We start from the raw sequence: 92,018 nt of genomic DNA on the forward strand, positions 1-92,018 counted from the left end.
GCCTGGTACGACGCCTTCAAGAACCCGGAGGTCATGGAGTTCCACGGCGGAAGGCCGCACGGCGTCTCGGTGTACGAGGAGCTGACGGCCCGGCAGCGCAAGCACGACGCCGAACTGGGCTTCTGCCTGTGGACACTGCTCGACGAGAACGACACGGTGATCGGCTTCACCGGTGCGCAGCCGTGGCCCCACCAGCACTTCGGACCGGTCGGCGAGATCGAGATCGGGTGGCGGCTGGGGCGCGACCACTGGGGGCGCGGGTACGCGACCGCCGCCGCGCAGGCGACGCTGCTACGGCTGCGGGCGGCGGGCGTACGGGAGGTGTCGGCCATGGTCGACGCGCGCAACGCACGGTCGCTGGCGGTCTGCGAGCGGCTGGGGATGCGCCGGGAGGAGGCGTTCGTCGTGCCGCGGTCGGAGCCGGAGCGCAGGGGGTACTGCTTCAAGTTGTCGCTCTGAACGTCCGGCGGGCGGGGCGGGGGCTCGTGCGGGAGGCCCCGCCCCACCCGCTCACCGGACACCCGCCGGGCTGCCACCGGCCACCGGACGGGCCACCACACCCGGCCGGGCGCTGGACACCGGGCGGGCCACCGGCACCCGACGGGCCAGCCCCCGGACACCGAGCCAGCCCCCGGACACCGGGCGGGCCACCGGCCACCGGACGGGCCACCACACCCGGCCGGGCGCCGGAAACGGAGCGGGGCGCCGGGCACCGGGCGGGCCGCCCCGTCCGTCACTCGGTGAGCCGCCACGAAGCGGTCGCGTGCCCGAAGATCTCCTGGGCGCGCGGCCAGTCCCGTTCTCGGGCCGTGGTGTAGAGCGAGTAGTCCGTTCCGTTTGCGGCGATGTAGCCCTGGTCGATGGCGCGGATCCGCTCGCCGCTCCCCTTCCTGAGGTACGTGTACTCCCAGACCGCGCCGGGGCGGCCCCGGAAGGTGTTGCGCTCCAGCCGGATGCGTTGGTAGCCGCGCTGCCTCTTGATGGTCACCTGTTCCAGGTTGCGGAAGTTCTCGTACGAGGAGGCGTAGTCGGGGTTGCGGACGACGCCCACGAGCAGGTGCTCCATGCCCGTACTGCCGCCGTAGGTGACCTGCCCCTGGCGGTTTCCGATGCGGTTCCAGACCTCGGGGACGAGCAGGGCGAATCCCTCGGGGTCGTCGGCCTGTTTGAACCCGGCGGGGATCGCCTCCGTGGCCGGGGGCGGCGCCACGTCGTCGGGTTCGTCGGGGGCGACGGGGGCGGCGGGAACCTCCGGCGCGGGCCGGGCCGGGGAGGGGTCGCTGCGGGGGCCGTCGCCCTCGGCGGTGGGACGGTCGCCCTGCGCGGGAGCGGGGGCGGGAGCGGCGGGGCTGGCGGCGGGGGCGCTCGCGGCACTCTGCGCGCCCCCGCCGCCCCCGGGGGTTCTGTCCTCCAGGAAGAGGACTCCCGCCGTGATGCCGCCCCCGACCACGACGGCACCGAGGACGGTGCCGGCCCAGACGGCGAGGGGCCGCCGGGGCCGGGACGCGGGAGCGGCAGCGGGCCCGACCGGGAACACGAAGCCGGGGCCCACGGTGGCGGGGTGACCGGCGACGGGATCCGCGGGCCGTCCGACCGCGGTGGGCGCGTGACCGGCCGGAGGCTGGTACGGGGGCTGGTACGGGGACTCGGGCCGGTACGGGGGCTCGGGCCGGTACGGGGGCTCGGGCCGGGGCGGGACGGGGGCGGCCGGCGGGTCGATACGGCTCTGCGTGACGGCGGCTGCCAGGTCCGCGGCCGACGTGCCGCTCCGCCCTCCGTCCGCCGTGGTCCCCTCCCGCCCGACCGGTCCCTCGGGCAGATCGTCCGCTCGCTGCTGCAGGGGGGTCGACCGGTCGTCGGCCGGAGGGCCGACCGGGGGCCACGGTGCGGACGCGGAGCCGCGCAGCGGCGGGTCCACCCGGGTCGCCGTACGAGGGGGGACGGGCGTCGACCCGGACTCCGGGTCCGCCGCCCCCTTCCGTCCCTCTCCGCAGCTCGTGCAGAGGCGGGCCTCGTCGGGGGTGGCGGTCGCACAGTGGGGACAGTTCAGCGCCATGAGGTGCTCCGGGGAAGGGCAGGGATGAGCGGTGGGTCACGCCCAGTCGGCCGTGGGTGACTGAACTGACTCATCCTGCCCGTCCGCCGGTTCCCGCAGAACCCCCGCGGCGGACCCGACTGCTAGAACACCGACAGCCCCGTCAACGTGGTGAACCGGTCCAGTGCCGCTATGCCCGCCACCGAGTTCCCCTGCGGGTCGAGTCCCGGGCTCCACACGCACACCGTGCACACCCCGGGCACCACCGCGACGATTCCGCCGCCGACGCCGCTCTTGCCCGGCAGCCCGACCCGGTAGGCGAACTCGCCCGCCGCGTCGTACGTCCCGCAGGTCATCATCACCGCGTTGATCTGCTTGGCGAGGCGGCGCGGCAGCAGCCGGGTGCCGTCGGCGCGCAGGCCGTGGCGGGCCAGGAAGCGGGTGGCCAGCGCCAGATCGGCGCAGTTCATCTCGATCGAGCACTGCCAGAAGTAGTGGTCGAGGAGGGCGGGGACGGAGTTGGCGATGTTGCCGTACGCAGCCATGAAGTAGGCCAGGGCGGCGTTGCGGTCGCCGTTGTCGGACTCGGAGGTGGCGACCTCGGGGTCGAAGGCGACGTCCGGGTTGCCGCTCTCCTGGCGTACGAATTCGAGGAGTTCGCTGCTCGCGTCACCGGTGAGGGTCTGGAGGCGGTCGGTGACGACGAGGGCACCCGCGTTGATGAACGGGTTACGGGGGATGCCGTTCTCGTACTCCAGCTGCACCAGCGAGTTGAACGGGTTGCCGGACGGCTCCCGTCCGACCCGCTTCCACAGGTCGTCACCGCCCTGGGCCAGCGCGAGCGCGAGGGCGAAGACCTTGGTGATGGACTGGGTAGAGAAGGGCCGCTGCCAGTCCCCCACCCCGTACACCTTGCCGTCGAGATCGGCGACGGCCATGCCGAAGCCCGGCTCGACGCAGGCGAGGGCCGGGATGTACGCCGCGATCTGGCCCCTGCCGATCTGCGGGCGGATGTCCTCCTCGATCTGCCCGAGGATGCTCTGGAAGTCGAAGTCGACGGGTGGGTCGAGTTCGGCCTGGGGCCCGTGCGCCGTCTGCCCGGCCGCCGTTCCCCCGGCTCCTGCCGTGCCCATCAGATCCGTACGCCCCGGTGGAGCGCCACGATGCCGCCCGACAGGTTGCGCCAGGCGACCTGGGACCAGCCGACGCCCTGGAGCCTGGTGGCGAGGCCGCGCTGGTCGGGCCAGGCGCGGATGGACTCGGCGAGGTAGACGTACGCCTCGGGGTTGCTGGAGACGGCCGTGGCGACCGGCGGCAGCGCCCGCATCAGGTACTCGGTGTAGACGGTGCGGAAGGGCGCCCAGGTCGGCTGCGAGAACTCGCAGATCACGATCCGTCCGCCCTTCTTCGTCACCCGGAACATCTCGCGCAGCGCGGCGTCCGTGTCGACGACGTTGCGCAGCCCGAAGGAGATGGTGACGACGTCGAAGGACTTGTCGTGGAAGGGCAGCTTGGTCGCGTCGCCCGCGGTGAGCGGCAGGTGCGGGTGCTTGCGCTTGCCCTCCCGCAGCATGCCGACGGAGAAGTCGCAGGGCACGACGTACGCGCCGGTCGCGGCGAAGGGCAGCGAGGAGGTGGCGGTACCGGCGGCCAGGTCGAGGATCCGCTTGCCGGGCCCGGCGTCCACCGCCTTCGCCACTTCCTTGCGCCAGAAGCGGTCCTGGCCGAGGGAGAGCACGGTGTTGGTGAGGTCGTAGTTCGCCGCCACGTCGTCGAACATCGAGGCGACTTCGTGCGGCTGCTTGTCCAGGGATGCTCGGGTCACCCGGCCATTGTGCCGGTTGGCGGACGGGCGGGCATGGGCGGCTCTCTGAGCCGGGCCCCTCCGGGTCGCGGGAATCCGCGCGACCGTCCGTGCCGCCCCCCGCGTCCGCTCCGCCGCCCGTCCCGCGGGCGCCGGGGTCAGGCCCGCCGGAACACCAGCCGTCCCCCGACCACCGTCGCCAGGCACTCTCCGCCCGGCTCGGCGAAGACCGCGAAGTCGGCGACGGCGGAGGACGTGAGCGGGTCCGGGCGCGGCGCGGGCAGCACCCGAACCGGCGAACGGTCGACGGCGGCCCGTACGGCAGGATGGGTGAACGGGCCCGCGACAGCGGTCACGCCCCGCCCGAGCAGGCGCTGGACGCCCCGCCGGGCGCTCGCCCCCCATCGCTCGCCGGTCATCCCGAGGTCGTGCAGCCGCTCCCCGGAGAGGGGCTCGGCGCCGAGTTCGGCGGCCTCGCGGGGGTCGGGCCAGTAGTGCGCCTGGAGGAGGGCGACGGCGTCCGGCTCGAAGCGGCCGGGGGCGAGGTACCCGACCCACTCCCTGGTACGCGCACCCGCGCCGACGCGCGCGGCCAGCTCGTCGTATCCGCCGACGGCGGTGATGCGGTCGCCGTCCACGACGACCGCGTCACCCGCCTGGTCCTGCGCTCCGTCCGCGGTACGGATCCCGCGCGCCCGGTGAATGGTCAGCACGGCGGCCTCAGTTGGAGGCGAGGAGCTTCAGCTCGGGGTGCGCGGTGCCGCCCTCGATCGCCGTGGAGGAGAGGTGCGAGACGACGTGGTCGTCGACCGGGTCGTGCGCCGGGTCGGTGTGCACGACGAGGTGCTCGTACGTCGTGGCGCGCTGCGCCGGGACCCGCCCCGCCTTGCGGATGAGGTCGATGATCTCCATCCGGTTGGAGCGGTGCTTGGCTCCGGCGGACGAGACGACGTTCTCCTCCAGCATGATCGAGCCAAGGTCGTCCGCGCCGTAGTGCAGGGAGAGCTGGCCGACCTCCTTGCCGGTGGTCAGCCAGGAGCCCTGGATGTGCGCGACGTTGTCGAGGAAGATCCGCGCGATGGCGATCATGCGGAGGTACTCGAAGAGGGTGGCCTGCGTCCGCCCCTTCAGGGCGTTGTTCTGCGGCTGGTAGGTGTACGGGATGAACGCGCGGAAGCCGCCGGTCCGGTCCTGTACGTCGCGGATCATGCGCAGGTGCTCGATGCGCTCGGCGTTGGTCTCGCCCGTGCCCATGAGCATGGTGGACGTCGACTCGACGCCCAGGCGGTGCGCCTCCTCCATGATCTCCAGCCAGCGCTCGCCGGATTCCTTGAGCGGGGCGATGGCCTTGCGGGGGCGGGCCGGGAGCAGCTCGGCCCCGGCGCCCGCGAAGGAGTCGAGACCGGCGGCGTGGATGCGCCGGATCGCTTCCCCGGTGCTGACCTTGGAGATGCGGGCCATGTGCTCGACCTCGGAGGCGCCGAGGGAGTGGATGACCAGCTGCGGGTACGCCTTCTTGATCGCGGAGAAGTGCTCCTCGTAGTACTCCACGCCGTAGTCCGGGTGGTGGCCGCCCTGGAACATGATCTGCGTGCCGCCCAGCTCGACGGTCTCCGCGCAGCGGCGCAGGATGTCGTCCAGGTCGCGGGTCCACACGTCGGGGCTCTTCGGCGCGGCGTAGAAGGCGCAGAACTTGCACGCCGTGACGCACGAGTTCGTGTAGTTGATGTTGCGCTCGATGATGTACGTCGCGATGTGCTCGGTACCCGCGTAACGGCGGCGGCGCACGGCGTCGGCGGCCTGGCCCAGCGCGTGCAGCGGGGCGTCCCGGTACAGGTCGAGCGCCTCCTCGGGGGTGATGCGGCCACCCTCGGCGGCACGGTCAAGGACTGACTGGAGGTCGGCCTTCTCGGTCACCGGGGCGGTTCCTTCCCAAGGGGGTGCACGGCAGGGTGCGGGGGCGTACGGCAAGACCGATCCAGCGTACGCCAGGGCGGTGCTCCCGCCGTGGGCGGCCGGACCGCGCCCCCGGCGGGCCGTACCGGCGGGACTGTGCTCGGCCCGTACGGGCGGGACCCGCACAGGGCCGGGCCGGCGGAACTCCGCTCACGCCGGGCCGACAGGACCCGCACAGGCCGTACCGGCGGGACCCCGCCCGGTCCGTACGGGTGGTGGGACCCGCACAGGGCCGGTCGGCCGAACTCCGCTCACGCCGGGCCGACAGGACCCGCACAGGCCGGGCCGACCGCACTTGGCTCCCTCCGGGCCGGCCGACCCCCCTCACGCCGTACCGCCAGGATCCGCGGGGTGGGCAGGGCCGGCGGGGTCGTGGGTGATCAGGTCCCCGGGCTGGCACTCCAGGACCTCACAGAGCCGCGACAGGGTCGAGAAGCGGACGGCCTTGGCGCGCCCGTTCTTCAGTACGGACAGGTTCACGACGGTGATGCCGACCTGTGCGGACAGCTCGGTGAGCGTCATGCCGCGTGCGGCGAGGAGGCGGTCGAGGTGGATCCGGATCGAGTGGGGTTCCTCTTCGGGCATCAGACCGTCCCTTCGAGGTCCTCTCGCATGCGTACGCCCTCGCGCATGATCTTCCCCAGGATGACGGCGGCCAGCCCCGCGAGGACGAGCGCCTGCGGCCCGGCGACCGTCGGCCCGGACCCCACCATGGGCGCCATGCTGCCGACCAGCCAGGAATCCGCCCAGCCCGCCAGCAGCCCCGCGAGCGGTGAGCCCACGGCGACGAACCAGCCGAGGAAGGACAGCCGTTGGGCCACCATGTCGGTGAACGGCCCTTCCCGCAACACCCCCTTGAGCAGCCGACTGAACAGCAGCAGCCCCAGGCAGGCGAACAGCAGCCACGGCAGCCGGCTCCCCAGGTCGGCGAGACGCTGCCCCGCGGACGGCCCGTCCTGACAGAGCCGCGCGGCACTGCTGGACGCCTGCACGCCGTCACCGACGGGCAGCCCGCCCTCCACGGTGGCGTTGGCCCAGAACCCCGTCTCCGCGCAGACCGCTCCGTCGTCGAGCAGGTGCGTGACGGCCGTACCGGCGAAGGCGAGCCCGAAGAGCACCGCCATCGCGAAGGTCACCGAGGCCAGAGCCCTTGTAAGTCGCGTGTTCACCGCGCCCCTCCCTATCGTTTTTCGATATGCCTCACCCTAGACGGGCATATCGATAATCGACAAGTCGGGGACCTCGCGACGTCGCACGCCGGAGGGCGGAGGCGGCCAGGATCCACAGGGCGAGCCCACCAGGCAGAGGGTGCTGCCACGACCCGGGGCGAGGATGCGACCGGGGGCCGCGGGCACGACGGGACGGAGTACCGGGCCGGGCGAGCACGGCGCACGACGGGACGGAGCACCGGGCGGGACGAGCACGGCGCACGACGGGACTCGGCGGACCTCCGGGGGCGGGCTCGCCGATCCCCCACGAAGACCCGCCCCGGAGTCCAGACATCCTCTTTGCGACGATTCGTGCTAATCAGTACCCATGTCGCACCCCGGGACCCTCATCCTGATCATGGCCGTCGCCGTCCTCGCGCCCCTCCTGGCGTATCTGACCGCCCGTCGGCTGGCCGTACCCGTGGCGATCTTCGAGATCGCCCTCGGCATCGTGGTCGGTCCCGACGTGCTCGGCTGGGCGCACCACGACGAAATCATCGACACGCTCTCCCACCTGGGCCTGTCGATGCTGATCTTCCTGGCCGGGTACGAGATCGAGTTCCGGACGGTGCGCGGCGACACCCTGCGCCGATCCGTAACGGCCTGGGTGGTGACCCTGGCGGTCGCCCTGGGAGCCGCTTTCGCCCTCACCGGCGGCGAGGTCGCCAAGAGCTTCGTCATCGGGACCGCGCTGACCAGCACCGCGCTCGGCGCCGTCCTGCCGATGCTGCGTGACTCGGGGAGGCTGGAGGGCCGCTTCGGCACGGTGGTCATGGCCTTCGGCACGGTCGGCGAGTTCGGCCCGATCATCGCCATCTCGCTGCTGCTCAGCGGCCGTTCGCCGGGCATCTCGACAGTGCTGCTGTGCGTCTTCGCCGCCATCACGGCGGGCGCGGTGTTCTGGGCGCTGCGTCCCCGTCCGCCGTGGTTCTCGCACATCATCGCCAAGACCCTGCACAGCAGCGGCCAGTTCGCGGTCCGGCTGGTGATGCTGCTGCTCGCCGCGATGCTCGGCCTGTCGTACGCCTTCGGCCTGGACACCCTGCTCGGCGCCTTCGCCGCCGGGCTCCTCACCCGTCTCGTCCTGGCCGGAGCCGACCCCGAGCACAGCGGCGAGGTACTCGGCAGGATCGAAGCGATGGGCTTCGGGTTCCTGGTGCCCTTCTTCTTCATCGTCACCGGCATCGACTTCGACCTCGACGCCCTGTTCTCCGGCGGCCGTCCCCTGCTGCTGCTGCCGGTGTTCCTCCTGCTGTTCCTGCTGCTGCGCGGTGGCCCGGCCTACCTGCTCGCCCCGCGCGACCTGTCCCGTCCGCAGCGCACCTCCCTGGCCCTGTACTCGGCCACCTGCCTGCCCCTGGTCGTCGCCATCTCCACCATCGGCCTGGACGAGAACGTCCTCACGGCGGGCGAGGCCGCCGCGCTGGTCGGCGCGGCCATGGTCTCCGTACTGCTCTTCCCGCTGCTCGCTGCCCGACTGCTGAAGGACGGCGCACGCCGCACGGAGCGGGCGGACGCGACCCGGGAGACCTGGTGAGCGGCAGCCCTACCGCCGTGTGAGCGTGCCGTGCGGCTTGCCCTGCTGCGCGGAGGGGGACCTGTACCGGAGCGTGCCGTCCGGGTTGCGGGTGAGGACGAGGTCACTGGTCTCGCCGGAGCAGACCAGCGGTGCGGAGGGGCGGTCCGGGTCGGGGCGGTCCGAGACGCGGATCTCGTCGGGGGTGGCGGAGCGCAGCTCGCCGATGCCGTGGCAGCGGAAGCCCGCCAGCTCGTACGAGGTCGTGAGCACGTCCTCGCCCCTGCCTCCCCCGGTGATGCTCACCGTGACGGTGCCGTGCGGCGCGCCGGTGGTGCCCTGGGTGAGGGTGCCCGACCACGTGCCGACGAAGGAGGCCGGAACCCGCGCCGGGCCGCGCGCGGGTGCGGAGGCGCCCGGCGCGGTGGCGGTGGCGGTGGCGGCGGGCGGGGGCGCACCGGAGTCGGAGTGCTTCGAGCCGTCCCCGGCCCCGTCCTGTCCCGGCCACATGTCCAGCAGCACGCTTCCGCCGAGCATCACCCCGGCCAGCACGCCGGCGACGGCCAGCACCACGGTGCAACTCCGGCGCCGCGCGGTCCCGTCCGGGGTGACGGCCCCCGCCTCCGTGGCCAACGAGACCGAGAGGCCGGGCTTCCGCGCCTCGGAGGCCGGAGCGGGCGGGGGCGGCCCCGGAGCCGAGCCGGAGTGCGGGGCGGGCCCGAGGTGCGGAGCGGCACCGGAGTGCGGGGCGGGGCCGAAGTGCGGGGCGGGGCCGGGATCCGGAGCCGGGCCGGAGGTCGATCCCGCCGGTTGCGGAGCGGGGCCGAACCCCGGAGGCGTACGGGGGTCAGAGGCCGGCCGCGGCGGAACGACAGGGGCCGCGCCACCCGTCGCCCCGTGCGTGTAGCCGACCGCCCCGTGCGTGAACGGGACCGGCCCGGAGGGGGCGTCCCCGCCACCCGTCCCCGGAGCCGCTCCCGAAGCCGCTCCGGGCTCCGCTCCCGCCTCCAGGTCCAGCAGCCGTACCGCGCCCCGGCCCGCCTCCGTCACCAGCGCCCCCGGCAGCCACCCCGCGACGACCGCCGCGGCGGCGCCCTGCGGGGCGAGCCGGGCGGCGACCTCTGCCGGGGCGGGCCGGTCGTCGGCCGTCTTGGCCAGGCAGGCGGCGACGAGCTCCCGCAAGTCGCTCTCCAGCCCGGAGAGTTCGGGCTCCCCGTGCACCACGTGGTAGAGCAGGGAGGCGGCCGAGTCGCCGGGGAAGGGCGCCGTGCCGGTCGCCGCGTACGCCAGTACCGCCCCCAGCGAGAACACGTCCGCCGCCGGGGTGACCCCCTTGCCGAGGATCTGTTCGGGCGCCATGTAGCCGGGCGAGCCCACGGAGACTCCCGTGGAGGTGAGCGAGGCCGTGGAGTCGGTGGCGCGGGCGATACCGAAGTCGATGAGCCGGGGCCCGTCCAGGGTGAGCAGTACGTTCGACGGCTTCACGTCCCGGTGGACCAGCCCCAGTGCGTGCACCGCGGTCAGGGCCTCCGCGAGACCCGCGCCCAGCACCCGTACGGAACGGCCCGGCAGCGGTCCGTGCGCGGCGAGCGCCTGCGTCAACGACGGACCCGCCACGTACCCCGTCGCGACCCACGGCACCCGCGCGTCCGGGTCGGCGTCCAGCACCGGCGCCGTCCACGTCCCGCCCACCTTGCGGGCGGCCGCCACCTCACGGCGGAAGCGGGCCCGGAACTCCTCGTCCATGGCGAAGTGCGGGTGCACGACCTTGACGGCCACGGTCCGGCCCCCCGCGCTGCGCCCGAGGTACACCCGGCCCATGCCGCCCGACCCCAGCCGACCGAGCAGCCGGTAGTCACCGATATTCTGCGGTTCGCCCGCTTCCAGCGGTTGCATGGCGTGCGCTCCCCCGAAGCCCGTCCGACCCTGCACTCGTTCCGCAGACCACAGTAGGCCCGGCGTGTGCGCAATCACTCCGGACGAGGCGGGCACCGGGCGAACCGAAGTCCCGGCAACCGCATCTCCCTCTACGCGTCCCCACCGCCCCCCGCCGCCTTGCGTCCCTCACCCCGCCGTCCGCCCGGAGTCCGAGAATGAATCGCCTGACCAGTCGCCTGATAGCCGTCACCCTGATCGGCTCCGCAACGCTCCTGTCGCTGACGGCCTGTTCCGACGAGGGCGATCCGTACAGCTTCACCTCGGCGGACGGCAACGGCGGCGCGGTCCGCAAGAGCGGCCTCGACCGGTCCTCCGCCACCGGCCACGACGCCAAGAGCCTCCTGCCCACGGGACCCCGCGCCGACTTCTCCGTCTTCCGCACCCTGGACGACGGCACCAAGGTCGCGCAGACGACGCTGACCGGAACGAAGTCCGGGTTCACCGGCAAGGTGTGGGTGTGGGCGCCCAAGCAGTACTTCGAGCCCCGTTATGCGGACAGCGGCTTCCCCGTGCTGATCGCGCTGCCGGGGTCGTACGGATTCGAGAGCAATTACTGGACGAAACCCACCAACCGGTTCCTCGACACCGTCGCGAGGATGGCGGACGAGGGCACCAGCCTGCCCTTCCTCGTCGTGATGCCGGTACTGAATCCGGAAAAGCGCTATTACGACGGAAGCGATATCCCGGGCCGGCCGAAGATGGGCACCTGGATGACACAGGACGTTCCTGATTTCGTCCGGGCGAATTTCCGTACGTTCGATTCGCGGGACGGCTGGGCGTTCATGGGAGCGTCGTCCGGCGGTTTCGTCGCGTTGAAATCCGTACTCAAGCACCCGAACCGTTTCAAGGCGGCCATCTCGTCGGGTCCGGACATCGTTCCCGACTCCCCGCTGTGGAAGGGGCACCCGCGGGAGAAGCTCGCGAACAACCCGCGCAAGCTGGCCGGAGACCTGCTCACGCGCAAGGACGCCCCGGACGTCTACCTGGCGTTCCAGGTGGGGTCCACGGAAACGCTGATCCCTCGGGTCAACCGTTTCATCAAGGAGTACGGCAAGGGCCCGATCAAGACCCGTCTCGAAGTCGTCCCGGACGGCGTCCACAATCCGGCGACGTACGTGCGGGGCATGGAGGCGGGCAGCCTGAGCTGGCTCAGCTCGCACCTGAAGGCGCCGGTGCCCGCCGGGTAGCGACGTGCGCGCCGCCCGTCGGCGCCTGCCCTCCGGCCGCCGGGCCGCTTGCCGCCACCCGCGGCCGGCGGCCCGCCGCTCGCTACTCGCTACTCGCCGAGCAGGGTGACGTGGACGTCCTCCGGATAGCCGGTGGTCGCGCCGGTCCTGCGCGCGAACTCCCGCACGCCCTCGATCTGGTCCGGCCCGAAGCGGAAGTCCAGCGTCGTGAAGTACTTCTCCAGGAGGGCCGCGTCGAAGTCCTCCCAGCGGGCGGCCTGATCGGCGACCCGGTCGACCTCCGCGAGGGACAGGTCCCGGGACGCCAGGAACGCCTCGTGGGCCGTGTGCACGTGCTGCGGTTCGCGCGCCAGGTAGTCCTTGCGGGCCGCCCAGACCGCGAAGACGAACGGCAGCCCCGTCCACTCCTTCCACATCTGCCCCAGGTCGTGGACCTGGAGACCGAGCCGGGGCGCGTCGTGCAGCGAGGCGCGCAGGGCCGCGTCCCCGATGAGCACGGCGGCGTCCGCCTCGCGCATCATCAGGCCGAGGTCCGGCGGGCACGTGTAGTAGTCGGGCTCCACGCCGTACCGCTCGGCCAGGAGCAGCTGCGCCAGCCGTACGGAGGTGCGCGACGTCGACCCGAGTGCCACCCGCGCCTTGTCCAGCTCCGCGAGCGGCACCTTCGAGACGATCACGCACGACATCACCGGGCCGTCGCAGCCGACCGCGAGGTCGGGGAAGGCGACCAGGTCGTCGGCGTTGCGGAGGAATTCGACCAGGGTCACGGGCGAGATGTCGAGCTCGCCGCGGACGAGCTGCTCGCTGAGCCGCTCGGGGGTGTCCTTCGTCAGCTCGAAGTCCAGCAGGGTCCCGGTCCGTGCGAGGCCCCAGTACAGGGGCATGCAGTTCAGGAACTGGATGTGGCCGACGCGGGGCCGGGTGCGGTTCGGCGTCAGCTCGCCAGCGGTTGAATTGTCCACATCGTGAGGCTAGACCCGGCCGACCCGGAGGGCCCCTCCGGGGGTGGGCGCGGACGTCCCGGAGGGGCCCGTCCCGAGGGGGCGCGGGCAGCACCGGAAGCGAACGCTCGGCGGCGCCGGAAGCACGGCCGGAGTGCCTCCCGAGCAGCGCATAAACAGACCTCTGTACCCCTCCTGACGCCAGTCGACACGCCCGTGTCAAACATCCGGGTGACGTGATCTTTCCCTCTACCGCTTGGCTCGGGGTGCGTGCTAGGCTCGCCCGCAAGTTGCAGTTTGGTTTCCCTTGCAGTACAGAGCCTGCGGAGCATGTAACCCCGCAGGCTTTTGTTTTCAGACTTCCTTGTAGGTTCTGGAGCAGGGCAACCCTTTGGCCCATGGGAGGGCTTATGGCTACCGGAACCGTCAAGTGGTTCAACGCTGAAAAGGGCTTCGGCTTCATCGCCCAGGACGGCGGCGGCCCGGATGTCTTCGTCCACTACTCCGCGATCAACGCGGCTGGCTTCCGCTCCCTTGAGGAGAACCAGCTCGTGAACTTCGACGTCACGCAGGGCCCGAAGGGCCCGCAGGCGGAGAACGTCACCCCCGCCTAAGTCCTCGGACTTGATCGGAACCGACCGATCGCGGTCGATTACCCGCATTACCCAAGGAGCCCTGTTCCCGGTCCGCCGGAACAGGGCTCCTGCCTTGTGCCGCCCGTTTCCCCGCACGCCCGCCGACACCGCTCGTCGGCCGCCGCCACCGGCTACGGCTACGGCTACCGGTACAGCTCCTCGATCTCGTCGGCGTAGCGTTCCAGAACCGCACGCCGGCGGACCTTCAACGTCGGCGTCAGTGCCCCGCCCATGACGCTGAAGTCCTCGTCGAGGACCGCGAAGGCACGGATCCGGGCGGGCCGGGAAACCTGCGCGTTCGCCGCCTCCACGGCCTGCCGGACCAGCTCCCGCACTGCCGGGTGCCGCCCCGGGTGCTCCCCCGGCTCGTGCTCCTCCCGGGCCGCCCAGGCCGCGATCTCCTCCGCGTCCAGGGTGATCAGCGCGACGGGGTGGGGCCGCCGGTCGCCCACCATCACCGCGTGCGAGACGTACCGGGACTGCTGTATCGCGTGCTCGACGGGGGCCGGGGCGAGGTTCTTGCCCGCGGACGTGATGATCAGGTCCTTCTTGCGGCCCGTGATGACGAGGTAGCCGTCGGCGTCCAGCCGCCCCAGGTCACCGGTGTGCAGCCAGCCGTCCGCGTCGAGGGCCTGACGGGTGGCGGCGGGGTCGCCGTGGTACCCGGCGAAGACCATGGGGCCGCGCGCCAGCACCTCCCCGTCCTCCTCCGCGATACGGATCTCGCAGCCGGGATACGCCCGCCCCACCGACCCGTACCGGACGGCCCCGGGCCGGTTGAGCGAGATCACCCCGCCGGACTCGGTCATTCCGTACCCCTCGTACACCGGGACCGAGCAGGCCCGCAGGAAGTCGAGGGTCTGCGGGGCGATCGGTGCGCCCCCGGTGAGGGCCCAGCGCAGCCGCCCGCCGAAGGCGCCGCGCACGAGACCGTAGAGCGACTTCTCCGCGGCCTCGTACGTCGCCAGGTCGGCGTCCGGCAGCCGCCCTTCCGCCGCGAGGAGCCCGACCCGTACCGCCTCCCGGAACCGTTCCCTGCCGCCCTCCTGCGACTCCGCGAGCCCCAGCACCACCGAGTGCACCTTCTCGAAGAGGCGCGGCACGGACGGCAGGTGCGTGGGCGCGACATCCGCCAGTTCCCCCACCACGTCCTCGATCCGGCCACCGAAGTAGCACAGCTCGCCGCCGAACATGAGGGTGTTGAACTCGATGAGCTGCGCGAGGAGGTGCGCGAGCGGCAGGTAGAGGTACGTACGGTCGCCGGGCCCTCCCTCGATCGTCTCGGCTCCGCCGTCGAGCACGGCCCCGAAGTTGGCGTGGGTGAGCCCGCACCCCTTGGGAGGACCCGTGGTGCCGGAGGTGTAGACGAGGGAGCAGAGGTCTGTGGGACGCACCGAGGCGGCGCGCGCCAGGAAGTCGTCGAGGGTGACGGAGTCCCGGGGCAGCCCGCCCAGTTCGTCGAAGAGGACCGTCCGTACCCCCGGAGCCGCTCCCGCCACGCGCGTGGCCTGCGCCGCGCTCTCGCACAGCACCAGCTGCGCGCCCGAGTCGCCCAGCACCCACGCCACTTCGCTCTCCCCCGCCGTCGGGTAGACGGGCACGACGACCCCGCCCACCGCCAGCACCGCGAAGTGCGCGTACGTCCACTCGACGCGGGTCTCGCCGAGGATGCCGATCCGGTCTCCCGGGCCCACCCCGGCCGCCATCAGCCCGCGCCCGATCTCCCGCACCCGGTCGCGGAGCCTGCCGTAGGTGACGGGTTCGGCCCCCTTCGCTCGGAGGGCGGGCAGCTCCTCGTACCGCTCCCCGGCCCATTCGGTGAACTCCGCCAGCGCCCCCGGGCGCTCCCTCGTCGTCGCCGTCATGACTCGAAGGTAAGTACGCCCCGGGGCCGGGGAGATGACGGGAAACGTCACCCCCGCTGACCCACGCGCTCAAAGCCGCTACCGTCGCGCCATGGGCAAGCGGACGATCACCGTGCACCATGTACGCGCCGTGCTGCGCGGGGCGGAACGCGCCGGAGCGGACACCGTCCCGCTGCTCCAGGCGGCGCAGATCCCGCCGCTCCTCCTCGGGGACGACCGGGCCAGGGTGACGAGCACCCAGTTCGCGCACCTCTTCCGGGCGCTGTACCGCACGACCCAGGACGAGTTCCTGGGCCTCTCCGCCACCCGCAGCCGTCCCGGCACCTTCGCGATGATGTGCTACGCCGCCCTGTCCTGCCCCGACCTCGGCCGCGCGACGGAACGCGGCACCGCCTTCTACGCCCTCTTCGACGGCGGGCCGGACCTCACCCTGCGCCGCACCGGGAGCGAAGCCGTCTTCACCGTGCACAACGAGCTGCGCACCGACGAGGACCGCTTCCTCACCGAGTGCATGATGATCATCTGGCACCGGCTGTGCAGCTGGCTGACGGGCCGTCGCCTCCCGCTGCTCTGGGCGGATTTCGGCTATTCGCCGCCGCCCCACCAGGACGAGTACGCGTCCCTCTTCGGCTGCCCGGTCCGCTTCGGGACCCCCCGGACGGCCGCCGGCTTCGACGCCCACTGGCTGACCGCACCGCTCGTCCGGGACGAGGCGGCCCTCGACGCGCTCCTGCGCCGCGCCCCGTTCGACCTCCTCACCCGGCGCGAGTACGGCACGACCGTCGCCGAGCAGGTGCGCCGCACCCTCGCCCGCTCGCTGCGCACCTCCCCCCGCCTGCCGACGCTGACCGAGACCGCCGCCCGCCTCGCCGTCAGCCCGGCGACCCTGCGCCGCCGTCTGGATCGCGAGAACACGTCGTTCCAGCAGCTCAAGGACGCCGTGCGCCGGGACGCCGCCATCGCCGGCCTCACCGAGGGCCGCGAGCCGATCGCCGAACTCGCGGCCCGACTCGGCTTCTCGGAGGACACCAGCTTCCACCGGGCGTTCCGCAGGTGGACGGGGACGACACCCGGCGCGTACCGAGTGGCGGTGCACCCGTACGGGACTCCGCGTCAGCGAAGCTGAGCATTCCGGTCAGCGCCTTTCCTCGTCCCCTGTCACTACGTTCTCCTCACACATCCGATAAGCCGCGCCAGACCGCCGTACGAGAGAGCCGCACCCCCACCCCCCACCCGCTGCTCGTAGGGAGAGCCGTATGTCCGTGTCCGTACGTCACAGAGTGCTCGCGGCGTCCGCAGCCCTCGCCCTGTCCGCCGCCCTGCCGTCCGCCGCGACGGCGTCGGCCGCCGAGAACGCGCCCGCCGCCCCGCAGGCTCCGGTCGCGCGGTCCGCCGCCGCACCCGGCGACCTGGTCTCCACCTCCCCCACCGCCTTCCGCCCCCTTCCCCTCCAGCCCACGAACACCGACGCCTGGCACATCGAGTACCGCTCGACGACCGCGAAGGGCGCACCGAACACCGTCTCGGGCACGGTCATCGTCCCCAAGGACGGCAGGAAGGGCCCGCGCCCCCTCGTCACGTACGCCGTCGGCACGGTCGGCATGGGCGACCAGTGCGCCCCGAGCGCGGGCTTCCCGTACGGCACGACCGTCGAAGCGACCCTCATCAACCAGGCCGTCCAGCGGGGCTGGGCGGTCGCCGTCACCGACTACGAGGGGCTCGGTACCCCCGGCGACCACACGTACACCGTCGGCCGCGCCGAGGGCCACGCGGTTCTGGACGCCGCCCGCGCCGCCCTCCGTCTCCCGTCCGCCGCGACCGGCCTCACCCCCGCCTCCCCCGTCGGCATCATGGGCTACTCCCAGGGCGGCCAGGCCAGCAGCTGGGCGGCCGAACTCCACGACTCGTACGCCCCCGAACTCAACGTCAGGGGCACAGCGACCGGCGGCGTTCCCGCCGACCTGATGGAGGTCGCCGCGTTCAACGACGGCAACGTGGGCGCCGGCCTCATCCTCATGGCGGCGGCCGGCCACGACACGGCCTACCCCGAGCTGAATCTCGACTCGTACCTCAACAAGCAGGGCAAGGCGTACGTCGACTTCATGCGGAAGAACTGCGTGGCGATCAACTCGATCTCTGCCCCGTTCAAGCGCATCAGCGAGGTCACCACCAGGAACCCGCTGGAAGCCCCCGACTGGCAGGCCAGGCTCGCCGACTCACAGCTCGGCGGCCACGCCCCCGACCACCCGGTGTACCTCTACCACGGCGGCGTCGACGAGCTGATCCCGTACAAGGTCGGCGCCCGGCTCCGGGCCGACTGGTGCAGGACGGGCGCGAACGTCCAGTGGCGGGCGCACCCCCTCCTCGGCCACATCGGCGGGGTCACGGTCGGCGCTTTCCCCGCCATGGACTGGCTGACCGACCGCTTCGCGGGCAAGCCCTCCACCGGCAACTGCTAGGCACCACGGCCCGAGCTGCGAAAAGGGGGCCGCAATGGGTTTGGGCCCCCTTTTCGCGCACGCACGCCAGGGAACGGGCCAACGCGCGTACACCTGGTGAACGAGGGGAGAGCCGAAACGTTATTGCGCGATCTCCCCCACCCGAGGATCCGGTGCCGGCTGTCAGGTCAGCGAGTCGAGCGGGATCCCCACCGGGCCACCGCCGGCGGCGAGTCCGCCGAGCAGGGCTCCGGGGGCGGGCACGGCGTTGGGGCCGCCCGGGTGCACCGCGCGGGCAGCAGCTTCCTGCCGGAGGTACTGACCGTCGACGTTGGACTTGAGGTCGGCCAGGAGCTTCTGGGGGGTGAGGAGGTCCGCGACCTGCTGCAACTGACGCCCGGTCATCTCGTCGAGCTGGGCCCGTCCCTCGGCCACCTGGGCCGACTCGGGCATGCCCTGGCCGGTGTCGTGGTGCGCGAACGCCGGAGTGGCGGACCCGAGGGCGACGAGAGTGCCGGCGAGGGCTGCGGTGGCCTGGGTGTACTTCATGGGGGTCCTGTCCGTGAGGCGGTGTCGGGACGGCAGGTACCGGAGCGGTCCCTGCCGTTTCACATCTGGAGAACGCCGACCGGGCCCGTTGGAGACGCGCAACCCCCGCAGATCACCCTATTGACTCCACTCATACCGCCCGTAATTGCACGGAAGGACGCGGTTGTTCCGTTTCGCGTCCGTGGTCTCCGTTGGTCGGGGTGCCGCAACTGTTCGGCACGGGACCGGGGATCCGACCGGGGCGCAGGGGACGGGGAGACCGCGTTACTTCCGAGCGGCGCGGCTCGTTGCGACTGCGACCAGCCGAACCACACACAGGAGAAATCGATGCGCCACCAGAAGGCCTCCGCCGCCGCTCTCGCCGTTCTCGTCTCCGGCTCCGCGCTGGCAGCCGCGGGCTCCGCCCAGGCCGCGACCCCCGAGGCGGCCCCGGTGCCCCTTCCCGCCGCCTCGCCGGCCGGCGACCTGGTCGCCGGGCTCCCCGTCCTGGGCGAGCTGGCCAAGGGCGGGTCTCCCACCGCGGCTGCCCCCGCGGGGCTGCTCGGCGGTCTCCCGATCGGCGGCTGAGCCGGACCCGCGGTGGGCGCGGTCGGCGGGTACGCCCAACGCTGGACCGAGGTCGTAGCGGAAGCAGGCACCGACCCGCACCGCCCCGCGGCCCCTCGAACTGCCGGAGCCGCGGTGAGGACGGAACCCGTCGGCCACGGATCCGCACCACGCCCGGCTCCCGGACTTCCCGGCGACACCTTTTGCCGACTTTTATGCATAGACCTTTCGAGTGACAAGGAAAATTCACGGATTTAAGTGAGTTTCCTCCCCGCCACCAGGTCGTTACGTATAGCGACGGCGGCACTACGGGATTCCGAAGTGGACTCGTGCAGCACGAAATACGTGGCTGTTCACGGTGTCACCGAAAGAAAGGTCACAAAATGAAGTACACGAAGGTTGCCGCGGTTTTCGCCGGTTCGCTGATGGCCCTGGGTGCGGCTTCCCCGGCCATGGCGGACTCTGAGGCTGAGGCCGTGGCGACGAACTCCCCCGGTGTCATCTCCGGGAACGTGGTCCAGGTTCCGATCGAGGTGCCCGTGAACTTCTGCGGCAACACCGTGAACGTCATCGGCCTGCTGAACCCGGCCTTCGGCAACACCTGCGTCAACAAGTAATTCTGCGTCCGAACCCTTGTGTGTTCGGAATCTGGTCGGCCCCTGAGTACACGCCATGTGTTCAGGGGCCGGCCAATCAGTGCCTCCTCATGTGTGGGTGGGCAATCGGCTCGCCCCGCAAGCATGAAAGACAGGGAACGGCGAAGTGCGACAAGTATTGCGAAAGAGCGTGCTGGTGACCGCAGCCGTCTCGGGCGTTCTCTCGATGACCGGGAGTCACGCCCACGCCGACGCGGTGAGCGACGGCACGGCCGCGGACTCGCCGGGTGTCCTCTCCGGCAACAGCGCCCAGGTCCCCGTGCACGTCCCCGTGAACGCCTGCGGCAACACGGTCAACGTCATCGGTCTGCTGAACCCGACGTTCGGCAACAAGTGCGCCAACCACTCGGCGCGGGTGTCGGGCAAGCCCGGCGGCGCTTCGGCCGGCTCGAAGGTCACCGGGTCCCCCGGTGTCGTGTCGGGCAACAACGTGCAGGTCCCCGTGCACGTACCGGTCAACGCCTGCGGCAACTCGGCCGATGTGGTCGGCGCGTTCAACCCGACGTTCGGCAACAAGTGCGGCAACGGACCGACCCCTCCGCCCGTACAGCCTCCGGCCGACGAGCCCCGGTCCCACGAGCCCCCGGCGAACGAGCCGCCCGCCTACGAACCTCCGGCGGACGAGCCGCCCGCCTACGAGCCCCCGGTGGACCAGCCGCCCACCGACCAACCGCCGGTGGACCAGCCGCCCACCGACCAACCGCCGGTGGACCAGCCGCCCACCGACCAGCCCCCGACGGACCAGCCCCCCACCGACCAACCGCCAGTGGACCAGCCCCCGGCCGACCAGCCGCCCACGGACGAGCCCCCGACGCATCAGCCCCCCACCGACCAGCCGCCGGTGGACCAGCCCCCGGCCGATGAGGAGCCCTCCGACGAGCCCCCGGCGAACGAGCCCCCCGCCGAGGAACCGCCGACGGACCAGCCCCCGACGGATCAGCCCCCCGCTGACCAGCCGCCCGCCGACGAACCGCCGAGCGACGTCCCCCCGAGCGACGTTCCCCCGGTCGACGACCCCCCGGTCAGCCAGCCGCCGGTCGACCAGCCGCCCGTGAGCCAGCCGCCGTCCAAGCCGACGCCCGACAAGCCCTCCGGGCCCGGTAAGCCGCGCGCTGTCACGACGCCCGTCCCGCACGCCGAGAGCGGCAAGCCGCTCCTGGCCGACACCGGGGCCGGTGAACTCGGTGGCGCTGCTGCCCTGAGCGCGGCGCTCCTCGGCGGTGGCGTACTGCTGACCCGTCGCGCACGCGCCGCCCAGCGCTGAAACCCGCACGGAGGACGGCACGCACCGTTCTGGTGGGGCAGGCCTCAGGAGAGGCCTGCCCCACCTTCTGTTTGTACCGCCGCTCCCGGCAAGCGAGTGAAGTACGAGAAACCTGGCACGAATTCAGTTTCTCCCCGGCCCCGGGCGCCGTTAGACAACCCGTAGGCGCTCCGGGAGGGGAGTACCGAAGCGCCCCATTCCCTCTGACGAATCCCACCCCGCACAGAATGAGGAAATTTTCATGAAGTACACGAAGGCGGCTTCGGTCCTGGCCGCGTCGATGGTTGCCGTCGGTGCGGGTTCCTCGGCGGCGGTCGCGGAGTCCCGCGTGCCGACCAGCCCGTCGATGAGCCTCAACTCGGGTGTGGCGCAGGTGGTGGAGGCGTACAACACGCACACCAAGGCGCTCAATGCTCCGATTCCGCTCGTCGACTCCGCGAAGGACGTGGCCAAGAAGGTGCGTGACGCGAAGGAAGCGGACCCGGCGAAGCTGCTGGGGAACGCGGTCGGCGGCAAGGGTGCGGGCTCGATGCTCGGCGGGCTTCCCCTCGGCTGACCGAGGAACGGTCCGACCGGTAGTGCGTCGGACGCGACGAGTGGGGCCCCGCAGTGCTTCTGTGGGGCCCCACTCGTGAGATCACCGGGGTCAGTCGTTGCTGGATCCGTTGCCGAACGCAGGGTTGAGCAGACCGATCACGTCGACCGTGTTGCCGGTGATGTTGACCGGGACGTGGACCGGGACCTCGGCCAGGTTGCCGGAGATGACACCGGGAGAGTTGGCCGCCACGCCCTCCGCCTCGCTGTCGGCAGCGGCCGTACCGGCGGCGGCGCCGGCGGCGAGACCTGCAGTGGCGAGGACGAATGCAGCCTTCTTGGCAGCGTTCATTACGGTGCACCTCCTGGGGAATCGGGGACTTTTCAGGATCCTTGCACAAGCGCCGGACGGCCCTGAAACCAGAACCCGTCACGGAATCGATGTTCCCCCCGACGGCCCATTTCGACTTCATTATTCTTGTACTACTTACCTCTCACCGCCCCTGCACGAGGCCCACCGGGCCGTATCTCTCACAGAAAACACAGAAGGCGTTCGGATGATTCCCGACGAGCCGAACGGTGGTATGCGGTAACCTTTTCTTGCACCTGTTCGGGCGGGATTCAAACAGCCGTCGACTTTCGGGTCGTCGAAAACCGCCGCGTCTTTTCGTACAGGTTGTTCATTCCTCCTGAGGTACCGCACAGCATTGCGCCCCCCGGCTCAGGCCGGGGGGCGCAATGCTGTGCGTGCAAGCGATTCCGTGTGTGCAGCCCGCTCTCAGCGGACCGCGCACAGGGGATCAGCCGTTGTGGTGGCCGTTGCCGGAGAGGATCGGGAAGTCGCTCAGGAGGTGCGAGAGCGGCTCGTCGCCCTTGGCCTGGGTCGAGTTCTCGACACACTGCTGGTTCTGCGGCGCGGACAGGATCGGGATGTCCTGGACGCCGATCGGCACGAGGCCCACGAGGGAGGTGATGTTGGCCTTGGCCGGCAGACCGACGCAGGGCTTGTTGAGCGAGCCCTGGACCAGGGTCAGCTGCGGGCTCATGTCACCGGCGGTCGAGGTGTTGCCGTAGTGCTGCTCCGCACCGTTGCCGCTCTGGGAGGTGGTGCCGCGGTCGTCGTCCGCGATCGCCATGGCCTGCGGGGCGCCCAAGCTCATCGTGGCCGCTGCGAACATGGCGGTTGCCATGACCTTCTTCATCTCTGAATCCTTCTTTCCCGTGGAGTACCCCGTAGTGGAGCTCCCTGGAGAACTGCCACCCGGCGTTTTGGTTATCTCCATTCACTCGGATGGGAGCGAAGGCAGCCCGAGTGCGACCAATTAAATGAAGAACAGACCGGCCGGGATGCGTGCGGCGGGTCACCTGTCGGGCAGGTTTTATGCCATTCGGGTGAACGGAAAGAACCAAACCCGGGGGCAGACGGTTGGGCAGCTCGTAAAAGGCCCGCCCCCGGAACGAAGAGGTTTTCCCCCATGCGTAACAAGATGATGGTCCCGTCCGCAGTTGCCGCAGCTGCCGTGGGCCTCGGCGTCATCGCCGCCCCGCAGGCCATGGCGATCTCGAACGACCAGGGCACGACGTCGCAGAGCGGCAACGGCGCCGAGCAGCACTACGGCAACGCCTCGACCGCCGGTGACATGAGCCCCCAGATGTCGCTGGTCCAGGGCTCCCTGAACAAGCCCTGCATCGGTCTGCCGGCCAAGGCCAACATCACCTCCCTCGTGGGCCTCGTGCCGATCGGCGTTCAGGACATCCCGATCCTGTCCGCGCCGCAGAACCAGCAGTGTGTCGAGAACTCGACCCAGGCCAAGGGCGACGAGCCGCTCTCGCACATCCTGGAGGACTTCCCGATCCTCTCCGGCAACGGTGCCCACAACAACTGATCCCGGGGCCGAGCGCCCGGGCCGGCAGTTGAAGACGTGCGCGTGAACAGCCGCTCCCGCGCACGGGGATGAGATGGCACGTGTGCCCCGCGAAGACTCGTCTTCGCGGGGCACACGTATGTCCGGTGTCCGACGGGGACTACTTGCGCAGGCGGGCGGCCGGGAGACGGCAGTGGGCGGCGGCACGGATGGTGTCCTCGTCGCCCACGAACGCCTGGAGCTGCTCCTGGGTGACCGGCTGTCCGGGCCGGTGGTCCGGCCAGGGGCGAGTGGTGAACATCAGATGCACCTGCCCGCGCTTCTCGGCGGCGGCGGTCCACTCCGGGGGGACGCTGCAGGTGACGTTGAGGGGCGGCAGGGTCAGCACCGCGTTGCTGCCGTCCACCACGAGCGTCACCGGGACGCTGGACAGCGCACCGTTGACGATCGCTCCGCCGACCGGCAGCTTCGCCCCGGCGAGCACCGCCCGGACGGCGGCTTCGCCCTCTTCGCTGGTGCCGGTCCCGTCCCCGAGGGTGTATCCGAGGAGGAAGGCCGCGTCGTGTCCGTCGTCGGCGTGTTCCCCCGCCCAGGCGAGCACGGCGACGGTGCCCAGGTGTGCGCGGTTGAGGGGGACGTCGGTTTGGGTTGAAGTCATGCGACAGGACAGTAATTGCGCTGATTGGCCGTTCGGCCACGCATGTCACCCACTCAGGCTAAGGAATGCCCTGCCGTAGCCCGTACGGGTAACCGGCCGGGCACGGGGGTGCCGACCCGGACCCCCTCGCCCCCTGCCTCTCTCGGCCTACCCCCCGGCCTCCCCGCGCCGCCCCCCGTCGCCGCCGGTCCCGTCACATGGGTTCGACCAGCGGCGTCCGCCATTGAGGGCGCGGATCCGGTCCCACAGTGCTTCGATCACGCGTGAAGGTTCCATGGGCGCACCGTCGCACGGGCCACTGACAACGGGCCGACGCGCCGGACGTCGAGCCGGCTCCGAGCGAGGGTCCTCCGGCCGGGGGCCGCTCCGGCCCCGAACCGCTGTGCGATCATGCCGGCGTGAGTACGTCGTCCCCCGAGGCAACCCGGGCCGACCGTCGAGAAGCCTCTTGGAGAGCAATGAGCAACGTTCGCCTGCGGTTGAACGGCGGCGCGCGATGACGACCTGGGGGCTGGTGCTGGAGATGACCACCGGCGTCGGCGACCGGAAGCGGTCGGAGGCCTACGTCCTCTCCCATGTGGAGGGCTCGCGCGAAGAGGCGATGGCGGAGCTGGAGCGGCGGGCGCGGGAGTACCGGCCCGAGCATCCGCGTATTTCCCGGCGCCGGCGGCTGTTCCGGTACCAGGACGGGTTCCTGCTGGTCGTGGACGGGGGCTGGCAAACGTACGGCTCCCGGTTCACGCTGGCGGAGCTTCTGGAGGACAGCGACGCGCCCCCGCGGCCACAACCCGGGCCCGGACCGGAGACCGTGCCGGAGCCCCGGCCCGTGCAGGATGCCGCGCCGGAGCCCCGGCCCGTACGGGAGGCCGCGCCGGAGCCCGAGCCCCTTCCGGAGCAGGTGGATCCGATCGCGCGGTACGACGACGGGGTGCCGGTGAAACCGGCGTGGCTGGGACGTACGGATCTGTCGTGACGGTGCGCGTCACCGCACCGGGCCACCCGCCGTCGCCCCTTTGGCCGAACATCGCGTAGACCGGCTGGGAGCCCCGGGCATCTAGTGGGGAGTGATCGGTAGAGGTCCCTCCGCTTCCCTGTGAGGTTGTCCGTGACTGAGTCGCCCGTGACCGAAACGTTCGAGACCGAGACACCCGTCAGCGGGTCGGTCGTATCCGAGACACCCGTCACCGGGTCGGTCGTATCCGGGTCGCCCGTACCCGGCTCGCCCGTCGTCTTTCCGCAGGACCGCGCCTGTCCGTACGCGCCGCCGCCCGGGTACGACCCGCTGCGTGCGTCGGGCCGGCCCGTCAGCCGGGTGGAGATCTACGACGGGAGCGAGGTGTGGATGGTGAGCGGGCTCGCGGAGGCGCGGGCGCTCCTCGCCGACCAGCGGCTTTCGTCGGACCGCACGCGGCCGGAGTTCCCGGTGTTCCAGCGGCGGCTGGAGAAGGTGGAACGGCGACGGGTGGAGCTGTTGGGCGTCGACGATCCCGAACACAACGTACAGCGGCGGAAGTTGATCCCCGGCTTCACGCTGAAGCGGACGGCGGCGCTGCGGCCCGCGATCCAGGAGACCGTGGACCGGCTGCTGGACGACATGGTGGAGCGCGGCGCGCCGGCCGACCTGGTGAGCGCGTTCGCGCTGCCGGTGCCCTCGATGGTCATCTGCGCGCTGCTCGGGGTGCCGTACGCGGACCACGACTTCTTCGAGGAGCAGTCGCGGAAGCTGCTGCGGGGACCCGAGCAGGAGGACGTGGAGACGGCACGGGACGCCCTGGACGCGTACATCGGTGATTTGGTGGAGCGGAAACAAGCCGGAGTGGAAGGGCTGCCGGTCGGACTGCTGGACGACATGATCGGCGTCTTCGAGGACCGGGAGGAATTGGTCAACCTCGCGGAGATCCTCCTCATCGCCGGGCACGAGACGACCGCCAACATGATTGCGCTGGGAACGTTCACCCTGCTGGAGCACCCGGAGCAGTTGGCCCGGTTCCGGGCCGCGGACGCCGCCGGTGTGGTGACGGCCTGCGAGGAGTTGCTGCGATACCTGTCGATCGCGGACGGGATGGCGCGGCTGGCCACGGAGGACATCGAGATCGGCGGGGTGACGATCCGGGCCGGGGAGACGGTGGTGCTCGCGACGTCGCTGATCAACCGCGATCCGGCGGCGTTCGAGTCGCCGGACGCGCTCGATGTGGAGCGCCGGGAACGGCATTTGGCGTTCGGGTTCGGGATTCATCAGTGCCTGGGGCAGAACCTGGCGCGCGCGGAGATGGAGATCGCGCTCGGGACGTTGTTCCGGCGGCTGCCGGGGCTGCGGCTCGCTGTACCGGCGGCGGAGGTTCCGCACAAGCCGGGCGACACGATCCAGGGGCTGTTCGAGCTGCCGGTGACGTGGTGAGGGGTGGGAGACGTGCAGGAGGGCGTACGGGAAGACGTGCGTGACGCCGTGCGGGCGGCGGAACAGGTGAGCGGGAACCGGAGCGGGAGCGGGATGGACATCGGGATCGACAAGGACGTCTGCATCGGGGCAGGCCAGTGCGCGTTGCTCGCGCCCCGGGTCTTCACCCAGGACGACGAGGGGCTGTCCGAGCTGTTGGAGGGCTGGGAGCAAGGGGCAGTGGGTCCTGGCGCGCCGGTACGGGAGGCGGTGCGGGCCTGCCCGGTGGGCGCGATCAGCGTGACGGACGTACGGTCCGCGTCCTAGCGGGCACGTGGCGTCGCACGGGCGCTGCCTGCGGCGGGCGCGAACCACTGCGCGGGCGGCGCTGTGGGCGGCGGGTGTGCGGCGGCGCGGGGACGGCGGGCGCGGCGCAGTGTGCGGAGGCACTGCGTGGTGCAGAGTGCGGCGGACTCGTGGGGGCACTGCGCGGGCGACGCTCTGTGTGCGGCGGGCGTGCGGCGGCGGCGCGTGGAGACATCGCGGCCGACGCTGTGGGCGGCGGGCGCGGGGGCAGCGGGCGCGGCACAGTGTGCGGTCGACGTGCAGAAGCACTACGCGAGCGACGCTGCGTGGGCGGTAGGTGCGGGGGCGTTGCGCGACGCAGCGCGCGGAGGCGCTGCGTGGGCGACGCTGCGTGGGCGGTAGGCACGCGGGCGTTGCAGTGTGCAGCGAGTGTGCGGAGGCACCGCGCGGCACACGTGGCGGTGGATGTGCAGAGGCCCTGCGCGGGCGACGCTGTGTGTGCGGCGGGCGCGGCACGGGGTGGGGCGGGTGTGGCACGGGGTGGGGCGGGTGTGGCACGGGGTGGGGCGGGTGTGCGGCGGCGGGTGGTGCGTGTACGCCGTCGGTCGGCGTCCGGGGCGTGTACGCCGTCCGTCGGCGTCCGGGACGCGCCGCCTCTCCTCGTACGGTTTACCGCCAAAACGGTCCGGCGTCGGCCGGTCGGTCCAGCTCGGTCGGGGTACACGGCTCACAGGAACGCCGGTTCGGGCGTGTGGGCGGGTCGTACGAATGGGGAGTCTGGGCAATGGCTGCTGATCGCTATCTGCGTCTCGCGGGTACGGCCCCCGGCCGGTTCCTGACCCGGCGGCTCGGGCTGCCGCAGCCGGAGGAGCTGGTGCGGTGGACGCCGGAACGTCCGCTGCTGGACGGGACGTTGCTGGTGTTGTCGGCAGGCGGTTCAGATCGCGCGTCGGCACTCCACGCGCTGCTCTCCCGTACCGGAATGGACGTCGAGCGGTCGGAGGCGCGCGACCCGGCGGTCGTGGTGCTGGACGCCTCCGGCGTGGCGACGGTGGAGGACCTCGCGGCGGTGCACGCCGCGCTGCGTCCGGTCGTGGGATCGGTGCGGGCGAGCGGACGGGTGGTGGTGATCGGTGCGACCCCGTCCGGCGGGGACCCCGAACAGGCCGCGGTGCAGGTCGCGCTGGAGGGGTTCGTACGGTCGCTGGCGAAGGAGCTGGGCCGGGGGCGGACGGCACAGTTGGTGCGACTGGCCGCGGACGGTCCCGGAGCGCGGGGACACGCGGGCGACCCTGCCGTCGCCGGGGCCGAGTCGACGCTGCGCTTCCTGATCTCACCGAAGTCGGCCTGTGTGAACGGACAGGTCGTGCAACTCAGCCCGGTCGAGGGCGGGGTGGCGGTCGACGACTGGGAGAGGCCGCTGGCCGGGCGTACCGCCCTGGTGACGGGAGCCGCCCGAGGCATCGGCGCCGCCGTCGCCACCGCGCTGGCGCGGGACGGTGCGCAGGTCGTGTGCGTGGACGTGCCACAGGCGGCGGAGGAGCTGGAACGGACGGCCGTACGGGTCGGAGGGACGGCCCTCGTTCTGGACGTCACCACTCCGGAAGCCGCCGACCGCATGGCGGAGGTCGGCCCGCTCGACGTCCTCGTCCACCACGCGGGTCTCACCCGGGACCGCCGACTGGCCGACATGTCGGAGACGGCGTGGAGGGCGGTGCTCGACGTCAATCTCGGAGCGGTCGTACGGACCACCCGTGCGCTGGTGAAGTCGGGTGCCTTGGGGACCGGTTCGCGCATCATCGCCACCTCCGCCGTCGCCGGGCTCGCGGGCAGCGCCGGACAGACGAACTACGCGACGGGCAAGGCGGGGGTGGCCGGTCTCGTGCGCGCACTGGCGCCGGGACTCGGCTCGTACGGCATCACCGTCAACGCGATCGCCCCCGGCTCCATCACGACACGGACCACGACGGCATCCCCGCGCCTCGTGCGCGAGGCCGGCCGTCGGATGAACTCCCTCGCGCAGTACGGCTGCCCGGAGGACGTCGCCGAGACGGCGGCCTGGCTCGCCCATCCTGGTTCGGCGGCGGTCAACGGGCAGGTGGTGCGGGTGTGCGGGCAGAGCGTGCCGGGGGCGTGAGGCGAGCGGCGGGACACCGCGCCCTGCCGTCGGCCCCTTACGGAGCTTAGGGAGGAGGGGCCACTGTGCCTCGCCGCAGCGGCGACGCCGGGTCTGCGATCCGACGGCCCCCCGCGCTAGCCGTCACGGCAGGATCCGCCGCACCCGGCTCCGTGACCTGTTCGCCGCCCCGGTCCGCCCCGGGACAACAAGGGGTGTCGGCCCCCGTGACGCGCCTTGTATCGAGGCGTACATTAACGATGTCGTTAATGTCTGAGGAAGGTGGAGCATGACGCGAGTACCGGTCCATCGCTATCAGGAAGTCGACGGGAACCCGCATACGGAGACGGACGGTTGGTTCGACCGTGAGCAGGTCGAGGCGTCCTTCTCCGAGGCGTCGTCGGAGGAGGGACCCGCGGGGCGCCGGAAGTCCGGGCGGTCTCGGGTCGAGAAGGCCGTGGTCGAGTCGCTGCACCGTACGGGCGAGGGCCGGTGGGTGCTGGAGACGCGTCTGGCGGACCGGGCGATGGCCGGCCGGGTGTCGCGCGGGGACCGCTGCCGGTTCCTGACCGACATGGAGGCGGTGGACTGGCTCACCCGCAACCGGCACGAGGAGGCTGTCCGGCGGTGGCTGCCCGGCCTGCCGGACGAAGTGGAACGGGGGCCGGGCCGTCCGCCGATCGGCGGGCGGGTCCAGGTGCGGCTCGGTGAACTCCTTCCGGGGGTCGACCGGTTCGCCGAGGAGAACGCCTACTCGCGTGCGGAGGCGGTACGGGCCCTGGTGAGGATCGGGCTGCGCCGGGGTGGAGCTGCGGGTCCGCACACCGTTTGAACGGGGCGGGCGGACGGCGAGGGGTTGCGTCGGTGGGGCGACAGGTGGGGCCGGGCGGGGCGAGGGTGCCGGCGTTGCGCGGGGTGGGTGCGGGGTGCGGGGCGGGGTGCGGGCGCGGCAGAGCTTTGGTGGGGGACGTAGAGCGAGTGGGGAACGCTCCGCGTGGGGGCCGCCCCCTTGCCCGCCCGTTCCGCCCCCCGGGGGGCGGCCCCGCCGCCCGAGAGGGCTACCGGGGGGCGAGCGGGCCCGTCGCCCGAAGGGGCGCAGGGTGGGTGGGTGGGATGGTCCGGGGCCCAAGGGGGTTATGGGGGTGGGGGTGGCGTCCAAGGGGTGTCGTGGAGGAGGTTTTGCAGCCCTGCCCAGGCGAAGTTCATCAGCGTCGACGCGGCCACCCGCGCGGTGACTCCGGGCGTCGCGTTCGCCCAGTCGGCGAGGGATTCGGCCGCGCCCACCAACGCCTGCGCCAGGCCCGTCACCTCCGCGTCGGCCAGGCGGGGATCGCGGCGTGCCTCGCGGGCCGCGTCGCCTATCAGGTGCGTCACGAACGCCGCCATGTCCTCACGCATCGCGGTGACCTCGGCGGCGAAGGGCTCCCCGTGGGTGCGGGCCTGGCGGTGCAGCACGGCCCAGCCGTCCGGGTTCTCGGCGGTGTGGGTGAAGAAGGCGGTGAGCCCGTCCCACAACTGCCGGTCCGCGGGCAGCCCCGGTTCAACCCCCGCCCGCACAGCCGCCACCAGTGCGCCCGCCTCACGCCGTATGCACGCCGTGAACAACTCGTCCTTCGAGTTCAGGTACAGGTACACCAACGGCTTGGACACGCCCGCCAGTTGCGCGATCTGATCCATCGAAGCGGCCCGGTAGCCGAGCCTGGCGAAACTCCGCACGGCCGCGTCCAGCATCTGCTGCTCCCGCACCGCCCGCGGCATCCGCCTGACCTTGCCGCCGCCTCCCGGTCCCCGCCTCAACCGGTCCGTCTGCCCCACTTGCCCCCCTGCCCCAACCGCCCGCGTAGTCACTGGCAAGGGTACGGGCCCCGCGGGGGCGGCAAGGGGGGCCGGACAGCACCCGTGCCCGAAAACCCCGAGGCGGGGCGCGGGTCCCGCCGTATCCTCCCTGTGGCCAGAACACGCTGGTCAGGGGAGGGAGACATGGTGAACTCAGCTGCTACGGAGCGCCGAAGACGGTCCGGCACCCGCTTCGCGACACTGCTGCTCGGAACACTGCTGGCCGGGAGCGCGCTGGCGGGATGCGGCAGACTCGTCGACGCCTCGAACAACAAGCCCCCGAAGCCGTCGGCCGCCCCGTACGCGGGCCTGCACCTCGTGCCCGAGAAGCTTGCCCAGGACGGGACCACCATCGTCGTCGGTGACCCGTACGCACCCGTCACCGTGCGCCTCTACGAGGATCCGCGCTGCCCCGCCTGCAAGGAGTTCGAGGTCGAGGGCAGCGCCCCCGCACTGCGCACGGCCACCGAGCAGCGCAGGATCAGGACCGAGTACGTCTTCGCTTCCTTCCTCGACGACAAGAGAGGCGGCGACGGTTCGAAGCGGGCCGTCAACGCACTGCGGGCGGCACTGGAAGCGGGCAAGTTCACCAAGTACCACGAGTTGCTCTTCACTCGCGAGCCGGCGAACCCCGAGGAGGACTTCACCACCGGGTTCTTGCTGGAGGTGGCCGACGAGGTCCGGGGGTTGCGCGGCCCGGCCTTCGACTCGGCGGTCAAGAAGATGGAGTACCGGGACTTCGTGGTGCGTTCGCAGGCCGCGTACGACCGCTCCAGCGAGGACGGCCGGGGCCCCGGTACGCCCAGCGCCGACATCAACGGCCGAAGGTTGAGCGACCGCGCGGGGGAATGGGTGTACCCGAACGACTACAAGGACCCGGACACGGCCCGTTCGTTCCTGTTCGACCCCGAGTCCCTGCCCCAGCTGCTCGACTGGGTAGCGGCGAACCCGCAGCGGTGGAAGAGGGCCTGAGACCGGATCCCGGTCCGAGCCGCAACCGCAACCGCGACCGCACGTCAGTAGGGGAAGCGGGCCTGCGCGACGTCCACCGCATGGCGCCCGGGTGCCGACCGTGCAGGTGGTCCCGGCCTCACACCGGCGCACCAGCCGGTGTGCGTCGGTGCGACGCGCCGGCCGCATCCGGGCCGAGGACAGACGGAAGCCCCCCACCGGCGTGCGGTGGGGGGCTTCGCTCAGTGCTGCCGACCGGCCTTCGTGCCGCTCACGCGGTGACCGGCACGCGGTCCTCGGACTTCTTGGACTCCTGCGGCTCCGGCTCGTCGATCGGGGACGCCGACGCCGAGTTGAACATGTCGTGGTCGAGGATCTTCTCGCGGGCCGCGACGATCACCGGGACGGCCGCCTGACCGGCGACGTTCGTGGCCGTGCGCATCATGTCGAGGATCGGGTCGATCGCCATGAGGAGGCCGACGCCCTCCAGGGGCAGTCCCAGCGTGGAGAGGGTCAGGGTCAGCATGACCGTCGCGCCGGTGAGGCCCGCGGTGGCCGCCGAGCCGATGACCGAGACGAAGACGATGAGCAGGTACTCCTTGATGCCCAGCTGCACGTCGAAGATCTGCGCGATGAAGATCGCGGCGAGCGCCGGGTAGATCGCGGCGCAACCGTCCATCTTCGTGGTCGCGCCGAACGGGACGGCGAAGGAGGCGTACTCCTTCGGAACGCCCAGGCGCTCGGTGACCCGCTGGGTGACCGGCATGGTGCCGACCGAGGAGCGCGAGACGAAGGCCAGCTGGATGGCCGGCCACGCGCCCTTGAAGAACTGGAGCGGGCTGACCTTGGCCACCGTGGCCAGAAGCAGCGGGTAGACGCCGAAGAGGACCAGGGCGCAACCGATGTAGATGTCCGCGGTGAAGGTCGCGTACGGGCCGAGCAGGTCCCAGCCGTACTGCGAGACCGCCTTGCCGATGAGGCCGATGGTGCCGAGCGGGGCCAGCAGGATGACCCACCACAGGGCCTTCTGGAGAAGCTCCAGGACCGAGGTGGAGAGGGTGAGGATCGGCTTGGCCTTTTCGCCGAGGGCGAGGGCCGCGACGCCTGCCACCACTGCCATGAAGACGATCTGGAGGACCTTCAGTTCCTGGAACGGCGTGATGATGTCCGTCGGGATGATCCCGGTGAGGAAGTCGATCCAGGAGCCCGCGTCCTCGGGCTTCTTGCCGTCGGCGGCGGTGAGGCCGGTGCCCGCGCCGGGGTTGGTGACCAGACCGATCACCAGGCCGATGGCCACGGCGATCAGCGACGTGATCATGAACCAGAGGAGCGTGCGGCTCGCCAGTCGGGCGGCGTTGTTGACCTGGCGGAGGTTGGTGATCGACACCAGGATCGCGAAGAAGACCAGCGGGGCGACGGCCAGCTTCAGCAGGCCGACGAAGGTCTTGCCGATGGTCTCCAGGGTCGTGCTGAGCGAGGCGATGTCGTACTGCCGGGCCAGCCAGCCGAGCAGGACGCCGAGGGCCAGGCCCAGCAGGACCTGGACTCCGAACGGAATCCTGGATATGGGGTTCTTCTTCTTGGGCTTCACAGGCTGGTCGGCCTGGTCGGCCGGCTGCGCGGGGGACGCGGACACGGGCACACTCCGGTGAAGGAAAGAGCTGCTGGAGGCAGAGGGGTGAAGAGAAAGGTCGCGCTGAACTTCGAGGATTCGAGAGTTCGAGTCTTCAGACGGAGCGGCGACAGGCGGCCGAGACCCGGCGGCAGAGATCGACATGCAGGCGCGCCACGAGCGGAACGCTCATGGGGTTGCGGGGCGCGGCGGATGTCGTCATGCCGAATACGTTAACACTGCAACTTTGAGAACATCAAAGGTCTTCTTTGGGGGAAATGTGGTCGGATGTGGGGCAGGTGCGGTGAAAAACGGGCAGCGCCCCGGGAGTTGAGCGAGTGGCTCGTTCCCGGGGCGCCGAGGGGTGTGACGGAGCTTACGGACCGCTTACGCGAGGTCCTCCTGCCGGCGGTTGGACTCCATGCGGGCCTTGGTCTCGTCGACCTTCTCCACGATGCGCACGGACATCGCGTCGCGCTGCTTGCGGAGCAGGACGAAGCTGAGCGGCGCGGAGACGACGATCGCGAGCAGCATCACCCACATCACGTTCGAGAGGCCCCCGAGGCCGGAGGGCAGGACGCGCAGGCTGACCAGGATCCAGATCGCGCCGAAGCAGGCGGCGAAGACGGCCAGGCGCATCGCGGTGTAGCGGATCGTCGCGTGCTTGGTGCTCACGTCATGGGTGCTCACGGCGGGACCTTCTTCTCAGCAGCGGCCAAACGGGCTCCACCCAGTACAGCACAGGGACCCGGCGCGTCCGCCGGGCCCCCGCGGTTCCGGGCCGCTGCCCGCGGGGGCCCGGGGCGGCGCTCGTGTCAGGTGAGCGACAGGAGCATGATCACGTCGTCCCGGTCGTCGCCCGGGGCCACCCGGATCGCGCCCGGTACGCGACCCACCTCCTTGTAGCCGCAGGTCGCGTAGAAGGTGTCCGCGCCGATGCCGCCGCGGCAGGTCAGCCGGATCGCCTCGATGCCGGGCATCGTGCGGGCGGCGTCGGCGGCGGCCGACATGAGGGCGCGACCGTGGCCCTTGCCCTGGTGCCGGGGGTGCACCATCACCGTGTAGAGCCAGAGCCAGTGGGTCATCAGGCGGTGAGTGTTGCGGGTGAGGTACGCGGTGGCGGCGACGGCACCGTCCTCGTCGTATCCGACGAGCAGCCGGGTGCGGCCCTCGGCCATGGCGACGAAGTGGTGGACCAGCTCGGGCCGTATCTGTTCGGGATCGGCCGGGGGGACGAAACCGACGGCGCCGCCCGCGTCGGTGACGTCCGCCCAGAGGGCGATCAGACCGTCCCGGAGTGCGGCGTCGACGGGCGGGTCGAGAACGAAGCGGAGTGGTGCGTTGTCCATGGGCGGCACGCTAGCCGGAACGCGAGGAGCCCCGGCCGAGGGGGTGCTCCTCCGGGGCCGGGGCTCTCGTGCGTACGGACGACGGCCGGGGCTCTCGTGCGTACGGACGGCGCGGGTCAGACGCGCATCGCCTGCGGGGTCTCGCGGCGGGAGGCGTCCGGGCCTTCGTACTCCTTGATGATCTCGTAGCGCGTGTTGCGCTCGACGGGGCGGAAGCCGGCGTCGCGGATCAGTTCCAGGAGGTCGTCGCGGCCCAGCTTGTTCGGGGTGCCGTAGTCGTCCGCGTCGTGCGTGATCTTGTACTCGACGACCGAGCCGTCCATGTCGTCCGCGCCGTGCTGGAGGGCGAGCTGGGCGGTCTGCACGCCGTGCATGACCCAGAAGACCTTGACGTGCGGGACGTTGTCGAACAGCAGGCGCGAGACGGCGAAGGTCTTCAGCGCCTCGGCCCCGGTGGCCATGGTGGTGCGGGCCTGGAGCTTGTTGCGGACCTTGCCGTCCTTCATGTCCACGAAGTCGTGCTGGTAGCGCAGCGGGATGAAGACCTGGAAGCCGCCGGTCTCGTCCTGCATCTCGCGCAGCCGCAGCACGTGGTCGACGCGGTGGCGGGGCTCCTCGATGTGGCCGTACAGCATCGTGGCCGGGGTCTTGAGGCCCTTCTCGTGGGCGAGGCGGTGGATGCGCGACCAGTCCTCCCAGTGGGTGTTGTGGTCGACGATGTGCTGCCTCACCTCCCAGTCGAAGATCTCGGCGCCGCCGCCGGTGAGGGACTCCAGGCCGGCCTCGATCAGCTCGTCGAGGATCTCGGAGGCCGTGAGGCCCGAGATCGTCTCGAAGTGGTGGATCTCGGTGGCCGTGAACGCCTTGAGGGAGACCTGCGGGAGGGCTTCCTTCAGGGCGGAGAGGGAGCGCGGGTAGTAGCGCCACGGGAGCGTCGGGTGCAGGCCGTTGACGATGTGGAGTTCGGTGAGGTTCTCGTTCTCCATCGCCTTGGCCAGGCGGACGGCCTCCTCGATGCGCATCGTGTACGCGTCCTTCTCGCCCGGCTTGCGCTGGAACGAGCAGTACGCGCAGGACGCGGTGCACACGTTGGTCATGTTGAGGTGGCGGTTGACGTTGAAGTGGACGACGTCACCGTTCTTGCGGGTGCGCACCTCGTGGGCGAGGCCGCCCAGCCAGGCGAGGTCGTCCGACTCGTAGAGGGCGATCCCGTCCTCGCGGGTCAGCCGCTCCCCGGCCCGGACCTTCTCCTCCAGCTCGCGCTTGAGTCCCGCGTCCATACCCGGCCGCCTCCTATGTGTGTCCGTAAATCAAGCTCACCCAACCGTACGCCTACGCCTCTTCGGGCAGTTCTCCGACCCGGTTCTCCCACTTGGTGGAGAGCACGATGGTGGTGCGGGTGCGCGAGACGCCCCGGGTGCCGGACAGGCGGCGGATGGTGCGCTCCAGCCCGTCGACGTCGCCGGCGCGGATCTTGAGCATGTACGAGTCGTCGCCGGCGATGAACCAGCAGTCCTCGATCTCCTCCAGGTCCTTCAGCCGGCGGGCCACGTCCTCGTGGTCGGCGGCGTCCGAGAGCGAGATGCCGATGAGCGCGGTGACGCCGAGGCCGAGCGACTTCGCGTCCACGGTGGCGCGGTAGCCGGTGATGACGCCGGCGCCTTCGAGGCGGTTGATGCGGTCGGTGACACTGGGGCCGGAGAGGCCGACGAGGCGTCCGAGTTCGGCGTACGAGGCCCTGCCGTTCTCCCGAAGAGCCTGGATGAGCTGCCTGTCCACGGCGTCCATATACCTGAAGCCTTCCATTGTTCAGCGATACCGCGAGCTTGTGTAGAGAAACTAAGGCACAGGGGTGCTTCCCCTGTAAATATCCAAGGCCACACCGGAGGGGTGACGGCGGCCATCAGCTACCGGGCACGGGAGCCTCCCCTGAGCTCCCCCTTCCACCGGCGGTACAGGTCGTGCCGTACGCCCGCCGCGTCCAGCACCCGCCCCGCGACGAAGTCCACCAGGTCCTGGATGTGCGTCGCTCCGGCGTAGAAGGCGGGCGAGGCGGGCAGCACGACGGCTCCCGCCTCGTCGAGCGTCACGAGATGCTTGAGCGTCTGCCCGTTGAGCGGGGTCTCCCGTACCGCCACCACCAGCTTCCGGCGCTCCTTGAGCGTGACGCTCGCGGTGCGTTGCAGCAGGTCCTTCGAGAGCCCCAGGGCGACGCCGGCGACGCTCGCCGTCGAGGCCGGGACGATGAGCATGCCCTTCACGGCGTACGAACCGGACGAGGGCCCGGCGGCGAGATCGCCCGCACTCCAGTGCCGCACGTCGGACAGGTCCAGGTCGCGGAAGGTGTCCGGCTTGCCGTCCGCGCCGCGCGCCAGCCAGGCCGCGAGGTCCTCGCGCCAGTGGCTGTCGCGGTACGCGATGCCCGTCTCGTCGAGGAGCGTCAGCCGTGACGCCCTGCTGACGACCAGGTCGACGGCCTCCCCCGCGTCGAGCAGCCCACGCAGCACGGCGGCGGCGTACGGGGTGCCGGACGCCCCGGAGACCCCCACCACCCAGGGGGTGCGCGTGCGCTCGGTGACTCGGTCGACGGCGGGCTCAGTCATGACCGGAGCTTATCGGGGGCCGGTCGGCGGGAACCCGGCAAGGTGCCGGGACGTTCTCAGGTGACAACAGCGCGTGACGGACCGGAGTACCGGACGGCAACCACCGGAAGGCGCCCCACGCGTGACGCTCGCCGGAAAGGGCCCCACGCACGGCGCCCGGCGGAGGGCGCCGCACGGGACGGCACCGGACAGCCGATGTCGGACGGCCGACTCGCGCCACGCGAAACGACAGCACGCGAACGACAGGGGGTGCCGGACGACATGACGTACCCATCGCACACGGCAGAGCAGCCGCGACCGGGCCGGGGCGCCCGGGTGAAGGCCGCGGCCGGGGTGATGCTGGCGTGGGTGGCGCTGCTCTGGGTGCTGGAGGCGGTGGACTCCGCGACGGGGGCGCTGCACACCTTCGGGCTGTCGCCGCGCGCCCTGCCCGAACTGCGCGACGTGCTCCCCATGGCCTTCCTCCACCACGGCTTCGACCACGTGGCGTCCAACACCGCCCCGCTGCTGGTGCTCGGCTTCATAGCCGCCCTGGGCGGGCTGCGCCGGTTCGCCGCGGTCGTCCTCACGATCATGGTGGTCGGCGGTCTCGGCGTCTGGCTGACCGCCCCCGACAACTCCCTCACCGCCGGTGCGTCCGGGGTCGTCTTCGGTCTGTTCGGCTACCTGGTGGTGCGCGGCTTCGTCGACCGGCGGCCGTGGGACGTCGTGATCGGGGTGGTCGTCGCCGCCGTCTACGGCTCGATCCTGTGGGGCGTCCTGCCGACCCACACCGCGGTGAGCTGGCAGGGCCATCTGTTCGGGCTGGTGGGCGGGGTGCTGGCGGCGTTCTGGTTCAGGCGGGGGCGGGGGCCCGCCTGAACCGCGGGCCGGTCAGGACCCGGCGGGCGTGCCGGGGTCCGCGGGCGGCGTCGCCGCATCGAGGGCGAAGCGGCCGATGCCGGTCTCGACGGTGACCGGCTTGCCGTGGGGGAGGCGTCGCCGGCCCGCACCACCGTCCGGGCCGGAATTCACATCGTCACGCAGTGGGCCTGGTACGACGTGCCTACACGGTCAGGCCGCGCACCAGGAGATCTATCAGGGCACACCCGAACAGGGCTATTCCGATGAAGCCGTTGACCTGGAAGAACGCCCGGTTCAGGCGGGACAGATCGTGCGGGCGGACGATCGTGTGCTCGTACACGAAGGCCGCGGCGACGATCAGCATGCCCACCCAGAAGAAGATCCCGGCGTCCGTGCGCACCCCGTACCAGACCAGCAGGGCCGTCGTGACGACATGGCAGGCGCGGGCGCCGTGCAGCGCGGCCGGGATGCCGAAGCGGGCCGGGACGGACTTCACGCCGTGCGCGCGGTCCGCCTGGACGTCCTGCGAACCGAAGATCAGGTCGAAGCCGCCGATCCAGACGCCGACGGCGAGACCGAGGACCACCGCGTCCCAGGACCACTCCCCCGTGATCGCGATCCACGCGCCGACCGGACCCATCGCTTGGGCCAGCCCGAGGATGGCGTGCGGGAAGTTCGTGAACCGCTTGCCGTACGGGTAGACCACCATCGGCACGATCGCGAGCGGCGCCAGCATCAGGCAGAGCGGGTTGAGCAGGGCCGCCGCGCCGAGGAAGAAGACCAGCGCGATCCCCGCCCCCGTCCACGCCGCCTTGACGCTGACCGCGCCCGTCACGATCTCCCGGTTCGCGGTACGCGGGTTACGGGCGTCGATCTCCCGGTCGATGATCCGGTTCGCCGCCATCGCGAACGTACGCAGACCGACCATGGCGACGGTGACCAGGAGCAGCTTGCCCCAGTGGATGTTCCGGTCGAGCTGGTACATGGCCGTGAGCGCGGCGATGTAGGCGAAGGGCAGCGCGAAGACGGAGTGCTCGATGAGGACGAGGTTGAGGAACGCCCGCACCTTGCCCGGATGCCGGGGCAGGGCGGCGGCGTCGGCCGCGTCGGCGCTCACAGCCCGTACTCCTTCCAGCGGCGGTCGACCTTGGACGCCGTCGCCGGGTCCGACTCGACCATGTTCGGCCAGCCGCCGTCCCGGGTGTAGCCCTCCTCGGGCAGCTTCTTCGTGGCGTCGACACCCGCCTTGCCGCCCCAGTACTGCTGGTACGAGGCGTGGTCGAGGTGGTCGACGGGGCCCTCGACGACGGTGAGGTCGCGGGAGTAGTCGACGTTGCCGAAGGCCCGCCAGGCGACCTCGTGGTAGTTCCGCACGTCGCAGTCGCTGTCGACGACCACGATCAGCTTCTCCAGGGACAGCATGTGAGCGCCCCAGATCGCCGACATCACCTTCTGGGCGTGCTTCGGGTACTTCTTGTCGATCGACACGATGATGCAGTTGTGGAAGCCGCCCGCCTCGGGGAGGTGGTAGTCCACGATGTCCGGCACGATGATCTTGAGGAGGGGCAGGAAGAAGCTCTCCGTGGCGCGGCCCAGCGGCCCGTCCTCGGTCGGCGGACGGCCGACGACGATGGACTGGAGCAGGGGACGCCTGCGCATCGTGACCGTGTCGATGGTCAGCGCGGGGAAGTCCTCCTGCGGCGTGTAGAAACCGGTGTGGTCGCCGAAGGGGCCTTCGGGAAGCATCTTCCCGGGCTCCAGCCAGCCCTCCAGGACGACCTCCGCGTGCGCGGGCACCTGGAGCGGGACCGTCTTGCAGTCGACCATCTCCACCCGCTTGCCCTGGAGGAAACCGGCGAAGAGGTACTCGTCGATGTCGCCGGGCAGCGGGGCGGTCGAGGCGTACGTGACGGCCGGCGGCGCGCCGAAGGCGATGGCGACGGGCAGACGCTCGCCGCGCCGGGCCGCCACCTGGTAGTGGTTGCGGCTGTCCTTGTGGATCTGCCAGTGCATGCCGATGGTGCGCTTGTCGTGGCGCTGGAGGCGGTAGAGGCCGAGGTTGCGGATGCCGGACTCGGGGTCCTTGGTGTGCGTCAGCCCCAGGTTGAAGAAGGAGCCGCCGTCCTCGGGCCAGGTGAACAGCGCCGGGAGCTTGTCCAGGTCGACGTCCTCACCCGTCAGGACGACCTCCTGGACGGGGGCGTCCTTGACCTTCTTCGGCGGCACGTGGGCGACCGAGCCGAGCTTCGCGAATGCCTCCCGTACGCCCACGAAGCCCTGCGGCAGCTCCGGCTTCAGCAGGCCGCCGATCTGCGCGCTGATCTCGTCGTACGACTTGAGGCCGAGCGCCTTGAGCAGACGGCGGTCGGTGCCGAAGACGTTCATGGCGAGGGGCATCGAGGACCCCTTCACCTTCTCGAAGAGGAGAGCCGGGCCGCCGGCCTTGTTCACCCGGTCGACGATCTCCCCTACCTCCAGGTGCGGGTCGACTTCGGCCTTGATGCGCTTGAGGTCGCCCTCACGCTCCAGAGCACGGAGGAACGAGCGAAGATCGTCGTAAGCCATGCCGTCCAGTATCGGACACCGACTACCCTGGGGCCCTCACCGGGGCCGGTCGAACGGCCTCGACGACGTTCCCAGGGGGAAGCACTCCATGCTCAGGGCACTGATGTTCATCCTGCCGCTGGCGCTGACGATCTACGCGTTCATCGACTGCCTCAACACCCCCGAGGACGAGGTCAAGCACCTGCCGAAGGTCGCGTGGGTCTTCATCATCCTGCTGTTCTGGGTCGTCGGCCCGATCGTGTGGATCGTCGCCGGCAAGAACCGCCGGGCGGTCACGGGCGGCCGTACGCCGTCGGAGTGGCAGCGCGGCCGGCGCACCCAGTGGGTCGCGCCCGACGACAACCCGGACTTCCTGAAGTCCCTCAAGGACGAGGACAAGGGCAAGAGGGACAAGAAGGGCGACTCCCTGTTCGAGGACTGGGAGAAGGACCTCCGTCGCCGCGAGGAGGAGCTGAAGCGACGCGACGGGGACGGCCCGGACGCCGGACCCGGCACGGGCACCGGCCCCGACAGCGGGCCGGACACCGGTCCCGGCACCGGCTCGGAGGGCCCGAAGGACACGCCGAAGTAACCCGGGGGCTGCCCCTGCCAGGCACGGGCGGCCGGGAAACCGCCCGGCTCCGGGTAACCCCAGCTCGCATGCCGCCCGGCACGCGATCCGCCCGGCTCGGCCACCGCCCCACCCACGCGCCGCCCGGCCCCGCGCGCCGCCCGGCCCCGCGCGCCGCCCGGCCCCGCGCGCCGCCCTGGCCCGCGTGCCGCCCGCGCCGCCCTGCCACCCGATGCGCCCGGCCCCGTGTGCCGCCCTGCCCCCCGTGCCGCCCGGCGCGCCTGGCACCCCGTACCACCGCGCGCCACCCTGCGCCGCGTGCCGTCCGCCCCTGTCCGGTCGGCTGCCCCACCCGGCGCCCCCGCCCGGCGCCCCCGCCGCCCCGCCGCCGGTCAGGCCGTCGGCGCCTTGACGGTGAAGTCGCACCAGGCGGTCCAGGGCGAGAGCAGCGTGCGGTGCTCGGCCCGCACCCGCCAGCGGTAGCTGCCTGCGGGGACGGTCTCCTGGAGGATGAGCTGCCTGCCGTTCGCGGCGGGCCTGGTCACCCGGAGGAACGGCGTCGCCTCACTCCCCGGCGTCGCGATCTCGAACTGCCCCGTCATGTCCGGATACTGGGGGAACGGGTAGGACGGATCCCCCTCGTTCGGCACCACGGTCGCCGCGAAGGTGGGGCTGGGCGACGTGTCCACCACCGGTGCCTGGGCCCCGCCGCAGAACTGGAATCCCGCGTAGGGCCCCGCCGAGATGCGCGGCACCTCGGGCGTGCGCGGCGTGCCCGCGGTGGCCGTGCCCGCGGCGGAGGGGCCCGCCGCCAGGAGGCCCGCGGCGGCGGCCACTGCCCCGGCCGTGGCGGTGCGCCGCAGCCAACCCGTCCCCGCCGAACGCCGGGTGCGCTCCCGCCCGTCCGACCGTCCCGTGTGCGTAAGGTCCGTGCGGTCCGTGTGACTCATGTGCCAACCCCCACTGAATGTGCCGTGCTGTGAATGCGACGACCACCAGTAGAGCCCGCGCGCAGGGGCGGGGCAGCGTAGTCCTCCCGTACGTCACCGATACGTAAGATCCGCCCGGCGGTCCCGTTCCCGGGTCCCGCACCGAGCGGATATTGCCTGGTCCTCGGGCGAGCCCCGCGGCCACACTGTGGCCCATGCCGACCCACCACGTACCGCAGCGGCGGATACGCGCGCTGCACACCGCGGAGACCGTCACCGTCTACCAGGCGTACCCGCCGTCCATCGGGCTGCCCGCCGCCGCGACCGGACGGTTCCCGGCGGCGTGGAAGCGGGAGCGGATGACGTGGGTCAAGCCGTCGTTCCTGTGGATGATGTACCGCTGCGGCTGGGCCACGAAGCGGGACCAAGAGGTCGTGCTGGCCGTGGAGATCCGGCGGGAGGGCTTCGACTGGGCGCTGGCGCACGCGTGCCTGTCCCACCGCGAGCACGGGGTGCACGCCGATCGCGCAGCCTGGCAGCAGGCGCTGCGGGCCGCGCCGGCGCGCGTCCAGTGGGACCCGGAACGGGACGTACGACTGCAGCCGTTGCCGCACCGGTCCCTCCAGCTCGGCCTGAGCGGGGAGGCCGTACGGCGGTACGCGGACGAGTGGATCGTCGGGATCAGGGACGTCACGCCGCTCGCCAGGACCGTGGCCGCCACCCTGGCCCAGCACGGCGCGGCGAGCGCGGAACAGTTGCTTCCGGTGGAGTCGCCGTACCCGGTGCCCGACGGCGGGCTCCGGCACCTGGGCGTCGGCTAGGCCGGGCCGCGGGACGCGTACTCGGCCAGGAGCTCCCGGTAGCGGGTGCGGGACCGGGCCGGCCGGTCGGCGGGGTGTCCGGTGAGGGCGGAGGCCAGCTGTTCGAGGTGGTGGTGCCAGCTCGCGAGGCGGCTGTCGCGGGCGGACGCGTCGAGGTCCCGGACCTCGTTGGTGAGGCGCAGGAAGGTCGCTGACGGCCCGTCGGGCTCCAGGCGGAACCGGGCGCGGCCGTGGAGGGCGAGGGTGTACTCCGCCACCCGGCCGGGGTCCCAGGCGGTGATACGGCCCTCGTCGACGGTCGGGCCCTCGTCGGCGTCCTCGCCCTCTTCGTCGGCGTTGTGCCAGGTGAACGCGAGCGGGGCGTCGAGGTGGGGGTCCCAGGGGCCGGGGACGGCCAGCCACTGGCTCAGGCCCGCCGGGGTGGCGACGGCCGCCCACACGTGGTCCAGCGGGTGCGGGAGCGGGAGTGCGTAGCGCAGGAGCCAGCTGCCGGGGGCGTCGCGCGGTTCGGCCGTGCCGTACGGGAGAGGGGGGATCGCCGTCGTCATGGCCAACAGACTGGCCCGGTCGCGTACGGAACGCTACCGGGCCGCGCTGTCGGGGCGCACGCCTGGGCTCACACGCCCGCGTACGAGTGCTTGCCGGTGATGAAGATGTTCACGCCGTAGTAGTTCCACAGCCAGGTCGCGAAGGCGAACAGGGCGAGGTAGGCGGCCTTCCGGCCCTTCCAGCCCGCCGTCGCACGGGCGTGCAGGTAGCACGCGTACACGATCCAGGTGACGAACGACCAGACCTCCTTGGGGTCCCAGCCCCAGAAGCGGCCCCACGCGTCGCCCGCCCAGATCGCGCCCGCGACGATCGTGAAGGTCCACAGCGGGAAGACACCGGCGTTGATGCGGTACGAGAACTTGTCCAGCGACGCGGCGGAGGGCAGCCGGGAGACCGTGCTGTCCATGAACCGGCGGAACGGGACGCGCACCTTGCGGACGGCCGTCACGAAGCCGTTGGCGGGCGGCAGCGACGCGAGGTGCGCCTTGAGGACGTCCGCGGTCTCGCCGAGTTCGGCGCGGACCTCGTACCGGTCGCGGAGCAGGTAGCCGAGGGTGCCGACGCCGCCGACGTAGAAGACCGCGCCGCAGAAGATGGCAGTCGAGACGTGGATCCACAGCCAGTACGAGTCCAGCGCCGGGACGAGCTGGTCGCTGTCGGTGTAGAGCCACTTGGTGGCGACGCCCAGGTCCAGCAGGACGGTGGTGACCAGGGGCAGCCCGATCCAGCGGACGTTCATCCGGGTGAGGAGGAACACCAGGTACGCGCCGACCGCCACCGTCGAGAAGGTGATGGAGAACTCGTACATGTTGCCCCAGGGGGCACGCTGCACGGACAGGGCGCGGGTCGCGACGCCGGCCGCCGCGATCAGGAAGCCGAGGAGGGTCAGGGAGATGGCGATGCGGCCGTACAGATCGCCCTTCTCGGTGCCGCCCGCCGCACCCTCCCCGTCCGCCGCGTCGCGCGTGCCCGCGGCGGAGCGGGTGACGACCTGCGGCTTGTCGAGGACCGCGGTGGAGCCCTGGGAGCGCACCGTGACCGCGGGTGCGGCCGGGCGGGTCAGCGCGGCGGCGGTGCGGCCGACCCGGCTGCGGCTGCCGAAGGTCCACTCGGCGATGTGCGCGAGGAAGGCCAGGGTGTAGACGGCCATCGCGGAGTAGATCAGCACGTTGCTGGTCTCCGCGAGGGACTGGTTGGTTTCTGCGGCGGCTGCGAGGATCACGCGCGCGCTCCTTCGGCAGGGGGTTCGGCTGGAGGCGGCGTCGCAGAGGTCGGCGCCTGGGTGTGGAGGGTTGCGGCGAGGGAGCCGAGCTCCTCGGGGAGCCGGTACGACTCGCTGCGGCCGAGGCCGGCCATCTCGACGAGGGTGCTGCCGTCGTCCTGGCGTACGGCACGGATCCAGACGCGACGGCGCTGGATGAACAGGGACGCGGCGAGGCCGGCGATGGCGCCGACGGCACCGGCGAGGGCCCACATGTTGCCGGGCTGCTGGGAGACCTGGAAGGTCGCCCATTCCTTGATGTCCTTCTCGAAGGTGATCGAGCCCATGCCTCCGGGCAGGTCCATCTTCTCGCCGGGCAGCAGCATCTTGGCGTACGGGCTGCCGTCGGGGTTCTTGAACTGCTTCATCTTGCGGGTGTCGAGCTGGTACACGTTCTGCGGCAGGCCCGCGTCGACGCCGAGGCTGCCGTGGAAGGCGGTCAGGGCGAGCGCGGGGAAGTCCAGGCCGGGGTACTTGGAGAACATGCTGCCCTTGCCCGCCCCGCCGAAGGTCGGCACGAACACGGCGGTGAAGCCGAGCTGGGTCTTCTGGCCCGCCTTGTCGCGGTAGCCGTCCATCACCTTGATCGCACCGGTGGAGGTGACGTTCGCGTCGGTGGGCAGCAGGGGGGCCGGGCCCTGGAAGACGACCTTGCCCCGGGGGTCGCGGACGGTCACGACGGGGGCGTAGCCGTGGCCGATGAGGTGGACCTTGGAACCGCCGACGGTCAGCGGCGTGTTGACCTCGATGACGCCCTTCTTGGGGGTGCCGTCCGCGCCTTCGGAGTACGTGATGTGGGCCTCGAACACGCGGGGGGTGCCGCGCTGGGGGCCGCTGCGCTCGTACGTGCCGACGAAGTCGTCGAGGTGGAAGCTGAACGGCTCCAGGTCGTGGTCGCGGTCGAAGAGCGAACCGGACCTGAAGTCGTCGTACTGGGTGAGCGTGTTGGAGAAGCCGCTGCCCTCGGTGATCAGCTTGCCGCCCTCGGACTTGAAGAGCTGGCCGGTCGCGAAGGCGAGCAGGAGGACGATCAGGGCGATGTGGAAGATCAGGTTCCCGGCCTCGCGGAGGTAGCCCTTCTCGGCGGTGACCGCGTCCCCGGCCACGTCCGCGCGGAAGCGGCGCTTCTTCATCAGGGACAGGGCGAGGGTGCGGACCTCCTCCGGGGAGGTGTCCGTGCGCCAGGTCGTGTACGCGGGCATCCGGGTCAGCCGGCCGGGCGCGCCCGGCGGGCGGCTGCGGAGCTGGCCGACGAACTGCCAGGTGCGGGGCACGATGCAGCCGATGAGCGAGATGAACAGCAGGATGTAGATCGCGGAGAACCACACCGAGCTGTAGACGTCGAAGAGCTGCACCTTGTCGTAGAGCGGTGCGAGCGTCTCGTGCGCCTTGAAGAAGTCGGCGACCTTCGTCTCGTCGACGCTGCGCTGCGGGACGAGGGACCCGGGAATCGCGGCGAGCGACAGCGTGAAGAGCAGGATCAGCGCGATCCGCATCGAGGTGAGCTGCCGCCAGAACCAGCGGGTCCAACCGATGATTCCGAAGGCCGCGGGGGCGGGAGTGGTGTCCTCGCGGTCGTCCTTGGGGGCGGTGGAGAGATGGTCTCCGGCGGTCTGCTCGTCCGTCGTCGCGGCCGGTTCTTCGGTCTTGCTCATGGAACTTAGATCCCCACCTGGAAGCTGTCGGTCCAGCCTTGCATGCTTGCCAGCGCGGTGTCCCAGAGGCCCGTGAGGAGCAGGAGACCGGTCGCGATCATCATGACGCCGCCGATGCGCATGACCCAGACGTAGTGCTTCTTGACCCAGCCGAAGGCGCCGAGCGCCTTGCGGAAGGCCACTGCGGCGACGATGAACGGGATCCCCAGGCCGAGGCAGAAGACGACCATCAGGATCGTGCCGCGCATCGGAGCGGCCTGGTTGAACGACAGCGATCCGATGACGCCGAGTGTCGGGCCCATGCAGGGTGTCCAGCCGATGCCGAAGAGCAGGCCGAGGACGGGGGCCCCGGCCAGGCCGGCGACCGGTTTCCGGTGGAAGCGGAACTCACGCTGGGTCAGGAAGGGGAAGGCCCCCATGAAGAACAGACCCATCAGCACCATCAAAACGCCGAGGACGATGTTCGTGGTGCCTTTGTAGCTCTGGAGGGTGCCGCCGATGTACCCGAAAAGCGCCCCCGTCGAAACGAACACCGCGCTGAAGCCCAGGACGAAGAGCGCCGCTCCGGCCGCCATCCGGCCCCGGCGCTGGTCGGCCAGATCGGTGCCGCTGGTGCCCGTGACGTACGACAGGTAGCCGGGGACCAGCGGCAGCACGCACGGCGAGAAGAACGAGACGAGGCCCGCGAGCAGTGCGATCGGCAGGGCCAGCAGCAGCGCGCCGGACTGCACCGTCTCGGTGGTGTCGGCGGCGAGGAGGACGGCGTTCACGCGGTCACTTCTCGGCCATCAGGGGGTCGATCATCTTGCGGAGCTTCTTCTCGCTGAGTGCGGCCAGGGAGCGGGCCGCGATCTTCCCGTCCTTGTCGATGACGATGGTGGACGGGATGGCCTGCGGGTTCAGGCTGCCCTTGGGGAAGCGCAGCATCAGCTTGCCGTCCGGGTCGTACAGGCTGGGGTACTCGATGCCCGCGTCCTTCTCGAACTCGATGGCCTGACCCTTCTGCGGGTCGCGCGCGTCGATGCCGAGGAACTCCACGTCCTTGTCCTTGAGCTCCTTGGAGACCTTCGCGAAGGTCGGCGCCTCCGCCCGGCAGGGCGGGCACCAGGAGCCCCAGACGTTCACGACGACGACCTTGCCCTTGAGGGTGGTGGAGTCGAAGTCCTCGTCCTGAAGGGTCTTCCCGTCGAGCTTCGGCGCGGGCTTCCGGTCGGCCTTGGGGACGGTGTCGATGCTGTCCTTGCCCGCGACGAAGTTGCTTCCCCCGCCCGACGACTTGTCCCCCTCGTCACCGCACGCCGACAGTGCGAGAGCGCCGACGAGCGCTCCGGTGACCACGAGTGCGGTACGGGAGGGGCGGGTCCGGCGGCTGCGGGGGGCGCGGGCAGGGCTCATGTGAAAAGTTTCGCATGGCAGTTCCATCGATCTTCCGCACCCCCCTACGTGCCCGCAAAGCCCCTTGTCAAGGGCACATAAGGGGCTATGCGGTGGACTTCAGGAACGCGTTCCAGCCGCCGGTCGGCTTCTGCCCGACCTGAAGGGTGCGCAGCTTCGCGAGGACCTTCGGGTCCTGTACGTCGAGCCAGTCGACGTACTGCCGGAAGGAGACGAGGCGGGTGTCCTTCGTGCCGGCGATGTGCTTGATGGCCTCCTCGACGGCGTCCATGTAGATGCCGCCGTTCCACTGCTCGAAGTGGTTGCCTATGTAGAGGGGGGCGCGGTTGGTGGTGTGGGCGCGCTTGAAGCCGTTGATGTACGCGCCCGCCGCCTCCTTCTTCCAGCCCGGGTAGCGCGCGGGCGGGCCCTTGGTGGAGTTCTTCGACTGGTTAGCGAGCATGTTGTAGTCCATCGACAGGACCTCGAAGGAGTGCCCCGGGAACGGCACCTGCTGCAACGGCAGGTCCCAGATCCCCTTGCGCTTGACGGGCCACATCTGGTGGCCGCCGGGCGAGCTCGCGTCGTACCGCCAGCCCAGCTTCTTCGCGACCGGCAGCAGGTTGTCCTGGCCGAGGAGGCACGGCGTGCGGGAGCCGACGAGTTCCTTCGAGTAGTCGAAGGGCAGCGGGTCGAGGTCGGTCCAGCCGGTGTTCGTCTTCCACTCGGTGACGAACTTCACGGCCTGGTCGATCTCGCTCTCCCACTGCGCGGGCGTCCACTTCGCGACCGAGCCGGAGCCCACGCAGAAGTGCCCGTTGAAGTGGGTGCCTATCTCGTGGCCTTCGAGCCACGCCTGACGCACGTACTTCAGGGTGTCCCTGATGTGCTCGTCGGTGAGGTAGCCGATGTCGGAGGCGCCGACGCGGTTGTTCGGCGGCTTGTACAGCTTCTGCTGGGACTCCGGGAGGAGGTAGAGGCCGGAGAGGAAGAACGTCATCGCCGCGTCGTGTTCCCTGGCGAGCTTCAGGAAGCGCGGGAAGAGGCCGTTGCCGACCTCGCCCGCACCGTCCCAGGAGAAGATCACGAACTGCGGCGGGGCCTGGCCCGGCTCCAGCGGAACCGGCTTCTCGGGCTGGTTCGGCTGCTTGCCGGTGTCGGCGGTCGAGCCGTCGCCGATGAGCTTGGCCTCGGCGGTCGGCTTCGGGGTGGCGCCGTCCTTGCCGGGCTGCTGCGCGCCCTTGTCGGCGGACGCGGCGCCGTCGCCGCCCTTGCAGGCGGCGAGACCGACCGCGGCGGCGACTCCCGCACCGGCTCCGAGCAGACCCCTTCGACTGATGTTGCGCATGATTCCCCATCCCGCGTTGCGTCGCGCCTTCGGCCCATCAACCGTCAATGCCTCGGATGGACACAGAATGAGATGACGCGACGAACACGCGGGTTCCGGCAAACCACACATAATTCGCTGGGTGTTCGCGGGATCACCCGCAGCTCACCCGGGGTGCTTCACGCGCCGAATGCCTTGTCCTTGCCCTTCACCGGCTTCGCCCCGGCGAGCAGGTGCGCCGGTACGAGGTCCCGGGCGGGCTCGGTGTAGCCGACCGAGACGATCTTGTCGCCCTGGAAGGTGAACGTCGTCAGGGACGCCAGCGTGCACTGCCGCTTGCGCGGGTCGTGCCACAGCCGGCGCCGCTCGACGAAGCTCCGCACCGTCCAGATCGGCAGCTGGTGGCTGACGCACACCGCCTCGTGCCCGCGCGCGGCGTCGCGGGCCGCGTGGAGCGCGCCCATCATCCGTACGACCTGCTCGACGTACGGCTCGCCCCAGGACGGCTGGAACGGGTTCGTCAGGTGCTTCCAGTTGGCGGGCTTGCGCAGCGCGCCGTCCCCCACGCCGAAGGTCTTGCCCTCGAAGACGTTGGCGGCCTCGATCAGCTTCTCGTCCGTCACGATGTCCAGGCCGTGCGACTTGGCGACGGGCGTGGCGGTCTCCTGGGCGCGTTCCAGGGGGGAGGACACGACGTGCGTGATGTCACGGCCCTGGAGGTGCTCGGCGACCCGGTCGGCCATCTGCCGGCCGAGGTCGGAGAGGTGGTATCCGGCCCGGCGGCCGTAGAGGACGCCGTCCGGGTTGTGCACCTCCCCGTGGCGCATCAGGTGGACGACCGTCATGTCGCCTCTGGACGTGCTGCTGGTGCTGCTGCTCATGCGGTGGCCTCTGCTGCGGCGCGGGCGGCGGCGGGCAGGGCGGCGGCGATGCGCTCGACGGCCTGCGCGTCGTGGGCGGTGGAGACGAAGTACGACTCGAACGCGGACGGCGGGAGGTAGACCCCCTGCGACAGCATCGAGTGGAAGAACGCGGTGAAGCGGAAGGACTCCTGCTTCCGCGCGTCGTCGTAGTCACGCACCTCGTCGGGCGTGAAGAAGACGGAGAACATGTTGCTGGCCGTCTGGAGGCGGTGCGCCACGCCCTCCTTGGCCAGGGCGCCGGTGATCAGCGACCGGATCTCGGCGGAGACCGCGTCCACCTTCTCGTACGCCGCGTCGTCCAGCAGCCGCAGCTGCGCGAGACCGGCGGCGGTGGCGACCGGGTTCCCCGAGAGGGTGCCCGCCTGGTAGACGGGGCCGACCGGGGCGAGGTGCTCCATGACGTCCCTGCGGCCGCCGAAGGCCGCCGCGGGGAAGCCGCCGCCCATGACCTTGCCGAAGGTCATCAGGTCCGGCTCCACCCCGTCGACGCCGTACCAACCCGCCTTGCTGGTGCGGAAGCCGGTCATCACCTCGTCGGAGATGTAGAGGGCGCCGTTCTGCTCACAGGCCGCCTTCAGGCCCGCGTTGAAGCCCTCACCCGGCGGGACGACGCCCATGTTGCCGGGGGACGCCTCGGTGATCACGCAGGCGATCTCGCCGGGGTGCGCCCGGAAGGCCGCGTGAACCGCGTCCAGATCGTTGTACGGCAGGACGATCGTGTCGCCCGCCTGGGCGCCGGTGACGCCCGGAGTGTCCGGAAGTGCGAAGGTCGCCAGGCCCGAACCGGCGGCGGCGAGCAGCGCGTCCACGTGCCCGTGGTAGCAGCCGGCGAACTTGACGACCTTCGCGCGCCCCGTGAAACCGCGGGCGAGCCGGATGGCCGACATGGTCGCTTCCGTGCCGCTGGAGACCAGTCGTACCTGCTCGACGGGCTCGATGCGGGCGACGATCTCCTCGGCGAGCGCGACCTCGCCCTCACCGGGCGTACCGAAGGACGTACCGCGTGCGACGGCTTCCTGCACGGCGGCGACGACCTCCGGGTGCGCGTGGCCGAGGATCATCGGCCCCCACGAACACACGAGGTCGACGTACTCGCGCCCGTCGGCGTCGGTGAGGTACGGACCGGTACCGGACACCATGAACCGGGGCGTACCGCCCACGGCCTTGAAGGCCCGTACCGGGGAGTTCACGCCGCCGGGCGTCACGAGGGACGCGCGGTCGAAAAGCGTCTGCGAAACTGGGGCGTCATAGGGGAGGCTCACACAGCAATGGTGTCAGAGGCCCGCCCGGTCTCGCGGACAGGTGTTTCACCGCCCGGGGGCGGGGGAGGTCACTGGGACGATGATCGGGTTGCGCGGCCCAGGTCGCGAGTGGTCGGGTGGAGATATGCATCGCGGTGGCGGACTGGGCGAGGGGACCGACGACCTGGGTCCCGAGCGGGCTCGACGCGGGCGGCACCGCAGGCGGGAACGGGCGGCACGCGCGGAAGCCGCCGCCGACCCCGGGGAAGCGGCGGCCGCCGCGGCTCCGGGCGTGCATCTGGGATCGGGTACGGGTACGGCGGGTACGGGAAGCAGGGTTGGCCGCGTGGGGGTGACCTACAAGTACTTCGGCGCCCCGAACGGCGCGACGGCCGCCCGCGTCCCCATTTCGATGCGCCCGGAGGAACTGGGCGGCGACGAACTGGGCATGGGCGGCATGTTCACGAAGATCAAGCCGGAGACGATGGCCGCGATGGTCCTCACCGGCATCCAGGGGATACCCCTGCACAAGGTCCCGCCCCTGGAACTGGTCGTCCTGCACCCCGACTACGCCGTGGTGAAACTCCCCATGACGGTCGTCGACCCGCTGCGCGGCATCGGCGAGGAGTCGGTCGGGGCGGCGGCCTTCATCTGGTCGACGGTTCCCGACCGGGGCGGCCCGAGCGACGCGTTCAACGTCTACCGACTCCTGCACGAGTGGCAGGACTTCAGCCACCGGCTGCACGAGGCGGGCCACCAGGCGTACTGCCTGGTGTGGCCCTGAGACCGGCAGCCCGACGACTCCGACGACTCCCCGCCGCCACCGCACACACGGCCCGCAGGGCCCCGCCGCTCCCCCGCCCCCACCGCTCCCGGCAGCCGGGACCCGGGCCCTTCGGCCGCGGATTTCAGGACAATCTCAGGTTCGCGGAATGCCGATTGTCAGTGCCGACCCCTAGGGTTGTCCGCATGTCCTTCACCTCTCCTACCCCCGCCGCCCCCGGTTCCGCCCGCCCCGCCTCCGTCGTCAACGCCGAGATCCGCGCGCTCTGGTCGTGCACGGACGGGGCGCTGTCGACGGCCGACGAGGCGCGGTACCAGGAGCTGCTGGTGGAGTGGGCGGAGGCGGTACGGGCGGCCCTGGTCAAAGCCGCGTAGCGGACCCGACCGGCCGGATCCGGCCACATACGCACCGCCCCCGCACCCGGCGCGCACGCCGGACGGACCTCACTCCCGGCACAGACAGAACGGGTGACCCGCCGGGTCCGCGTACACCCGGAAGCTGCGCTGCCGGTCGTCGGCGTCGAGCACCTTCGCCCCGAGCGCCAGCACCTGCTCCTCGGCCCTGTCCAGGTCCGGCACCTCGAAGTCCAGGTGCAGCTGCTGGGAGTTGTGCCCGGCGTTCGGCCACTCCGGCGGACGGTGGCCCTCCACCCGCTGGAACGCGATGCGGTGTCCGCCGGGGGCGCTCAGCACCCACCAGTCGTCGTCGCTCCGCTCCACCTCGCCGCCGAGGACGTCGGCGTAGAACGTCGAGAGCGTCGCCGGGTCGGGGCAGTCGAGCGCGACCAGGTCGTACGTGGCGATGGGCATGGGGCTCTTCCTCTCCTCGGGATCATGAGCGTCGTACGGAGGACGGGTTCCCTTTCGCGGCCCGGATCACGCCCCCGCACGAGTGGAACACCCCGCGAACCCCGCAGCGCCTCCGGGACCCCGCGGCCCCCTCCGGCCCCGCCCCGCGGCCCCCTCCGGACCCCCGCAGCCGCCCTTCCGGAACCTAGAGGTCCTTGTGGAAGTGGAAGGCGGCGATTTTCATCCGCTCCCGCAGATAGAACTGGTGCGCCCGGGTGCGCTGGGTCCCCGAGTCCAGCACCAGCCTGTGCGCGCCCGCCTCCCGCCCCCTGTCCTGGAGGTAGCCGAGCAGGTGCGCCCCCACCCCCGTCGAGCGGGCCCGCCCGGCGGTCACCAGGTCGTCGACGAACAGCATCCGCAGCGTGCTGGTGTTGACGACGACCCGCCAGCCCGCCGCTCCCACGCACACGCCCTCGTCGTCGTAGACCGCGGAGAAGCGGAGCCCGACCGGGTGACCCTCCTCGTACACCTCGGTGAAGGTTTCCGGGGTCAGATGGGGCCGCAGTTCGAGGAGGACCGGCAGCAGGTCGGACAGGAGGCGCGGGTCGCCGGGCGCGAGGTCGATGGTCTTCATCGCGGCAGCGTAGAACAGCAGTTGCGAAACCCCGGTGCCCGGGTGGGCCCCCCGGTGGCATCCTGACGGCGTGAACGGACCGCAGATCCAGATCAGTTTCGCCCCCGAGCTGCACCTCTTCCTCGCCCCCGACCGCCGGGCCGGCCGCACCGACGCCGTCACCGACGGGGCCTCCACGCTGGGCCACGTCGTGGAGTCCCTCGGCGTGCCGCTCACCGAGGCGGGCGAACTGTACGTGGACGGGCGCACGGTGACCGCCGCACACGTACCGGCAGCCGGGGAGCGGGTGGAGGTACGGGCGGTGACACGCCCGCAGTCCGTCCCGGGAGCCCCGCTGCGCTTCCTGCTCGACGTGCACCTGGGGACACTCGCCCGCCGCCTGCGACTGCTCGGCGTGGACGCGGCGTACTTCAGCGAGGACGTCGGCGACCCCACCCTCGCCACCTACTCCGCCCGCGACCGCCGGGTCCTGCTCTCCCGGGACCGGGGGCTGCTGCGCCGGCGCGAACCGTGGGCGGGCGCGTACGTCTACAGCGACCAGCCCGACGAGCAACTCCGCGACGTCCTCGGCCGCTTCGCCCCGGCCCTCTCCCCCTGGACCCGGTGCACCGCCTGCAACGGCGACCTGAAGCCCGCCACCAAGGACTCCGTCGCCGGCCTCCTCCAGGGCGGCACGGAACGCACCTACGACGTCTTCGCCCAGTGCACCGCCTGCGAACGCCCGTACTGGCGCGGCGCCCACCACGCCCGCCTCGCCGCCCTCGTGGAAACCACCCTCAGCGAATTCCCCCCACTTCCCTAGCCCCCACGGGCGACGGAGCCCGCCCTATGTCAGCCCCACGGGCGACGGAGCCTCCCCCGGACGGATACGCGGTCCGGGCGACGGACGCCCCCGCAGGCAGGCCGGTCCGGAACGGGAGGCGGAACCGGCTCAGAAGTAGTAGACGTCACCCGTGGCGGGTGCCAGAACCCGCTGACGGTCGTTGCCGGGGTTCGCGTCCCGGACCCGCATGCCGGGTTCGGCGGAGCCGGTCCGTACCGTACGCACCTCCACCACCACCTCCGCGGGCGCGCCCTTCACCCGCAGGCCGAAGTCCAGGACCCGGCCGCCGGCCGCCCCGGCGCGCAGCTCGCCGGTCTCGCAGACCACCGCCGCGGGCCCGGTACGCACGCGGCCCCGCGGGAAGCGTCCCTCGACCGGCGCGGAGAACGACACCCGCACCGCACCGGAAGCCAGACTGTCCGGCCCGTGGTTCCAGGACCGCAACTGCATGGTCAGCCGACCGCCCTCGTACACGACGTACCCGTGGTGCCCGAGATCGGCCTCGCCGTCGTCCGCGAACGCGACCCCCACCGGACACAGCAGCACCGCGACCAGCACCAACAGCCCCTTGCGCAACAGAGATGTCATGGTCACCGGCCTACCCGTTTCCCCCGTACCGCTCGCGGCCACACGCACATGCCACCCTTATGCGCATGTCCGTACCCCGCTCAGCAGCCCTTTTCCTCCTCGCCGCGCTCTTCGAGATCGGCGGCGCCTGGCTCGTCTGGCAGGGCGTCAGGGAGCACAAGGGCTGGATCTGGATCGGCGCGGGCGTCCTCGCCCTCGGCCTCTACGGCTTCGTCGCCACCCTCCAGCCGGACGGCGACTTCGGCCGCATCCTCGCCGCGTACGGCGGTGTCTTCGTGGCCGGCTCGATCGGGTGGGGAATGGTCGCCGACGGCTACCGCCCGGACCGGTGGGACATCGCCGGCGCACTGGTCTGCCTGCTCGGCATGGCCCTGATCATGTACGCCCCGAGAGGCCGCTGACCCCGCCCCCCTATCCTCGTAGCTGACGCGAACCCCTTCCGCACGAGGAGCAGCCGCATGCCCAGCGCCCCCATCGCCGTCGTCACCGGAGCGAGCAGCGGAATCGGCGCGGCCACGGCCCGGCAGCTCGCCGCCTCCGGCTACCGCGTCGTCCTCACCGCCCGCCGCAAGGACCGCATCGAGGCGCTCGCCGAGGAGATCACGGCCGCCGGGCACCAGGCCATGCCGTACGCCCTGGACGTCACCGACCGGGCCGCCGTCGACGAGTTCGCGACCGCGTTCCGCTCCGTCGCCGTACTCGTCAACAACGCGGGCGGCGCGCTCGGCGCCGACCCGGTCGCCACGGCGGACCCCGCCGACTGGCGCCGGATGTACGAGACGAACGTCCTCGGCACCCTCAACCTCACCCAGGCCCTGCTGCCCGCCCTGACCGCCTCCGGGGACGGCACGATCGTCGTCGTCTCCTCCACGGCGGGCCACGGCACGTACGAGGGCGGCGGCGGCTACGTGGCCGCCAAGCACGGCTCGCACGTCCTCGCCGAAACCCTCCGTCTGGAGATCGTCGGCACCCCGGTCCGCGTCATCGAGATCGCCCCCGGCATGGTCAGGACGGAGGAGTTCGCCCTGACCCGCTTCGACGGCGACGCCGAGAAGGCCGCCAAGGTGTACGCGGGCGTGGACGCCCCCCTGACGGCCTCCGACGTCGCCGAAACGATCACGTGGGCGGTCACCCGCCCCAGCCACGTCAACATCGACCTCCTGGTGGTCCGCCCCCGCGCCCAGGCATCCAACACCAAGATCCACCGCCAGCCCTGACCCCAGCCCCCTTGGGTGGCGGAACCCCCTTACGCCCGCCGCCTTGGGCGGCGGGGCCGCCCCCCGGGGGGCGGAACGGGCGGGCAAGGGGGGCGGCCCCCACCGGGGGCGGGCAAGGGGCGGCGCCCACCGGACGGTGCCCCTTGCCCGCCCCTACGCCCCGCTCCCCGACGTACGCCCACCCCACACCCACCCGGGCCAGGCTCCACACACGCCTTGAACCCCCGCCCTACCCCCAGTGCCCCGGCCTCTCCACCCCCACCGGAATCCGCGTCCCCGCATCCCCCCGCGCCGCGTTCACCTGCGTCTGGGTGAGGAACAGCGCCGCACTCAGATCCGCCCCCCGCACATCCGCGTCGCGGAAGTCCGCCCCGATCACGTCGGCCCCCCGCAGGTCGGCCCCGCTCAGATCGGCGGCGATCACGTACGCGCCCCGCAGGTTCACCCCGCGCAGGTCGGCGCCGCTGCGCCGGGCCCCCATCAGGTCCGCGCCCCGCAGGTCGGTCTTCCGCTTCTTCCCGTTCTTCTTCGGCGGCACGGCGGCAGCCCACTCGCCCCTGACCAGCTCGCTCACCCGCACCAGCACACCGTTCACCTTCTGCCGGTGCTCCTCCACGTCGAGCGCCACCAGTTCCTCGGCGCTCCCCCGGGTCAGCTCCTCGGTCTCGTCCCGCAACGCCCGCAGCTTCCCGTGCACGGGCCGGGCCGCGTCCTCCCGCAGCCCCGCCTCGACGTACCAGAGCAGCTCGTGCAACTGCTTCATCACCGGCAGCAGAGCGAACATCAGCTCCGAACTCCCGGGCTCCGCACGCCAGCTCACCCCGTCGAACGTCACCTGCGACACCTTCTGCCCCGCTCCGAAGCAGTCGTACACGGTGCACCCGGGGAAACCCTCGCCCCGCAGCCGCGCGTGAATCCCGCACCCGAAGTCCCCCGCGAGGTTCGGGCACGGCTTCCCGATCGGCTTGTCGATGGCGAAGTCCGAGGACTTCGTCAACGTCAACGCCACACAGCACAGCCCGAAGCAGTTCCCGCAGTCGGAGCGCAGGTCGGAGTTCATCTCGGGCATGGTCGGGGCTCCACTGGTACGGCGGTACGGGACGAGGAAGCGGCGGTCGGCACGGGTTCCGGGGACCCGGACACACTACGCGGGCACGGCGAAACGGACGTGCCCCCGGCACGGTGTCCGGGGCTGTCCGCCTCGTCCGCCGGGCCTGCCCTCAGCCCTTGACGCAGATGACCTGCTTCAGCTTCGCGACGACCTCCACCAGGTCGCGCTGCTGGTCGATGACCTGCTCGATCGGCTTGTACGCGGCCGGGATCTCGTCGACGACACCGGAGTCCTTGCGGCACTCGACGCCTCGCGTCTGCTCCTCCAGGTCCCGCGTCGAGAACCGGCGCTTCGCCGCGCTGCGGCTCATCCGTCGACCCGCACCGTGCGACGCCGAGTTGAAGGACGCCTCATTGCCGAGGCCCTTCACGATGTACGAGCCGGTACCCATGGATCCCGGGATGATCCCGAGGTCGCCGGAACCGGCACGGATCGCGCCCTTTCGGGTGACCAGTAGGTCCATCCCGTCGTAACGCTCTTCCGACACATAGTTGTGGTGACAGGAGATGACCGGGTCGAAGGCCACTTTGGCCTTCTTGAACTCCTTCCGGACCACGTCCTTGAAGAGCGCCATCATGATGGCGCGGTTGTACGACGCGTACTCCTGGGCCCAGAAGAGGTCGTTGCGGTAGGCGGCCATCTGCGGGGTGTCCGCGATGAAGACGGCCAGGTCACGGTCGACCAGACCCTGGTTGTGCGGCAGATTCCGGGCCTGCCCGATGTGATGTTCGGCCAGCTCCTTGCCGATGTTCCGGGAGCCGGAATGCAGCATCAGCCAGACCGAACCCTTCTCGTCAAGACAGAACTCATTAAAGTGGTTGCCGCTTCCGAGCGTTCCCATCTGCTTTATTGCCCGTCCATGACGGAATTTGACCGATTCCGCCACCCCCTCAAACCGTCCCCAGAAGTCCTCCCACCCGGCCGTCGCGAAGCCGTGCAGGCGACTCGGGTCCACCGGGTCGTCGTGCATCCCGCGTCCCACCGGGATCGCCTGCTCGATCTTCGAGCGGAGGCGGGAGAGGTCACCCGGGAGGTCGTTGGCGGTGAGCGAGGTCTTGACGGCGGACATCCCGCAGCCGATGTCGACGCCGACGGCCGCCGGGCAGACCGCGCCCTGCATCGCGATGACCGAGCCGACGGTCGCGCCCTTGCCGTAGTGGACGTCCGGCATGACGGCCAGGCCCTTGACCCATGGCAGGGTGGCGACGTTGCGGAGCTGCTGCATCGCCCCGTCCTCGACCGACGCCGGGTCGGCCCACATGCGGATCGGCACCTTCGCGCCCGGTACCTCTGTGTACGGCATTTCCCCTCGATTCCCCCGAGACGTCGAATCCCCCGAGATGCATAGAAAGTTCGCGGAACGCAAAAAGTGTGGGAAATGGCCGCGAAGAGGACAGCGGACCGGCATCCACACCGGCGTGTGCGATACACATTGTGGTCATCGGCCGCCTCCGGGCGGCAACTACTTTTCCTCCGAAGGGGGCCTGGGAACGTGCCGCGAATGTCGTCCGCGTACGTCAAGGGGCGCGTACCTGGCCTCGTACTGCTCGCCGCCCTCGCCGTGGGCGCCGCCGGGTGTTCCGGCGGGGGGTCGGGCGAGGACGGCGCCGACGACGCCAAGGCGGGCGGGTCCGCCGTACCGGCCGCCCAGCCCGGCAAGTACCGCACACTCCCCGAGCCCTGCCGGATCGTGGAGCGCTCGCTGCTGAAGACGATGCTGCCGGGGGGCGCGGAGCTGCCGGAGGACCAGCAGCGGAAGCTGTTCGCGGGTGAGCCGGCGGTGACCTTCGACACGGACCGGCGGGTCGGCTGCCGCTGGAAGGCGGAGTCCCCGGAGGCCACCCACCAGCTGTCCGTGGCCTTTGACCGCGTCGTCTCGTACGACGACGCGGTGAGTGACGACGACCGGGCGCAGGCGGTGTACGCGAAGCTGCTGGACGCGGCCGACCTGCCGGTTCCGCCGGATCCGGTGGCGTCGTCGGGGTCGCCGACGGGCTCGCCGGAGACGTCCGGTCGGCCCGACGGGCACGGCGCGCAGAGCGGGCCCCCGTCCGGCTCGCCGTCCGCCCCGCCTTCCTCGACCGGTGCCTCCGGTTCCCCTTCCGGTACGGCGACGCCGCCCGCCGACCCCGACCTCGCCGAGCTGCAACCCCGTACCCTCGGCGGTCTCGGGGACGCCGCGTTCCTGAACGACGAGCTGAAGAAGGCCGGGGCCTCGCCCGCGCGTGACCGCACGGTGTCGGTCGTCTTCCGCACGTCGAACGTGGTCGTGAGCATCGAGTACGGCGAGCAGCCGGGCGGCGGCGGTCAGGTCCCGGACAGCAGAACGCTCCAGGACCGGGCGCAGACGCTGGCCCGTAAACTCGCCGAGCAGTTCTCCGACAGCGAGTGACACGACAGCGAGCCCGTATCGCAGACGATGAGCGAAGGAACCACAGGAACCATGCACCGTAAAGCCCCCCGTATCGCCCGCATTCTGACCTGCGCGGTGGCCGTTCCGGCACTGTTCGCGGCGGCCGGCTGTTCGTCGGACTCCGGTTCCGGTTCTGGTTCTGACGGCGGTACGAAGAAGGACCAGGGCGCCGACACCGCGAAGCAGACGCCCTCGGCGCCGTCGGCGACCGTGCCTCCGGCGAAGTTCGCGAAGCTCCCGGACGCGTGCAAGGCGCTGGCCAAGGCGACGATCGAGGAACTGGTGCCGAAGGCCGAGAAGGCGGCGGGCGAGCAGGACGCCTCGTCGGACCCGGAGAAGCGGCGCGGCTGTTCCTGGAAGGGCCTGGACGACAAGGGCCAGCAGGGTTCGCAGTACCACTACCTGACGTTCTCGATGCACCGCTTCGAGTCGAACCCGGCGCTGGGCACCGGCGAGAAGCGCGCCGAGGAGCAGGTGGGGAAGAACGTCAACAAGTTCCAGGGCAAGGAAGGCGCGAAGGACATCAGGTCCAACGCGGTCAGCGGCATCGGCGAGCAGGCGTCGACGGTGTCGTACGGGGCCAGGGAGGGCGGCACGGACTTCGAGCACGCCGTCGTGGTGACCCGTACGGCCAACGTCGTCGTCACGCTGGACTACAACGGCGCGGGGTACTCGGGCGCGAAGGTGCCGGCCTCGGCGGAGCTGATGAAGGGCGCGCAGAAGGCGGCGAAGGAGGTCGTGGCGTCGATCGCCACGGCGAACAAGTAGTCGGCGTCGGGCACCGCGGCGGGCGAGCGGCCGGCGGACGGCGGTGACGTAGTCAACGAGTTGACTACAAATGAGCCCGTTTCGACCGCTTTTACGGGGGTTCGGTCCTCACCCGGAGGGCAGGGCCCCCGTCGGCGTGTGCCACGCTGTGGCCGCCGGTCCGGGATCGGGTCGGCGTCGGACGCACGGGAGGGGATCGCGGGTGGCCGCGATGCAGTTGACACGCACGCACCGAATACTGATCGGCGTGGTGGTCGCCGGTGCGGTGATCATCGCGGGCATCGGTTTCGCGGGTTCGTACGCGGCGGTGCGTGAGCTGGCGCTCGAAAAGGGCTTCGGCGACTTCAGTTACGTCTTCCCGGTCGGCATCGACGCGGGCATCTGCGTCCTGCTGGCCCTGGACCTCCTGCTGACCTGGATGCGGATCCCCTTCCCCCTGCTGCGGCAGACGGCGTGGCTGCTGACGGCGGCCACGATCGCGTTCAACGGCGCGGCGTCCTGGCCGGATCCGCTGGGCGTCGGCATGCACGCCGTCATCCCGATCCTGTTCGTCGTCTCCGTCGAGGCTGCCCGGCACGCGGTCGGCCGGATCGCGGACATTACCGCCGACAAGCACATGGAGGGCGTCCGCCTCACCCGCTGGCTGCTCTCCCCGCTGCCCACGTTCAAGCTGTGGCGGCGCATGAAGCTGTGGGAGCTGCGCTCCTACGAACAGGTCATCAAGCTGGAGCAGGACCGGCTGATCTACCGGGCCCGCCTCCAGGCCCGGTACGGCCGCGCCTGGAAGCGCAAGGCGCCGGTGGAGGCGCTGATGCCGCTGCGGCTGGCGAAGATCGGCGTACCGCTGTCGGAGACGGCGGCACTGGGTCTGGCGGCGGCGGGCATCGAACCCGCCCTGCTGCCCGCCGGACCGGCCGGTGCCGTCGAACCGGTGTCCGCACCCGCTCTCCCGGCCGCGCCGCAGGTACGGGAGGAAGGGCCCGCGCAGCAGCCGAGCCCCACCGCCCAGGCCGGCGCCTCCGAAGCCCCGCAGACACCGCAGGCCCCGGGAGCCCAGCAGGTGCCCGACGCGCCGCACGCTTCCGGCGCCCCGCAGGCCCCTGGAGCCGCTCACCCCACCGCAACCCCACGCGCCACCGGGGCCCCGCAAGCAACCGAAGCCCCGCAGGCATCCCACGCCCCGCAGCCCCAGCCGCCCCGGGCGAACCTGGCCAAGGAACCGCATGGCCAGGCCCCGGAGGGACCCGAGTCCGCCGCCGAGCAGGTGCCCGCGCATCCCAGCCCGTGGTTCGCGGCCGGCCCCGTCGGGCACGCGCAGCCGGAGCACGGTGGGCAACAGGCGTACGACGCGCAGCCGGAACACGGGGAGCAGAGGGCGTACGACGCGCAGGCGGTACACGGCGAGCAGGCTGCGGACGAGCAGGGCGGTGCCCAGGGCCGACCCCCGCACCCCGCCCAGGACCGGTCCCCGGTGATGGTCCCCGACGGACCCCATCGCAGCCGCCCGCTGGGGGGCTACAACCCGGACTACGACGCCGAGTTCGGCCCGGACTTCACGTCGGCCGAGGCGGACTTCGTGCTGGACGACGACACGTACTACGAAGCGTTCCGCCGGTGTGCGGGCATGAACGGGGCGTTTCCCACGCCCTTGCAGTTCGGCGCGTACCTGGAAGAGGGCTACGGCAAGCAACTGCCGCTCGACGAGCTGGAGTTGTACACGAAGCGCTACGAGGAGCGGCACCGCATGGAGTCCGACGAGTACACCCCCTGACCTTCCGTCAACCCCGGTTCGCGGCGCGCTTCTTGGCTGTCTCGCCCCAGTAGGCGAGGGCGGCGCCGACGAGCGCCATGGCGAGGTAGACGGCGGTGGGCGGGCTGAACCAGAGGTGGAGCAGCCCCCAGTCCCGGTCGCCCCAAGTACGGCCGGAGAAGCCCAGCACGCCCTGGATGCCGATGATCCAGCCCATGACGGCGACGATTTCACTCTTCATGGGTCCACGATCGCGCGGCGTGGTGCGGGGCGCGTCCTGCGGAGGGTGGAACCGACGCTCCCCCGAACGGTGCAGTCGGCCGTCCGCCGGGGGCGCGGGGAACCGCCCGACCGGCCCCCGCGCACCAGCGGAAGCCCCGGGCCCAGGCCCGAGCCCTCCGCCCACGGAAGCCCTGGGCCCGAGCCCGAGACTCCCCACCCACGGAAGCCCGGACCCGAACCCGAGCCGAGCCGCCCCACCCACGGAAGCCCGGACCCGAACCCGAGCCGAGCCGCCCCACCCACGGAAGCCCGGACCCGAACCCGAGCCCCCCGCCCACGGGAACCCCCGGCCCACGACGGAGGGCGCCCACCCCACCACCGGGGTGACCGCCCTCCGTCCCGCGCAGGGGCCCTCCGCAGGACCCTCCGTCCCGCGCGGGGGCCCTGCGCAGGACCCTCCGTCCCGCGCGGGGGCCCTGTGCAGAACCCTCCGTCCCGCGCAGGCTCCTGCGCGGAACCCGTCCCCCGCAGGGGCGGGCTTGCTACGCCCCGAGCAGCTTGCGCACCCGCTCCGCGCCCACCGCGAGCAGCAGCGTGGGCAGGCGGGGGCCGGTGTCGCGGCCAACGAGGAGCTGGTAGAGCAGCGCGAAGAAGGTGCGCTGGGCGACCTTCAGCTCCGGCGTCGGCTTGGCGTCCGCCGCGAGTCCCGCCTGGATCTTGGGCACGCCGTAGACGAGCGTCGTCAGCCCCTCCAGCGACCAGTGCGAGTCGAGCCCCTCGACCAGCAGCCGCAGCGACTCCCGGTCGGCGTCGCCCAGCGCGCCGAGCGTCTGCGTGTCCGGTTCGCTCCGTACCAGCGTCCGCTGGTCGGCGGGCACGTACGCGGTGATCCACGACTCCGCGCGGTCCAGCCGGGGCCGCACCTCGTCCAGGGAGGCGATCGGGTCGCTGGGGTCCAGTTCGCTGAGGATGCGCAGCGTCTGGTCCTCCGCGCCCGCGGTGATGTCCGCGACCGAGGCGAGCGTCCGGTAGGAGAGCGGGCGCGGCGTGCGCGGCAGCTCGCCCGCGGCCGTGCCGATCGCCCGCGCGTAGGCCGCCGCGTCCGCCGGGAGCACCGTCCCGTCGGCGACCTTCGAGGAGAGCTTGTCCCACTCGTCGTACAGCCGCTGGATCTCCTGGTCGAAGGCGATCTTGAAGGACTGGTTCGGCTTGCGGCGCGCGTACAGCCAGCGCAGCAGGGGTGCTTCCATGATCTTCAGCGCGTCGCCCGCGGTCGGCACGCCGCCCTTCGAGGAGGACATCTTGGCCATGCCGCTGATGCCCACGAAGGCGTACATCGGGCCGATGGGCTGGACCCCGTCGAAGACCTCGCGGACGATCTGTCCGCCGACGACGAAGGACGAGCCGGGCGAGGAGTGGTCAACGCCGCTGGGCTCGAAGATCACGCCCTCGTACGCCCAGCGCATCGGCCAGTCGACCTTCCAGACGAGCTTGCCGCGGTTGAATTCGTTGAGGTGGACGGTCTCGGAGAAGCCGCAGACGCAGGTGTACGTCAGCTCGGTCGTCTCGTCGTCGTAGCCGGTCACGGTCGTGAGGTCGCGCTCGCACTGCCCGCAGTAGGGCTTGTACGGGTAGTACGCGCCGCCGCTCGTGCCGTCGTCCTCGGACGCGGCGCCGGAGCCCTCGGCGGCCTCCAGCTCGGCCTCGTCGACCGGCTTCTGCTGCTTGGGCTTCTTCGCCGCCGGGTCCTTCTTGGTGCGGTAGCGGTCCAGTACGGCGTCGATGTCCGCGCGGTGCTTCATCGCGTGCAGGACCTGCTCGCGGTAGGCGCCCGCGGTGTACTGCTCGGTCTGGCTGATGCCGTCGAACTCCACGCCCAGTTCGGCGAGCGCCTCGACCATCGGGGCCTTGAAGTGCTCGGCCCAGTTCGGGTACGCGGAACCGGCCGGTGCGGGCACGGACGTCAGCGGCTTGCCGATGTGCTCGGCCCAGGACTCGTCGATGCCGGGGACGCCGTTCGGGACCTTGCGGTACCGGTCGTAGTCGTCCCAGGAGATGAGGTGGCGGACCTCGTGCCCGCGGCGGCGGATCTCGTCGGCGACCAGGTGCGGGGTCATGACCTCGCGGAGGTTGCCGAGGTGGATCGGGCCGGAGGGGGAGAGGCCGGACGCGACGACGACGGGTTTGCCAGGCGCACGTCGCTCCGACTCGGCGATGACATCGTCCGCGAAACGGGAGACCCAGTCGGTCTCGGGGGTGCTGCTCTGAGCCACGGTCGGCACGTCCTTGGTTCTCCGGATGTAGTGAAGCTGGCAGGGGCCATTGTCCCAGACGGAGCGAGCGAGTCCGGGGTTGCTTTTTAACGGGAGGGCCGCGCGGAGGCCGCGTGAAATACTGGATCGCACCACCCATCCGATCTTCCACAGGAACGGCACCCCATGGCCTCGGTCCCCTCGCTCGCCTCGACCGTCAACCAGCGCCTCGCGGACGCGCTCTCGGCTGCCCTGCCGGACGCCGCCCCCGCCGACCCGCTGCTGCGCCGAAGCGACCGGGCCGACTTCCAGGCCAACGGGATCCTGGCCCTCGCCAAGAAGGCGAAGGCGAACCCGCGGGAGCTGGCCGGCACGGTCGTCGGCAAGCTGCCCGCCGACGACGCGGTGCTGAAGGACATCGAGGTCTCGGGCCCCGGCTTCCTCAACATCACGGTCTCCGACCGGGCGATCGTCGAGACGCTGGCCGCGCGGGCCGCCGACGCGCGCCTGGGGGTCCCGTACGCCGAGAACGCCGGGACGACGGTCGTCGACTACGCCCAGCCGAACGTCGCCAAGGAGATGCACGTCGGGCACCTGCGGTCCGCCGTGATCGGTGCGGCGATGGTGGAGATCCTGGAGTTCACCGGCGAGAAGGTGGTCCGCAGGCACCACATCGGCGACTGGGGCACCCAGTTCGGCATGCTCATCCAGTACCTGGTGGAGCACCCGGCCGAGCTGGACCACGGCGGCGCCGACCAGGTCGACGGCGAGGAGGCGATGTCCGCCCTGAACCGGGTCTACAAGGCGTCCCGGGTCCTCTTCGACTCCGACGAGGAGTTCAAGGCGCGCGCCCGGGACCGGGTCGTGCAGCTCCAGGCCGGTGACCCGGAGTCGCGGGCCCTGTGGCAGCGGTTCGTGGACGAGTCGAAGATCTACTTCTACTCGGTCTTCGACAAGCTCGACATGGAGATCACGGATGCGGACGTGGTCGGCGAGTCCGGCTACAACGACATGCTCGAAGAGACCTGCCGGATCCTGGAGGAGTCGGGCGTCGCGGTCCGTTCCGAGGGCGCGCTGTGCGTCTTCTTCGACGACGTCAAGGGCCCGGACGGCAACCCGACCCCGCTGATCGTGAAGAAGTCCAACGGCGGCTACGGCTACGCGGCCACCGACCTCTCCGCGATCCGCAACCGGGTGGGCGACCTCAAGGCGAACAGTCTCCTGTACGTGGTGGACGTCCGGCAGTCCCTGCACTTCAAGATGGTCTTCGAGACCGCCCGGCGGGCCGGCTGGCTGACCGACGACGTCACCGCACACCAGCTGGGCTTCGGCACGGTCCTCGGCAAGGACGGCAAGCCGTTCAAGACCCGTGAGGGCGAGACGGTCCGGCTGGTGGACCTGCTCGACGAGGCGATCGAGCGGGCCACGGCGGTCGTACGGGAGAAGAACAACGAGAAGGTCGGCCTCACCGAGGACGAGATCGTCGAGAACGGCGCGCAGATCGGCATCGGCGCGGTGAAGTACGCCGACCTGTCGACGTCCGCCTCCCGTGACTACAAGTTCGACCTGGACCAGATGGTCTCGCTGAACGGCGACACGTCGGTGTACTCGCAGTACGCGTACGCCCGGATCCGGTCGATCCTGCGGCTGCGCGGCGATGCGAACCCGGCCGCCCACCCGGAGCTCGAACTCGCTTCACAGGAGCGGGCGTTGGGTCTGCACCTGGACCAGTTCGGGGAGACCGTCGCCGAGGCGGCCCACGCGTACGAGCCGCACAAGCTCGCCGCGTACGTCTACCAGCTGTCCTCGCTCTTCACGTCCTTCTACGCGGAGTGCCCGGTCCTCAAGGCCGACACGCCCGCACAGGTCGAGAACCGTCTCTTCCTGTGCGAGCTGACGGCCCGCACCCTGCACCAGGGACTGGCACTGCTGGGCATCAGGACGCCCGAGCGGCTCTGACGGTCGTTGCACGGAAGGCCCCGGCGAGTACCTCATCGCTCCTCGCCGGGGCCTTCCCCGTACGCACTACTGCCGCCGCCCTCACGCTCAGGAGTCGTCGTCGAGCGGCTTCTCCCAGGCGGAGGAGCCGAGCGGGTGGTGGTACGTCGGCCGCCCGACCGATCCGCTCGTCCGGAACGGCTTGCCGCCCCCGGCGTCGATGCGCTCGACGCCGCGCCGCCCGCCGCTGGACCACTCCAGCTCCAGGTACCAGCTCACCGCGTGCGCCCGGGTGCCCGCCTTCACGTAGAACACCTCGGGGTCCGCCTCGCTGACCTTGTACGGGAAGTCCCGCTGCCCGGCGTGCGGGACGGGGGCCGGGCGGCCGGCGTCCAGGTCGACGGTGAACGACTTGGTGTCGACGTTGCCGCCGCAGCCGACCCCGGTGGCGTACCGGGTCCACGGCAGCGGCGCTTCGCTGCGCACGACGCGTACGTGCAGGGCCTCCAGGACGACGGTCTCCTTCGACCGGCCCTGGAGGGTCAGCGCGATGAGCTGCTCGTCGGCGGGGACCGCACGGTAGGACGCGACCCAGCCGGGCGCGTCCTGCTCGCTCGGCGGCGGGGCGACCTTCTGGGGTTTGCTGTCGACGAGGAAGTACTGGCTGCACGGCGTCTCGTACACGTAGGGGCGCACGGCAGCGGCGAAGGGCGTGCCGGTGCTGCCGTGCGTACTGTCGCCGCCCCGGCCGCCCGGAGCCGTGTCGCGTTCCGCTTCCTGCCGCTTCTCCGTGCCGGAAGGGCCGGCGGACGGCGGAGCCGTGGGCGAGGCGCTGCCGGTGGCCGTACGGGAGGGGGAGACGGACGGGTGCGTCGTCGGCTCCGCACCCGCGGGGCTGCCGCCCCCGGCCGCGTCCGGTACGGGTGACGAGGCAGCGCCCACCGGCTGGCCGCCCGCACCCGTGTCCCGTGCACCGCCCACGAGTTGGGTGACGAGCACGGTGGAGGCGACCACCGCGAGGACGGTGCCGACGCCGATGAGGAGGTTGCGCCGTCCCCTGCGCCCGGGGGCAGCGGAACGTCCGCCGGTGCCGAAGCCACGGCCGTCGGCGTCGCCGCCCGCGCCGCGCAGGGACACCAGCGGGCCGGACCCGGCACGGGGAGGGGCCTCGGCGTGGGGCCCGGAAGGGGACTCGGCCTGGGGCCCGACGTCGGCTTCGGCTTCGGCTTCGGCTCCGGCTGTGGCTTCGGCTTCGGTTCCGGCTCCGGCTCCGGCTCCGGGGGGAACGCGGGATGTACTGTCCGGCGCGGACGGGGACGTGGACGCAGGTGGGGACGTAGACGCGGGTGGGGGCACGGACGCGGAGCCGGGCCGGGGCGCGGGATCGGGCCGGGGCGCGGGCGTCGCCCCCGACCCGGACTCCGCTCCGGCCTCCGGTCGTACGACTCGCGCCCCCGAGTCCGGCTGCGCGGCTTGCACCTCCGGGTCCGCCCGTACGGTCTGCGCCGCCGGGTCCGCCCGTACGGGCTGCGCCTCCTTCTTCCCCCGTGCCGCATCCGCCAGAATCCACAGCCTGTGGACACGCACCATCTCGTCCGGAGTGGCTTTGCACAGCCGGGCCAGTCGCTCCACGGGGGCGAAGTCCGTGGGTACGGCGTCCCCGTTGCAATACCGGTGCAGGGTCGACGTGCTCATGTGCAGGCGCTTGGCGAGGGCCCCGTAGCTCAGCCCCGAGCGCCCCTTCAGCTCCCGCAGGAACTCTGCGAGTCCGGCCGTTCCCCCAGTGTCCGGCACTGCTGCCCATCCCATCCCGGCGTTCCAGGAACACCGCATCACCGCAGGTCACAGCCGGTGGATTCGTTCCAGCGTCCCCGACTGCCCGTCAACTCTGGCAACTGGGACGACCTTTCGTACAAGCTCTGGGCATCAAAGCACGCCGCTCCCGCCGACCGGTCGAGCGGCCCCTCCCGGCTCCGTGTCACGTACGGAAGTCCCCGTACGGACATCCCGGCTTCAGAAGTCCCACGACAGAAACGGAATCCGTCATGTCCGCACGCCTCGTCCGCACCGCCCGCCGCACCCGCCTGTTCGCCGCCTCCGCAGTCGCTCTCACGGCGGTGCTCTCCCTGACCGCCTGCGACAGCGGTGAAGGCGCGAAGGACGCCGGAGCCGCCCGTACGTCCTCACCCTCGTCCGCTCCCTCCGAATCCGCCGACGGCAGCGACGGCAGTGACGGCAAGCCGACGGGTGCAGCCGAGCCCGGCCAGACGGGAGGCGAGGCCCAGCAGACCTCCACCACCTCGGGCAGCGCCGGAAACGTCGCAGGCAAGGGCAACGGCCAGGGCGGCGGCACCGGCACCGCCGGAACCGCCAAAACCCCCGGGGCCAAGACCGACCCCGACGCCCCCGCCCACCGCGACCGCTGCGACGCCTCGAACATCACGGTGACCGCACAGGTCGTCAGCCGCCCCCTGAACACCATGATCCTCACGGCCACCAACAAGGGCGCGAAGCTCTGCGACCTCTACTATGCCCCGGTGGTCCGCTTCGAGGGCGCCCAGTCCGTGCCGCCGTCGATGAAGGACACGCAGCCGCAGGCCGTGGTGAGCCTGCGCCCCGGTGCGAGCGGATACGCGGCCGTGAAGCTCTCGTCCCCGACGGGCACCCCGGACCCCGGTTACACCGCGAAGTCCCTTTCCGTCGGCTTCTACGACGCCCAGCACAAGAACGTGGGCGGCTTCGCGCGGGCGGCCCTCCCCGAAAAGGGCGTCTACGTCGACAGCTCACTCAAGGTCTCGTTCTGGAACTCCGACCTCGACGACATCAGCAGCCTCTGAGCCCGAACGCCCGTGGCATCGCGGGCGAAGCCGCCCCCGTCCCCTGCGCAGTCCCGGGGACGGGGGCGCGCCTCTCCTCCGCGCCGAACTCGCACCACACGACCTTTCCGGGGTTGCGCTCCCCCACCCCCCAGTTGTCGGCGAGGGCGGCGACGATCAGCAGCCCCCGCCCGCCCTCCTTCAGGGCCGGCCCGCCGACCTCGGCCTTCCGGGGCTTCCCCGGCCCGCTGTCGTGCACCTCCAGCCGTACGAGGTCCCTCGCGGCCCACACCCGGATCTGGAACCCCCGCCCCGGCGGAACGCCGTGCTCCAGCGCGTTCGTGGCCAGCTCGCTGACGCACAGCAGTACGTCGTCCGAACGGGCGGCGTCCCCGAGTTCCGCGAGCACCAGGCCCACGAACCGCCGCGCCTCCGGCACGGACCGGCGCTCGCGCCGAAAGAAGTGCTCGCCGCACAGGGTCAGTTGAGTTGTCTCGTTCACGCGACGAGGGTTGCGGAACGTGACCGGTGGGGAGCACTGGGTTCACCCGTACAAAAAATCTGTACGGGTCGGAACACGCTCAAGCAGGTGCGCGTACGGGGAGTTTGAACAGCATGAGCCCCAGGCAACGCCAGAGGAAGAACACGTCCGCCATGAGGATGCTGGGCAAGCAACTGGCCAGATTCCGCGAGGCGGCCGGTCACACTCAGCAGACGCTCGCCGACGCCGTGCAGGTGGACGTGGAGACCATCGCGTCGATCGAGCAGGGCAGAAGGGCACTGCGCGCGGATCTCGCCCAGCTGTTGGACGAACTCCTGGACACGCGGGGTGCGTTGCGGGTGGGCGTGGAGAACATGCCGGACGTCGACCAGTTCCCCCGCTGGGCGGAGGAGTACATGGCGCACGAGCGCGAGGCCCTCACTCTGTCCTGGTACGACAACCAGGTGCTGCCGGGCCTGCTCCAGACCGCCGCGTACGCGGAGGCGGTACTGCGCAACCGCGTCCCGGCCTTCGACGAGGACGAGATCGCCAACCTCACCGAGGGGCGACTCGCCCGGCAGCAGATCCTGCACCGCAAAGAGCCGCCGACCGCCAGCTTCGTCGTCTGGGAGCCGGTACTCCACCTGGCCCTGTGCACTCCCGCCGACCACACGGCCCAGCTGCGCCACCTGCGCGCCTGCGCCGACCTCCCGGACCTGGCCCTCCAGATCCTCCCGCTGTCCAGCACCAAGCACGCGGGCCTCGCTGGCCCCTTCATCCTCCTCGAAACACCCGAGCACCAGCACCTCGCCTACATCGAGGGGCAGCTCGGCAGTCAGTGGGTCTCCAGCCTGGACGACGCCTCCAGGCTGGCGCGCAAGTATGCGATGCTGCGAACTCAGGCCCTCAACACCGAGGACTCCAAGGGTCTGTTGGACAGGTTGCTAGGAGACCAATGAGCACCACACTTCAGTGGTTCAAGTCGAGCTACAGCAGCGACGAGGGCGGCGCGTGCCTCGAACTCGCCTACTCCTGGCGCAAGTCGAGCCACAGCGCCTCCGAGGGCGGGCAGTGCGTCGAAATCGCCGCCCACCCCACCGCCATCCACGTCCGCGACTCCAAGAACCCGGACGGCCCCACGCTCACCCTCACCCCGACCGCCTGGTCCGCGTTCGCCCGTACGGTCTGACGCCCCACCCCGTACAAGCACGCAGGGCAACCTCCCGACAACACGAGACGGCTGCCCTGCGCATCCGGGCCGGGCGGCGGCGAGCCCCGCCCGCCTCCGCCCGCAGACCTCAGCGCAGCGCCCGCGCCGCCTCCGTCGCCCAGTACGTGAGGATCATCTGCGCACCGGCGCGCTTGATCCCGGTCAGCGACTCCATGATCGCCCGGTCGCGCTCGATCCAGCCCTTCTCGGCGGCGGCCTCGATCATCGCGTACTCACCGCTGATCTGGTACGCGGCCACCGGCACGTCGACGCTCTCCGCGACCTTCGCCAGGATGTCGAGGTACGGACCGGCCGGCTTGACCATCACCATGTCCGCACCCTCCTCCAGGTCCAGCGCCAGCTCCCGCATCGATTCACGGGCGTTGGCCGGGTCCTGCTGGTACGTCTTGCGGTCGCCCTTCAGCGAGGAGCCGACGGCCTCCCGGAACGGACCGTAGAAGGCGCTCGAATACTTGGCGGTGTACGCGAGGATCGACACGTCCTCACGCCCGATGCCATCCAACGCGTCACGGATGACGCCGATCTGGCCGTCCATCATGCCGCTCGGCCCGACCACGTGGGCGCCCGCGTCGGCCTGTACCTGGGCCATCTCGGCGTACCGCTCCAGCGTCGCGTCGTTGTCGACGCGACCGTCCGCGTCGAGCACACCGCAGTGGCCGTGGTCGGTGAACTCGTCCAGACACAGGTCGGACATGACCACGAGGTCGTCGCCGACCTCCTCGCGCACGGCGCGCAGGGCGACCTGGAGGATCCCGTCGGGGTCGGTGCCGACGGTTCCGGCCGCGTCCTTCTTCGCCTCGTCCGGGACTCCGAACAGCATGATCCCGGACACGCCTGCCTCGACGGCCTCCACGGCCGCTTTGCGCAGGGAGTCGAGGGTGTGCTGGTACACGCCGGGCATCGCGGAGATGGCGACGGGCTCGCTGATCGACTCCCGGACGAACGCGGGGAGGATCAGATCGGCCGGGTGCAGGCGGGTCTCCGCGACCATGCGCCGCATCGCAGGAGTGTTCCGCAGCCGCCGGGGCCGGGCCCCCGGAAAGGATCCATACGCAGTCATACGGCCAACGCTACGCCGCCCCACCCCCCATCTTTACCGACACCCCGCCGGTGACCCCCACCCCCACCGGACGCCTCCCCTCCGCCCCCATTCCCTACCCCCTCCCCCCATGTGGTCAGCTAGAGGGTCGTACCCACCCAGCAACCGCACCCCCGCCCCACTCCCGCCCCACTCCCCGCCCCAGCCCCAGCCCCAGCCCCAGCCCGAAGGGACAGCCATGACGGACCAGCCAGACCTGGAATCCGGCGCATCCGCCAAAGTCCCCTCCCCGGCCCACCCCATCTCCCGCACCCTTGCACCACCCCACGCACTCACCCCCACCACCTCCCCGCCCTGTGCACCCGCACCCGCACCCACGGCCTCCTCGCACCCCGCACCCACCCCCGCGACCTCCCCGCGCCCCTCCCCCGCCCCCTCCGACCTCGCGCTCCTCCGCGCCGAACTCCGCCACCTCCGCGCCCGAGCCCACACCCACCCGCTGATCTCCCAGGCCCAGGGCATCCTCCAGGAGCGTTACGCCCTCGCGGACGGCGAATCCGCCTTCGCCCTCCTGCAACGCGCGTCCCAGCAGCACAACGTCCGCATGCGCCTGCTCGTCGAGGCGGTCATCCGTACGCCAGGACCGGACCCGAGGCACCACCCCCTCTGGTTCCCGCGCCGCACGCAGCTCCCGGCCCCGCCCCTCACCTTCCAGGCCGCGCGCCAGGCCAACGGCGACACCAACGGGGCCTCCCCCCTCAACCACGGCACCGTGCTGCGCTCCGTCCTCAGCCAGCTGCTCGCCATCACCGACACCGACATGGGCAACGTCCAGCTCCCCGACCGGGTCCGCGGCGGACTGCGCCTCGAACACCACACCGGCCTCAGCGAGGACTTCGTCGACTTCTTCGCGCACGTCGGTGACGACGGCACCTCCTGCGCGGAGGCCGCCCGCACCCTCAGCCAGGTCACCGTCGGCGACGTCGAGTCCGCGCCGGTCTTCGACGAAGCCTCGCGGCGGGCCATCCTGGACGCGGGCAGCCGCGCCGCCCACAGCGCCCCGCTGTTCACGTCCGCCGGGGTCTGCGTGGGCATGGCCTCCGCCCACCTGGACCGTACGGTCAAGCAGATGACGGCGGCGCAGCACAAGGCCATGACGGACCTGGGCGCGCAGGCCGGGCAGTGGCTCGCCTGGTACAACCGCACGGTCCTGACGGACGCCCTGGAACACCTGCACGTCCTGGGCACCCGCCACCGGGGCACCGCGGTCCGCCGCCGCTGACCGTCCCGTCCGGCCCCCGCACAACCTGCCCCCGCACCCCCGCGTCGCCGTACACACGCACACGGAACCCCAAGCCCGCCCTGCGCGCGCACACGGAACCCCCAGCCCGCCCGCACGCGAAAGGGGCGGCCCGGGGGAAGAAATCCCCGGGCCGCCCCACTCGGGCAACCACTCACGGCAACCACTCACGGCAACCGCTCACGGCAACGACTCACCGCGACCACGCCTAACAACACGCACGCCCCACAGCAGGCACGCCCCGCAGCACACACACGCCCGCCCCGCGGCACTCACCGCACCCGGCGCGTCACCTCATGCGCCGCGTCGGCGGTTTCAGGTCGTGCGCCGCCTCCGCGACCCCGGCCGCCGCTCGCTCGGCCTGGCCACGTGCTCGCCGGCCTCCAGCGCCGCCGCCCGGCGCGCCGCGCCGAACTCGGCGAGCGCCTCCGCCAGCCGCGACACCGACGGTTCCGGCGAGAGCACGTCGACCCGCAGCCCGTGCTCCTCGGCGGTCTTCGCCGTCGCGGGCCCGATGCAGGCGATGACCGTCACGTTGTGCGGCTTCCCGGCGATGCCGACCAGGTTGCGTACCGTGCTGGACGACGTGAACAGAACGGCGTCGAAGCCACCGCCCTTGATCGCCTCCCGCGTGTCGGCCGGCGGCGGCGAAGCCCGCACGGTCCGGTACGCGGTGACGTCGTCGACCTCCCAGCCCAGCTCGATGAGCCCGGCGACGAGGGTCTCCGTCGCGATGTCGGCGCGCGGCAGGAAGACGCGGTCGATCGGGTCGAAGACCGGGTCGTACGGCGGCCAGTCCTCAAGGAGTCCCGCGGCCGACTGCTCGCCGCTGGGCACCAGGTCCGGCTTCACGCCGAACTCGACCAGCGAGGCGGCGGTCTGCTCGCCGACCGCCGCGACCTTGATCCCGGCGAAGGCGCGCGCGTCGAGCCCGTACTCCTCGAACTTCTCCCGCACCGCCTTGACGGCGTTCACCGAGGTGAAGGCGATCCACTCGTAGCGTCCGGTGACCAGGCCCTTGACGGCCCGCTCCATCTGCTGCGGGGTGCGCGGCGGCTCGACGGCGATCGTCGGGACCTCGTGCGGCACCGCGCCGTACGACCTGAGCTGGTCGGAGAGCGACGCCGCCTGCTCCTTGGTCCGCGGGACGAGCACCCGCCAGCCGAACAGCGGCTTCGACTCGAACCACGACAGCTGCTCGCGCTGGGCGGCGGCACCGCGTTCGCCGACGACGGCTATGACGGGCTGGTGGCCCTCCGGGGAGGGCAGCACCTTCGCCTGCTTCAGCACCTGGGCGACGGTGCCCAGCGTCGCGTTCCACGTGCGCTGGCGCGTCGTGGTGCCGGCGACGGTCACGGTCATCGGGGTGTCGGGCTTGCGGCCCGCCGACACCAGTTCACCGGCGGCGGCGGCCACCGAGTCGAGCGTCGTGGCGACGACGGCGGTCGCGTCGCTCGCGCCGACCTCCGACCAGCAGCGCTCGTCGGCGGTGCGGGCGTCGACGAACCGTACGTCCGCTCCGGCGGCGTCCCGCAGCGGGACACCCGCGTAGGCGGGCACGCCGACGGCGGTCGCGACGCCCGGGACGACCTCGAAGGCCACGCCCTCGGCGGCGCAGGCGAGCATCTCCTCGCCCGCGTTGCCGTCCAGCCCGGGGTCGCCGGAGACGGCACGGACGACCCGCTTGCCGTTCCGCGCGGCCTCCATGACAAGATTGACCACGACCTTGGACGACATCGGCGTCCGGATCTCCGGCGTGCCCGCGGTCGCTGACGCATCGTCAACCACCGCCAGCTGAGGCGTGCTTACGCCCGCCTTCGCATGAGCACGTACGACATCGAGCACGGCGGGCTCGGCGATCAGCACGTCGGCGCTCGACAGCGCCTCGACGGCGCGCAGTGTCAGCAGACCCGGGTCGCCGGGTCCGGCGCCGAGGAAGGTGACGTGCCCTGGTGCGGAGAACACCGAGGATGCAGGGGTGTTGGTGGGGCTCAAAGTGCTCGCTCCCCCATAAGACCGGCCGCACCCTTGGCGAGCATCTCGGACGCGAGTTCGCGCCCGAAAGCCTCCGCGGCGTGGTGCGACGTGGGTACGGGACCGGTAGTGGACAGCTGCACCAGCTCGGCGCCGTCGGTCGAGCCGACGACGCCCCGCAGGCGCATTTGATTGACAATCTGCCCGTCAACCAGCAAGTCGGCCAACGCACCCACAGGTGCGCTGCAACCGGCTTCCAGGGCGGCGAGCAGGGCTCGCTCGGCCGTCACGGCGCACCGCGTGTGCGGGTCGTCGAGCTGGGCGAGCGTGGCGGCGAGGTCGGCGTTCTCCGCCGTGCACTCGATGGCCAGGGCCCCCTGGCCGGGGGCGGGCAGGACCACGTCGGCGTCCAGGAACTCGGACACCTCGTCGACCCTGCCGATACGGCGCAGCCCGGCCGCGGCGAGAACCACCGCGTCCAGCTCGCCGCTGCGTACGTATCCGACCCGGGTGTCGATGTTGCCCCGGATCGGCACGGTCTGGATGTTCAGCCCGTGGCCGCGCGCGTACGCGTTCAGCTGGGCCATGCGGCGCGGCGAACCGGTGCCGACGCGGGCGCCGTCGGGCAGCTGCGCGAAGGTCAGTCCGTCGCGTGCCACCAGCACGTCCCGCGGGTCCTCCCGCAGGGGTACGGCGGCCAGCGCGAGGTCGTCGGGCTGCGTGGTCGGCAGGTCCTTCAGCGAGTGCACGGCGAAGTCCACCTCCCCCCGCAGCAGCGCGTCGCGCAGTGCCGTGACGAAGACGCCCGTCCCGCCGATCTGCGCGAGCTGCTCCTTCGACACGTCGCCGTAAGTGGTGATCTCCACCAACTCGACCTCGCGGCCGGTCAGTTCGCGCACCGCGTCGGCGACATGTCCGGACTGGGCCATGGCCAGCCTGCTGCGCCGAGTCCCCAGCTTCAAGGCCGTGGTGGCCTTAGCGGCTTCAGTCATGCCCGCCCTCTCTTCGCGCTCTCGGCACCGGTGGTGTCGTTCAAGTCGTCCTTGGGCGCATCGGCCCTGCTCACCGCCGCGACCGTCTGCGGGTCGAGGTCGAAGAGCTCGCGCAGGGCGTCGGCGTACCCGGCGCCGCCGGGCTCGCTCGCCAGCTGCTTGACCCGTACGGTCGGCGCGTGCAGCAGCTTGTCGACCACGCGTCGTACGGTCTGCGTGATCTCGGCCCGCTGCTTGGCGTCCAGGCCGGGGAGCCTGCCCTCCAGCCGCGCGACCTCGTTGGTGACGACGTCGGCGGCCATGCTGCGCAGTGCCACCACGGTCGGCGTGATCTGCGCGGCCCGCTGGGCGGCCCCGAAGGCGGCCACCTCGTCCGCGACGATCCCGCGCACCAGCTCGACGTCGGCGGCCATGGGCGCGTCCGCGGCCGCGTCGGCGAGCGACTCGATGTCCACCAGTCGCACGCCGTCGAGCCGGTGAGCGGCGCCGTCGATGTCGCGCGGCATGGCGAGGTCCAGCAGCGCGAGACGCACCGCGGCCCCTTCCGCGCCGACCGGCTTGGGCGTGCGCACGGACTGCGCCGCCGCCTCGCCGTTGTCGGCCCACGCGCCGTGCAGTTCGAGGGAGCCCGCGTCGGGCTCGGTCCGCATCTGCGGTACGTGACCGGGTGCGGCCTGCGTCGCGGCCGTGTCGGCGGGCACGCCCAGGGCGTCCGCCACGTCCTCCACGGTCAGTACGAGGCCGGTCGCCCCGGTGCAGGAGATCGCGACGTCGACTCGTGTCAGTTCCCGGGCCACGTCGTCCATCGGCACCGCCCGTGCGGCGCCGCCGGACTGGTTCAGGATCCCGGCGAGCCTCTCGGCCCGCTCGGCGGTCCGGTTGGCGACCACGACCTCGGCCACTCCGACCCGTACGAGGGTCGCGGCGGCGAGGGAGGACATGGAGCCTGCGCCGATGACCAGCGCCCGCTTGCCGACGGCCCACTCGGCCACCGGCGCGCCGTCGGCGAGCTGTTCCAGGCCGAAGGTCACCAGCGACTGTCCGGCCCGGTCGATCCCGGTCTCGGAGTGCGCCCGCTTGCCGACGCGCAGGGCCTGCTGGAACAGGTCGTTGATCAGTCGGCCGGCGGTGTGCAGTTCCTGCCCGAGGGCGAGCGCGTCCTTGATCTGTCCGAGGATCTGCCCCTCGCCGACGACCATCGAGTCGAGGCCGCAGGCCACCGAGAACAGGTGGTGGACCGCCCTGTCCTCGTAGTGCACGTAGAGATAGGGGGTCAGCTCCTCCAGCCCCACCCCGCTGTGCTGGGCGAGCAGGGTGGAGAGTTCCGCGACACCCGCGTGGAACTTCTCCACGTCGGCGTACAGCTCGATGCGGTTGCAGGTGGCGAGCACCGTCGCCTCGGCGGCGGGCTCGGAGGCGAGGGTGTCCTGCAACAGCTTCGCCTTGGCGTCACCGGCGAGCGAGGCACGCTCCAGCACGCTGACGGGGGCACTGCGGTGGCTCAGCCCGACGACCAGGAGGCTCATGCCGGCATCACGGCGGGCACGTCGCCGTCGGGTCCCTTCCGGTTCGCGGCGGCCTCGGCCGCGCGGCGCGCGGCGGGCGGCAGCAGGGCCGCGGCAGCGGCCTCGGCGTCACCGGCCTTGCGCTGCTCGTGGAAGGCGAGGATCTGCAGTTCGATCGACAGGTCGACCTTGCGCACGTCCACCCCCTCCGGGACCTGGAGGACGGTCGGAGCGAAGTTGAGGATCGACGTCACGCCGGCCGCGATCAGCCGCTCGCTGACCTGCTGTGCGGCGCCGGCCGGAGTGGCGATGACTCCGATGGAGACACCGTTCTCCTCGATGATCTTCTCCAGCTCGTCCGTGTGCTGGACGGGCATCCCGGCGACCGGCTTGCCGGCCATCGCGGGGTCGGCGTCGATGAGGGCGGCCACCCGGAAGCCGCGGGAGGCGAACCCGCCGTAGTTGGCCAGTGCCGCGCCGAGGTTTCCGATGCCGACGATGACGACCGGCCAGTCCTGGGTGAGGCCCAGCTCGCGGGAGATCTGGTAGACGAGGTACTCGACGTCGTAGCCCACGCCCCGGGTCCCGTAGGACCCCAGGTAGGAGAAGTCCTTCCGCAGCTTCGCGGAATTGACCCCCGCGGCTGCGGCCAGCTCCTCCGAGGACACGGTCGGAACCGAGCGCTCGGAGAGCGCGGTGAGGGCGCGCAGATACAGCGGAAGGCGGGCGACGGTGGCCTCGGGAATGCCTCGGCTACGGGTCGCCGGTCGGTGAGTTCGGCCAGTTGCCACGGTGCTCCTGCGGGATGAGCGGGGCTGCAGGCGGCCGTAAGTCCCAAGACCGCCCCGTCGAATGCAGGCTATGTCTTTGTGAACGCGTGCACAAAGATGGTGTCCGATTTGTCCAAGCAAAGTGACCGGGGTCACGCGCTCACGGCCCGTAATACGGGAACCGGAACAGGTGCGGCGACGTCGCCCGAGCTTCGGGAGCAAACCCGGACACTCCCCCCACAAATCAGCCCCCAAGCCAACCCAAACCACCACCGATGGTACGCCGCCCCCGGCCTCTCCATTCCCCCCGCGCCACCCCGCCGACCGGACGCCCGCCGCGCCGACCCCCGGGGGGGGCGCCCCCACCGGCCCGCGCGCCCCGCCGCGCCCGTACGCCGCCCCGGCCCCCTTCCTACGCCCCCAGTTCCCTGCGCAGCCTCGTCCCGTCCACCTTCCAGAAGGTGTGCTGCTCCCCGTCCACCAGGACCACCGGAACCTGCTCCCAGTACTCCCGGTACAGCTCCTCGTCCACCGAGATGTCCTTCTCCTCCCAGGGCACGCCCAGCTCCCCGCACACCTCCTCGACGACCACCCGCGCGTCGTCGCACAGATGACACCCGGGCTTTCCGATCAACGTGACGAGCCGCTGTCCCGGCTCCTTCTTCTTGTTGCGCCGCAGCAAAGGGGACATCCCCCCATTCTCGCCGCCCGGCCGTGCCTACCGGGCGACGCCGGACGCAGTCCCCGCACCGGCCGGTACGCGGTCTCCGTACGCGATCTCCGTCACATCCCCGCCCCGGAGAGTTCACACCTCCGCAGCCCTCCCGCTCGGGAACTCCCGAACAGAATGGCTATGCTCACGACATGGCCGCACTGGGATGGCTCACCCCCCGTAGGCGCTCCGCGACCGCACGGAGCGTGCTGGCGGGCGAGGCTGCAGCCGAAGCAGCACGCAAGTCGTCACTGGAGATCGAGGAGCTGGAGGCGGCCCGCGCCGCCGGCCCCGGGGCTCCGGACGAAACGACTCCCGAGCCCGACTTCCCCGTCCACGGCGACACCGAGGCCGCCGCCTTCTTCGACCTCGACAACACCGTCATGCAGGGCGCCGCGATCTTCCACTTCGGCCGCGGCCTCTACAAACGGCGCTTCTTCGAGCGCCAGGAACTGGCCCGCTTCGCCTGGCAGCAGGCCTGGTTCCGGCTCGCCGGGGTCGAGGACCCCGAGCACATGCAGGACGCCCGCGAGAGCGCGCTGTCCATCGTGAAGGGCCACAAGGTCTCCGAGCTGATGACCATCGGCGAGGAGATCTACGACGAGTACATGGCCGAGCGCATCTGGCCCGGCACCCGGGCCCTCGCCCAGGCCCACCTCGACGCGGGCCAGAAGGTCTGGCTGGTGACCGCCGCCCCCGTCGAAACGGCCACCATCATCGCCCGGCGCCTGGGCCTGACCGGCGCGCTCGGCACGGTCGCCGAGTCCCACGACGGCGTCTACACCGGCCGCCTGGTCGGCGAACCCCTGCACGGCCCCGCGAAGGCGGAGGCGGTACGCGCGCTCTCCGCCGCCGAGGGGCTCGACCTCACCCGGTGCGCCGCGTACAGCGACAGCCACAACGACATCCCGATGCTCTCGCTCGTCGGCCATCCGTACGCGATCAACCCGGACGCCAAGCTCCGCAAGTACGCCCGAGAACGCGAGTGGCGGCTGCGCGACTACCGCACCGGACGCAAGGCCGCCAAGGTCGGCATTCCCGCCGCGGTCGGCGTCGGCGCCCTCGCGGGCGGCACCGCGGCGGCCCTCGCACTGCACCGCCGCCGCCGCTGAGCCCGCGCGGCCCTCCGGGCCGCACGGACCGTCCGCCACCGGCCGTCACATTCCGCTTCCGTACGAAAGAAACCGCAACCGGCACGCACAGGGGCCGGGTGCACCCCGCTTCCCGGGGCGCACCCGGCCCTCCGCCGTCGTACGGCCAATCCCCAGGGCTTACCCCGGCTCCTCCCCCGTCAGTCCCCTCCCCCGCACTCGGCCACAACAGATCGGGCAACCAGACAGTTCACGGCCCGATCCGATCAACAAGTGGTCACGAACTGCTACTTGATACGTCGCCTAGACGTAACAGAAGAGACGGAAACGGTGATTTGAGCAACTGGGTGTAGTGCTGCCTGTACGAAGCGTTATTCTCCTCAGACGCATTCCGGAACCCATTCATCAGCATCACGAGTGAACAGTCCGGTACTGCACGTGATGGAAGCTCTGCCTCTGGGAGTCCCGTGTACCCACACGTCGGGGTTGACGCCTCGGGCCTGGCTACGCTGCGCGCAACGGTCGCAAACCGTCTGCGCGGCTTCGTCCCCACCGCGTACGCCGTCCCCGCCTTTGCCACCCCTCTACCCGCCGGACCCTGCTATGCCCTGGCCGACGGCGGTGCCGCCGTCGGCAGACGTAGCCGCGGCACCGGCGGCTCGGGCACCGGCACGTCCACCGTCCGTCGGCCCACCGCCGACAGCGACAGCGCGCGCATGATGGATCTGGTCGAGCGCGCCCAGGGAGGCGAAGCCGATGCCTTCGGCCGCCTCTACGACCAGTACAGCGACACGGTCTACCGCTACATCTACTACCGCGTCGGCGGAAAGGCGACGGCAGAAGACCTGACCAGCGAGACGTTCCTGCGCGCCCTGCGGAGGATCTCCACCTTCACCTGGCAGGGCCGCGATTTCGGCGCCTGGCTGGTCACCATCGCCCGGAACCTGGTCGCGGACCACTTCAAATCGAGCCGGTTCAGGCTCGAAGTGACCACGGGCGAAATGCTCGACGCCAACGAGGTCGAGCGGAGCCCGGAGGACTCCGTCCTGGAGTCGCTCTCCAACGCGGCCCTGCTGGAAGCCGTGCGCAAGCTCAATCCGCAGCAGCAGGAGTGCGTCACACTCCGCTTCCTGCAGGGCCTCTCGGTCGCCGAGACGGCCCGCGTCATGGGCAAGAACGAGGGTGCCATCAAGACCCTCCAGTACCGGGCCGTCCGCACCCTGGCCCGCCTGCTCCCCGACGACGCCAGGTGACCGCCACCCCGGTCGCCTCCGACACAAGGTGACCGTTCGATCACCGGCTGTCGAAGCCTGACATCTTCGGCAGTCGGATCATCTTTCGTCCGTAACCCAAGTGCCCGGCGGCTCGTTGTGCGGGATGCAGGCTCCCTGCGGTCACGCCATGCCCGCAGCCACTCACCCATTCGTGTGGATGCTTCCATGGCGTGCAACCTTCCGGATCACCCGGGGAGTCGATCGTCATGACGAGAGGAGGTGCCGCCAGTGATCGCGAACGTATCGGCGCACCGGCGGGCCAACGCCTTCGCCCAGGCGCTGGAGGATCAGGAACTCCAGGGCACGGCGGCCGAGCAGCCCGAAGGTACGGCCGGAGCAGCCGAAAGGTCTGCCGACCAGGGGACACTGCTGTCCCTGGCCGCGGGTCTTGGCGACCTGCCCGCACCGGAGATGGACCCCGAGGTCAAAGTGGTGCAACGAGCGCAGCTCGTCGCCGCCATGGAAGCCATGATGCTGGAAGGCACCGCGGCAGGGCCCACCGGCCCTCAGGTGCCCGAACAGCGCACGGGGCGGGGAGCCCACCGGGCCACCGCCCTCCGCAAACTGCGCCCCCGCTCCCGCTGGTCGAAAGGCCTGGCGGCGGGCGGACTCACCGTGGGCGTGGCGGCCGGAGCCTTCGGCGGCGTGGCCGCCGCCAGCTCCGACGCCCTCCCCGGTGATTCGCTGTACGGGCTCAAGCGCGGCATGGAAGATCTGAAGCTCACCATGGCGGGCGACGAGTCCGACCGGGGTCAGATCTACCTCGACCAGGCGTCCACCAGACTCCAGGAGGCCAGACGCCTCATGGAGCGGGGCAGGGCCGCCGACCTCGACCACGAGCAACTGGGCGAAGTACGGCGCACGTTGAACGGCATGAAGCACGACGCCAGCGAGGGCCACCGGCTCCTCTACGAGGCGTACGAGAGGGACGGCAACATCGGCCCCATCCAGGCGCTGACCGCCTTCTCCAAGTCGCACCGGGAAAGCTGGAGCAGTCTGCGCAGCCTGCTGCCCGCCCAGCTGGGCGACGTCGGCTCGCAGGTCAGCTCGGTGTTCGACGCCATAGACCAGAAGGTGGCCCCGCTCCAGTCCCTGCTGCCCGAGCCACCGCAGCCGGACCAGAAGCCGGCCGCTCCGAGCACCCACAAGGACCGACCGGGCACCCCGCACCGGACCGACGGGACCCGTCCCGCCGCCCCCGGCAGCACACCCGGCACCCCGCACCAGGGAGGCAGGCCCGACAGCACACCACCGCCCGCGTCGTCCTCGGACGGGGCACCGTCCGAGAACCTCATCGGCGGAGCCGGCGACCTGCTCGAACCGCCCGCGCCCGACAAGCCCGACGCCCCGCCCGCCCCGGCCAGGCCCACCAGGCCGGCCGTCCCCGACGTCACGATCCCGCCCATCCTCCCGGACGTACTGCCGGGCCTGGGCATCAACGGCGAGGACACCAAGGGCTAGCGACCGCCGTGCAGCGGCGGCCGGTGCGTACCGTACGTACAGGTAGGACACCGGCCGCCACTGCACGCGGCGCCCTCATCCCCCCTCACCGGGACACGGTCAGAAGAAGACCGACCGCCTCTGCACCAGCAGCTTGTAGAGGGTGTGCTGGATCTGCTCGCGCACCTGGTCCGTCAGGTTGAACATCAGCATCGGATCCTCCGCCGCCTCCTCCGTGTACCCGTCGGTCGGAATCGGCTCGCCGAACTGGATCGTCCACTTCGTCGGCAGCGGCAGCATCCCCAGCGGCCCCAGCCACGGGAACGTCGGCGTGATCGGGAAATACGGCAGACCCAGCACCCGCGCCAGCGTCCTGGAGTTCCCGACCATCGGATAGATCTCCTCCGCGCCCACGATCGAGCACGGCACGATCGGCGCCCCCGCACGCATCGCCGTCGACACGAAGCCGCCGCGCCCGAAGCGCTGAAGCTTGTAGCGCTCGCCGAACGGCTTCCCGATGCCCTTGAACCCCTCCGGCATCACCCCGACCAGTTCCCCGCGCTCCAGCAGCGCCCGCGCGTCCTCCGCGCACGCCAGGGTGTGGCCGGCCTTGCGCGCCAGCTCGTTGACCACCGGCAGTACGAAGACCAGGTCGGCGGCGAGCAATCGCAGGTGCCGCCCCGCCGGATGCTCGTCGTGCACCGCGGCCTGGAGCATCAGCCCGTCCAGCGGCAGCGTCCCGGAGTGATTGGCGACGATCAGCGCCCCGCCCTCGGTGGGAACGTTCTCGATGCCCTTCACCTCGACCCGGAAGTACTTGTCGTAGAACGGCCGGATCATCGACATCAGGACCTGGTCGGTGAGCTCCTTGTCGTACCCGAACTCGTCGACCTCGTAGTCCCCGGTGATCCTCCGCCGCAGGAAGGACAGCCCGCCCGCGATCCGCCGGTCCCAGCCGCCGCGCTCCGCGCCCGGCTCCTCGGACTCCACGGCGGGCGTCCCGGGCAAGGGGTCGTGCTGCTCCGGTACGGGGGCCAGCGCGCCCCCCGCGGCAGCGGCACCGCCCTTGCGTCCGCCGCCGCTGCCGCGCTTGGCCGGGCCCGAGCGCGCGGCTCCCGTCCCGCGCCGGGACCGCGGATCGTCACCGAAGGGGATGACCTTGGCGTCGGCCATGTCAGATGCGCTCCTTGGATGCTGTGGACGACTGAGCCGTGGACGACCGGGATGCGGACGAGGGGGCTTCCGGGGCTTGCGTACGTGCGAACTCGGCGAGTCGGCCGACCTGTTCGGCGGCCCGGTCCACGGCGCTCGCGAGGGCCTCGGGCGGCAGCAGCCCGGTCCCCCGGCTGCGCGCGAAGTCCGCGAAGGTCTCCGCCGTGGTGTACTTCGGCTCGAAGCCGAGCGTCTCGCGCATCTGCGTGGTCCGCACCACCCGCCCGTGCGTGAGCAGCCGGATCTGCTCGGGGGAGAAGTCGCTCATCCCCACCGTCCGCAGCGCCGAGCCGACCCACCGCACGGCGGGCAGCAGGAACGGCACCGTGGGCCGCCCCAGCCGACGTGCGCACTGCGACAGCAGCAGCACCCCGTCGCCGGCGATGTTGAAGGTCCCGCTGTTCAGCGTTCCGCGCCGGGGTTCGTGCGCGGCGATCCGCAGCACCTCCACGACGTCGTCCTCGTGCACGAACTGCAGGCGGGGGTCGTACCCGAAGACCGTCGGCAGCGCGGGCAACGAGAAGTAGTCGGCCAGCGGCGTGTCCGCGCACGGCCCCAGGATGTTCGCGAACCGCAGCACGCACACCGCCACGTCCGGCCGCCGCCGCGCGAATCCCCGTACGTACCCCTCGACCTCGACGGCGTCCTTCGCGAAGCCTCCGCTGGGCAGCGACTTCGGTGGCGTGGCCTCGGTGAAGACGGCCGGGTCGCGCGGCGCCGACCCGTACACGCTCGTGGTGGACTTCACGGCCAGCCGCTGCACGGTCGGCGACTTCTGACAGGCCCCGAGCAGCTGCATGGTGCCGATGACATTGGTCTCCTTGACCACGCTCCGTCCGCCGCCGCCGCCCAGCGGCGTCCCGGTCACGTCCAGGTGCACGACGGTGTCGACGCCGTACTCGGCCAGGACCCGGGCGATCGACGGCTGCCGGATATCCACCTGGACGAAATCCGCGCCCCCGAGAGGATGCTCGGGCGGTACGGCGTCGACCCCGATCACCCGGTCCACCTCGGGATCCCGCTGCACACGCCGTACGAAACGGCCTCCCAGCTGCCGGGCCACACCTGTGACGAGCACGACCTTGCCCAAGATCAGCGCCTTCCCTCGGTCTCCCCTGAGGCCCCCGGTTGTCCACCGGGTCTCCCCCCGACGGCCACCGTAACGCCTTGATGTTGCGCTGTGATGACCGCACGGGCCGTGCGGTGGCCGCAATCCCCGGGTACCCGCCGAACGGGTCGGGCAACGCGAAGAGGCCCTCCCGCCAGTGTTGGCGAAAGGGCCTCTCCGTGTGCGTACAGCTGTCGCTTACTTCTTGTTACGACGCTGAACGCGGGTGCGCTTGAGCAGCTTGCGGTGCTTCTTCTTGGCCATCCGCTTGCGCCGCTTCTTGATAACAGAGCCCACGACTACCCTCGCTTCTCTCAACTGGTGCGGGGCGTCTGGGCCCACACGACCTACAAGGGCCTAGCCTACCCGCCACCTCGTGAGGGACGTAATCCGAGGGGAACCCTAGGCTGTCTCCACCCCCACGAAGGACTCCCGGAGGTACTCGTGAACCGCTTGCTCCGGGACACGGAAGGACCTGCCCACCCGGATCGCCGGCAGATGACCGCTGTGCACCAAGCGGTACACGGTCATCTTTGACACTCGCATCACCGAGGCGACTTCCGCCACGGTCAGAAACTTGACCTCGTTGAGAGGCCTCTCGCCTGAAGCAGTCATGACCCACCTGTACCTTCCGCACATGACGCGCACCGGCTTCCCCTTCCGGTGACTCTTCGTCGCTGTGCGCTCACTCCCCAGACTAGGGGCGTGTGATGCGAGTGGGGAAGAGGAGATGCGTTCGGCCCGCTACCGTGACAGACACGCTCGATTGAGTACATAGCGAGTAAGCGGTCGGTAGTAATCAGACCGCACAGCGTCATCGAGCGGAACAGTGACGGCGACCCGCCCCTCGGCCTCACCGACGAACAGCGCGGGGTCGTCCACGTCCGCCAGCCCGATCGCCTCGAACCCCAGCTGACCTGCACCGCAGACCCATCCGTGGTCTCCCACCACGAGCCCCGGCAGGGGCCCGCCACCCTCCGCGGCCGCCTGCAGAACCACCCGAACCGGGAGGGGAGAATGGGAGTGCACGCCGGTGTCACTCCCGGGCTTCCGTGCGCCGGGTTCGCGCATCAGCGCGACTCCCCGTACGTAGTCAAGGTTGTACGTACGTACGCCGAACCGGGTCGTTATGTCGACACAACGCCCCTGCGCGGGAGTGAGCACTTCACACCCCGCCGCCGACAGGGCGTCTGCCAACCCGGCGTAGAAATCGACCAGTCGGTGCGGGTGCCCCGTCCCGAACAGCACTGGTGTTCTCTTCGCCGCCGCCTCTCCGAGCTTCTCGGCGAAGGCGTCCAGGGCGTCCAAGGTCCGCTCCGGGTCGATGGAGTCGGGGCCGACCCGGTAGCGAAGGTCCCCCGACACGCCGCACCTCTCCGCCATCAGTCGCACCAACTCCCGCTCTTGCCACCTCTGTTGTGGCTCCAGCCCCAGCAGGACCCTGGGGTCTCCCGCCCCGAACAACCGATAGCTCCGCAGACTCACCTCCCGCGCGGTGGCCACCTCACCCGCCAACTTCGTCGCCACCAGATGCGCCCTCAACCCGCCACGACTCACCACCCCCTCATCCTCCCGCCACCCCCCGCCACCCGTCCCCCGATCCCCACCCCCACCCACCCCCATGGCCTAACCCCGGTACGACGCCGACCCCACACGCCACAAGCCCCCGGCCGACGCCGCCACCCCGACCTCACCCCCTGGAGGAACGGGGCCACCCCTACGTAAGCCCCCTTGGGCGGCGGGGCCACCCTTACGTCAGCCCCCTTGGGCGGCGGGGCCGCCCCCCGGGGGCGGAACGGGCGGGCAAGGAAGCGGCCCCCACCGGACGGTGCACCCCCGCCCCACGCCCCGCCACTGCCCGTACCCCAACCCCCAGCGCCGGAACGCCCGACGCCCCAACCCCCAGCGCCCGGACACCCGACGCCCCAACCCCGCGCGCCCGAGCACCCGAGGCCCCGACCCCGCGCACCCGAACGCCCGACGCCCCAACCCCTCGCACCCGAACGCCCGCACCTCACTGCGTGGGCCAACACCCCACACGCACACCCCCTACGCCAGCAATCCCCTCAACGGAAACACCGCCCCCCGCACCGCCACCACCGCCTGATCCACCCGGTCCGCCGGGTCGTACCCCTCGTCCCACCCCCGCCAGGCCACCGTCCGCCCATCCGTCATCCGCCCCGGCCCCAACTCCCGCGTGAGCGCGTAGACCTGGTCCTTCCAGCTCTGCGGAATCACCGACTCCGGCTCCACCGGCCGATGCGCCGCAATCCCCACCAGGTGCGTCCAGGACCGCGGTACGACATCCACCACCGCGTAGCCCCCGCCGCCCAGCGCAAGCCACCGCGCGCCCTCCGCGTACTCGTGGGCCAGCTCGTGGCAAGCCGCCTGCACGGCCCGCTGCGCGTCCAGCGACACCGCCAGATGCGCCAGCGGGTCCTCGAAGTGGGTGTCCGCCCCGTGCTGCGTCACCAGCACCTGAGGACGGAAATCCGCCAACAGCTCCGGCACCACCGCGTGGAAGGCCCGCAGCCACCCCTCGTCGCCCGTCCCGGCCGGCAGGGCCAGGTTCACGGCGCTGCCCTCGGCCGCCCCCGCCCCACCCGTCTCCTCGGGCCACCCCGTCCCCGGGAAGAGCAGCCGGGGGTGCTCGTGCAACGAGATCGTCAGCACCCGCGGGTCGTCCCAGAACGCCGCCTGCACCCCGTCCCCGTGATGCACGTCCACGTCCACGTAGGCGACCCGCTCCGCGCCCAGCTCCAGCAGCCGGGCGATCGCCAGCGCCGCGTCGTTGTAGACGCAGAACCCGGCCGCCGACCCGGGCATCGCGTGGTGCAGCCCGCCCGCGAAGTTCACCGCGTGCGAGGCGTCCCCGCGCCACAGCGCCTCCGCGGCCCCCACCGACTGCCCGGCGATCAGCGCGGCCGCCTCGTGCATTCCGCGAAAGGCCGGATCGTCCTCGGTCCCCAGCCCGTACGCCGCGTCCGCGTCCCGGGGCGACGCCGAAGCCGCCCGTACCGCGTCGACGTAGTCCTGCCGGTGCACCAGCCGCAGGGTGGAGTCCCCCGCCGCCGGCGCCGCCACCACGTCGACCGCCGTGTCCAGCCCGTAGGCCCGTACCAACCCCATGGTCAGTGCGAGCCGCACCGGATCCATCGGGTGGTGGTCCCCGAAGTTGTACGCCGTGACGGCGTCATCCCACATCAACAGTGCGCGACCGCTCATGCCCGCCACCGTATCGGCCGCCCTCTCCGTCGAACGAGCGGGCGTACACCAGCGTCACCAGCACCAGAACCATCGGCACGAGCATCGCCCCCCGGTAGTTCCAGGCGTCCCCCACGGCCCCCACCAACGGCGACCCCACCAGGAAGCCCACGTAGTTGAAGACGTTCAGCCGCGCCACGGCCACGTCACTGTCCGCCGGGAACATCCGCCCCGCCGCCGCGAACGTCTGCGGCACGATCACGCACAGCCCCAGGCCCAGCAGCGTGAACCCGGCCATCCCCATCCACGGCGTCTGCGCCGCCGCCACGACCCCGAACCCCACGGCCGCGACCACCGCCCCAGAGCGCACCACCGCCACCGCCCCGAACCGCCGCACCCCGAGGTCCCCCACGGAACGCCCGATCAGCGTCGTCACCATGTAGACGTTGTACGGAACGGTCGCCAGCGCCTCCGACGAACCCAGCACGTCCTGGAGGTACTTGGCGCTCCAGTTCGCCACCGTCGAGTCCCCGATGTACGCGATGGCCATCACCATGCACAACGGCAGCATCAACCTGAACGAGAAAGCCCCCGCGGCCCTCCCCGCGCCCTCACCCACACCGACGGCAGCCCCCGCTCCCCCTGCCTTCGGCGCGTCGACGTACCACTGGCTCCCCACCAGCACCGTCGGCACCAGCACGACCACCACCGGCAGGTACGACACCAGCAGGGACAGTTCCCCGTACGCCCCCAGCCCGGCCAGCGAGGCCCCGACGATCCCACCGAGGCTGTACGCCGCATGAAACCCGAGCATGATGCTGCGCCCGTAGGCACGTTGCAGGCTCACCCCGAGCATGTTCATCGAGGCGTCCAGCATGCCGACCGAGACACCGAACAGCCCGAGCGCGAGCGCTCCGTGCCACATCTCACGCCCGCCGCCGACCCCGAGCAAGGACAGCAGCACCATGGGCTGCGACCACCGCAGCACCGCCGCCGGCCCGAAGCGCCTGGCCAACGCCTCGGCGGCGAAACTGCCGACCCCGGCCAGGACCGGTACGGCCGCCAAGAAGACCGGAAGCACCGCGTCCGACCAGCCGTACTGCTTCTGGATCGCCGGTATTCGCGTCACGAGGATCGCGAAGGCCACGCCCTGGGCGAAGAAACTCAGCGCCAAAGAAGCCCTGCCGTGCCGCAGACGCGCATCTGTCATGAACGGTGAGAGTACGACTACGCACTACTCATGGGTAGGTGGATCACCCGCCCAATTTCCCCGCTCACCGACACCGGGCCGGGCTCAGCACCGCTCAGCACCGGGCCCTGCTCGGCGCGACCTGCCCGGCCTCACCGCCACAGCACCCTTCCCCACTCCAGACTCCAGTTCCTCATTCCAACAGCCCGAGCAGCGCCTTCATGTCCGAGAAGTACCCGTTGACTCCTTCGAGGCGTTCCGCGGGAGTCATCGCCGTGTAGCCGTAGACGTCCATCCCGGCCGCCCGAGCCGCCTGCACCCCGAGCGGACTGTCCTCGACCACCACGCACCGCTCGGGGGCGACCCCCATCCGCTCGGCCGCATGCAGGAACAGGTCGGGGGCCGGCTTTCCCTTTCCCACGTCCTCGGAGCTGAACAGCCACTCCTCCTCGAACCACTGGTCGAGCCCGGCCCTGTGGTGCCCGACCCGGATCCGCTCGTGGCTCCCGGAGGAGGCCACGCAGTACGCCACCCCGTCCGCGACGAGTTCCGCGAGCACGTCCTCGACACCGGGCACACCCTGGAGCTCCCGCTCGAACGCGGCGAAGATCCGCTCCTGCAGGTTCCTCTCGAAGTCCGTGGGCAGGTCCCGTCCGGTCCTCTCCTTGATGAGGTCGTGCACCCGGTGCACGGCCGCTCCCATGTAGTCCCTGAGGGACTCGTCGTACGTCGTGGGGTGTCCGAGCTCGGTCAGGTAGCCGGACAGAATGGTGTTGGAGAGCGGTTCGCTGTCCACGAGGACGCCGTCGTTGTCGAAGATCACCAGTTCGTAGCGCATGAGTCGACCATAAACGCAAAAAAGCCGCTGCCCCCGAGTCAACAGACTCGGGGGCAGCGGCTTTTTTTAAAATTTGTTCGGCGGCGTCCTACTCTCCCACAGGGTCCCCCCTGCAGTACCATCGGCGCGGAAAGGCTTAGCTTCCGGGTTCGGAATGTAACCGGGCGTTTCCCTAACGCTATGACCACCGAAACACTATGAAACACTGAACACCTGGCTGTAAACACAGGACTGTTCGTTATTTCAGAACTAACACAGTGGACGCGAGCAACTGAGGACAAGCCCTCGGCCTATTAGTACCAGTCAGCTCCACCCGTTACCGGGCTTCCACATCTGGCCTATCAACCCAGTCGTCTACTGGGAGCCTTAACCCCTCAAAGGGGGTGGGAATACTCATCTCGAAGCAGGCTTCCCGCTTAGATGCTTTCAGCGGTTATCCTTTCCGAACGTAGCCAACCAGCCATGCCCTTGGCAGGACAACTGGCACACCAGAGGTTCGTCCGTCCCGGTCCTCTCGTACTAGGGACAGCCCTTCTCAATATTCCTACGCGCACAGAGGATAGGGACCGAACTGTCTCACGACGTTCTAAACCCAGCTCGCGTACCGCTTTAATGGGCGAACAGCCCAACCCTTGGGACCGACTCCAGCCCCAGGATGCGACGAGCCGACATCGAGGTGCCAAACCATCCCGTCGATATGGACTCTTGGGGAAGATCAGCCTGTTATCCCCGGGGTACCTTTTATCCGTTGAGCGACAGCGCTTCCACAAGCCACTGCCGGATCACTAGTCCCGACTTTCGTCCCTGCTCGACCCGTCGGTCTCACAGTCAAGCTCCCTTGTGCACTTACACTCAACACCTGATTGCCAACCAGGCTGAGGGAACCTTTGGGCGCCTCCGTTACTCTTTAGGAGGCAACCGCCCCAGTTAAACTACCCATCAGACACTGTCCCTGATCCGGATCACGGACCGAGGTTAGACATCCAGCACGACCAGAGTGGTATTTCAACGGCGACTCCACCATGACTGGCGTCACAGCTTCACAGTCTCCCACCTATCCTACACAAGCCGAACCGAACACCAATATCAAACTGTAGTAAAGGTCCCGGGGTCTTTCCGTCCTTCTGCGCGAAACGAGCATCTTTACTCGTAGTGCAATTTCACCGGGCCTATGGTTGAGACAGTCGAGAAGTCGTTACGCCATTCGTGCAGGTCGGAACTTACCCGACAAGGAATTTCGCTACCTTAGGATGGTTATAGTTACCACCGCCGTTTACTGGCGCTTAAGTTCTCAGCTTCGCACACCCGAAAGTGCACTAACCGGTCCCCTTAACGTTCCAGCACCGGGCAGGCGTCAGTCCGTATACATCGCCTTACGGCTTCGCACGGACCTGTGTTTTTAGTAAACAGTCGCTTCTCGCTGGTCTCTGCGGCCACCCCCAGCTCACCGTGTAAAACGGATCACCAGTGATGGCCCCCCTTCTCCCGAAGTTACGGGGGCATTTTGCCGAGTTCCTTAACCATAGTTCACCCGAACGCCTCGGTATTCTCTACCTGACCACCTGAGTCGGTTTAGGGTACGGGCCGCCATGAAACTCGCTAGAGGCTTTTCTCGACAGCATAGGATCATCCACTTCACCACAATCGGCTCGGCATCAGGTCTCAGCCTCAATGTGTGACGGATTTGCCTATCACACGGCCTACACCCTTACCCCGGGACTACCACCGCCCGGGCTGGACTACCTTCCTGCGTCACCCCATCGCTTACCTA

91 protein-coding genes, 2 rRNA genes and 1 pseudogene (2 of these 94 running past the window's edge) are annotated in these 92,018 nt (G+C 71.0%); 36 read left to right on the forward strand and 58 right to left on the reverse strand.

Features of this window, described 5'->3' with window-relative positions; translation table 11 throughout:
- On the forward strand, positions 1 to 459 hold the 3' portion of the coding sequence (locus ACQPZG_RS14775) for a GNAT family N-acetyltransferase (protein ID WP_433546225.1). 87 nt of this gene lie to the left of the window's left edge; only the last 459 of its 546 coding nucleotides appear in the window; the start codon falls outside the window, past its left edge; it ends in the stop codon at positions 457 to 459.
- 274 nt (positions 460 to 733) lie between these two features.
- Here the strand turns inward: ACQPZG_RS14775 and ACQPZG_RS14780 are convergent, their stop codons facing one another.
- The 7 genes from ACQPZG_RS14780 to ACQPZG_RS14810 all read right to left on the reverse strand — a co-directional run bounded on the left by ACQPZG_RS14780 (position 734) and on the right by ACQPZG_RS14810 (position 6,964).
- Positions 734 to 2,056, reverse strand: a complete 1,323-nt coding sequence (locus ACQPZG_RS14780) for a hypothetical protein (RefSeq protein WP_433546226.1) — start codon at positions 2,054 to 2,056, stop codon at positions 734 to 736.
- 122 nt (positions 2,057 to 2,178) lie between these two features.
- A complete protein-coding gene (locus tag ACQPZG_RS14785) occupies positions 2,179 to 3,168 on the reverse strand; it encodes a glutaminase (RefSeq protein WP_433546227.1) in 990 nt (329 codons plus the stop codon).
- Complete coding sequence (locus ACQPZG_RS14790) at positions 3,168 to 3,860, reverse strand: demethylmenaquinone methyltransferase (RefSeq protein ID WP_433546228.1); 693 nt, start codon at positions 3,858 to 3,860, stop codon at positions 3,168 to 3,170. Before ACQPZG_RS14790 ends, ACQPZG_RS14785 begins: the two co-directional genes overlap by 1 nt.
- 137 nt (positions 3,861 to 3,997) lie before the next feature.
- Positions 3,998 to 4,552: an imidazolonepropionase-like domain-containing protein gene (locus tag ACQPZG_RS14795; protein ID WP_433546229.1), complete on the reverse strand. Its 555-nt coding sequence runs from the start codon at positions 4,550 to 4,552 to the stop codon at positions 3,998 to 4,000.
- 7 nt (positions 4,553 to 4,559) lie between these two features.
- Positions 4,560 to 5,756 (reverse strand): cyclic dehypoxanthinyl futalosine synthase, encoded by a 1,197-nt coding sequence (mqnC, locus tag ACQPZG_RS14800; protein ID WP_433546230.1) that lies wholly within the window; start codon positions 5,754 to 5,756, stop codon positions 4,560 to 4,562.
- A gap of 363 nt (positions 5,757 to 6,119) precedes the next feature.
- A complete protein-coding gene (locus tag ACQPZG_RS14805) occupies positions 6,120 to 6,380 on the reverse strand; it encodes a helix-turn-helix domain-containing protein (protein WP_433546231.1) in 261 nt (86 codons plus the stop codon).
- Complete coding sequence (locus ACQPZG_RS14810) at positions 6,380 to 6,964, reverse strand: DUF2975 domain-containing protein (protein ID WP_433546232.1); 585 nt, start codon at positions 6,962 to 6,964, stop codon at positions 6,380 to 6,382. The genes ACQPZG_RS14805 and ACQPZG_RS14810 overlap by 1 nt, the downstream gene beginning before the upstream one ends.
- Positions 6,965 to 7,331: 367 nt before the next feature.
- On the opposite strand from ACQPZG_RS14810, the gene ACQPZG_RS14815 reads away from it, so the two are divergent.
- Positions 7,332 to 8,540, forward strand: coding sequence for a cation:proton antiporter (locus ACQPZG_RS14815; protein ID WP_433546233.1), 1,209 nt, complete (start codon positions 7,332 to 7,334; stop codon positions 8,538 to 8,540).
- A gap of 9 nt (positions 8,541 to 8,549) precedes the next feature.
- Here ACQPZG_RS14815 and ACQPZG_RS14820 read toward each other — a convergent pair whose 3' ends face one another.
- Positions 8,550 to 10,415, reverse strand: a complete 1,866-nt coding sequence (locus tag ACQPZG_RS14820) for a protein kinase domain-containing protein (protein ID WP_433546234.1) — start codon at positions 10,413 to 10,415, stop codon at positions 8,550 to 8,552.
- Between the two features lie 197 nt (positions 10,416 to 10,612).
- On the opposite strand from ACQPZG_RS14820, the gene ACQPZG_RS14825 reads away from it, so the two are divergent.
- A complete protein-coding gene (locus tag ACQPZG_RS14825; protein WP_433546235.1) occupies positions 10,613 to 11,644 on the forward strand; it encodes an alpha/beta hydrolase in 1,032 nt (343 codons plus the stop codon).
- A gap of 89 nt (positions 11,645 to 11,733) precedes the next feature.
- Here the strand turns inward: ACQPZG_RS14825 and ACQPZG_RS14830 are convergent, their stop codons facing one another.
- On the reverse strand, positions 11,734 to 12,606 hold the full coding sequence (locus tag ACQPZG_RS14830; protein WP_433546236.1) for a menaquinone biosynthetic enzyme MqnA/MqnD family protein: 873 nt from the start codon (positions 12,604 to 12,606) through the stop codon (positions 11,734 to 11,736).
- 389 nt (positions 12,607 to 12,995) lie between these two features.
- On the opposite strand from ACQPZG_RS14830, the gene ACQPZG_RS14835 reads away from it, so the two are divergent.
- Entirely contained in the window at positions 12,996 to 13,199 is a 204-nt protein-coding gene (locus tag ACQPZG_RS14835) for a cold-shock protein (protein ID WP_112451444.1), read from the forward strand.
- Positions 13,200 to 13,363: 164 nt separating this feature from the next.
- On the opposite strand, the gene ACQPZG_RS14840 is transcribed toward ACQPZG_RS14835, so the two are convergent.
- Positions 13,364 to 15,085, reverse strand: a complete 1,722-nt coding sequence (locus ACQPZG_RS14840; RefSeq protein WP_433546237.1) for an AMP-dependent synthetase/ligase — start codon at positions 15,083 to 15,085, stop codon at positions 13,364 to 13,366.
- Positions 15,086 to 15,176: 91 nt separating this feature from the next.
- Here ACQPZG_RS14840 and ACQPZG_RS14845 point away from each other — a divergent pair, with 91 nt between their 5' ends.
- Positions 15,177 to 16,211: an AraC family transcriptional regulator gene (locus tag ACQPZG_RS14845; protein WP_433546238.1), complete on the forward strand. Its 1,035-nt coding sequence runs from the start codon at positions 15,177 to 15,179 to the stop codon at positions 16,209 to 16,211.
- Positions 16,212 to 16,341: 130 nt separating this feature from the next.
- Complete coding sequence (locus ACQPZG_RS14850) at positions 16,342 to 17,544, forward strand: lipase family protein (protein ID WP_433546239.1); 1,203 nt, start codon at positions 16,342 to 16,344, stop codon at positions 17,542 to 17,544.
- Between the two features lie 162 nt (positions 17,545 to 17,706).
- Here the strand turns inward: ACQPZG_RS14850 and ACQPZG_RS14855 are convergent, their stop codons facing one another.
- Positions 17,707 to 18,072, reverse strand: coding sequence for a hypothetical protein (locus ACQPZG_RS14855; protein ID WP_433546240.1), 366 nt, complete (start codon positions 18,070 to 18,072; stop codon positions 17,707 to 17,709).
- A 327-nt stretch (positions 18,073 to 18,399) separates the two neighbouring features.
- Here ACQPZG_RS14855 and ACQPZG_RS14860 point away from each other — a divergent pair, with 327 nt between their 5' ends.
- From ACQPZG_RS14860 to ACQPZG_RS14875, 4 genes and pseudogenes are all read left to right on the forward strand, one after another.
- The gene (locus ACQPZG_RS14860) at positions 18,400 to 18,639 is read left to right on the forward strand and encodes a hypothetical protein (protein WP_433546241.1); all 240 of its coding nucleotides are present in this window, start codon (positions 18,400 to 18,402) and stop codon (positions 18,637 to 18,639) included.
- Positions 18,640 to 19,001: 362 nt separating this feature from the next.
- Entirely contained in the window at positions 19,002 to 19,235 is a 234-nt protein-coding gene (locus tag ACQPZG_RS14865; protein WP_433546242.1) for a chaplin, read from the forward strand.
- Between the two features lie 145 nt (positions 19,236 to 19,380).
- Positions 19,381 to 19,788, forward strand: a pseudogene (locus tag ACQPZG_RS14870) (chaplin); the annotation flags it as partial.
- A 991-nt stretch (positions 19,789 to 20,779) separates the two neighbouring features.
- Positions 20,780 to 21,094, forward strand: a complete 315-nt coding sequence (locus tag ACQPZG_RS14875; protein ID WP_433546243.1) for a hypothetical protein — start codon at positions 20,780 to 20,782, stop codon at positions 21,092 to 21,094.
- Positions 21,095 to 21,184: 90 nt separating this feature from the next.
- Here ACQPZG_RS14875 and ACQPZG_RS14880 read toward each other — a convergent pair whose 3' ends face one another.
- Together ACQPZG_RS14880 and ACQPZG_RS14885 are read right to left on the reverse strand one after the other, a co-directional pair.
- Positions 21,185 to 21,424, reverse strand: a complete 240-nt coding sequence (locus tag ACQPZG_RS14880) for a chaplin (protein WP_433546244.1) — start codon at positions 21,422 to 21,424, stop codon at positions 21,185 to 21,187.
- Between the two features lie 448 nt (positions 21,425 to 21,872).
- Positions 21,873 to 22,274 (reverse strand): rodlin, encoded by a 402-nt coding sequence (locus ACQPZG_RS14885; RefSeq protein WP_433546245.1) that lies wholly within the window; start codon positions 22,272 to 22,274, stop codon positions 21,873 to 21,875.
- A gap of 273 nt (positions 22,275 to 22,547) precedes the next feature.
- On the opposite strand from ACQPZG_RS14885, the gene ACQPZG_RS14890 reads away from it, so the two are divergent.
- Positions 22,548 to 22,958, forward strand: a complete 411-nt coding sequence (locus tag ACQPZG_RS14890; protein WP_433546246.1) for a rodlin — start codon at positions 22,548 to 22,550, stop codon at positions 22,956 to 22,958.
- Positions 22,959 to 23,097: 139 nt separating this feature from the next.
- Here ACQPZG_RS14890 and ACQPZG_RS14895 read toward each other — a convergent pair whose 3' ends face one another.
- Entirely contained in the window at positions 23,098 to 23,595 is a 498-nt protein-coding gene (locus ACQPZG_RS14895) for a DUF5949 family protein (protein WP_433546247.1), read from the reverse strand.
- Positions 23,596 to 24,091: 496 nt separating this feature from the next.
- Here ACQPZG_RS14895 and ACQPZG_RS14900 point away from each other — a divergent pair, with 496 nt between their 5' ends.
- The 5 genes from ACQPZG_RS14900 to ACQPZG_RS14920 all read left to right on the forward strand — a co-directional run bounded on the left by ACQPZG_RS14900 (position 24,092) and on the right by ACQPZG_RS14920 (position 29,226).
- Complete coding sequence (locus ACQPZG_RS14900) at positions 24,092 to 24,568, forward strand: hypothetical protein (RefSeq protein WP_433546248.1); 477 nt, start codon at positions 24,092 to 24,094, stop codon at positions 24,566 to 24,568.
- 147 nt (positions 24,569 to 24,715) lie between these two features.
- The gene (locus ACQPZG_RS14905) at positions 24,716 to 25,993 is read left to right on the forward strand and encodes a cytochrome P450 (protein ID WP_433546249.1); all 1,278 of its coding nucleotides are present in this window, start codon (positions 24,716 to 24,718) and stop codon (positions 25,991 to 25,993) included.
- A 93-nt stretch (positions 25,994 to 26,086) separates the two neighbouring features.
- Positions 26,087 to 26,299, forward strand: coding sequence for a ferredoxin (locus ACQPZG_RS14910; RefSeq protein WP_433549414.1), 213 nt, complete (start codon positions 26,087 to 26,089; stop codon positions 26,297 to 26,299).
- A gap of 763 nt (positions 26,300 to 27,062) precedes the next feature.
- A complete protein-coding gene (locus ACQPZG_RS14915) occupies positions 27,063 to 28,415 on the forward strand; it encodes a 3-oxoacyl-ACP reductase (RefSeq protein WP_433546250.1) in 1,353 nt (450 codons plus the stop codon).
- Between the two features lie 268 nt (positions 28,416 to 28,683).
- Positions 28,684 to 29,226, forward strand: coding sequence for a hypothetical protein (locus ACQPZG_RS14920; protein WP_433546251.1), 543 nt, complete (start codon positions 28,684 to 28,686; stop codon positions 29,224 to 29,226).
- Between the two features lie 302 nt (positions 29,227 to 29,528).
- Here the strand turns inward: ACQPZG_RS14920 and ACQPZG_RS14925 are convergent, their stop codons facing one another.
- Positions 29,529 to 30,152, reverse strand: a complete 624-nt coding sequence (locus ACQPZG_RS14925; RefSeq protein ID WP_433546252.1) for a TetR/AcrR family transcriptional regulator — start codon at positions 30,150 to 30,152, stop codon at positions 29,529 to 29,531.
- Between the two features lie 222 nt (positions 30,153 to 30,374).
- Here ACQPZG_RS14925 and ACQPZG_RS14930 point away from each other — a divergent pair, with 222 nt between their 5' ends.
- Positions 30,375 to 31,202, forward strand: a complete 828-nt coding sequence (locus tag ACQPZG_RS14930; protein WP_433546253.1) for a thioredoxin domain-containing protein — start codon at positions 30,375 to 30,377, stop codon at positions 31,200 to 31,202.
- Between the two features lie 250 nt (positions 31,203 to 31,452).
- Here the strand turns inward: ACQPZG_RS14930 and ACQPZG_RS14935 are convergent, their stop codons facing one another.
- The 6 genes from ACQPZG_RS14935 to ACQPZG_RS14960 all read right to left on the reverse strand — a co-directional run bounded on the left by ACQPZG_RS14935 (position 31,453) and on the right by ACQPZG_RS14960 (position 36,745).
- Positions 31,453 to 32,817, reverse strand: coding sequence for a dicarboxylate/amino acid:cation symporter (locus ACQPZG_RS14935; RefSeq protein WP_433546254.1), 1,365 nt, complete (start codon positions 32,815 to 32,817; stop codon positions 31,453 to 31,455).
- 363 nt (positions 32,818 to 33,180) lie between these two features.
- Positions 33,181 to 33,432 carry a DUF4229 domain-containing protein gene (locus ACQPZG_RS14940; RefSeq protein WP_433549415.1) on the reverse strand — a complete coding sequence of 84 codons (252 nt, stop codon included), beginning with the start codon at positions 33,430 to 33,432 and terminating at the stop codon, positions 33,181 to 33,183.
- 176 nt (positions 33,433 to 33,608) lie between these two features.
- Positions 33,609 to 34,142: an N-acetyltransferase family protein gene (locus tag ACQPZG_RS14945; protein WP_433546255.1), complete on the reverse strand. Its 534-nt coding sequence runs from the start codon at positions 34,140 to 34,142 to the stop codon at positions 33,609 to 33,611.
- 116 nt (positions 34,143 to 34,258) lie between these two features.
- Positions 34,259 to 35,422 (reverse strand): aminofutalosine synthase MqnE, encoded by a 1,164-nt coding sequence (mqnE, locus tag ACQPZG_RS14950; protein WP_433546256.1) that lies wholly within the window; start codon positions 35,420 to 35,422, stop codon positions 34,259 to 34,261.
- A gap of 52 nt (positions 35,423 to 35,474) precedes the next feature.
- Positions 35,475 to 35,930, reverse strand: a complete 456-nt coding sequence (locus ACQPZG_RS14955) for an Lrp/AsnC family transcriptional regulator (protein WP_433549416.1) — start codon at positions 35,928 to 35,930, stop codon at positions 35,475 to 35,477.
- Between the two features lie 119 nt (positions 35,931 to 36,049).
- Positions 36,050 to 36,745 (reverse strand): UbiX family flavin prenyltransferase, encoded by a 696-nt coding sequence (locus ACQPZG_RS14960; RefSeq protein WP_433546257.1) that lies wholly within the window; start codon positions 36,743 to 36,745, stop codon positions 36,050 to 36,052.
- 261 nt (positions 36,746 to 37,006) lie between these two features.
- On the opposite strand from ACQPZG_RS14960, the gene ACQPZG_RS14965 reads away from it, so the two are divergent.
- Positions 37,007 to 37,606, forward strand: a complete 600-nt coding sequence (locus ACQPZG_RS14965) for a rhomboid family intramembrane serine protease (RefSeq protein WP_433546258.1) — start codon at positions 37,007 to 37,009, stop codon at positions 37,604 to 37,606.
- 12 nt (positions 37,607 to 37,618) lie between these two features.
- On the opposite strand, the gene ACQPZG_RS14970 is transcribed toward ACQPZG_RS14965, so the two are convergent.
- From ACQPZG_RS14970 to ACQPZG_RS14980, 3 genes are read right to left on the reverse strand one after another with little or no spacing between them, the layout of a single operon-like run.
- Positions 37,619 to 37,759: a hypothetical protein gene (locus tag ACQPZG_RS14970; protein ID WP_433546259.1), complete on the reverse strand. Its 141-nt coding sequence runs from the start codon at positions 37,757 to 37,759 to the stop codon at positions 37,619 to 37,621.
- Positions 37,760 to 37,790: 31 nt separating this feature from the next.
- Complete coding sequence (gene mqnP, locus ACQPZG_RS14975; RefSeq protein ID WP_433546260.1) at positions 37,791 to 38,705, reverse strand: menaquinone biosynthesis prenyltransferase MqnP; 915 nt, start codon at positions 38,703 to 38,705, stop codon at positions 37,791 to 37,793.
- Positions 38,702 to 40,153, reverse strand: coding sequence for a menaquinone biosynthesis decarboxylase (locus ACQPZG_RS14980; RefSeq protein WP_433546261.1), 1,452 nt, complete (start codon positions 40,151 to 40,153; stop codon positions 38,702 to 38,704). Before ACQPZG_RS14980 ends, mqnP begins: the two co-directional genes overlap by 4 nt.
- Positions 40,154 to 40,241: 88 nt before the next feature.
- On the opposite strand from ACQPZG_RS14980, the gene ACQPZG_RS14985 reads away from it, so the two are divergent.
- On the forward strand, positions 40,242 to 40,724 hold the full coding sequence (locus tag ACQPZG_RS14985; RefSeq protein ID WP_433546262.1) for a PLD nuclease N-terminal domain-containing protein: 483 nt from the start codon (positions 40,242 to 40,244) through the stop codon (positions 40,722 to 40,724).
- 371 nt (positions 40,725 to 41,095) lie between these two features.
- On the opposite strand, the gene ACQPZG_RS14990 is transcribed toward ACQPZG_RS14985, so the two are convergent.
- On the reverse strand, positions 41,096 to 41,653 hold the full coding sequence (locus tag ACQPZG_RS14990) for a hypothetical protein (RefSeq protein WP_433546263.1): 558 nt from the start codon (positions 41,651 to 41,653) through the stop codon (positions 41,096 to 41,098).
- Between the two features lie 194 nt (positions 41,654 to 41,847).
- Here ACQPZG_RS14990 and ACQPZG_RS14995 point away from each other — a divergent pair, with 194 nt between their 5' ends.
- Positions 41,848 to 42,453, forward strand: coding sequence for a DUF4291 domain-containing protein (locus ACQPZG_RS14995; protein WP_433546264.1), 606 nt, complete (start codon positions 41,848 to 41,850; stop codon positions 42,451 to 42,453).
- Here the strand turns inward: ACQPZG_RS14995 and ACQPZG_RS15000 are convergent.
- The 8 genes from ACQPZG_RS15000 to hemL all read right to left on the reverse strand — a co-directional run bounded on the left by ACQPZG_RS15000 (position 42,450) and on the right by hemL (position 50,804).
- Complete coding sequence (locus ACQPZG_RS15000; RefSeq protein WP_433546265.1) at positions 42,450 to 43,001, reverse strand: SRPBCC domain-containing protein; 552 nt, start codon at positions 42,999 to 43,001, stop codon at positions 42,450 to 42,452. The two genes, ACQPZG_RS14995 and ACQPZG_RS15000, sit on opposite strands and share 4 nt — an antisense overlap.
- A 68-nt stretch (positions 43,002 to 43,069) precedes the next feature.
- Entirely contained in the window at positions 43,070 to 44,221 is a 1,152-nt protein-coding gene (gene ccsB, locus ACQPZG_RS15005) for a c-type cytochrome biogenesis protein CcsB (RefSeq protein WP_433549417.1), read from the reverse strand.
- On the reverse strand, positions 44,221 to 45,918 hold the full coding sequence (gene resB, locus ACQPZG_RS15010) for a cytochrome c biogenesis protein ResB (RefSeq protein ID WP_433546266.1): 1,698 nt from the start codon (positions 45,916 to 45,918) through the stop codon (positions 44,221 to 44,223). The genes ccsB and resB overlap by 1 nt, the downstream gene beginning before the upstream one ends.
- 5 nt (positions 45,919 to 45,923) lie before the next feature.
- Complete coding sequence (locus ACQPZG_RS15015; RefSeq protein WP_433546267.1) at positions 45,924 to 46,688, reverse strand: cytochrome c biogenesis CcdA family protein; 765 nt, start codon at positions 46,686 to 46,688, stop codon at positions 45,924 to 45,926.
- Positions 46,689 to 46,692: 4 nt separating this feature from the next.
- On the reverse strand, positions 46,693 to 47,313 hold the full coding sequence (locus tag ACQPZG_RS15020; protein ID WP_433546268.1) for a TlpA family protein disulfide reductase: 621 nt from the start codon (positions 47,311 to 47,313) through the stop codon (positions 46,693 to 46,695).
- Between the two features lie 85 nt (positions 47,314 to 47,398).
- Entirely contained in the window at positions 47,399 to 48,640 is a 1,242-nt protein-coding gene (locus ACQPZG_RS15025; protein WP_433546269.1) for a hypothetical protein, read from the reverse strand.
- A gap of 158 nt (positions 48,641 to 48,798) precedes the next feature.
- On the reverse strand, positions 48,799 to 49,500 hold the full coding sequence (locus ACQPZG_RS15030; protein ID WP_433546270.1) for a histidine phosphatase family protein: 702 nt from the start codon (positions 49,498 to 49,500) through the stop codon (positions 48,799 to 48,801).
- A complete protein-coding gene (gene hemL / locus ACQPZG_RS15035; RefSeq protein WP_433546271.1) occupies positions 49,497 to 50,804 on the reverse strand; it encodes a glutamate-1-semialdehyde 2,1-aminomutase in 1,308 nt (435 codons plus the stop codon). Before hemL ends, ACQPZG_RS15030 begins: the two co-directional genes overlap by 4 nt.
- Before the next feature lie 124 nt (positions 50,805 to 50,928).
- On the opposite strand from hemL, the gene ACQPZG_RS15040 reads away from it, so the two are divergent.
- A complete protein-coding gene (locus ACQPZG_RS15040) occupies positions 50,929 to 51,567 on the forward strand; it encodes a hypothetical protein (protein WP_433546272.1) in 639 nt (212 codons plus the stop codon).
- 185 nt (positions 51,568 to 51,752) lie between these two features.
- On the forward strand, positions 51,753 to 51,941 hold the full coding sequence (locus ACQPZG_RS15045; protein ID WP_433546273.1) for a hypothetical protein: 189 nt from the start codon (positions 51,753 to 51,755) through the stop codon (positions 51,939 to 51,941).
- Positions 51,942 to 52,010: 69 nt separating this feature from the next.
- Here ACQPZG_RS15045 and ACQPZG_RS15050 read toward each other — a convergent pair whose 3' ends face one another.
- Positions 52,011 to 52,376, reverse strand: a complete 366-nt coding sequence (locus ACQPZG_RS15050; protein WP_433546274.1) for a VOC family protein — start codon at positions 52,374 to 52,376, stop codon at positions 52,011 to 52,013.
- A gap of 184 nt (positions 52,377 to 52,560) precedes the next feature.
- Complete coding sequence (locus tag ACQPZG_RS15055; protein WP_433546275.1) at positions 52,561 to 52,989, reverse strand: GNAT family N-acetyltransferase; 429 nt, start codon at positions 52,987 to 52,989, stop codon at positions 52,561 to 52,563.
- Between the two features lie 70 nt (positions 52,990 to 53,059).
- Here ACQPZG_RS15055 and ACQPZG_RS15060 point away from each other — a divergent pair, with 70 nt between their 5' ends.
- Positions 53,060 to 53,791 (forward strand): Mut7-C RNAse domain-containing protein, encoded by a 732-nt coding sequence (locus ACQPZG_RS15060; RefSeq protein ID WP_433546276.1) that lies wholly within the window; start codon positions 53,060 to 53,062, stop codon positions 53,789 to 53,791.
- A 129-nt stretch (positions 53,792 to 53,920) separates the two neighbouring features.
- Here the strand turns inward: ACQPZG_RS15060 and ACQPZG_RS15065 are convergent, their stop codons facing one another.
- Positions 53,921 to 54,400, reverse strand: a complete 480-nt coding sequence (locus ACQPZG_RS15065; protein WP_433546277.1) for a hypothetical protein — start codon at positions 54,398 to 54,400, stop codon at positions 53,921 to 53,923.
- A 65-nt stretch (positions 54,401 to 54,465) separates the two neighbouring features.
- Between ACQPZG_RS15065 and ACQPZG_RS15070 the strand changes: the two genes are divergently transcribed.
- Positions 54,466 to 54,801: a YnfA family protein gene (locus ACQPZG_RS15070; protein WP_433546278.1), complete on the forward strand. Its 336-nt coding sequence runs from the start codon at positions 54,466 to 54,468 to the stop codon at positions 54,799 to 54,801.
- Between the two features lie 57 nt (positions 54,802 to 54,858).
- Positions 54,859 to 55,617 (forward strand): SDR family NAD(P)-dependent oxidoreductase, encoded by a 759-nt coding sequence (locus tag ACQPZG_RS15075; RefSeq protein WP_433546279.1) that lies wholly within the window; start codon positions 54,859 to 54,861, stop codon positions 55,615 to 55,617.
- A gap of 229 nt (positions 55,618 to 55,846) precedes the next feature.
- Here ACQPZG_RS15075 and ACQPZG_RS15080 read toward each other — a convergent pair whose 3' ends face one another.
- Both ACQPZG_RS15080 and ACQPZG_RS15085 read right to left on the reverse strand, forming a co-directional pair.
- Positions 55,847 to 56,686: a pentapeptide repeat-containing protein gene (locus ACQPZG_RS15080; protein WP_433546280.1), complete on the reverse strand. Its 840-nt coding sequence runs from the start codon at positions 56,684 to 56,686 to the stop codon at positions 55,847 to 55,849.
- A gap of 151 nt (positions 56,687 to 56,837) precedes the next feature.
- Positions 56,838 to 58,031 carry an RtcB family protein gene (locus tag ACQPZG_RS15085; RefSeq protein WP_433546281.1) on the reverse strand — a complete coding sequence of 398 codons (1,194 nt, stop codon included), beginning with the start codon at positions 58,029 to 58,031 and terminating at the stop codon, positions 56,838 to 56,840.
- 198 nt (positions 58,032 to 58,229) lie between these two features.
- Here ACQPZG_RS15085 and ACQPZG_RS15090 point away from each other — a divergent pair, with 198 nt between their 5' ends.
- From ACQPZG_RS15090 to ACQPZG_RS15100, 3 genes are all read left to right on the forward strand, one after another.
- Positions 58,230 to 59,120: a DUF3558 domain-containing protein gene (locus tag ACQPZG_RS15090; protein ID WP_433546282.1), complete on the forward strand. Its 891-nt coding sequence runs from the start codon at positions 58,230 to 58,232 to the stop codon at positions 59,118 to 59,120.
- Positions 59,121 to 59,171: 51 nt separating this feature from the next.
- On the forward strand, positions 59,172 to 59,909 hold the full coding sequence (locus tag ACQPZG_RS15095; protein WP_433546283.1) for a DUF3558 family protein: 738 nt from the start codon (positions 59,172 to 59,174) through the stop codon (positions 59,907 to 59,909).
- A 202-nt stretch (positions 59,910 to 60,111) separates the two neighbouring features.
- A complete protein-coding gene (locus ACQPZG_RS15100; RefSeq protein ID WP_433546284.1) occupies positions 60,112 to 61,680 on the forward strand; it encodes a DUF2637 domain-containing protein in 1,569 nt (522 codons plus the stop codon).
- A gap of 7 nt (positions 61,681 to 61,687) precedes the next feature.
- On the opposite strand, the gene ACQPZG_RS15105 is transcribed toward ACQPZG_RS15100, so the two are convergent.
- A complete protein-coding gene (locus tag ACQPZG_RS15105) occupies positions 61,688 to 61,900 on the reverse strand; it encodes a hypothetical protein (RefSeq protein WP_433546285.1) in 213 nt (70 codons plus the stop codon).
- Positions 61,901 to 62,423: 523 nt separating this feature from the next.
- Positions 62,424 to 64,163: a lysine--tRNA ligase gene (gene lysS, locus ACQPZG_RS15110; protein WP_433546286.1), complete on the reverse strand. Its 1,740-nt coding sequence runs from the start codon at positions 64,161 to 64,163 to the stop codon at positions 62,424 to 62,426.
- Between the two features lie 156 nt (positions 64,164 to 64,319).
- Here lysS and argS point away from each other — a divergent pair, with 156 nt between their 5' ends.
- Positions 64,320 to 66,092 carry an arginine--tRNA ligase gene (gene argS, locus ACQPZG_RS15115; protein ID WP_433546287.1) on the forward strand — a complete coding sequence of 591 codons (1,773 nt, stop codon included), beginning with the start codon at positions 64,320 to 64,322 and terminating at the stop codon, positions 66,090 to 66,092.
- Between the two features lie 87 nt (positions 66,093 to 66,179).
- Here argS and ACQPZG_RS15120 read toward each other — a convergent pair whose 3' ends face one another.
- Positions 66,180 to 67,880, reverse strand: a complete 1,701-nt coding sequence (locus ACQPZG_RS15120) for a helix-turn-helix domain-containing protein (RefSeq protein WP_433546288.1) — start codon at positions 67,878 to 67,880, stop codon at positions 66,180 to 66,182.
- 236 nt (positions 67,881 to 68,116) lie between these two features.
- Between ACQPZG_RS15120 and ACQPZG_RS15125 the strand changes: the two genes are divergently transcribed.
- On the forward strand, positions 68,117 to 68,908 hold the full coding sequence (locus ACQPZG_RS15125; protein WP_433546289.1) for a DUF4232 domain-containing protein: 792 nt from the start codon (positions 68,117 to 68,119) through the stop codon (positions 68,906 to 68,908).
- Here ACQPZG_RS15125 and ACQPZG_RS15130 read toward each other — a convergent pair.
- Positions 68,895 to 69,389: an ATP-binding protein gene (locus ACQPZG_RS15130; RefSeq protein WP_433546290.1), complete on the reverse strand. Its 495-nt coding sequence runs from the start codon at positions 69,387 to 69,389 to the stop codon at positions 68,895 to 68,897. The two genes, ACQPZG_RS15125 and ACQPZG_RS15130, sit on opposite strands and share 14 nt — an antisense overlap.
- A 113-nt stretch (positions 69,390 to 69,502) precedes the next feature.
- Here ACQPZG_RS15130 and ACQPZG_RS15135 point away from each other — a divergent pair, with 113 nt between their 5' ends.
- Entirely contained in the window at positions 69,503 to 70,327 is an 825-nt protein-coding gene (locus tag ACQPZG_RS15135; RefSeq protein ID WP_433546291.1) for a helix-turn-helix domain-containing protein, read from the forward strand.
- A complete protein-coding gene (locus tag ACQPZG_RS15140; RefSeq protein WP_433546292.1) occupies positions 70,324 to 70,557 on the forward strand; it encodes a DUF397 domain-containing protein in 234 nt (77 codons plus the stop codon). The genes ACQPZG_RS15135 and ACQPZG_RS15140 overlap by 4 nt, the downstream gene beginning before the upstream one ends.
- A 109-nt stretch (positions 70,558 to 70,666) precedes the next feature.
- Here the strand turns inward: ACQPZG_RS15140 and hemB are convergent, their stop codons facing one another.
- Positions 70,667 to 71,659 (reverse strand): porphobilinogen synthase, encoded by a 993-nt coding sequence (hemB, locus tag ACQPZG_RS15145; protein WP_433546293.1) that lies wholly within the window; start codon positions 71,657 to 71,659, stop codon positions 70,667 to 70,669.
- Between the two features lie 217 nt (positions 71,660 to 71,876).
- Between hemB and ACQPZG_RS15150 the strand changes: the two genes are divergently transcribed.
- Positions 71,877 to 72,920, forward strand: coding sequence for an ANTAR domain-containing protein (locus ACQPZG_RS15150; protein ID WP_433546294.1), 1,044 nt, complete (start codon positions 71,877 to 71,879; stop codon positions 72,918 to 72,920).
- Positions 72,921 to 73,253: 333 nt separating this feature from the next.
- Here ACQPZG_RS15150 and ACQPZG_RS15155 read toward each other — a convergent pair whose 3' ends face one another.
- The 5 genes from ACQPZG_RS15155 to ACQPZG_RS15175 form a co-directional block, all read right to left on the reverse strand.
- Positions 73,254 to 74,933, reverse strand: a complete 1,680-nt coding sequence (locus ACQPZG_RS15155) for a uroporphyrinogen-III synthase (RefSeq protein ID WP_433546295.1) — start codon at positions 74,931 to 74,933, stop codon at positions 73,254 to 73,256.
- Positions 74,930 to 75,904, reverse strand: a complete 975-nt coding sequence (hemC, locus tag ACQPZG_RS15160) for a hydroxymethylbilane synthase (protein WP_433546296.1) — start codon at positions 75,902 to 75,904, stop codon at positions 74,930 to 74,932. The genes ACQPZG_RS15155 and hemC overlap by 4 nt, the downstream gene beginning before the upstream one ends.
- On the reverse strand, positions 75,901 to 77,430 hold the full coding sequence (locus ACQPZG_RS15165; RefSeq protein WP_433546297.1) for a glutamyl-tRNA reductase: 1,530 nt from the start codon (positions 77,428 to 77,430) through the stop codon (positions 75,901 to 75,903). The genes hemC and ACQPZG_RS15165 overlap by 4 nt, the downstream gene beginning before the upstream one ends.
- On the reverse strand, positions 77,427 to 78,200 hold the full coding sequence (locus tag ACQPZG_RS15170; RefSeq protein ID WP_185027753.1) for a redox-sensing transcriptional repressor Rex: 774 nt from the start codon (positions 78,198 to 78,200) through the stop codon (positions 77,427 to 77,429). Before ACQPZG_RS15170 ends, ACQPZG_RS15165 begins: the two co-directional genes overlap by 4 nt.
- A 391-nt stretch (positions 78,201 to 78,591) precedes the next feature.
- Entirely contained in the window at positions 78,592 to 78,870 is a 279-nt protein-coding gene (locus ACQPZG_RS15175; protein ID WP_433546298.1) for a glutaredoxin family protein, read from the reverse strand.
- 173 nt (positions 78,871 to 79,043) lie between these two features.
- On the opposite strand from ACQPZG_RS15175, the gene ACQPZG_RS15180 reads away from it, so the two are divergent.
- From ACQPZG_RS15180 to ACQPZG_RS15190, 3 genes are all read left to right on the forward strand, one after another.
- Positions 79,044 to 80,003: an HAD family hydrolase gene (locus tag ACQPZG_RS15180; protein WP_433546299.1), complete on the forward strand. Its 960-nt coding sequence runs from the start codon at positions 79,044 to 79,046 to the stop codon at positions 80,001 to 80,003.
- A 446-nt stretch (positions 80,004 to 80,449) separates the two neighbouring features.
- Positions 80,450 to 81,235, forward strand: coding sequence for an ECF subfamily RNA polymerase sigma factor, BldN family (locus ACQPZG_RS15185; RefSeq protein WP_433546300.1), 786 nt, complete (start codon positions 80,450 to 80,452; stop codon positions 81,233 to 81,235).
- 249 nt (positions 81,236 to 81,484) lie between these two features.
- Positions 81,485 to 82,717, forward strand: coding sequence for a DUF5667 domain-containing protein (locus ACQPZG_RS15190; RefSeq protein ID WP_433546301.1), 1,233 nt, complete (start codon positions 81,485 to 81,487; stop codon positions 82,715 to 82,717).
- A 99-nt stretch (positions 82,718 to 82,816) separates the two neighbouring features.
- On the opposite strand, the gene ACQPZG_RS15195 is transcribed toward ACQPZG_RS15190, so the two are convergent.
- From ACQPZG_RS15195 to ACQPZG_RS15240, 10 genes are all read right to left on the reverse strand, one after another.
- Positions 82,817 to 83,869 carry a lysophospholipid acyltransferase family protein gene (locus tag ACQPZG_RS15195; RefSeq protein WP_433546302.1) on the reverse strand — a complete coding sequence of 351 codons (1,053 nt, stop codon included), beginning with the start codon at positions 83,867 to 83,869 and terminating at the stop codon, positions 82,817 to 82,819.
- 1 nt (position 83,870) lies between these two features.
- A complete protein-coding gene (locus tag ACQPZG_RS15200) occupies positions 83,871 to 84,998 on the reverse strand; it encodes an NAD-dependent epimerase/dehydratase family protein (protein ID WP_433546303.1) in 1,128 nt (375 codons plus the stop codon).
- A gap of 216 nt (positions 84,999 to 85,214) precedes the next feature.
- The gene (locus ACQPZG_RS15205; protein ID WP_003948845.1) at positions 85,215 to 85,313 is read right to left on the reverse strand and encodes a 30S ribosomal protein bS22; all 99 of its coding nucleotides are present in this window, start codon (positions 85,311 to 85,313) and stop codon (positions 85,215 to 85,217) included.
- A 105-nt stretch (positions 85,314 to 85,418) separates the two neighbouring features.
- Entirely contained in the window at positions 85,419 to 85,631 is a 213-nt protein-coding gene (locus ACQPZG_RS15210; RefSeq protein WP_185027739.1) for a helix-turn-helix domain-containing protein, read from the reverse strand.
- A gap of 129 nt (positions 85,632 to 85,760) precedes the next feature.
- Positions 85,761 to 86,576, reverse strand: coding sequence for a phosphatase (locus tag ACQPZG_RS15215; protein WP_433546304.1), 816 nt, complete (start codon positions 86,574 to 86,576; stop codon positions 85,761 to 85,763).
- A gap of 489 nt (positions 86,577 to 87,065) precedes the next feature.
- Positions 87,066 to 88,241 carry an acetoin utilization protein AcuC gene (locus ACQPZG_RS15220; RefSeq protein ID WP_433546305.1) on the reverse strand — a complete coding sequence of 392 codons (1,176 nt, stop codon included), beginning with the start codon at positions 88,239 to 88,241 and terminating at the stop codon, positions 87,066 to 87,068.
- Positions 88,210 to 89,430, reverse strand: coding sequence for an MFS transporter (locus ACQPZG_RS15225; protein ID WP_433546306.1), 1,221 nt, complete (start codon positions 89,428 to 89,430; stop codon positions 88,210 to 88,212). Before ACQPZG_RS15225 ends, ACQPZG_RS15220 begins: the two co-directional genes overlap by 32 nt.
- 172 nt (positions 89,431 to 89,602) lie before the next feature.
- On the reverse strand, positions 89,603 to 90,247 hold the full coding sequence (locus ACQPZG_RS15230; RefSeq protein WP_433546307.1) for an HAD family hydrolase: 645 nt from the start codon (positions 90,245 to 90,247) through the stop codon (positions 89,603 to 89,605).
- 75 nt (positions 90,248 to 90,322) lie between these two features.
- Positions 90,323 to 90,439 (reverse strand): 5S ribosomal RNA (rrf, locus tag ACQPZG_RS15235).
- A gap of 81 nt (positions 90,440 to 90,520) precedes the next feature.
- A 23S ribosomal RNA gene (locus ACQPZG_RS15240) occupies positions 90,521 to 92,018 on the reverse strand; it runs 1,628 nt beyond the window's last position.

The sequence above is a fragment of the Streptomyces sp. CA-294286 genome (assembly GCF_050947155.1).
GTDB lineage: Bacteria > Actinomycetota > Actinomycetes > Streptomycetales > Streptomycetaceae > Streptomyces.

Excerpts from the sequence above, each read along its gene's own strand:
- ACQPZG_RS14880 (WP_433546244.1), bottom strand. The coding sequence starts at position 21,424 with ATGAACGCTGCCAAGAAGGCTGCATTCGTCCTCGCCACTGCAGGTCTC.
- ACQPZG_RS15090 (WP_433546282.1), top strand. The coding sequence starts at position 58,230 with ATGTCGTCCGCGTACGTCAAGGGGCGCGTACCTGGCCTCGTACTGCTC.
- ACQPZG_RS14925 (WP_433546252.1), bottom strand. The coding sequence starts at position 30,152 with ATGCCGCGGGCGGTGCGGGAGCAGCAGATGCTGGACGCGGCCGTGCGG.
- ACQPZG_RS14885 (WP_433546245.1), bottom strand. The coding sequence starts at position 22,274 with ATGAAGAAGGTCATGGCAACCGCCATGTTCGCAGCGGCCACGATGAGC.
- ACQPZG_RS15095 (WP_433546283.1), top strand. The coding sequence starts at position 59,172 with ATGCACCGTAAAGCCCCCCGTATCGCCCGCATTCTGACCTGCGCGGTG.
- ACQPZG_RS15075 (WP_433546279.1), top strand. The coding sequence starts at position 54,859 with ATGCCCAGCGCCCCCATCGCCGTCGTCACCGGAGCGAGCAGCGGAATC.
- ACQPZG_RS15030 (WP_433546270.1), bottom strand. The coding sequence starts at position 49,500 with ATGAGCAGCAGCACCAGCAGCACGTCCAGAGGCGACATGACGGTCGTC.
- ACQPZG_RS14865 (WP_433546242.1), top strand. The coding sequence starts at position 19,002 with ATGAAGTACACGAAGGTTGCCGCGGTTTTCGCCGGTTCGCTGATGGCC.
- ACQPZG_RS15135 (WP_433546291.1), top strand. The coding sequence starts at position 69,503 with ATGAGCCCCAGGCAACGCCAGAGGAAGAACACGTCCGCCATGAGGATG.
- ACQPZG_RS14820 (WP_433546234.1), bottom strand. The coding sequence starts at position 10,415 with ATGCAACCGCTGGAAGCGGGCGAACCGCAGAATATCGGTGACTACCGG.
- ACQPZG_RS14850 (WP_433546239.1), top strand. The coding sequence starts at position 16,342 with ATGTCCGTGTCCGTACGTCACAGAGTGCTCGCGGCGTCCGCAGCCCTC.
- ACQPZG_RS15040 (WP_433546272.1), top strand. The coding sequence starts at position 50,929 with ATGCATCGCGGTGGCGGACTGGGCGAGGGGACCGACGACCTGGGTCCC.
- resB (WP_433546266.1), bottom strand. The coding sequence starts at position 45,918 with ATGAGCAAGACCGAAGAACCGGCCGCGACGACGGACGAGCAGACCGCC.
- ACQPZG_RS14945 (WP_433546255.1), bottom strand. The coding sequence starts at position 34,142 with ATGGACAACGCACCACTCCGCTTCGTTCTCGACCCGCCCGTCGACGCC.
- ACQPZG_RS15050 (WP_433546274.1), bottom strand. The coding sequence starts at position 52,376 with ATGCCCATCGCCACGTACGACCTGGTCGCGCTCGACTGCCCCGACCCG.
- ACQPZG_RS15045 (WP_433546273.1), top strand. The coding sequence starts at position 51,753 with ATGTCCTTCACCTCTCCTACCCCCGCCGCCCCCGGTTCCGCCCGCCCC.
- ACQPZG_RS14930 (WP_433546253.1), top strand. The coding sequence starts at position 30,375 with ATGGTGAACTCAGCTGCTACGGAGCGCCGAAGACGGTCCGGCACCCGC.
- ACQPZG_RS15125 (WP_433546289.1), top strand. The coding sequence starts at position 68,117 with ATGTCCGCACGCCTCGTCCGCACCGCCCGCCGCACCCGCCTGTTCGCC.
- ACQPZG_RS15020 (WP_433546268.1), bottom strand. The coding sequence starts at position 47,313 with ATGAGCCCTGCCCGCGCCCCCCGCAGCCGCCGGACCCGCCCCTCCCGT.
- ACQPZG_RS14920 (WP_433546251.1), top strand. The coding sequence starts at position 28,684 with ATGACGCGAGTACCGGTCCATCGCTATCAGGAAGTCGACGGGAACCCG.
- ACQPZG_RS15230 (WP_433546307.1), bottom strand. The coding sequence starts at position 90,247 with ATGCGCTACGAACTGGTGATCTTCGACAACGACGGCGTCCTCGTGGAC.
- ACQPZG_RS15140 (WP_433546292.1), top strand. The coding sequence starts at position 70,324 with ATGAGCACCACACTTCAGTGGTTCAAGTCGAGCTACAGCAGCGACGAG.
- ACQPZG_RS15180 (WP_433546299.1), top strand. The coding sequence starts at position 79,044 with ATGGCCGCACTGGGATGGCTCACCCCCCGTAGGCGCTCCGCGACCGCA.
- ACQPZG_RS15025 (WP_433546269.1), bottom strand. The coding sequence starts at position 48,640 with ATGCGCAACATCAGTCGAAGGGGTCTGCTCGGAGCCGGTGCGGGAGTC.
- ACQPZG_RS14780 (WP_433546226.1), bottom strand. The coding sequence starts at position 2,056 with ATGGCGCTGAACTGTCCCCACTGTGCGACCGCCACCCCCGACGAGGCC.
- mqnE (WP_433546256.1), bottom strand. The coding sequence starts at position 35,422 with ATGGACGCGGGACTCAAGCGCGAGCTGGAGGAGAAGGTCCGGGCCGGG.
- ACQPZG_RS15150 (WP_433546294.1), top strand. The coding sequence starts at position 71,877 with ATGACGGACCAGCCAGACCTGGAATCCGGCGCATCCGCCAAAGTCCCC.
- ACQPZG_RS14840 (WP_433546237.1), bottom strand. The coding sequence starts at position 15,085 with ATGACGGCGACGACGAGGGAGCGCCCGGGGGCGCTGGCGGAGTTCACC.
- argS (WP_433546287.1), top strand. The coding sequence starts at position 64,320 with ATGGCCTCGGTCCCCTCGCTCGCCTCGACCGTCAACCAGCGCCTCGCG.
- ACQPZG_RS15080 (WP_433546280.1), bottom strand. The coding sequence starts at position 56,686 with ATGCCCGAGATGAACTCCGACCTGCGCTCCGACTGCGGGAACTGCTTC.
- ACQPZG_RS14860 (WP_433546241.1), top strand. The coding sequence starts at position 18,400 with ATGCGCCACCAGAAGGCCTCCGCCGCCGCTCTCGCCGTTCTCGTCTCC.
- ACQPZG_RS14835 (WP_112451444.1), top strand. The coding sequence starts at position 12,996 with ATGGCTACCGGAACCGTCAAGTGGTTCAACGCTGAAAAGGGCTTCGGC.
- hemC (WP_433546296.1), bottom strand. The coding sequence starts at position 75,904 with ATGACTGAAGCCGCTAAGGCCACCACGGCCTTGAAGCTGGGGACTCGG.
- ACQPZG_RS15195 (WP_433546302.1), bottom strand. The coding sequence starts at position 83,869 with ATGGCCGACGCCAAGGTCATCCCCTTCGGTGACGATCCGCGGTCCCGG.
- ACQPZG_RS14855 (WP_433546240.1), bottom strand. The coding sequence starts at position 18,072 with ATGAAGTACACCCAGGCCACCGCAGCCCTCGCCGGCACTCTCGTCGCC.
- ACQPZG_RS15105 (WP_433546285.1), bottom strand. The coding sequence starts at position 61,900 with ATGAAGAGTGAAATCGTCGCCGTCATGGGCTGGATCATCGGCATCCAG.
- ACQPZG_RS15210 (WP_185027739.1), bottom strand. The coding sequence starts at position 85,631 with ATGACTGCTTCAGGCGAGAGGCCTCTCAACGAGGTCAAGTTTCTGACC.
- ACQPZG_RS14940 (WP_433549415.1), bottom strand. The coding sequence starts at position 33,432 with ATGCGCCTGGCCGTCTTCGCCGCCTGCTTCGGCGCGATCTGGATCCTG.
- ACQPZG_RS15165 (WP_433546297.1), bottom strand. The coding sequence starts at position 77,430 with ATGAGCCTCCTGGTCGTCGGGCTGAGCCACCGCAGTGCCCCCGTCAGC.
- ACQPZG_RS14995 (WP_433546264.1), top strand. The coding sequence starts at position 41,848 with ATGCCGACCCACCACGTACCGCAGCGGCGGATACGCGCGCTGCACACC.
- ACQPZG_RS14915 (WP_433546250.1), top strand. The coding sequence starts at position 27,063 with ATGGCTGCTGATCGCTATCTGCGTCTCGCGGGTACGGCCCCCGGCCGG.
- ACQPZG_RS14960 (WP_433546257.1), bottom strand. The coding sequence starts at position 36,745 with ATGACTGAGCCCGCCGTCGACCGAGTCACCGAGCGCACGCGCACCCCC.
- ACQPZG_RS15220 (WP_433546305.1), bottom strand. The coding sequence starts at position 88,241 with ATGAGCGGTCGCGCACTGTTGATGTGGGATGACGCCGTCACGGCGTAC.
- ACQPZG_RS14965 (WP_433546258.1), top strand. The coding sequence starts at position 37,007 with ATGACGTACCCATCGCACACGGCAGAGCAGCCGCGACCGGGCCGGGGC.
- ACQPZG_RS14890 (WP_433546246.1), top strand. The coding sequence starts at position 22,548 with ATGCGTAACAAGATGATGGTCCCGTCCGCAGTTGCCGCAGCTGCCGTG.
- ACQPZG_RS15000 (WP_433546265.1), bottom strand. The coding sequence starts at position 43,001 with ATGACGACGGCGATCCCCCCTCTCCCGTACGGCACGGCCGAACCGCGC.
- ACQPZG_RS15175 (WP_433546298.1), bottom strand. The coding sequence starts at position 78,870 with ATGTCCCCTTTGCTGCGGCGCAACAAGAAGAAGGAGCCGGGACAGCGG.
- ACQPZG_RS15225 (WP_433546306.1), bottom strand. The coding sequence starts at position 89,430 with ATGACAGATGCGCGTCTGCGGCACGGCAGGGCTTCTTTGGCGCTGAGT.
- ACQPZG_RS14805 (WP_433546231.1), bottom strand. The coding sequence starts at position 6,380 with ATGCCCGAAGAGGAACCCCACTCGATCCGGATCCACCTCGACCGCCTC.
- ACQPZG_RS14895 (WP_433546247.1), bottom strand. The coding sequence starts at position 23,595 with ATGACTTCAACCCAAACCGACGTCCCCCTCAACCGCGCACACCTGGGC.
- ACQPZG_RS14985 (WP_433546262.1), top strand. The coding sequence starts at position 40,242 with ATGCTCAGGGCACTGATGTTCATCCTGCCGCTGGCGCTGACGATCTAC.
- ACQPZG_RS15120 (WP_433546288.1), bottom strand. The coding sequence starts at position 67,880 with ATGGGATGGGCAGCAGTGCCGGACACTGGGGGAACGGCCGGACTCGCA.
- ACQPZG_RS15055 (WP_433546275.1), bottom strand. The coding sequence starts at position 52,989 with ATGAAGACCATCGACCTCGCGCCCGGCGACCCGCGCCTCCTGTCCGAC.
- ACQPZG_RS14900 (WP_433546248.1), top strand. The coding sequence starts at position 24,092 with ATGACGACCTGGGGGCTGGTGCTGGAGATGACCACCGGCGTCGGCGAC.
- ACQPZG_RS14980 (WP_433546261.1), bottom strand. The coding sequence starts at position 40,153 with ATGGCTTACGACGATCTTCGCTCGTTCCTCCGTGCTCTGGAGCGTGAG.
- ACQPZG_RS15070 (WP_433546278.1), top strand. The coding sequence starts at position 54,466 with ATGTCCGTACCCCGCTCAGCAGCCCTTTTCCTCCTCGCCGCGCTCTTC.
- ACQPZG_RS14910 (WP_433549414.1), top strand. The coding sequence starts at position 26,087 with ATGGACATCGGGATCGACAAGGACGTCTGCATCGGGGCAGGCCAGTGC.
- ACQPZG_RS14785 (WP_433546227.1), bottom strand. The coding sequence starts at position 3,168 with ATGGGCACGGCAGGAGCCGGGGGAACGGCGGCCGGGCAGACGGCGCAC.
- ACQPZG_RS14845 (WP_433546238.1), top strand. The coding sequence starts at position 15,177 with ATGGGCAAGCGGACGATCACCGTGCACCATGTACGCGCCGTGCTGCGC.
- ACQPZG_RS14825 (WP_433546235.1), top strand. The coding sequence starts at position 10,613 with ATGAATCGCCTGACCAGTCGCCTGATAGCCGTCACCCTGATCGGCTCC.
- hemB (WP_433546293.1), bottom strand. The coding sequence starts at position 71,659 with ATGACTGCGTATGGATCCTTTCCGGGGGCCCGGCCCCGGCGGCTGCGG.
- ACQPZG_RS14990 (WP_433546263.1), bottom strand. The coding sequence starts at position 41,653 with ATGAGTCACACGGACCGCACGGACCTTACGCACACGGGACGGTCGGAC.
- ACQPZG_RS14815 (WP_433546233.1), top strand. The coding sequence starts at position 7,332 with ATGTCGCACCCCGGGACCCTCATCCTGATCATGGCCGTCGCCGTCCTC.
- ACQPZG_RS14875 (WP_433546243.1), top strand. The coding sequence starts at position 20,780 with ATGAAGTACACGAAGGCGGCTTCGGTCCTGGCCGCGTCGATGGTTGCC.
- ACQPZG_RS15085 (WP_433546281.1), bottom strand. The coding sequence starts at position 58,031 with ATGCCGTACACAGAGGTACCGGGCGCGAAGGTGCCGATCCGCATGTGG.
- ACQPZG_RS14955 (WP_433549416.1), bottom strand. The coding sequence starts at position 35,930 with ATGGACGCCGTGGACAGGCAGCTCATCCAGGCTCTTCGGGAGAACGGC.
- ACQPZG_RS15065 (WP_433546277.1), bottom strand. The coding sequence starts at position 54,400 with ATGACATCTCTGTTGCGCAAGGGGCTGTTGGTGCTGGTCGCGGTGCTG.